The sequence below is a fragment of the Mesorhizobium sp. P2_C4 genome (assembly GCF_056404575.1).
Genome location: NZ_JBFUDT010000005.1, coordinates 110,797 through 220,674, shown reverse-complemented (window position 1 = coordinate 220,674; position 109,878 = coordinate 110,797). Strand labels below are relative to the sequence as shown.

Here is a 109,878-nt window from a genome sequence, read left to right as displayed (position 1 = left end):
GACTGGTTTATGGATTTGCCTGGTTCGTCCGTCATGGCCCGATCCTGCCCTGCGCGCTCCTCTTTCTGCCGCTCGGCGTCGGCTTTGCGCTTCGGGCAATCCTCGTAGTCATGGTCGCGCGAGCCGCAATAGGAGCAGCACTTTGCCGGGGTGTCGGGGCGAAACATCGTGGCCATGCACAAGAATGCACGAAAACTCATCCGGTTGCAGCACCGTCTGCAGGATGGATGCGGCGCTACGCCCTCGCCCGGTCGGCAGCGACCGCATCATCCGACATCGCCACGCGCATTCCGGCTTTGGTCACCGCCGGACCATAGCTCCGGCGGGCAAAGACCTGTCTGACCAGCGGCGCGAAGAATTCCAACGGCATGGTCGGATAGTCCGGATCGAAACTCGACTGGTCCCATCGCTCGCAGAATTCGGCGCAATCGTCGAAATAGGCGCTGTCGCGGAAGGCATCGCGCTTGTGCGGATTGGCGCCGACATGCTCGCCGTAATAGATGAGCTGGAAGTCGCCGTGCTTTTCAACCACCCAGGCGCATTGCTCGCGCACGAACGGCCGGATGATGGCGGCGGCATATTCGTCGTGATTGTAAGGCGCGTAGATGTCGCCGATATCGTGCAGCAGCGCCGACACCACCCAGTCGATGTCGGCGCCGGCATTCCAGGCCCGCGTCGCGGCCTGCAGCGAGTGGCCAAGCCGCGTCACCTTGTAGCCGGACAGGGATTTGTCGAGCTCGACCATGGCCGCCAGCAGCCGGTCGGCCGTGCCGGCGGCGTATTCGATCTCATGGTCGGTCAGGAAAGCATAATCCTCGCGGTCGCCATCCTTCATCTGGGTGAATTTCACGGTTTCCATTGTCGTCACCTTCTGCTCGCCGCCTAGCGGCCGAGCTCTAGATAGAGGTCGTCGCCGGCGACCTCGACCGGAAATGTTTTTGCCTTCAGCCTGTCGTCAACGAGGCATTTTCCCGACCTGATCTCGAACTCCCAGCCGTGCCAGGCACAGCGGACGATTTCGCCTGAGCGCTCATAGACGAACTCCGCCCGGTCGGTCTGTCTGGTGGTTCCGCATACCGGCCCTTCGCAAAGCCGCCCGGCCCGGTGCGGGCAGATGTTGAGCAAGGCGGCATAGCCATCATCGAGCTGGAATATGCCGATGCTGATGCGACCGAAGGCGACGATCCTGGGTTGCCCGATGGCAACCTCCGCGACCTTGCAGGCAAAGGTGCGGCCTCGGACTGGCGCAGCTGCCATGGCCGTCATCACGCGACCCTCGCTGTGGCGACGGGGGCCTCGATGCGCTTGTAGACCTCCAGCGCATTCAGCCCCATCACCTTGTCGCGCCAGGCGGGCGGAATGTGGATGTTGGTCGGCGCGTCGAAATCCCAGTGCGGATAGTCGGAGGCGAAAAGCAGCGTGTTCTGGCCATCCATGTGCTCCAGCGTTTCCCAGAGGTGCCGGACGTTTTGTGGCTGTTCGAGCGGCTGGGTGCTGAAGCGGATGTTGCGGCGGCAATATTCCGACGGCAGCATCTTCAGCCACGGCGTCTCCTTGCGCAACGCCTTGAAGTTGGCATCGAGCCGCCACATCAGCGAAGGCACCCATGACACGCCGCATTCGATGACGACGAAGTAGAGGTCGGGATATTTCTCGAACACGCCGTTGGAAATCATGCTGACGACATGGGTCATCGCCGGCTGGCTGAGCAGCGCGTGCGTTTCCCAGTAGTAGGTCGTCGGGCCGCTGGCGATGGCATTGTGGTTGACGCCGCCCTGGCCGCCGAAATGGATGGCGAAGGGCAGCCCGACTTCGGCGCAGGCCTCGAAGATCGGATGATAGAACGGATCGCCGTAAGGGCGTTGCGAGCCGTGGCTGGCCAGCACCTGGACGATATCCTTGTGGGCGCCGAGACGCCGGATCTCGGCGGCGGCACCGTGCGGGTCGGTCGGCGAAATGATGATCGATCCCTTGAAGCGCCGGTCCTTGGGCAGCCACCAGTCGATCATGTAGTCGTTGTAGGCTTTCACCAGCGCGTTGGCGTAGTGGTAGTTGGCCAGCGTCGAGGCTTCCAGCGGCTCGTCGGCGGTGAGGATTGCCACGTCGATATCGTAGAGATCGAGGTGCTTCTCCTTCATGATCAGGTAGTTGTCTTCCTCGGTCTGCGGGCGGATATCGTGCCGCGAAAAGCCCTCCGGATGCAGCCATGGGCGGTGGCCGTGAGGAAAGCTGCCCGTCGGGCCGGGTTTTTCGCCGCGCACCAGGAAATCGCGCCAGTAGGGTTCGAGATAGGGGAGCAGCACCTCGGCGCTGGACCAGTAATTGTGAACGTCGGTGTCGACGATGAACATGGATGAATGACCTGCCGTGGAGGATGTCTGAAAGGCGCTGCAAACCTGCGCCTCGACAGGGAATCCGGCAACGCAATCCGGGGCAGGATGTTAATCGAAGATTCCGATTAGCCATTGTCGGGCCAGGCCAAAAGGCGCTAGCCATTGCGGAGCTTTTTCGCTGGGTGGCCAAGATGCAGATCGAACTGCTCGACACGTTCCTCGACCTGATCGAGACCCGCAACTTCAACCGCACCGCGGAGCGGCTGGGCATCACCCAGTCGACCGTTTCGAGCCGCATCCGTTCGCTAGAGGCGCTGCTCGACAAACAGCTGTTCATCCGTGGCAAGAGCGGGACGGAGCCGACCGTTGCCGGCCTCCGCTTCGAGGACCATGCGCGCGCCGTCAAGCTCAGATGGGTCGATGCCCGCCGCGAGATCCAGTCGGTCGGCAAGTTCGACCAGCTGATCCGCATCGGCATCCAGTTCGAACTCTATGAGCGCGTGCTGGAGGGCTGGCTGGAATGGGTGCGGACGACGCTGCCCAAACTGGCGATCTATGTCGAGATCGACTATTCCAACCAGATGATCCTGGATCTCACCACCGGGAGCCTCGATCTGGCGGTGCTCTACTCGCCACAACATCTTCCCGACATGCATTACGAGCAGATTGCCGAAGAGAATTTCGTCATGGTGTCGACGCGCGGCGTCGCCTTCGACGCGGTCACGCCGGCGGACTATATCCGCGCCAACTATTCCGCCTTTTTCAACCGCGCCCACAGGCAGATGCTGCCGGAACTGGAACATGTCCCGCTGTCCACAGGAAATGGCGGCGCCGTCGCCTACCTGCTGCGAAGCCGGGGCGGCACGGCTTTCGTCACCGAAACGGTGGCGACGAAATTGCAGCAGGAGGGCGTGGTGCAGCCGGTTGCCGATGCGCCAAAAATCTCACATCCGATCTACTCGGCCGTGCATGTCAGGCATCACCATTCGCATACGCATCTACGACTGCTGAAGGCGCTCAAGTCGATGACCGCTTGAGGCTTCCCGTCTGGGGAAAGTCGTTCCCGCTGGGAACCTGGTGGCAGGCGGATCAGTCGTCACCCCCGCCATCTCCGCCACCATCGCCACCGCCGCCACCATCGCCGCCGCTATCGCCACCAGCATGATCGCCGTCGTGGTCGCCGCTCTCGTGATCGCCGCTGTTGTGCTCGCCGCTCTCGTGATCGCCCTCATCGTCACCCTGGTCGCCGTGATGCTCGCCGGTGTCGACGCCATCGCCATTGTGTTCGTCGCTGTCGTCATCACTTTCCGTGGCGACATGTTCGTTCTCGCCAGCGGTGGTCGCGTCCTGGCTGTCATCATCCGGGATGGTGACCGTCGGTCCGGCCCCATGGTCGGAAACCTGGGTCGCGAACGCATCGGTAGCCATAAAGACACCCAGCAAGCCGATCGAGGTCGTTACCAGCAGAGGGAACTTATTCATCGTCGTCTCCGATTTCGGCACGCCAGCCACTGTGCCTAGCCTCGGCTTTATCCGCCCGGCCGGATTATGACGCCCTTAAACGGGTCGTATCAATTTTAGCAGTTGCTTATTTTTTGTCGGTGACTCCTGTCGAGCGGCGCGGCCGCGCGATGCTCAGGCCCAGTCGACATGAAGGGCGGCGGGCCTGCTGTGTCTGGCGGCACCCGAGATGTTCGAAGGCGTATCCGGGTGGATCTTCTACCAGCCGAACAGCTGGCTGCCGCTGCGGTAAAGCACATAGGCGGCGACGACAAAGATCAGGGCGGCGAAGATTCGGCTAAGGGTGTCCTTCTGTCCGGCCAGCCGCGTGGCGAGCATCATGCCGAGCAAGCCGCCAAGAATGCCGCCGCCAATAAACTCGATCACAACCACCCAGTCGACCATTCCGGACAGCGCATAGTTTGCCGCGGTGGCAAGGCCGAAGGTGCCGACGGCCAGAAGCGAGGACCCGACGGCATTGATGGTCGGCATGCGCGTAGCGAGGATCAGCCCGGGCACGATGAGGAAGCCGCCGCCTATGCCGAAGAAGCCGGAAGCCGCGCCGGAAACCACCGCGACACCGGCCGTCGCCGCGCACATGCGGCGGTCCGCCTTCCGGATGCCAGATGCCTGGGCGCTGCGCGGCCTGAGCATCAAGGCGCCCACCGCCGTCATTAGCAGGCCGAACAGGAAGAGCAGACGCTGGCCATCCATGGCCTTGCCGAGCGTCGAGCCGGCCAGCGCGCCAACCGTGCCGACAAGGGCGAAGACAATGGCGCAGCGCCACCAGACATGGCCCCTGCGCGCATGGCCGAGCAGGTTGGCATAGGCGTTGACGGAGACCGCAAGCGCGCCCGTCCCGATCGCGATGTGGGGACTGGAGACACCGACGACATAGAGCAGCAGCGGCGTCGCCAGGATCGAGCCGCCGCCGCCGATCAGGCCAAGCGTGAAGCCGACGAGGCTGCCGGAGCCGATGGCCTCGAGGATGGGACCGGTCATGACGGCCGGCCTGCGAGCAATCGCTTGTCGAGGCGGGCGATGAGGCGGTCATGGACCGTCATGCCGACGATCATCGCGGTGACGAACAGAAAGGAAGGCGCCAGGCCGAGCGTCAGGCTTGCCAGTGCAGGGCCGGGACAGAAACCGGCCATGCCCCAGCCAATGCCGAACAGGGCCGAGCCCATGACCAGCCGCCGGTCGATCCTGCTCTCCGACGGCCGATGGAAAGCCTTGTCGAAGACCGGCCGCTTCATGCGCCGCGACAGCCACGTGCCAAGCATCGCCACGGCGACGGCCCCAGTGAGCACGAAGGCGAGGCTGGGGTCCCAGTCGCCCGCGACATCGAGGAAGCCCTTCACGCGGGCGGGATCGAGCATGCCGGAAAGCGACAGGCCGAAACCGAAGACCGCGCCCGAGACGAGGGCGGCAAGAAAACGCAATGTCTTGAGACTCATAGTCCGGCGATCCTCATCAGGGTAACGGTCGCGACCCCGGCCGACAGGAAGGTCAGCACCGCAACGAAAGAGCGAAGTGACAGGCGGGCGAGGCCGGCAACGCCGTGGCCGCTGGTGCAGCCCGAGCCCATGCGCGAGCCGACCCCGACCAGCAGGCCGGCGGCGGCAATCATCGGCAGCGAGGCGTTGATCGTCACGGACGGCCAGTGGCCGAAACCGGCCAGGAACAGCAGCGGGCCGATGAGCAGGCCCACGACAAAGGCCGCGTTCGTCGAGGCGCGCGCCAACAGCAGCCGGCCGACAATGCCGCTGACGCCGGCGATGCGGCCATTGAGAAGCAGCAGCAGGCTGGCCGAGAGGCCAATGAGCATGCCGCCGAAAAGCGAAGGCCAGTAAGACATCATGGCGTCGCCGGCTGCGCGCAGAAGATGGTGTAGAGCGCTTCGACGAGGCGTGCGGCCTTGGCCTCCGTCAGGCGATAGAAAATCTGCTTGGCCTCGCGCCGCGTCTCGACGATGCCGGCATCGCGCAGCACGGTAAGCTGCTGCGACAGCGACGGCTGGTGGATGCCGAGTTCCTCCTCGAGCTGGCCGACGGAATATTCGCCTTCGACCAGCGTACAGACGATCATCAGCCGGGCGGGATGGGAAAGGGTCCGCAACAGGCCGGCCACCTCCCCTGCCTTGCCTTCCATGTCGGCGCGGGTGATTGCGGATGATATCGCCATGATCAACCCCACGCCGCGCCGGCGAGCGCATCGAGCGGAAATTTCAGGTAGCGCCGGCCATTGTCTTCCGGCTCCGGCAGGCGCCCGCCGCGCACATTCACCTGCAGGGCATGCAGGATGAGCTTGGGCATCGGCAGCGTGCGGTCGCGCGCCTGGCGAAGCGCGATGAAGGCCGCCTCGTCGACCCCGGCGATGTGCGGGTTCGATCGCTTCTGCCCGGCCACCGTGCATTCCCAGCGCGGCTCGCGGCCGCCCGGCTGGTAATCGTGGCCGGTGAACAGACGCGTTTCATCCGGCAGCGCCAGGATCCGCTGGATCGATCCCCACAGCGCCTTCGCGCTGCCGCCGGGGAAATCCGCCCGCGCCGTGCCGCTGTCCGGCATGAACAGCGTGTCGTGCACAAAGGCCGCGTCACCGATCACATAGGTGACGGACGCCAGCGTATGGCCCGGCGAGAACAGCACATAAGCGTCGATCGAACCGACCTTGAAGCGATCGCCATCGGCGAACAGCCGGTCCCACTGCGAGCCGTCCACCGACAGCGTCGGCCAGTTGTAGATGCCCTTCCAGAGACGCTGGACGTCGACGACGCGGGCACCTATCGCGGTCGGCGCACCCGTCCTGCCCTTCAGGTAGAACGCGGCCGACAGATGATCGGCGTGCGGATGGGTGTCGAGGATCCACTGGACCGTCAGGCCATTGTCCGCGACATAGGCAAGGATGGCATCGGCATTCCCGGTGCCCGTCGCGCCGGACTTTTCGTCGAAGTCGAGCACCGGATCGACGATGGCGCACAGCTTCGTCGTCGGGTCGGACACGACATACTGGATGCTGGAGCTGCGCTGGTCGAACAGGCCCCAGACAGCGGGCCGCGCAACAGGCGAATGCGCAGCGAGCCAGGCCTCGGCGCCGGCGAGATTGAAGCCATGCACGTCGCCGAAGGCGCGCACATCCTGCGCGTCCATCCGCCCGTCCAGCACTTCACCGATGACATGGAGCGTCAGGGCGCGCGTGCCGCTCTTGCAATGGGCGAGCACCGATCCCTCGGCAGCGGCGATCGCCTCCTGGAAAGCCCGCACATCGGCGGTCGTGATGGTCGCGCCGGTAACAGGGATATGGACATAGGCAAGGCCGGCCTCGCCGGCCGCCGCCTGTTCGGCGGCGGAAGCGGGCTGGCCGATCTCCTCGCCGTCAGGCCTGTTGTTGATGATGGCCGCAAAGCCCTGCGCGGCCAACAGCGGAAAAGCCCCGAGCGGAGGCTGCCCCATGACCGAGAGCTTGTCGGTGATCCTGACGGGCTGCATGACCTCGTTTCCTTTTATGGTCTCTCAATATACGATTGCATATAATGTATAATGATTGGAAGTCAACAGCCTTCGCCAAGCCACCCACAGCGCTGCAGGGCTGCGACTGGATAGAGTCGGGAGCGTGCGCCGTGTTCGTGCGAAAAGACGGCTCTAGAGCGTTTCATCGTTTCACGGAAACGAAGAACCGCTCTATCTCTTTGTTTTGACGCAATTCCGGACGGAAAACCGTTTCAGACTTTTCCTGGAATTGCTCTAGGCCTGCCGCCTCTCGCGCAAAGCCACCTGGGCGGTCGCTCGCGCCACGATCGCTTCCAGCGGCTCGGGGCGGTGCAGCAGAAAGCCCTGTCCGGAATCGACGCCCATATCCCTCAGCATGTCGAGCGCCGTCTGCTGTTCGATCTTCTCGGCCACCACGGAGCAGCCGAGGCTTCTGGCAATGCTGGTGATGGCCAGCACGATCTCGCGGTCGAAGCGGCTTTGCACGATGTGCTCGATGAAGGAGCCGTCGATCTTGATCGTGTCGACGGGAAAGCGGCGGAGGTACTCGAACGAGCTCATGCCGGCGCCGAAATCGTCGAGGCTGACGCGGCAGCGCCGCTCGCGCGCCTTGCGCACGAACTGTTCGGCGGCATCGAAATTGGTGACGGCCGCGGTTTCGGTGATCTCGAAACCGATGCCGCAATGCGGCGTCCCGGTCTCGTCGATGACATTGTCGACGAAGTCCCACAGCTGGGGGTCGCTCAGCGTCTGCGCCGACAGGTTGAAGCCGAGCGTCAACGCGCCCGCTTTCAGCGCCGGGCCGTAGGTCGAGAGCGCCGTCCTGATGATCCAGCGGTCGAGCCGCGAGGCGATGCCAAAACGCTCGGCGACCGGGATGAACTCGACCGGCGGGATCAGCTTGCCGTTGCGCCCGACCAGCCGCGCCAAAACCTCGACATGACGGCTCTGTTCCCATGGCCGTCCGAGCAGATGGATTTCCTGGCCAAACAGCTTCAGCCTGCCGTCGTCCATGGCATCGACGGTGTCGGCGGCAACACGCGCCGCGTTGAGGCCGCCGGAGCCCGATGCCGTCTCGGCGGAGAATACCGCGAAGCGATTGCGCCCGGCAGCCTTGGCCGCGTAGCAGGCGTCGTCGGCGCAAGCCAGCGCGTCGGCCACCGTGGTGTTGGGATCGTCGACAAAGGCGATGCCGATGCTGGCCGCGAGCTTGCGCGACGTTGCCGCCAGTCCGAGGTCGGCATCGCGAACCGCGCCAAGAACAGCAGCGGCCAGCCTCTCGGCCTGCGCGGCATCGCAGTTCGGGACAAGCAGTGCGAACTCGTCGCCACCCAGCCGCGCGGCATGCGCCGATGACGGCAGGCGGCGGACAATGCCGCCGGCAACGCTCTTCAGCGCCATATCGCCGGCGGCGTGGCCGGCGAAGTCGTTCAAGGCCTTGAAGTAGTCGAGGTCGACGTAGAACACCGCCAGCGGCAGCCGGCGCACCGTGGCGATATGATCGGCCAGCAGCCTGTCGAAGGCGGTGCGGTTCAAAAGACCGGTCAGCGCATCGTGATGCGCCGCATAGGCAAGCTCCCGCTCGCGCAGCTTGGCCTCTGTGATGTCGCGCACGGTGCCCAGGATCTGGCCGGCCGAGCCGGCGGCGATGAAGCGCACCAGCGATTCCACATGCCGGATTTCGCCGTCGCGCTTGACGATACGGTATTGCGAGGCGATGACGGCATTCGAGCCGACGGGCACCTGGTGGGCGTGCTCGGTGACTTCCTTGTCCTCGGGATGCAGATAGGTGTGCCAGAGATCGGCCGTCACCTCGTCGGTGTCGGCGACCAGGCCGAAGATGTCCCTGGTGCGCGCATCCCAATAGCTCTTGTGGGTGCCGATATCATGGTGCCAGATGCCGGTGCCGCTGGCGGCAAGCGCCAGGCCGAAGCGGATATTGACCTGTTCGAGCTGGGCTTCCGCAGCCTTCTGCCTGGTGATGTCGGTCTGCACACCCATCAGCCTGACCGGCTTGCCGGCGGCATCGTGCTCGACCACACCACCGCGATCCAGCACCCAGACCCAGTGACCGTCCTTGTGCCGCAGCCTGAGCTCGGTCTCGATCGAAGGAGTCAGGCCGGCAATGTGGCGGTCGCCGCTGGCCTGCGCCCGCTCGCGATCGTCGGGATGCGTCAGTTTCAGCCAGAGATCGCTGCTGTTGGCCAGTTCGCCATCGTCATAGCCCAGCATGCGCGACCAGGTGGGCGAGTAGAAGCAGTCGCCGCTCGCCAGATCCCAGTCCCAGACGCCAAGATGGGCGCGCTCAAGCGCCAGCGCCCAGAACTCTCCGTTGCGTGTTTTCTGTTTGGCCATGCCCTGGCTTTGCCCGCCCTTTTGCGGCCAATGTGCACAAAACCAGAGAAGAAACCGTTACCGGCGACCGGCGCCCACATACCGGGCAACGGTTGTAGTTGGGCGTCATCATGCCGTGCGGCCTCATCATGCCACCCATCATGCCATCGGTGCCCTGATCGCAGTCAGGTTTTTCCGACCTGTCGGGGCCTCGGTCTCGAAAATCCTTATCGAGCGGCGGCGCGCGGTGTCGTAGAGCAGGCCGCGCAGTTCCTCACGTCCGCGCGCGATGCGCGACATCAGCGTGCCAGCCGGCACGCCGAGCATCTCGGCGGCCTCGGCGTAGGAAAAACCTTCGATGGCAACCGTCGTCAGCGCGGCGCGCCTGTCAGGGCTGACCGCCTGCAGGGCGTCGATGATCTCGCGCGCGGCGACGGCCTCCAACTGATCGGCAGGAGCAGCCTGCACGTCGCCGGCCTCCAGCGGCAGCATCGAGGCCTCGCCGCGCCGGTTCAGCTTGCGCACCTGATCAATGAACAGATGATGCATGATCGTGAACAACCATTTTCTGGGGCTTTCGCCCGTCTGCCAGTTGTCGAGCCGTTTAAGCGCCCGTTCCAGACAGTCCTGGACGAGATCGTCGGCGGAATCGCGGTCGCGCAGAAGCGAGCGCGCATAGCGCCGCAAACGCGGGATTTCGTCGAGGATGGCTCTCTGCTTCTCGTCCATGACCTTATTGTCTTTGTTTCGGCATGCCGTTGCCGCAAAACCGCTACGCCCTCGGGTCGAGCCCAAGGGCATGACTGCTCCCGGCCGTGCGATGATGGCTCCAAGGGACTATAGGCGCATCCCCCGCCCGGCCGATGCGCCGCCGCAGGAAACCGGGGCAAGCATGATTCGCATTGCTTCCCCGCGATCCGACGGCGGTGGATTTGTCTCAGCCGGGACGGCGATACTGGGGGCTGGGCGGAACACGGTTTTAGGGAATGCGGGGGGCAGCATCCCGGCGCCGCCCAAACACCGCGAAGCCATTGCGCCCGGCAGCCTTGGCTGCGTAGCAGCCGTCGTCAGCGCCGGCCTGCGCACCGGCCGCCGTGGTGTTGACGTCGTCGACGCCTCAGACGCCGGGCAAGCGCTGGCGCGCGATCGCCACATGAAAGCGGGCACCGTGCAGCAGGCCTTCGTCGTTGAAGTCGTAGGACGGATTGTGCAGCGGGGCGGAGTTGCCGTTGCCGAGGAAGGCGAAGCATCCCGGCACGTGGTCGAGGAAGCGGGCAAAATCCTCAGAGCCGGTCATCGGTTCCGCCGCGACGCCGACGGCGTCGGCGGCCAGCACGCTCCTGGCGGCGGTAAACGCCTCATCGACCATTGCCGCATCGTTGACCAGCGGAACGAATTCGCGTGTGTAGGTCACCTCGGCCGCGACATTGTAGGCCTGCGCCGTGCCTTGCGCGATGCTGCGCATCTGCTTCTCGATCTCGGCGCTGACTTGCGGGCGAAAACTCCTGGCATCGCCCAGGATGCGCGCCAGGCCGGGCAGCGCGTTGCGGGTGCCATCGGTGATCAGTTCGGTGACGGAGACGACACCGATATCGGCCGGGCTCAGCCGACGCGAGACGATGGTCTGCAGCGCGGTGACCAGCGCGCAAGCAGCGACCAGCGTCTCGCTGCCGGAATGTGGGCGCGCGGCATGGCCGCCGACGCCTTTCAGCACGATCTCGAAATTGTCCTCGGCCGACATCATCGGTCCAACGCGGGTCTCGAAGTGGCCGACCGCCAGACCCGGCATGTTGTGCAGCCCGAAAATCTCCTCGAAGGGAAAGCGCTGCAGCAGGGCGTCATCCAGCATGGCGAGCGCGCCCCTGCCCCACTCCTCGGCCGGCTGGAAGATGAAGCGCACGGTGCCGTCGAAGCCGCCCTCGCTGGCCAGCAGCTTTGCCGCACCGAGCAGCATCGCGGTGTGGCCGTCATGGCCGCAGGCATGCATGGTGCCTGGCGTCTGCGAGCGATAGGTCTGCGTGCCCTGTTCGGCGATGCGCAAGGCATCCATGTCGGCGCGCAAGGCAATCGCCCGGTTGCCGCCGCCGCGCGTCAGCGTGCCGACGACACCGGTGCCGCCAATGCCCTCGGCGACCTCCAGCCCGAATTCGCGCAGTTTTTGGGCGACGAAGGCAGACGTGCGCTTCTCCTCGAAGCCGAATTCCGGATGGGCATGCAGATCATGCCGCCACGCCGTCATTTCGCGATGAAGCTCTTTCTGATTGGTCATCGGTCTCGCCCTTTCAGCAGAATATCTGTCAGTCGGCAGCAAGCCTGGCGGTCACGCCGAGCAGAACAGTCGCGCCGGCGATCAGTTCGTCATCGGCGGTGAACTCCGCCGGATTGTGACTGATGCCGCCCCGGCTCGGTACGAAGATCATCGCAGACGGCGCGATCCGCGCAATCATCTGCGCATCATGCCCGGCGCCCGACGTCATGCGCCGGCAAGACATGCCGTTCGCCCCGGCCGTGGCCTCGATGAGGTCGACGATGCGGCTATCGAAGGTCACCGGTTCGAAGCGCGCCAGCCTTTCAACCGCGATTGTCACGCCAGCGCTTGCGGCGAAATCTTCGAGATAGGCAGCGAGTGCCGCTTCCTCGACCTGCAGCCGATCTTCATCGGGATCGCGCAGGTCGACAGTGAAGCTCGCCCGCGACGGGATGACGTTGATGGCGTTCGGCTCGAAAGCGATGGTGCCGACCGTCGCCACCGTGGCCGGCGAAGCCGTGGCGCGATCCTGGAGGAAGCTGATGACGCGGGCGGCGGCGGCGCCGGCATCCCTGCGCATCGACATCGGCGTGGTCCCGGCATGGTTGGCGACGCCCTCGATGGTGACGCGCTGCCAGGAAATGCCTTGCAGGGTCTCGACCGCGCCAACGGCTACGCCCTCGCGCTCCAGCACCGGGCCCTGCTCGATATGCAACTCGACATAGGCATGCGGCTTGAAAAAGCCGGGCTCATGCACGCCGGCATAGCCGATGCGTTGGAGTTCCTGGCCGAGCACCGAACCATCGGTGCCGACGACGGCAAGCGCTTCCTCGACGCCGAGGCCGCCGGAAAAGACCAGCGAGCCCATCATGTCGGGCATATAGCGCACGCCTTCCTCATTGGTGAAGGCGGCGACGACGATCGGACGCGTGGGCGCAAAACCGGCCTCCTTCAGGCTCACGATCGCCTCCAGCCCGGCGACCACGCCATAGCAGCCATCATAGACGCCGGCATCGATCACCGTGTCGATATGCGAGCCGAGAAGGACGGGAGCCTTGCCCTCATTGTCACTGGTTTTCCAGATGCCGAAGATGTTGCCGATGCGGTCGATGGCGACCTCCAGCCCACTCTCGCTCAGCCAGCCGACGAGACGGTCGCGGCCGATCCTGTCCATGTCGGAAGCCGCGAGCCGAACCAGCCTGCCCTGCGCATCGCGGCCAAGCGAGCCGAGTTCGCGAATGCGGTCGAGCAAGCGGCCGGGATTGATGGTCGGATTGCTCATGCCATCTGTCCTGCCCGTGCCTTGACAACCTCTTCAGGCGCCATGCCCACCAGTTCGCCGTAGCGGCCGGGATCGGTGGCACCTTCGGTGTTGATGACCAGCACGCGCGCGTTGGCATCGAGGCCAAGGGCTGATCGCGTATTGGAAGCCGCCACCGCACGGATCAGTCCCGCCAGCCCGGCCCCGCCGCTTTCGCCGGAGACGATTGCGGGATCGCCGCCTGACGGCCGCGCCAGCCGGTTCATCACCGCGACCGCATCGTCCTCGTCGACCGTCATGAAGGCATCGGCGACCCGTTCAAGCACGCGCCAGGCGAGTGGTGAGGCCTCGTAGCATTCCAGCATCGCCATCACCGTCGGTGCATCATGGGCGATCTTCACCGGATGCCCGGCCTTGGCCGTGGCGAAGATGCAGGCCGCGCGCGCGGGCTCGACCACCACGACTGTCGGTCTCTGCTCACCAAACAGCATGCTGAAATGACCGGCGACCGCCGCGGCGAAGCCGCCGACGCCCGCCTGCAAGAAGACATGCGTCGGTGGCTGGCTGATATGGCGCAACGCCTCGCGCACCATCACCGTATAGCCTTGCATGACCAGCCCCGGAATGCGCTCATAGCCCGGCCACGAGGTGTCGGAGACGACGGTCCAGCCGCGCTCCGCAGCGACCCTTGCGGCTTCCACCACCGACTGGTCGTAGCTGCCATCGACCCTGACCATCTCGGCGCCAAAGCGGGCAATTGCCGCGACGCGCTCGTCACTGACGCCTGAGTGGACGAAGATGACGGATCGGGCGCCGACCAGTTGCGCGCCTTGCGCCACCGAGCGGCCGTGATTGCCGTCGGTGGCGCAGGCGAAAGTCATGCCGGCGGCGACTGCCGCCACCTCGGGCGCATGCAAGTCGCCAATGTCGACGCTGCGGCCGAGCCGCTTTTGCGCCTCCTCCAGCACCAGCCGGATGACGGCGTAGGAGCCGCCCAGCGCCTTGAAGCTGCCGAGCCCGAGCCGAAAGCCTTCGTCCTTGACGTGGAGCGAACCCAGCCCAAGTTCGGCCGCCATCGCCGGCAAGGCATGCAGCGGCGTTTCCGCATGATTGCGCCGCTCAGCCAAGAAGCGTTCGGCCTCTTCGGCCCCGACCACGCCCAGCGTCGTGGCATCGGCGGGGTCGAGCGGCGCGCGATGTTCGGGCGAGCGGTTGAGCAAAAACATTGGCAGCCGTTTCCTGTGATGACGTATGTCTATTGCAACAAGGGCGAGAGTTGCGCTCTGTTTGGGCCATCCGAATGCAAGTTTGTTTCGTCTGGAGCGCAAATGCCACAAACCCTCGACAGTTTCGACCGCGCCATCCTCGCCATCCTGCAGAAGGACAACACGACGCCGCAGCGTGTGATCGGCGAGGCCGTCAACCTCTCGGCGCCGGCCGTGCAGAGGCGCATCCGGCGTATGGAGGAAAGCGGCGTCATCCGCGCCAATGTCGCCCTGGTCGACCCGGCCAAGGTCGGCCATCCGATCACGCTGTTCGTCGAGGTGGAGGTGGTCAGCGAGCGCGCCGCGCTGATCGACGCCGCCAAGCGTGACTTCGCCTCGGTGCCCGAGGTGCAGCAGTGCTACTACGTGACCGGAGAAGCCGACTTCATCCTCGTCGTCACCGTCGCGACCATGGCCGACTACGAGGCGCTGACGAGGCGGCTGTTCTTCGAAAACAACAACGTCAAGCGCTTCCGCACTTTTGTCGCCATGGACCGGGTGAAGGTGGGGCTGGAGGTGCCGGTGGGTTGAAGAGCCGCTGAACCGATCGAGCCGGCCTCACTTCTTGCCCTGCGGGTAGATCGTCTCGCCGCGCTTCAGCATCTCGACGAAGGTCTCGATCTTTTTCCTGCGCCCAGCCTCGGTCTTCATGTTGTGGGTGCGGAAGGCGAGCGCGAAACGGTTCTGCGCGCTGAGCTTTCCCAGCATCTCTTTGGCTGCCGGCTCGGCGTCGATGGCCGCCTGCAAATCGTCGGGGATTTTCATGTCCTTGCCGCTTGCGTAGGCGCGCGCCCAGCGGCCGTCGGCCTTGGCGGCCTCGACTTGTTTCAGTCCATGGCCCGTCATGCGGCCCTCCTCGACCAAGCGGGCGACATTGTCGATGTTGATCTTGCTCCAGATGCTCTTTTTGCCGCGCGGCGTGTAGCGCTGCAGAAAGCTCCTGTCGTCAAAACCCTTGCGCACGGCGTCGATTCAGCCCCAGCACAGCACGGCGTCGATGGCTTCCTTGGGCGTGATCGACGGCAGGCCGGAGCCGACCTTGTGCACCTTGATCCATACTTCGGTCTCGGTGTCATGGTGTCTGGCGAGCCAGGTGTAGAAGCTGGCTGCGTCGGGGAATTCGTGCACCTTGTCGGGATCGACCTTGACCGGCGCCATCACAGCAGCGTCCGCGTCTCGATTGTCGTCATCGTTCTCGTGCCTCCGGTGCCGCCATGGTCGTCTGGATGAAGCAACCGCGGGACCTCGTCAACAGCCGCTGTGGCTTGCCATGCTGCCGCGCGAGGCCGCCTTCCTTCCCGCCCTCGCCAACACCCATGGCGGTTCTTTCCGCCATGATGTAGCTTCCGCAAAATCGTCTATCCCTATGTTTTTGTTCCGGACATCTCACCCCCACCTCGAGAAATGCCATGCGATCGATGCTCCTCGGCCTTGCCTTGCTGCTGGCAAGTTTACTGTTCTCTGGCGCTGTACTCGGCGAGCCGATCGAAACCCAGAAAATCATCGCCGCGGCCACCGGCGACTGGAACGACGACGGCGCCATCGACCTGGCGATGATCGTCGAGACCGAGCCCGGCACTGCCATGGACATGCATTTTTTCCTCAGGGACAAGGAGCACAATTTCCTCAAGCCCGCCGGCATCGTGCAGGAGCAGATGTATGGCGAGTGGAACGGCTACGACCGGCCGGGCTATGAGGCGTCCTCCATCGAGCCGGAACTGACCGCGCTGCCGAACGGCTCGATCAAGCTCTCCATACCGGGCATCCCGAGGAATGGCGCGCGGACCGACCAGACGCTGACGATTGCCTGGCGCAACGATGCCTTCGTGGTCGCCGGCTATGCCTATGACTATCACGACTACATGAAGGACAATGTCGCCAGCGACTGCGACTACAATCTGCTGACCGGCAAGGGCAAAAGCAGCAAGATGCAGCCGGATGGCACCAGGGTGCACAGGATCGTATCGGTCGCAGGCAAGGTCGTCCCGTTTGCCGTGTGGGACAGCGGCGCCAGCGCTACCGATTGCGGGGAGTGAGCAGAACGGTTCGCGAAGCGAACTCATCGTGCCGGTGGCACGATGAAAGGCCAGCGAACGCTGGGACGCTGCGCGGCAGCAGGGACCCGGCAGGCGGACACCGAGCCCTTCGCCGGCTCAGGGAAAATCAGGCCTTCGGCGCGACCGGCGTCAGGCCGTGGCGGCGCATGATGTCGGCCATCTTGGCCCGATTCGGCGGACCGCCGGCGGCAGCAGCGAGCACTGCAAAAGCCTCGCGGAAGTATTCAGGACCGATCGCTGCCGGCGTCACCACGCAGAGCGCCTTCACATCCTGGTTGCCGTTGTTGTCGAAGCGATGGGCGGCACCGCGGGGAATGCACAGCGCCTGCCCCGGGCCGACATCGATCGCGATGTCGTCGACCGTCCAGGTCAGCACGCCCTCGAGGCCGTAGATCGTCTCCTCGTAATGGTCGTGGCGGTGCGCCGGCGCCGGCAGACGTAGCCCGGTCGGCACCTTGAGCTCGAAGGCCGCGATGCTGCCGTTCGAGTCCTCGCCGGTCAGCAGGAAGCGGACCGCAAAGCCTTTGATGCCTATGGTTTCGTCGGCGGGATTGATGCGCGGCTCGATGGCTGAATTTGGCATTGTGAAATCCCTTATGGTAAATTACATTTACTGGATGCGAGTAAACTCAATTTACCGGATCGTCAATGGCCACCGCAAACGAAGTTCTCCAAACCAAGACCCAGGACCTGCTGATCGGCGCCCTGCTGCGTGTGCCGGCGCAGGCGATCCAGCGACGGCTGATCAAGGAACTCAACGCCGCCGGTTTCGACGAATTGCGCTTGCCGCATATGGCGGTGTTGCAGTTTCCCGGGCCGGACGGCGCGCGCCCCGGCACCATCGCCGAGCGCGCCGGCATGAGCAAACAGGCCATCAACCAGCTGCTCAGCAGCCTCGAAGGCTACGGCTATATCATCCGCTCCGATATTTCCGGCGAAGGCGGCGCGCGCGTGGTGCGGTCCACCGAACGCGGCCACGCCGCCTTCTGGAAAATGGTCGACATCCTGCGCGACATCGAGGAGGAGTGGCGCGCCGAACTTGGTCCGGAGCGCTTCGCCCAGCTCAAGGCGCTGTTGTTCGTCGTCTGGGAAAGTCCGCTGGTGAAGTGAGAGCCCTTGGCCTTCTACCCCACCTCACTGCAAATGCGGCTTCTTGAGAAAGCTGTTGCGGTCGGCCGACTTGACGCGCAGCCAGGTGTCGCGGCCGTCGCGCACCACGCGCAGCGGGATTTCCGCGCCCGCCGGGTTCTGCCACAGCTTGCGATAGAAATCGGCGAGGCCGTCGACCTCACCGTCGCGCACGTCCGAGATGATATCGCCCTGGCGCAGGCCGGCCTTGGCGGCCGGGCCGCCGGCGGCGACGCTCATCACCACCACCGCGCCGTTGTTTTCGGCGGAGAAGGCGCCGAGCCAGGGGCGCGGCGGCTTGGCCACCTGACCGCGGGTCAGGAGGTCGTCGAGGATCGGCGGCAAAAGGTTGATCGGCACCACCATGTTGATATCGGCGACCTCGCCATTGCGGCTCATCTGCAGCATCAGCGAGCCGATGCCGAGCAGCGAGCCGTCCTCGCCGATAAGCGCCGCCCCGCCCCATGACGGATGGGCGGGCGCGATGAAGATCGCCTCCTCGAGCAGATATTCCCAATAGCCGGCGAATTCCTGCTTGGTGACGATGTGCGCCTTGACCGAGCGGCCGGTGCCGTCGGCAAGCACCACGGGATCGCCGACCTTGGCCTTGCCGGCGTCGCCGAGCGCCAGCGCCGGCAGGCCGAGCGGGGCAAGCGCCTGCACCAGCCCAAAACCGGTTTCCTGGTCATAGGCCAGCGCGTGCGCCGGCACGACGCGGCCGTCCTGGGCGGTCAGCCAGACCTCCTCCGCCTCGGTGATGAGATAGCCGATGGTCAGCACCAGCCCGTCGGGGCGGATGACGACGCCGCTGCCTTCACGCCGAGTGCCCAGTCCCGACGCCGTGAAGGCATCTTCGGGGATCGAGGCGCGCACGGCCACGACGGAGCGCAAATTGGGATCGATGGTCATGCTTTTTGTCCTGGGTATGCGATGCAAATGCTTTGGCGATGTCTTCTATAGGTATGACACACGGGACGAGGCGCAAGGGCTCGGGACAGGGATACTCACTTCAGGGTTTGCGGCGCCGACATTGGCCGGCATCGACAATAGTTCAACAAAAGTTGGACTTCCCCCTTTCCAGCCCGTGCACCGGTACCTAAATGTAACTGTGCCCCCGCCGATCAATCCCGCGCCGCGCATCGTGCGAGGCGCCAACACCCTCCCCCGCCAAAACACGAGGCCTCCCGACATGACCGAATACACGCCGCCGAAAGTATGGACCTGGAACAAGGCAAATGGCGGTGCTTTCGCCAGCATCAACCGGCCGATCGCCGGCCCGACGCACGACAAGGAGCTGCCTGTCGGCAAGCATCCGCTGCAGCTCTATTCGCTGGCGACGCCCAACGGCGTCAAGGTGACGGTCATGCTGGAGGAGCTTCTGGCGCGCGGCCACAGCGGCGCTGAATACGACGCCTGGCTGATCCGCATCAACGACGGCGACCAGTTCGGCTCAGGCTTCGTCGAGGTGAATCCCAACTCAAAAATCCCGGCGCTGCTCGACCGTAGCGCCAAAGAGCCGGTGCGCGTGTTCGAATCCGGCTCGATCCTTCTCTACCTCGCCGAAAAGTTCGGCGAATTCCTGCCGACCGAGCAGCCGGCGCGCGCCGAGGCGCTGTCATGGCTATTCTGGCAGATGGGCTCGGCGCCGTATCTCGGCGGCGGCTTCGGTCATTTCTACGCTTATGCGCCGACCAAGATCGAATACGCCATCGACCGCTTCGCCATGGAGACCAAGCGGCAGATGGACGTGCTCGACCGCAGGCTGGCTGTGTCAGAGTATCTCGGCGGTGCCGACTACACGATCGCCGACATGGCGGTGTGGCCCTGGTATGGCGGGCTGGCGCTCGGCCGCATGTACAATGATGCCGGCGCCTTCCTGTCGGTCGAGGAGTACAAGCACGTGCAGCGCTGGGCCAAGGCCATCGACGCCAGGCCGGCGGTGAAGCGCGGCCGCATGGTCAACCGCGCTTTCGGCGAGCCGGCGCTGCAATTGCACGAGCGCCACGATGCCAGCGATTTCGACACGAACACGCAGGACAAACTGGCGGCGGAGTAAGGCTGGACGAATGACGCTCCGATCTCCCCCCTCGTGGGGGAGATGTCCGGCAGGACAGAGGGGGGCGCGAAGGATCGCGATCTTTCAGTTCAACCGATACCAACCGGAATCTGCCTGAGCTACCGCTATAGTTGTCAGGCCGGCGGGACAGCGCCCCCCTCTGCCCTGCCGGGCATCTCCCCCACGAGGGGGGAGATTGCTAACATCCACAACCGGTCGATGTCGGCCAGGTAAGTCTCGTCGATCTCGTCGAGATGGTTCCAGTACATGCCGTCCTCGTAGAAATAGCCGAGGTCCTGCTCGATCCTTTCGGCCTTCTCGGCTCTGTCGTGCACAATGCCGGCAAGGATCTCCGCTTTCATTTCGGCGACCCTGGCCCGAGACAGGTTTTTCAACTCGTCGAAGGTCAGCCGCGGGAAGATCAGCCGGCTGCGCGGCAATTCGGACAGGTTGATGCACAGGCAGTCCCGCCGCAGCGCCTGGACAAGCAGGCGGGCGGACTTGGCCTCGAGGTTGCGCAGCGTCACGTCATCGCGCAGCGGATCGGGACGGCCGATGCCGTAGAAATGCGTCTTGTCGGGCTGGTCGTAGATCATGTCGCAGCCGAGGAACGCCAGCACATCGGGCCGCTGGCTGTGGATGGTCCAATAGGCCGAGGTCAGCGACATGGTGGCGCCGGCATAGACGAAGCCGCCGAAGGCGTTCTGCGCCGGCACATATTGCGAGGCGCTGAAGATCTGCGCCTGCCGCAGCCTTGCGCCCGGGGGCAGCCGGTCTGACGGAAAATCGCCGGAATGGACGAGAAAATCCCAGTCGGGGCGCACGCGCCAGGCATTGTTGATGGCAACGATCTTGCTGAAGGCGGCCTTCGGCCAGGCCTCGCAACGCACCACATCGGGCGCACTGCCGATGAGCAGGATCACGCGTGGTGATGTCGAAGCGGCGCTGGGCATGGCATTTCTCATTCGATCGACATGACGGGTATCGATGCCCTGGGATCATCGAACGGCATTCAGCTGCGCCCGGCCCGGCCGAGCAGGCATTGTAACAACTCCGCGAACAATTGAAGTGGAACTTTATTGCGCGTTGGCCCTCCCGGGCGCAATCTGATCCCCGCAGACTGAGATCAGGGGGAATATCAGTCCGTTTGGGGGAAATGGGGGATGACGCTCAAAATCATTGGGGCCGGGTTCGGCCGCACAGGTACGTGGTCGACCTTTGCCGCGCTGAACCGGCTCGGCCTGCCCTGCTACCATATGCAGGAAGTGATCCTGAACAAGGCCAACAAGGGCCATCTCGACTTCTGGCGCAAGGTGGCCAACAGCGCGCCGGGCACGCAGCACGACTGGAACAGGGTGTTTGCCAACTATACGGCGACGGTCGACAATCCCGGCTGCTGCGTGTGGCGCGAATTGCTGGCCGCAAATCCCGAAGCCAAGGTGCTGCTAACGCTGCATCCGCGCGGCGCCGAAGCCTGGTACGACAGCACGATCGACACGATCTACTTCACCGAGAATGTCTGGCAGTTCAAAATCCTGGAGTGGCTGACGCCGTTCGGTCGAAAATTCGGCGACATGTCGCGCAAGCTGGTTTGGGGCCGCACGCTGAGCGGCGTGATGGACGACCGCGACAAGGCAATCGCGCGCTACAACGCCTACACCGAGGAGGTGAAGGCCGCGGTGCCGCCAGAGAGACTCCTGGTGTTCAAGGTGACCGATGGCTGGGGCCCGCTCTGCGACTTTCTCGGCGTGGCGCAACCGAATGAGCCCTTCCCCAACCTGAACGACCGCGCCAGCCTCAAGAAGGTCATCGGCGACGTCATCAAGGGCGCCTACATCGTGCTGGGGCTGTCGATCGCGGGTGTCGCGGCGGTGATCGCGGCGCTGTGGTGGTGGCTGGGGTAAGGCGGACGGGAGCTGCTGCGGGACGAGGTCAAAGCTGGTGAGAGCGCTACCTTACGCTTTCAACAGCGCCGCCAGCCTCGGTATCCCTTCGCTCACCGCGCGCTTGTCGGCGAGCGTGAAGGAGAGCCGCAGCGTGTTGCGGCCGGCCCCGTCGGCATAGAAGGCACTGCCGGGCACGAAGGCGACGCGTGCTTCCTTGACCGCCCGCGCCAGCAGCGCCGTGGCGTCGGCACCTTCGGGCAGCGTCACCCAGACGAACATGCCGCCATCGGGCCGCGTCCAGGTCACGCCTTGCGGCATGTTGGCAGCCAGCGCCGCAAGCAGGCCGTCGCGGCGCTCCCGGTAAGCGTCGATCAGCTTTTCGACCTGGGTATCGAACACGGACTCGGCGACGCGGTGCATCACCACCTGGTTGATCGACGGGCTGTGCAGGTCCGACGCCTGCTTCATCAGCACCAGCTTCTCGATGACGCGGCGCGGCGCGCAGACCCAGCCGACGCGCATGCCCGGCGACAGGATCTTTGAGAACGAGCCGCAATAAAGCGTGCGGGCATTGTCGATGCCGCCGGAGCGGGCGCAGTCGAGCGCCAGGATCGGCGCCACGCCCTCGCCATCGTAGCGCAGCGCGCGATAGGCGGCGTCCTCGATGACGGCGATGTCGAGCTCTTCGGCGAGATCGAGCACCGCCTCGCGCTGCTTGAGGCCCAAGGTCTCGCCGGTGGGGTTGGCGAAATCCGGCACCAGATAGGCGAACTTGACCTTGCCGCCGTTAGCCGCGGCCGCGGCGCGATAGGCGTCGGGCGTCATGTTGCCGCCATCCGGCGTCAACCGGTCGTAGCGCGGCTCATAGGCGTTGAAGGCCTGCAGCGCGCCGAGATAGGTCGGCCAGGTGACAAGCGCCGTATCGCCCGGCGACAGAAACAGCTTGCCGAGATAGTCCAACGCCTGCTGCGAACCCGAAGTGATGAGGATGTTGTTCTCGTCGCAGGCGACACCGAGCTTGCCCATCTGCCCGGCCAGCCAGCGCCGCAACGGCAGATAGCCTTCGCTGACCTGGTACTGCAGCGCCGACGCGGCATCGGCGCTGCCCAGCACCGAAGCATAGGCATCGGCGATCGCCTGCGACGGAAACAGCGCCGGGTCGGGAATGCCACCGGCAAACGAGATGATGTCGGGCTGGTCGAGCAGCTTCAGCAGCTCGCGGATTTCCGACGCCTTCATGCGCGAAGAGCGCGACGCCAACAGGTTCATCAATGTCAAAACGCACCTCCCCCGACTACAGGTCGATTATAGGTCAATCTAGCTGACCTATATCAGAGCCGCTTGCCCAATTGAATAGCCAGAAGGCCGGCATGCCTAGCCCAATCAAGCCGGATACTAAATATCCTGCCGGCGGGCGGAGCCACGCACCTCGCCATCGGTAGTGTTGGGCCGCGTCGAGGTGAGGCCGGCTTCAATGGAACTGAGAAGGGCGAGCGCGGCGTCGAGCCTGCTGCTGTCGCCGCCGGCGGCGGCGGAAATGTCTGCGCCCCATTCCTTGCGCACCAGCGCGTAGTTTTCGGCCCCACGCCGCGTACGGTGGACGCTGACGCCGCGGCGGTCCGCCGGATCGACATGCCGCTCGATCAGCCCCTTGCTTTCCAGGTCACGCAGCACCGGAGAGACGTTGGCGCGCTGCAGCCCCGTCGCGGCGGCGATCTGGCTCGGCGTCGCCGAGGCGTGCGCAACCAGATGGCGCATCACCATGCCCTCCGATTGCGTGAGGGATAGTGCCCGCTCGTCGCGATAGCCGCGGAACTGGATCTCGCGGGCAATGATCAGGATCAGGTCGGCCAGATCCGCCCAACGGACCGGTGGAGCCTTGCCTGTGGACGATTCGCTGTCGGTCTTCATCAGCAGAGTTTACAGCGCCCAGCCATATATGTATATGTGCATAATGATTATGTTTGCATAACTATATACACATAAACACCTGGAGGTTCGCATGACCCATTCAACGGACGCCGCCGGCCGGCATTCTCCCCGCTCCATTGCCCGCGCCGGAGGGCTGCACGCTGTCGGCGTGTACGTGCTGCTGGCCGGCGCCTTCTTGCCGATTGCCGACTTCTTCATCGTCAACGTTGCGCTGCCGACGATCTCCGCCTCGCTCAAGGCGACACCGGCCGCGCTTGAGCTCGTGGTTTCCGTCTACGGCGTGGCCTACGCCGCCATGCTTGTGCTGGGCGGCAGGCTTGGCGATCGTTTCGGCCGCCACAGCCTGTTTCTGGCCGGGCTTTCCGGCTTCATTCTGGCATCGCTGGCGTGCGGCCTGGCCCCTACGATCGAGGCGCTGATCGCCGCTCGCCTGGTACAGGGCGCAACGGCGGCGATGCTGGTGCCACAGGTGCTGGCAACCTTCCAGGCGACGCTCGCCGGCGAACGCAAGACCAAGGCCATCGCGCTTTACGGCGCCACCTCGGGCATCGCGGCGGTCGTCGGCCAACTCGCCGGCGGACTGCTGGTCAGCGCCAATCTGTTCGGCACCTCCTGGCGGCCGATCTTCCTGATCAACATTCCGCTCGGCATCATCGTGTTCTTCGCCTCGCGGCTGGTCGTGCCGGCCAGCCGCTCGCCGCACCCCACCGGCATCGACCTGCCTGGCACCGTGCTTTTCGCGGCCACGCTGACCGCCCTTCTGGTGCCGCTGACCGAAGGCCATTCGCTCGGCTGGCCGGCCTGGACCAGGATCATGCTGACTGCGGCCGCGGTGCTGGCCGTGCTGACCGTCATCGTCGAACGGGCTACTGAGGCGCGCGGCGAGGTGCCGTTGCTGCCGCCATCGCTGCTAAAACTGCCCTCGATGTCGCGAGGGCTGGCCATGATCACGCTGTTCAGCGTCGGCTTCGGCGCCTTCATGTTCGTCTTTGCGCTCACCGTGCAGAACGGCCTCGGCGCCAACGCGCTGGAAAGCGGTCTCGCGATCCTGCCGATGGCGGTCATGTTCTTCATCGGCTCCATGGTCAGCCCGCGCATGATCAACCGCTTCGGCCGCGGCGCACTGGCGGCAGGCGGCATCGTGCAGGCGCTTGGACTGGCGCTGTTGATCGGCATCATCGTGTCGGGCTGGCCAAAAGTGAGCCTGGTCGAACTGGCGTTGCCGCTGGTGTTGATCGGCGCCGGGCAATCCATGCTGTTTTCCGGCCTGTTCCGCGCGGTGCTCGCCGATGTTCCCGCCCACCTTGCCGGCGTCGGCAGCGGCGTGCTGATCACGCTGCAGCAATCCGGCCTGGCTCTCGGGCGTCGCCACGCTCGGCACGCTTTATCTGGCACTGGAGCCCACGGGCATTGCGCAAGCCTTCGGCGCCGTCATCGCCTGCCAGTTGGCGATCATCATGCTGCTGGTGCTGTGCACCGGGTTGCTGCCGCGTTTCACCAAACACCAACCCATCGCCCACCCCGTGGAAATGTGAGCCTGAGCACTACGCCGTCGCCGCGTCGCAAAATTGCTTGATTTTGAAAGCTTCTTCCAGCGCAGCTGGTGGGCTTCCAGCGAATGTGGTCGCTACGGCCGGCACACAGCGATCGGTGGACTGTCACCGTCGCGCTGTTACCATCGGGCGCGATCCGGGGTAGAAAAAGCGCTCCTCACTCGGCGGGATGAGAATGCGGATCAAGATCATCGGAACCGGGCGGGCCGTGCCGGCTGCGTGCGTGACGTCGCGCAGCCTCGATGCGCGGCTGGGGCTTGGCGATGGCCAGCTCGAAGCCGCCACCGGTGTCATCGAACGCTATGTCTGCGAGGCTGAATCGCAGGTCGACCTAGCCTGCGCCGCGGCGCAACTCGCTTTGGCGGATGCCGGGCTCGAGGCTGGCGATATCGATCTCGTTATTGGCGGTTGCGGCGTGCCCTACCAGCCGCTGCCAGCGACCGCGCCGCTGGTCATGCAGTGCCTCGGCATGGCCGACGGTTCGGCCGCCGCCTTCGACGTCAACAGCACCTGCCTTGGCTTCCTGACCGCCTTTGAGACCGCCGCCCGCATGATCGAGGCCGGGCAATGCGAGCGGGCGCTGGTTTTCTCCTCGGAGATCGCCTCGCGCGCTCTGCCCTGGAACGACCAGCCTGAAATCGCCGCTCTGTTCGGCGATGGCGCAGCGGCCGCAGTGCTGTGCAAGGCGGCGCCCGGCGAGGGCGCGGTGCTGGCCAATCTGATGCGCACCTACCCCTCGGCCTATGAAGCCTGCAGCATCGGTTCCGGCGGCACCCGCTTCGATTTTCACCGCCAGCCGCAGGAATTCGCCAGCCATGCCCTGTTCCACATGGACGGCAAGGAATTGTTTCGCGTGACGTCGCGCCATTTCAACGGTTTTGTCGCCGAGCTTTTGCAGCGGGCCGGCTGGACGCATGACGATGTCGACATCGTCGTGCCGCACCAGGCCAGCCCATTTGCGCTCGCCCATATGGCCCGCCAGACCGGCTTTGCCAGGGAAAAGCTCGTCGATATAGCGGCGCGCTACGGCAACCAGATCGCCGCCTCTATTCCCTTCGCGCTCGATATTGCGCGCCGCGAGGGGCGCATCGCGGCGGGCGCGAAAGTGCTGTTCCTGGGAACCTCGGCCGGCGTGTCGTTCGGCGGCATGGCGCTGGAAGCGTGAGCATGGGGCGTGTGCTCGTCACCGGCGCCAGCGGTTTTCTCGGTTCGCATCTCATGGCGCGGCTGGCGGCATCGGGCACACCGGCCCTTGGCCTTGGCCGCGATGCGCGGCGATGTGCGGCTCTGGAAGCGGCTGACCATGCGGTCGTCCGCCACGACCTGTCGCAGCCGTTCGATGCGGCCGCACAAGCGCAGCTCGGTGACATCGAAGCGATCGTCCATTGCGCAGCCCTTTCCGCACCCTTCGGCAGGCTGGCGGATTTCGAAACGGCCAATGTCACGGCAACCCGCAACCTCGTCGATTTCGCGCGGCGGCAAAGCGTGCGCCGCTTCGTCCACATCTCCAGCCCCTCGGTCTGTTTCGCCTTTCGCGACCAGCTCGATGTGCGCGAAGACAGCGCCCTGCCCGCTCCGGTCAACCACTATGCCCGCACCAAGCGGCAAGGCGAGGAGATCGTGCTCTCGGCCCTCGAAATCAGGCCGGTGGTCCTGCGGCCGCGCGGCATCTATGGCGCCGGCGACCGCGCGCTGCTGCCGCGCTTGCTTGGCGCCGCGCGCCGGCGTCCGTTGCCGCTGTTTCGCGGTGGCCGACCGCGCATCGATCTCACCCATGTCGATGATGTCGTCGATGCCATCCTGGCAGCGCTTGCGGCCGGCAGCGCCGCCGAGGGGCAGATCTTCAATGTCTCCGGCGGCGAGGTGCTGCCGGTGCGCCGCATCGCCGACGAGGCCTGCGCCCGCGCCGGGTTTTCCGCGCGATGGCGCAAAATGCCGCTGTGGCCGGCAATGCTGGCGGCCGGCGCAATGGAGGCTGTGGCGCTGCGGCTGCCGGGCCAACCCGAACCGGCGGTGACGCGCTACGGTCTTGGCCTGTTCGCCTATGCCCAGAGCCTCGACATTTCAAAGGCAAGGCGCATGTTGGGCTGGGCGCCGAAAGTGTCCTTCGCGGACGGGCTCGACCGCACCTTCGCAGCAGACGCACCCTCCTGGGGAGCAACAGCTTGAAGATCGTCTTCGCCAACAGTGCCTGGGTCAGTGCCGCCGAACGGCTGATCCTGCGCGGCGGCAGCTGGAAGACCGTGAGCTTGCGCGTGCGCTATGGGCTGATCCTGCATCCGCAGGCCGGCCCGGTGCTGATCGACACCGGCTACACGCCGCACGTGACCACGGGCCCCTACCGAAGCGCCGCGCTGCGCCTGTACGGCGCGGTGCTCAGGCCGGCGCTCAACGCAGCCGAACAGCCGCTGCCGGTGCTGGCACGCTTCGGCCTGACACCGCGCGATGTAAGCGCGGTCATCGTCACGCATTTCCATGCCGATCATATGTCCGGCCTGTCGCTGTTCCCGAATGCCCGCTTCATCGCCAGCGATGCGGCGTGGTCACGGGCCAAGGCGAGAACGACCCGGCAGAACCTGCGCCATGGCGTTTTCAGCGAGCTGTTTCCGGCAGACTTCGAGAGCAGGCTCGACGGGCTGTCCTCGAGGCAGCAGATTGCGCCGAACGATGGCGTGCCCGGCGGCGCCGACCTGTTCGGCGACGGCAGTGTTGTCGCTGTCGATTTGCCCGGCCACGCCAACGGCCAGTTCGGCCTGCTGTTCCCCAAGATGGAGCGCCCGCTGCTCTACGCCGTCGATGCGCAATGGCTGCTCACCGCGCTGACCGAAAACCGCACGCCGGGTTTGCCGGCGACCTTGCTGGCCGAGGATGCCGCAGCCCTCGAGCCGACCAGCGAAACCTTGCGGCGGTTTCTGGCAACCGGCGGCGAGGTCATGTTCTGCCACGATCCGCAGCCGACGCCCTACGATCTCGACAGCGAGGGCGGATGAGCGGGCTCGGCGAAGCGCTCAAATCGTTTGCCGTCACCCGCTGGGTGTCGCGCAAGAGCCGCAGGGATTTCGAGCGCTGGCAGGCGCGCGCCTTGAGCCGCTGGCTCGACCGCGACCTGCCGCTGGCGCCCTTCTACGGCAAGGCGCCACGTCACCTCGGCGACCTGCCGGTGACCGACAAGGCGCTGCTGATGGCGAATTTCGAGCGCTTCAACATCGGCGGCGTGTCGGCTCGCGATGGCTGGGCCGCCGCTTCCGCAGACGGCCGCCTCGGCGACCTGACGGTCGGCGCCAGCACCGGAACATCAGGCAATCGTGGCCTGTTCGTCATCTCCGAGGCCGAGAAATACCGCTGGCTGGGTTCAATCCTGGCCAAGGCCGTGCCCGATCTGCTCTGGCGCCGGCAGCGGGTCGCCGTGATCCTGCCGCAGAACACCGGGCTCTATGAAGGCGCCCGCAAATCCCGGCGCATCGATCTGCGTTTCTTCGACCTGACGCTCGGCCCGGAACACTGGCGCGCCGAGCTGGAAGATTTCGCGCCGACGGTGATCATCGCGCCGCCCAAAATGCTGCGCCATTTCGCGGCCACCTCCTTCCGGCTCAAGCCGCTGCGCGTCTTCTCGGCCGCCGAGACGCTGGACCCGATCGAACGGCCGGTCATCGAAACATTCTTCGGCCGGCCGCTCGACCAGATCTACATGGCGACGGAAGGGCTGTTCGCCGTCACCTGCCGCCAGGGTGGGCTGCATCTGGCGGAGGATTCGGTGTTCTTCGAATTCGAGCCGGTCGGCGACGGGCTGGTGACGCCGCTGGTCACCGCTTTTCGCCGCCAGACGCAGATCATGGCGCGCTACCGGATGAACGATCTGCTGCGCCTGTCCAAGGCGCCATGCCGCTGCGGCTCGCCGCTGCGCACGGTGGACGAGATCGTCGGCCGCATGGACGATGTCTTCCGGCTCGCCTCGGCGACTGGACAGATCCTGGTCACCCCCGACATTCTTCGCAATGCGGTGCTGAAGGCGGATCGCCGTATTGATGACTTCCGGCTGATCCAGACCGCGCCCGACGCCGTCGAACTGCGGCTTGCGCCCGACCTCGCCGACGACGCGGCTTCTGCCGCGCTTGGTGCGGTGCGGGCACTGCTCGCCATGCGCCAGACAACGGTATCGATCGATCTCGTGCGCGCGCCGCTGCCGCTGGAGACCAGCCGCAAATTGCGCCGTGTGGAATGCCGGCTGGGGGCAGCATGAGCCCGACGGCCGTCGCGACCGAGCAACCGCAGGCGGATCGGGTTGAAAACAACCCCGCCCAGGTCGAGGCGTTCGTGCAGCTCTTCAACGAGATTCCCGTCCGCGAGCTCATCCGCAATCTGACGGTGGTCGTCGAGCCGTTCGAGGTCGCCGGGCGATCCTTCCCGCTGACGCTCAACGACGCCAGCGAGGCGCCGAACTGCTACATCTGCCGCCCGTCCAGCGCCTATATCGACTACGCCATCGAAGAGACGCGCAATTTCGTCTCGGCGCCCTTTCTGCAGCGGGCGGTGCGGGCGCTGATCGGTCTGTGCGCGCCACTGGTCGAAGCGAGCGGTCTCGACCATCAGGTGCAGGTCAACAACTGGCTCTATTCGACCAATCCGGTGCCGCTGCTCGACCGCAAGGCGATCGCGGCAATGCGCTCAAGCCTGACGGCGCGGTTTGCGGACCGCGCCATCGTCATCCGCTCGCTGAACGAGATCGCCGATCCCGCGACCATCGCAGCCCTGAAGGCCGAGGGTTTTCGCATGCTGCCGGCGCGGCAGATCTACATTTTTTCCGACCGCAGTTCGGCACCCGCCATGACCAACGACATGAAGCGCGACCGCAAGCGGCTGCGCACGACGCCCTTCGAGCGGGTCGGCGATGCCGATTTCACCGAGGCCGATTACGCGCGCGCAGAAGCGCTCTACACCATGCTCTATCTCGCCAAATACACGCCGCTCAATCCGCACTACACGGCGCGCTACATTGCAGAGATGCACCGCCGCGGCATTCTCAGGCTTGCCGGCCTGCGCCGGCCGGGCGGTGAGCTCGTCGCCGTCACCGGCCTGTTTGAGAACGGCGCGACATTGACGCAACCGATCGTCGGCTACGATACCGGCCTGCCCGTTGGCGAAGGGCTCTACCGCATGATGATGGCGATGGCGCAGGACCATGCCACGGCGCACGGCCTGTTCTTCAACATGAGCGCCGGGGCCGCCGCGTTCAAACGCCGGCGTGGCGCGGTGCCGGCGATCGAGTACAACGCCGTCTATGCCGGCCATCTGCCGCTTGCCCGCCGCATGGCGGTGCTGATCATGGAAACCGTGCTGGCACGGGTCGGCATTCCCCTGCTTCGGAGATTTGAATTGTGAGCGAACCCCGGCAGCCAAAGCAAAGGGATCATTGGCAGGCGGTGGCGCTGTCGGCCGATATCAGGCGCAAGCCGAAGCGCATCCTGTTCGACGGTGCGCCGCTGGTGCTGTTCCGCTCGGCGCAAGGCATTGCCGCACTGTTCGACCGTTGCGCCCACCGGCTGGTCGAGTTGTCGACCGGCAAGGTCGTTGGCGGTGAGATTGAATGCCCCTATCATGGCTGGCGCTACGATGGCGAAGGACGCTGCACCGCCATTCCCGGCCATGTCGGTGACATCCCGCACTACCGGGTCCGCCGCTATGGCGCCATCGAGCGCGACGGCGTCGTCTTCGTCTCCTCGGGCACGCCCGAGGGCGAGCCCTATCTCCACTGCATGCAAGGCAAGGACGTCGTCGTGAAGCGTGTGCGCAGTTCGGCGCAATCGACGGTGCTCGACGCCGCCGAGAACATTCTGGACGCCACCCACACACACTTCACCCACAAGGGCGTGCTGCGCGGCCTGACCGCCAAGCGCCATCTCGTGCGCGTCGAGGTGACCGGCGGCGAAGGCTGGGTCGAGAGCTGCTATACCGGCGAGGACCGTCAGCAAGGACTGGTCAGCCGGCTCTTGGAAGGCGAGCGTGCCAGGACCATCGGCCGCTACCGCCATCCTGGCATCGTCGAGCTGGAATATTGGGGCAAGCGCGGTCTGGCGCTGGCGACGACCTTCCATTTGCGCCAGGCGGATCAGCACACCGTCGAGGGCATCGGCTGGCTTATCGGCCCGCGCCAGGGCCTGCTCGGCGAACTCAAGGCGCTCGCCTTCAGGCCGCTCTTCGCCTTCGCGCTGCAGCAGGATCGCCGCGTGCTGAAATCGGCAAGCGACAATGCCCGCATCCCGCCGCAAGTGCTGCCAGCGAGCGGACCGCTGGATTTCCTGCGCCGCGACATCGCAGCCATCATCGACGGCAAGATGCCGCCGGCTGCCGCGGAGCCGCGGGTGCATCATATCGAGCTTTGACAAGGACCAAGGGCGATCATCGCCCACGCGCCGCGATCGGATCGGTCGCGCAGTAGAGCGTGTGCCGTCCGCCATCGAGCGGCTCCACGATGTCGGTTTCAATCACCTGGACCGAAGCGAAATGCCTCTTCAGCGTTTCGATATCGGCCTCGCGTGCCGGGTGGCTGGCGATCGGTTCGAAGACGATGGCCGCGCAGAATCCCGCGAGATGGCCGAGCAGCCCGGAAAGACTGCCATCGCTCATGATGCGCATGATGAAGGCGATGTCGACGCCCGGCTCGGGCAGGAACTGCTTGAGCAGGTTGAGCGGCTGGGTCTCGATATCGTGCACATAGAAATCGAGGTTCACAGCGCTTCGGGCCGAGCGCAGCTTCTGGCAGACATTGATATTGCGCGCATTGTTGTCGACGCCCACGCCCCAGCGGATGGTCTGGGCGAGCGGAAGGAGAAAGCCGCCGAGATTGCAGCCGATCTCCAGCACCGACTTCCCTTGGAAATCGATCGGGATTGCCCGCAGCCGCGCCGCCGGTTCGCGAAAACCCGGCAGTTCAACGGGGCCGATGGCTGTGGACTGGTACGGCACCGGAATGTCATGGCCGGCACCCCTGTCGCTCACCTGCGGTGAATACTGGATCAGGCGAACGGCGCTGCGTGTTTGCCAATCGGACTGCCTGGCAGCGGAAAGAGCGCCGGCGATGTGGCGCAGTCTCTCGTTGGCGGCCGTCGTCGCCGCCTCGTCGATCAGGGCATCGAGCTCGTCGAACAGCCCTTGCTCGGCATAGGCTTGGGCAAGCAGGCCCTGTGCCGGCTCCGAGCCGGATGCGACGAGCGGCAGCAGGCGCTTGACCGCCTCGGCATGTTCGCCGCGATCGAACGCTCTTTTCGCCGCCTTGAGCGCGACCTTGCCGGCAAGCCTTGTCCACGATTTCTTAAGCTGGTTTGACACCGAGAAGTCCCCCGGCCCGCTGTTTGCCAGAAATTCCCGGCTGTTGCGAGCGTCGGTTACGGTTGGAGCGGTCCGTTCCACTCGATATCGCGGGTCGACGCGGCCTGCAGACTGATGCGCTGACGCCGCGCCGTGGCGGCGATCTCGGCCAGCGCCCGCCATTGCGCTTTCTTCGGCGCGGGGTCGCCGGGCCAGTCGAGCAGTTCGTCGGCCGCGCGCATCGCCCAGCGAAACTTTCCAATTCCGCCGGATCGCAGCGCCGGCGGCAATCCGTATATCCACATGGCCAGCCGCACTGTCTGTGGCGCTGTGACATCCGGCTTCACCTCGCTGCCACTCTCGAGCACGGCATCCGCGAAGCGCTGCGGATCGCGAAAGAAATGCAGGCCGCTCACAGCGCGTGGATTGCACTCCAGCGGCAACACTTGGCCGTCCTGTTCGCGCATCAGGTCGAAGGAGATCTGGCCGGTCCAGGAGGTGCCGGCGACGAAGCCTTCGACAAAGCGCCGCGCAGACACATCCTCCACCCGCGCGAAATAGATGCCGGCGCCTTTGCCGGCGCGATAGAGCGAACGATAGAGCGCCAGCGCCTTGAGCTCGCCGTTGCGGGCCACCGCATAGGCGCTGATCTCCTCGCCGGCAATGAAACGCTGCGCCACCCACGGCATCTCGGGCGAAGGGCTGATCGCGTCGAGTTCTTCCGGTGACGGCCGCAGCACGACATGACTGGCAAAACGCGACCAGACCGGCTTGAACACCAGCTCGCCCGACTGGCCGCGCACGGCTTGCAGATCATGCCTGCTCTGCAGCAGGGTCGTTTGAGGCACGGCGAGATGAAGGCTCTCAGCCAGCCGGATGAAAGCATGCTTGTGATGAACTCGGGCGAGCAACTCCATGTCGGGCGCAAACAGGCGGGCCGGCATGGCGCGATCGCGCCAGAGCTGACCGAGATAAAAAATCTCCTCGCAGGTCGGTATGACAAGCTCCACGCCCTCGGCGCGGACAAGTGCTTCCACCGCCTCGGCATAGGCATCAGGAGCAAAACGCGGTGGTGGCAGGCGACGATAGAGCGCGCATGCCGTGCTCGCCGCCGAGATAGGGCGAGCCGGACTGTCGGCCAGGATCACCCGGTGCCCGGCACTGTTGAGCAGCCGCGCCAAATGCAGCGCCACCGGCGCCCGGGCTCCAGTGATCAGCACGGTGCTATTTTGCATAAGGCACCGACATCACAGCGGGAGAGCGAGGATCAAACGCCGGTCAAGGATTTTGTCGTCACCAGCGTCACGCCGGCCTTGGCGAATTCGGCATTGTGGCGGGCGATGATCTGCGCGGCCGTTTCGCTTGGACTGTCCAGCGTGCTGTGGGCGTCGGACACCACGGTGACTCCAAGCCCGTGGGCAAAGGCGCCCTTGACCGTGGCCGCGACGCAAAAGTCGCTCTGCGCGCCGACGAGAACGACTTCGTCAACGCCCTGCCCCGCCACCCATTCGCCAAGTGAGGCATTGCTGAAGGCGTTGCCGACGCTCTTGGAAAAGGTCGGCTCGTCTTGCGCCTGGCCGAGTTCCGGCCACACCGGCCAGCCCGGCTCGCCGGGCGCCAGCGGGTCGCCTGCCGGGCCATCATGCCTGACAAAGGCGACCTTGTGTCCCGTGCGCCGCGCCCATTCCATTACCGCCCGCACGCGGGCGGCGATGCCGGCGGCATCATGGATCGGCGGCTCGGCGACGCCGTCGAACATGCCGGTCTGGAGGTCGATAACGATGAGCGGGGCGGTGGCCGCAGGCCTGGAGTCTGACATGGTTTCTTACATAGCACGGCCGACAGAGTGATCAAGGATCGCGGGTGCGGATGCTCGCAACGGGTGGATGGCTGTCGTCGATTGCCTGGTTGAAAATTGGTCACTACCTTGCACGCGATTGCCATTCGCAAAGACGGCCATGTCAAACATCGTCTATCCATGTCGGCTGAGGTTGAGAGGCGTTAGCGCAAGGAACCTAGGCCCAAGATCGAAAAAGGGTCATTCCGTTCCGGAAAGCCTGATCCGCGAAGGCTATACCGAAAAGGAAATCCGCTCCGGCATGAAAGTTTTGGATGGCGAGAAAATACTGGAACATTGGAGGCCGATAAACCCCAAGAGCTTTGCTCTCGCACTAACCTTGACAATCGGATGGGACCAGGATGTTGGAAGCGATTACTTCGAGGTTCACGTCATCGCCAACCAGATCAGAGACGAGATAAATCTCGACGGTCGAGCGGTCATTTTCGTAGAAGATTTCGACTGGCCCGGTCTCAAGCAGAGCCTCCTCAACATCCTCGATAAATGCGAGGGAAAAACGTGGAAAGAAAGCGTCCGCGCACTACGAAAGCACTTCGAATGGGAATATGACGGAATGGCGGAGTACGAATCCTGGCTCAAATAGTCTACCCAATCCCACCGGTCACCACATAGGCGCCAGCGACACGCCCGTGCGGCAGGCGCACTATGACTGTGACGATCGAGCCATAAGAGCCGCGCCAGACGCTGTGCACTGCCTCATGGATATTGCCCAGCACGATGGCTCGCCCGACAAAGTGCCCGCCAGTCCACTGCATGGCGACGGGCTCGCCGTTGACATGGACTTTCACGCCGGCAGCGTCCGGACCAGCGGCTTCGATTGCCTTGCCAGGCAGATCGAGCGTGATGACGATCTCGTCCCCACCATCTGAATGGCGCATCTCGGCGGCAAGTGTAACGGCGAGCGGCAGGGCCTCGCCGGCTAGACGATTGGCCCCTATGCCGTTGCCATCCGGCCACGCCGCAAACACATCGTCCGTCAGCTCCGGCGTGCGCGGCGGCGCGGTGCGACGCTTAGCTGAGCGTTCGAAATCGCCGGCGAACTGCAGCAGCCTGGTGTCATCATAGGCCTTGCCGGCGAAGGTGAGACCAACCGGCATGCCGATATCTGCCATCGTGCCCATCGGCACGGTGACTGTGGGGATGCCGAGATGGCGCCAGACCTGGTTGCCGTTGGCGACCCAGGTGCCGTTGCGCCAGGCAAGGGCTGCGGAGGCCTCGTCGACATCGGCATCGGCCGGACCGACATCGGCCACGGCGGGCAGCACCACGGCATCCAGCCCTTGCGCATCCAGCCAGTCCTCGAAGTCGATCCGCCGCGTCGCCTCCAGCCCTTTCAGCCCGTCTTCCATTGTGGGGATATCTACGAAGGGCGTGACGCCAAGTTTCGCCCGTTCGACATATTCAGCCAGATCGAAACCGCCGACATAGCGGTCCGGCAATGTTCCCGGCGGTTGCGGGAAAATCTTGCGGCCGTCGACCGATGCCAGATCGGGAATTTTCGGATCGGCATTGGCGCGCAGGAAATCGTCCCATCCCCAGATGCAAAGGTCCCAGATCTCGCGCTCGGCAAACTCCTGGGGAACAAGCCCGCGATCGACCATGGTTTTCGTTCCGGGCCGGTCGCGCTCGTAGTCGGAGACGACGGGAAACTCGACCTCGACCACAGTAGCGCCAAGCCGCTCGAGGTCCCTTGCCGCCTGCTGCCAGAGGGCCAGCACCGAGGCGCGGGTTTCGATGGGCGTAGTCGCCTCGGCATCCCTGCCGATATACATGCGTGGCACGCCGAGCCGCACGCCTTTGAGCGCACCCGCCAGCTTCAGATCAGTGTAGCGCGGCGGCCGCACGGCCGAACTTGGAGGCAGAGCGACCCATGGCTGCGCCCGCCAGAAATCGCCTCTTGACTTGGCATCGTCGGCGACGATGACGTCGAGCAGCTCCAGCATATCCGGCACGCTGCGCGTGTGCGGCACCACCACATCCATCGTCGGCACCAATGGCCAGTTGCCGCGCACGGAAATGACGCCGCGCGACGGCGTGTAGGCGACCAGCGCATTGTTGGAGGCCGGCGCCCGGCCCGACGACCATGTCTCCTCGCCCAAGCCGAAGGCGGCGAAGCTCGCCGCCGTTGCTGTGCCGGAACCATTGGAGGAACCCGACGCAAAGGCAGCGGTCAAGAAGTCTGCATTGTACGGGCTTTCGGCGCGGCCATAGACGCCACGCTGCATGCCGCCATTGGCCATCGGCGGCATGTTGGTGAGCCCGATCAGCACCGCGCCGCCGGCGCGCAGCCGCGCGATGGTGAAGGCGTCTTCATTGGCGATGAGATGTTCGAAGGCGGGCGAGCCGGCGGCAACCGTCAGGCCTGCCACCTTGTAGCTGTCCTTGGCAGTGTAGGGGATGCCGTCCAGCGGCCCGAGCGTGGCGCCCTTCCGGCGGCGCCGATCGGACGCCGCAGCCTCCTCGAACATTTTGGGGTTGAGCACGGGAACGGCGTTGAGGGTGATGCCATGGCGGTCATATCGGGCGATGCGCCTGAGATAGGCGCCGACCAGCTCGACGCTGGTGGCGGTACCAGCTTCCAGGGCCTGGCGCAGGTCGGAGATCGAGGCTTCGACGAGATGGAGGTTGGTCATGAGGCGGCTCGGTTGGCGTTCCGTCACCTCTGCCCTGACGGGCATCTCTCCCGCAAGAGGAAGCTGCGCCGATTTCGCCAGCGTTGCTTGGGCACTCAGCTCACAGCGTCTTGCTGTCGAACTGGCCTTTTTGCTTCATCATTTCGAGAAAGGTCCTGGCCTCGACGCTTCCGTGTCCTGCCGCCGTGGAAAACCACTTGACTGCTTCCGGATAGTTCGGCTCGCCGCTGATCCCGGTGTAATAGAGCTTTCCAAGGTTGAGTTCGGCATCGACATTTCCCGCCTTGGCTGCCTCCAGAAACCAGAACTCGGCGGATTTGTTATCCTTGGCTGTCCCCCTGCCCTGGGCATAGGCACCTGCCAGATACAGTTCGGCCGAAACGTCCCCCTGCTTTGCGGCCTTGAGCCACCACGAAACGGCATTCGCGTCGCTCTGGGTCAGCCCAGCGCCTGTCCAATATGCAACGCCCAGGCTCATCTGCGCATAAGCGTCTCCCTGGCTCGCGGCCTTCAGCCACCAGGACGCTGCTTCCGCGTAGTTCCTGGCAACGCCTTTGCCCATTGCATAGGCGTAGGCCAGCGCCGACTGCGCCGGGACACTGCCCTGTTCCGCCGCCTTGGCCAACCAGGCAAACGACTGGGCGTCGTCCTTGCCGATGCCTTTTCCCAATTCATACGCGTTTGCCACGGCGTATTGCGCTTCCGGCACTGCCGCGGTTGCGGCCTTCATCCACCATTCGAAAGCCAAACGGTCATCCTGACCGACGCCATAGCCAAGCGAATAGAGGCTACCCAGCAGGGCCTCGGCATTCGGATCACCCTTGTCGACCGCTTTTCGCACCCACATCACTGCGAGCTGATCGTCCTTCTTGACCCCTTGGCCAAGATAGTAGGCACGACCTACGACGAAAGCCGCCTCCGCGTTTCCCTGGTCAGCCGCCTTGCGCCACCAGTAGAGAGCTTGCTCGTAGCTTTGTGTAACGCCTTGGCCCTGCTCATACAGTCGGCCGACGGCGTACTCACCATTCACATTGCCGTTGTCGGCTGACTGCCTGGCGAACTTCAACGCCAGTTGGTCGTTTCTTTCGACCCCTTTGCCCTGGGAATAGGCTTGGCTGAGCCAAGCTGCTGCATCAGCATTTCCTTGCTCGGCCGCTTTGCCCCACCAGTAGGCCGCCAGCTTGTCATTTTGGGCAATACCCTGGCCACGCCAGTACATCGCTCCTAGACCGGACTGTGCGTCAGCATTTCCTGTCTCGGCCAGCAGGGAGATCTGATGGAATTGCTCGCGATCATCCTTGGCCAGGAAAGCTGCCTGAAACTTCCTTATGGCTGACCACTGCCCATAGTAGTTTCGGACAGGCCCAAACAGCACGAAAGCGGCCAGTAAGACCAGGACGATGGGGAGGACTCTTCGGCGACGCGGCGCGGGCAGACTGAAAACAGTCGTATCCGCTTCAGGTGGCCAGTCATTGTTGCTCAAGTTTTGCGATCCATTTGCAGCCACCAGTAGTCCTTAGCGCAAGCCGCGCTGCTCTGGAATATCCGCTGCGTTGAATGTCGCACTACTCTGGCGCTCCCGCAAACATCACCACGCCATCGCCGCCGTTTGCCGGCCAGTCGCGGATGGTGCGGTCGTAGCCGCCGGTGAGCAGCGTGCCGTCGGGGGCGAAGGCGACCGAATAAAGCGGCCCGGTGCCGGGATCGAACTCGGCGATCTCGGCGCCGGTGTCCATGTTCCAGAGCCGCGCCGTGCCGTCGAGCGAGACCGAAGCCAGGCGCTTGCCGTCGGGGGATAGCGCGATTTCGTAGACGGTACCGGAATGGCCCTCGAAGCGGCGCAGTTCCCTAAAAGTGTCGAGATCCCAGAGCTTGATCGTGTAGTCGCCGCTGCCGGTCACCACATGGTGGCCGTCGGCGGTAAAGACGGCGCCATAGGTGCCTTGCTCATGGCCGTGCCAGCTGCGCAATTGCTTGCCTGAAACGATGTCCCAGAGCTTCAACTCGCCGTCGATGCTGCCCGAGATGGCGTGCGTGCCGTCAGGCGAGACGGCGACGGCGCTGACCGACCAGTCGTGGCCCGGCAGCACATGCAGCACACTGCCCTTGTCGATATCCCAGACGATCACGGTGCCGGTGTCGTGGCCGCTGACGGCAAGCTTGCCGTCCGGGCTGATCGCCAGGTTCCTGACGCCGCCATTCTCGCCTGAGGAGAAGACATGCAGCACCGTGCCGTCGGCGAGTTTTCGCAGCACGATCTCGCCGTCGTCGCCGGCGGTCAGCGCGCTGGCGCCATCGGGCATGAACAGCGCCGTGCGCGCCATGTCCTTGTGGACGCCGAGGTTGCGGATCAGCCGCTTGCCGTCGATGTCCCAGAGCTTGATCATGTGATCGGTGCTGGCGCTCATGATCGAGTGCCCATCGGGCGCCACCGCCAGCCAGACGACGGCATCGCGGTGGCCGTCGGGTTGTGTCGGCAGTGCCGGCGCGGATGGCGGCAATGGCGCTACGGTTGCTGGCGGCGCCGGCTCGGGCGGCGAGACCGGCGGGGCAAGCGCGACCTCCGGTGGCGGCGTGGGTGCTGCGGGCGCCACAGGTGGCTGGGCAGGCAATGGCGCCGGCTGAGACGGTTCCGGCGGTTTGGCGGCCAGTTCGGGCGGTGGGGCAGCCAACTCGGGTGGCGGGACGGTTAGCGGCGGTGCCAGGGCGGCGACGGGCGGCGAGATTGGCGGAGCCGGTGGGGTCGCCGGTTCCGGCGCCGGCGGGGCGCTGGCGACATCCTTGGGTTCATTGGCCTTGGGCTCGCTCGGTGCAGCCACTTCGCCCGAGCCGGCGTCACGCGCCCAAGGGAAGTGGTCGGCCAGAAGCGCCAGCACGGCAATTACCGGCAACATCAGGAAGGCGCGCCGCAAGCCGGGGCGACCCTTGGAGTCGATCTCGGCGTCGCGGCCAAAAAGCGGCGCTCCAGTAGGCTTGTTTGGGCGACCAGGCAGCAGCCCGGCCCAGAACAACAAGGCGCCAAGCAGGCAAAGCCCGCCGACCGCCAGGAACACCACCGGCCACAGCGTGGCCGGACCATGCAGCATGTGGACGATCCCGCTCCAGCTGAAATCTCTATCGCCCAACAGCAAATACGCGCGAACCAGGCAGGCCAGGGCGGCCGCCAGCAGGGGAAGCGCAAACAGCCTTTCGGCCAACCTGTCCATCGGGCTCTCCCCCCTCGGCGCCGCGCACTTCGCTCATCATGCGGCCCGCCGCACCCGAGATTAGCATCGCAACAAATAGCGCAAAATGCCGTGAGCGAAAGTGGCTGACATCACGCGGCCGCCGCGCAAAGCGCCCTTTCGCTCTATCTACCTCAACTCCACCCACACCGGCGCGTGGTCGCTGGCGCCGTCTTGCCCGCGAACATCGCGATCGATGCCGGCGGCAGTGAGGCGGCGGGCCAGCTTTTTCGACAGCAGGATGTGATCGAGCCGCAGCCCGGCATCGCGCGGCCAGCGGTTGCGGCGATAATCCCAGAATGTGTAGAGCGTCTCCTTCGGATGCTTCTTGCGCAGCGCATCAAGCCAGCCTTGCTCGAGCAGGCGAGCGAAGGATGCCCGGCTCTCCGGCTGCACCAGCGCGTTGTCGTCGTAGGAGCGGGTGGCGTAGATGTCGCGCGGCTCGGGCACGATGTTGTAGTCGCCGACCAGCGCTACCGGCAGACCGGTGTCGAACAGCTGCCCGGCATGCGCCTCCAGCCTTTCGTGCCAGGCGAGCTTGTACTGGAATTTCGGGCCGGGCTGCGGGTTGCCGTTCGGCGCATAGAGACAGGCGACGACAATGCCGTTGACCGCTGCCTCGATGTACCGGCTTTGCCTGTCGGCCTCGTCGCCGGGCAGCGCGTCCGCCGTCAGCACCGGCTCCGAACTCCGCGCGAGAATAGCGACGCCGTTCCAGGTCGGCTCGCCCTTCCACACCGCGCCATAGCCGGCGGCCGCAAGGGCCGAGCGCGGAAACTGCGTGTCACGCGCCTTGAGTTCCTGCAGGCAGACAATGTCGGGCTTGGCCACCGCCAGCCACGCCAGCAGGTTTTCGAGCCGGCTGTTGATGTTGTTGATGTTGAAGCTGGCGATCTTCATTTGAGAATACCGGGCGAGCCTTTCGCTTCGTCATCCTCGGGCTTGACCCGAGGATCCATGCCGCGACGCCTGCGATGGAACGCGGCGGGGCAGAATTCTGCTCGGTTGCTGCGCTAAGTCATGGCATGGATCCTAGGGTCTGCGCGCGTCGCTTCGCTCCTTGCTCCGCCCTAGGATGACGAAGCCGATGGCCGCGCCAGCTTGGCTTTTATCGTCTCCGCAACCGTCTTTAGATGATCCGCCGTCGAAAAGCCCGAGACGCTCTTGCGCGGTTTCAAATCGTGGTCGCCGTCCTCCAGCCAGACAACTTCGATCTTGTCGGAGAGTCCGTAGGTCGCAACCTCGTCCTTGGTGCCGAATTCGTCGCGCGTGCCCTGGAAGATCAGGGTCGGCGTCTTGAGATCAGCGAGATGTTTTGTCCTGAGTTGTGTCGGCTTTGCCGGCGGATGGAAGGGATAGCCGAGACAGATGAGGCCCGAAATCTCGCCCTTGGCAAACATCTCGTCGGCGACCATCGAGGCGACACGCCCGCCCATCGACTTGCCGCCGATGATGAGCGGACCGGTGACGCCCCTCGCTCTGAGATCAGCGATGGCCTTGATGTATTCCGGGTTCACCGTGTCGGCGCGCGGCGGCGGCTTGCGGTGGCCGTAGCGGCGGGCGGCCATGTAGTGGAATTCGAAACGCGCGATCTGGAAGCCGGCAACCGCCAGCGCCTTGGCGGTGGCGGTCATCGAGGGCGAGTCCATCGACGCACCAGCGCCATGGGCGAGCAGGATGGTGACAGGGGCGGTGTCGTCGCCGTCGAAGAGGAAGGTGGTCATGGGGTGGCCTTTCGCGCGACGGCGACGCTGGCGATCTCCCCCCTCGTGGGGGAGATGCCCGGCAGGGCAGAGGGGGGCGTGAAGGAGCACAGGCCTTCGGTCAAATCTCCGCGAAACAATTCGCTCTGAAACGGGCCGATCGGTCGGCGGGACAGCGCCCCCCTCTGTCCTGCCGGACATCTCCCCCACAAGGGGGGAGATTGGCCGTCATTCCGGCCTTCGCCAACCATCGTCACCCCGCCGTCCGCGCCGCCTGCAAATCGACGAACTGTATCCCCTTGGCCGCCATGCGCGCCCATTCGGAGTCGGCATCGAGTTCGAGGTAGCGTACCCAGCAGCGGCGGGCCTCGGGCAGGTTGCCGGCGTCGAATTCGAGCCTGGCGAGGTTGAACACCGGGTCGGCATAGGTCTTGTCGAGCGCGATGGCCTTTTGCAAATGCCGGCGGGCGGAAGCCACCTTGCCCTCGTCGCTCATCAGCCCGGCGAGGTTGAACCAAGCCTCGACGAAGGCCGGATCGAGCTTTATCGCGCGGGCATAGTCGTGCGCGGCCTCCGCTACGTGGCCGCCGGCGCGCAAGCAGTTGGCGCGGTTGAAAGCGGCGATGGCGTCGCTCGGGTCGATGGCGAGGCAGCGCTGGTAGAGAGCTGCAGCATTGTCGTGCCGGCCCTGCTCTTCCGCCGCTTCCGCCTCGGCAAACAGGTCTTCCAGCGTGTCGTCATCCGCCGTTCCCAGATCGAACAGCAATTGGCCGTCGAGTTCGCTCTGGCCACCTTCGAGATAGATCGCGTCGGCGCGCCCGAAAGCCGAGCCGACATTGAGCGACTTGGCGGTGAGCGAGGCGACCGGGCCGGAGCGGTGCACGGAGCGCGCGATCGCGCCCCAGGCAGCACCCCCAGCAACCAGTCCGGCATATTTGCGGGCGAGGATCAGATCGCGAAACGAGTACGGTTCACTGTCATGTTCGAAGGCATCGAACAACGACAACAAATCGAGATCATCAGCGGCGAGCCGCGACTGGTCGATGAGCGATTGCCGCGATAGCGCCGAGGCTTCCGGCGCCCTCATCAGCCCGAGCAGGCGCAGGAACCCGTTCTCGCTGAGAAGCGTGCGCCGGGCTGCGCGCTCGGCGGCAACGCGGCGCGCTATCTCGGCGTCGCTGGCCTTGCTGAGGTAGCTGCGGCCGAACACGACATGGGAGGTGCGCCGGGTGACGCCGCGCCGCAACTGGCCGTGCTGGCGCTCGACCTCACGCGCGGCGAGCCGCAGCGGAAACGCCGCCAGCGCGCCGATGGTGCCGAAGACGGCACCGGGTGTGACTATAGCAGTGGGCGCCGTCACCCTTTGCTCTTGCCGACGGCCTTGAGCAGGTTGGCCTTGAGCGGATTTTCCTTAGGCGCGGCCTTGGCCTTGGCGGCAGGCTTCGCCTCGTCATCGGCCTTGCTCTTCGACTTGGCCGGCGGCTTCGCCGACTGCGACAGGCTCGCCTTCAGCGCATCCATGAGGTTGATGACATTGCCGCGTTCGGGTGCGGCCGCAATGATCGGCTTGTGGCCCTTCAGCTTCTCGCGGATCATCGCCATCAGCGCGATCTCGTAGCGGTCCTCGTAGTTCTTCGGATCGAAGGTGGTTTCCTTCTGCTTGATCAGCGCTTCGGCCAATTGCAGCATTTCGGCGTCGGGCTTGCCGGCCGGGATGTTGCCGAAATATTCAGCCGTGCCGCGCACTTCGTTCGGGTTCCTCAAGGTGCAGACGAACATGCCGTTTTCGCGCGCGCCGATGGTCACCACGCGCTCGCGGCTGGACAGGACGAGGCGGGCGATCGCCAGCTTGCCGGATTTGCGCATGGCCTCGCGCAGCACGGCGAAGGTCTCTTCGGCCATGGCGCCGTCCGGCGCCAGATAGTAGGGCGCGTCCTGGTAAATGACGTCAACCTCGCCCTCGTCGACAAAGGCCTCGATGTTCATCGTGTGGTTGGATTCGATGCGCACCGCGTCGAGGTCGGCATCATCGATGATGATGTACTGCTTGTCCTCGTACTCGTAGCCCTTGACCAGGTCCGAGCGCTCGACCAGCCCGAGTTCGGGATCGACCGGCTTCATATTGATGCGGTTGTGGGTTTTCTTGTGCAACTGGTTGAAGCTGATGCGCTCGCTGGTCGTCGTTGCCGGATAGAGCCGGACCGGACAGCTGACGAGGCTGAGCTTGAGGTAACCTTTCCAACTTGCCCTGGGCGCCATGAAACTCTCTCCTACGCAAACTGCTGCAGCTGTCTTTCGTCCGAAGGACGTGCGGCGCTGCGGAAATCCTACATGCCTGCCGACAATACCGGCAAATCCCTAGCGAAATCTTCCATGGAGGCGCAGGGGTCGCCGGAAGGCCTCGCGGCGGAGGATAATTCAAATTGTCTGAAGCGTCGATGGAGTTGCGTTCCTCGCCTCCGCAAAGCGGGGGAGAGGTGGCTCGGCGAAGCCGAGACGGAGAGGGGGAATGGCGCAAGCCTATCCGCGCGCAGGTTCAAGCGAATCCCCTCCATCCGGTAGCGCAGCCCCCTCTCCGTCCGCTTCGCGGCCACCTCTCCCCCACTTTGTTGGGGGCGAGGAAACCTAGTTCTGCAGGGTAGGCAAATCCCGCGCGAAATCCTCGATATCCGCCCAGGGATCGCCTGACGTTGCGAGCAATCCCGGCAGCGAGGAATAATTCAAATCCTGCGGCGCATCGATGCTCTCCAGGTCGCTCCAGCTCACTGGGGTCGAGGCCGGCAGATTGGTGCGGGCGCGCAGCGAGTAGGGAGCCGCTGATGTGTGGCCGCGCGCATTGCGGTGATAGTCGATGAAGATGCGCCGCTTGCGGTTGTCCTTGCCCATGGTGGTGGTGAAGGTGTCGGGCGCGCTTGCCGCCAGGCGCGTCGAGATGGCGCTGGTCGCCTGATGCAATTTCTTCCAGTTCTGCTTTTGCGTCACCGGCACGGTGATGTGGATGCCCGCGCCGCCCGAGGTCTTGGCGAACGGCACCAGGCCAAGCGCTTCCAGCTCGCTGCGGATATGCACCGCGGCCTCGACCACTTCGCGCCAGGCAATGCCCTCGCCCGGGTCGAGGTCGAAGACGATCTGATCGGGCTTGTCGAGGCTCAAGCGATGCGTGCCCCAGGTGTGGAACTCAACGACGCCGAACTGCGCCAGCGCCAGATAGCCCTTGGCGCCTTCAACCGACAGATAGGATTTGGTTTCGTTTTCGGAGTTGGTGGCTTCGAAAGTCACCACCGAAGGCGGCATGCCGGTGAAGGCATGGCGCTGGAAGAAACAATCCTTTGGCAGGCCGGTCGGGCAGCGCACCAGCGACACCGGACGTCCGAGAATGTGCGGCAGCATGAAGTCGCCGACCAGCGCGTAGTAGACGGCGATGTCGAGCTTGGTTGGTCCGGTCTTGCCGAACAGCCGCCGCTCCGGATTGGTCACCCAGATGGTGGCGAGGTCGGCCTCGGCGATCAGCCGCTTGCGTTTTGGCGCGACCGGCGTCGACAGGCCGACATCGCGCAAGCCGCGAAACACGCCATGACGCAGCGCGTTGTCGGTGGTGCGGTTGGCATAGTGGATGCGCGCCGACAGCAGCGGCCGCACCCAGTTCATCTCGCGCATGATCTCGCGCGGCACGCCCTCCGGCGCCGTCGCGCCTTCGCGCAGAGGCTGCAGCCGGGCGAGCAACTCAGCCGCCGTATCGCGGTCGAAGCCAGTGCCGACCTTGCCACGATAGTGCAACTCGCCATCCTCGAATTCGGCCATGCCGAGCGCCGCCAGCCCCTCGGCCGCGTTGGAGACGGTATAGCCGGCGATGACGAAATCGCCCTTCTGAAGTGCCTTGACCTTGGTCCAGCTCTTGGTGCGGCCGCTCTGGTAGATCGCGGTCGCTCGCTTGGAGACGACGCCTTCCAGCCCCAACTCGGAGGCCTGGTCGTAGAGCCCCTGCCCTGAGCCTTCGACATGATCGGAGAACTGGATGGCGGAATTGGCGCCGAGGCCGGAGAGCAATTGCGCGAGCAGCGCCTTGCGCCGGATCAGCGGCGCCTTTCTCAGATCCCAGCCGTCGAGATGAAGCAGGTCGAAGGCGTAGAAATGCAGCTTGTTGCCGGCGCCTGCGGCCAATGCGTCCTGCAGCAGCGCGAAGCGGCTGATGCCCTTGGCGTCGAGCACCATGATCTCGCCGTCTATGATGGCATCGCTGCACGGCAATTTGGCGAAGGCATGCGGTAGATCGCCATAGCGCTTGGTCCAGTCGATGCCGCCACGGGTGATCAATTTGACCTCCCCGTCGGCGACATGAGCCATGGTGCGGTAGCCGTCGAATTTTATTTCGTGCAGCCAGAGCTCGCCTGTCTTCTCCGCCCGACTCTCGCCACCTGGCGGCTTCGGCACCTGAGTGGCAAGCTGCGGCTCGATGCGGGCAAGCGCCGCCGCCTTGACCGCGCCGGGCAACGCGCCGGGCTTCAGCGCCACCGGCTTGGCGGGTTTGCCGGGCGGTTTCGCCGGCGCCACCAACTCCTCGATGCGCCTGCCGGATTTGACGCTTTCCGGCCGCGCGGCAAGAATGTCGAGCGCGGTGTCGGCGGCAAGGTCGCGCTCCTTGAACAGCAGCCAGTTCTTTTTGTCCGCGTCCTCGCCGGGCTTGGGTTTCAGCCGCGTCAACATCCAACCGCCATTCAGCTTCGCGCCGGCAAGGCGGAACTTGAAGGCGCCGGTGCGCAGGCTTTTTTCGATATCGTCCATCGGCGCCCAGGTGCCGGTGTCCCAGACGATCATCGGCCCGCCGCCATATTCGCCTTCGGGAATGACACCCTCGAAGTCGATATATTCGAGCGGATGATCCTCGGTCTCGACCGCCAGCCTTTTGTCGGCCGGGTTGAGCGAGGGACCGCGCGGCACCGCCCAGCTTTTCAGGACGTCGCCGACCTGCAGGCGCAAATCATAATGATCGGCGGTGGCGTGGTGCTTGTGGACGACGAAGCGATTGCCGTCGCCATCCGCCAGCCCACCCGCCGGCTCCGGTGTCCTGGTGAATTCGCGCTTGGCGCGATAGGCCCTGAGTTTCGGTGGAGTGGTCATGTCCGCATGCTAGGCGGGATGCGGCGGCTGCTCAATCGTCGGTGGCCGGCGTCAATTCGAGCTCGGCGGGCGACAAGCCGCCCTGCAACTGGCTGAGCCGGAATTCGTCGACCCAGTAGGCCTCGCCATCGACGAGCACCCGGGCCGAGTAGGCGCCGCCGGAAAAGCTCTGCGCGGTGATGTAGACCTTGTGGCGGTCGAGCGCCTTGCGCACCGCGGCACGCTTGGAATTCTGGCTGGTGGCGGAACTGGCCATGACTTGCTCGTACACACGCAGCCGCGGGACAAGCGGCGTATAAGGATGGCCGAGAGCGGGTGTTCTGTCAATTTTCGGGGCAATCGCGCTACCCAGAATCGCCCCGTCGGGCACATCTGCGCGCAAGCAATGAAGGTTTGCGGGTGGTTCACGCCGAAGCTGTTTTCAGCTTTTTCGGTTCGGCCCGAACCACCCGCCCGCCTTGCGTCCTTCCCAAGACAGGCGACGAGATAGGCGCCTTGGCACGAACCGGCCTTGATCAGAATCAAATGGCCGCAAAGGGATTGGCGGCTGTAGAAACTGAGTGTGCGTCCTATATAGGTTCCAATTCGCTCCCCGGAGACCATCACCAATGACCTTGAGCACACGCAAACTTGGCAGCCAGGGGCTGCAGGTATCAGCGATCGGCCTCGGCTGCATGGGCATGAGCCAGTCCTACGGCCCGGCCGACGAAGCGGAATCGATCGCCACGCTGCACCGCGCCGTCGAACTCGGCTGCACCTTCCTCGACACGGCCGAGGTCTACGGCCCCTTCATCAACGAGGAATTGCTTGGCAGGGCGCTGAAAGGCCGGCGCGACCAGGTGACGATCGCCACCAAATTTGGCTTCCTGATTAAGGACGGCAAGCAGGTCGGCACCGGGCGCGACAGCCGGCCCGAGCATATAAGGGAGGTGGTGGACGCCTCGCTCAAGCGGCTTGCCACCGACCATATCGACCTTCTCTACCAGCACCGCGTCGACCCTGATGTGCCTATGGAGGACGTCGCCGGTACGGTTGGGCAGCTGGTGACCGAGGGCAAGGTGCGCTTTTTCGGCCTGTCAGAGGCAGGTGCAACCAACATAGGCCGGGCGCATGCCGTGCATCCGGTGTCGGCGGTGCAGAGCGAATATTCGCTGTGGGAGCGCAATCTGGAGCCCGAGATCATTCCGCTGCTCAAGCAACTCGGCATCGGCCTGGTGCCGTTCGCGCCGCTCGGTCGCGGCTTTCTCGCCGGTGACGTCAAGCGCGCCGAGGACTATCCCGAGGGCGATTTCCGGCGCGGCGACCCGCGCTACCAGGGCGCCAATTACGACGCCAATATCGCGGCGGCCACCAAGGTGCGCGACATCGCGACGGCGAAGGGTGTCAAGCCGGGGCAGATCGCGCTGGCCTGGCTGCTGAACAAGGGATCGGACTTCGGCATCGACATCGTGCCGATCCCCGGCACCAAGCGCAGAACCTATCTTGAGGAAAACATCGCTGCGGCCACGATCGAACTCGATGCCATCGAAATGCTGGCGCTCGACGTCGCACTGGCGCCAGGCAAGGTCGCCGGGCCGCGCTACAACGAACGCGTCATGGTGACGATCGATCGGTGAGGGCCTGGCTGCCCTCGCCCTGTCTTCGCCGGCCTTCGTCTTGCCGGCAAGCGGCGCGTGAGAATTTCGAGGCAATCCGAAACAGGAGCAGGCGATGACGCAGATCAGGGCGATGACCGAACAGGATGTGGCGCCGGCCTCGCGGCTCCTGGGCGGATCCTGGCGCCGGACCTACTCGCCGATCCTGGGCGCCGAGACCACGGCGCGGCTGTCGGATGACAAGCACGCGCCAGAGCGGCTGGCGGCGGAGTTGCGCGACAACAACAAGATGTCCTTCGTGGCGGAACGGCCCGACGGCTCGATCGCCGGCTACGCGATGGCGGCGATGGACGAGCAGGGCGACGTCATGCTCGACCGGCTTCACATCGACCCCGGCGAATTCGGCACGGGCCTGGCCGCCGACATGCTGCACGCTGTGCTTGCCGCCCATGCAGGCATTGCGAGCATCGCGCTGGAAGTGATCGAGGGCAACGACCGGGCAATCGCCTTCTACCACAAACATGGGTTTCAGGTGGTCGAGAAGCGGGCGGCCGCGCATGGCGTGGGGGGCCACGCGTCGCTGATCATGCGCAGGCTGCTGTCGAGGGCGTAGAGGAAGGGAATAAGGCAAATAGGGCAGTAGGAGAAAATGATGGCGCGGAGCGAGCGCATACCTACTGCCCTACTGCCCTACTGCCCTACTGCCCTACTGCCCTACTGCCCTACTGCCCTACTGCCGGAATGCGGGTCGATGCTGTAGGGATGAACGGGGTAGCCTGGACCGATGGCCTCCTGCACCCGATCCGTCCAGGCCATGAATGCCGGATAGTCCGCGAGAGAGAAGCCGCAATCCTGCGCCCGGTGGCTGTAGGCATAGACGGCGATATCGGCGATGGTGAAATCGTTGCCGACAAGAAACGGCGCTGCGGCAAGGCTGCGCTCCAATGCGGCAAGCGTGCGCACGCCGGCATCGCGCTTGCCGGCGACCATCGCCTGGTTGCGCTCCAGCCGCCCGGTAAGCGTCCAGTAGCGTAACGAGCCGATGACCGGCTCGACATAATACTGCTCGAAGAACAGCCATTGCATGACTTTGCCGTGCCGAAAACGGTCCGCCGGCAGCAAGGGCGTGCCCTGCGCGAGACTGATGAGGATGGCATTCGATTCAGCGATGGCACGCCCATCCTCGAGTTCGAGCACGGGGACGGCGCCGGCCGGATTGAGCTTCAGGAAAGCGTCGGTGTGGCTCTCGCCCTCGAAGATCGAGACCATGCGGCTTTCGTAGGGAATCTTGAGCAGCCCGAGCAGTACCCTGGCCTTCCAGCCGTTTTGCGACGGCAGATAGTCATGAAGCGTGAGCATGGCGGTCCCTTTCGTGCGACAGCCGGATTTGCATGTCAGAAGCGGGCCGCGCCACCCGATTCCCGCGCCAGCTCTATCCGAGCTTCGCCAGCTTGGCGGCGTGGCGAATGGCCAGCGCCGCGTCGGGGTTTGTCACAGGATAGCACGCGATGAAGCGTTCGACCGAAAAGCCCGGAAACTCTGTTCTCAAGCGAGCCACGGCGCCCGCCGCCTCGGCGGCTTGGCCCACTGACGCGTGCGCCAGCGCCAGGAACATAAGTGTGTTTGGCGAGTCCGGCGAACCCCTGCGCAGCGCGGCGATGGCTTGCCTGTGCCTGCCAGTGACGAACAGGATGCGGCCCAGCATGCCGAAATACCAGGGTGGCGCCAGCGGATTGAGGCGCATCGCGCGCTCGATGAGCGCAATTGCCTCCGTGGGGTCACCGACGACAAGAGTCCGGCTGCCGGCCAGCAGCACCAGCGTGTCGGCATGGTTGGAACCGTATTCGAAGGCGCGCCGATAGGCGCGCTCCGCCCCTTCGGGGTCGCCGAGGCAGGCTCTGAGATCGCAAAGGCAGGTGCAGGCGTGGCTGTCCGTCGGGTCGAGTTGCATGGCGTTTTCGATTGCCGTCCGCCAATTCTCGATCGAGCCCTGCACGTCGTCGCTGAACCCGTTGCAGGCCTCGATCGAATAGGCATAGGCAAGCTCGGTCCAGGCCCTGGCCAAGGTGGGATCGAGCTCCAGCGCCCGTGAAAGCAGGCGGATCGCCGCCACGTTGCCGCCGCGACTGAACGTGTTGTGCTGTTCGACGCCGAGCAGATAGCAGTCATAGGCCCGCAGACTGGCCGGCGGCTTGCGGCGAACCGCGTTGCGGCCGACCGTTGCGAGCGTACCGAAACTGCCGGCGAGCACATTGATGACGCTTTCAGTCAAGCTGTCCTGCAGCGTGAAAATGTCCTCGACCGGGCGGTCGTAGCGCTCGCTCCACAGGCTGACGCCGCTTTGTGCGTCGGCAAGCTGGATTGTCAACCGAACACGCAGGTCGTCCGCGCGCAACTGACCCGACACAACATAGGTGGCGCCAAGCGCCTTGCCGTCCTCAGCGAAGTCGGCGGGCTTGCTGCCTAGCACCTTCATGGTGTGGAAGGCGATGACGGGCAGGCCCGCGTAGCGCGCCAGGTCGATGGTGATGTCCGACGACAGGCCGTCGGCAAAGCGGCGCCAGCGCTCGTCGGAGTTCAGACATTCGATGGGGAATATGGCGAGCACCGGCGAAGTGTCAGGCAAAGGTAACAGCCCGTCCGTCCCGGCGCTGGAGGCGCCATGGATATGCGATGCCAGCGCTACCTTGTTGCGGACGCCAAGCTTGTCATAGATCGCGGCGAGATGGGTGCGGACGGTTGAGGGGGCGATGAATAGCGACTCGCCAATCTCGCGATAGGTCAGACCTGAGGCAAATTTTTCCGCCACCGCCCGCTCGCGGTCGGACAAGGGCTGCGCAGATGTCGCGACGCGGTTCATGGCAAATTCCTGCCACCGGATAGGCGCGGTTTCAACTGTTGCCGATGTAGAATACTACAAATGCGGGACCCCAAACACCGCATCTGCCCGATGGCACGGCAGCCGGCAGAGGCCCAGGCTCCAGCCATGCCCTCCGTACAGGGCATTGACGCCAAGGAGCAAACGATGAAAACCCTGCTGAACAACGTATCCGATTTTTACGACGCAGTGCAGCTGGATCTCCATAAACCGAGGGCCAGCGCAATCAGGCGCTCGGAGCGACAGCCCGGCCTGATCGGCCTAATTGTTGCGTGGGGCGAGCGCACCCGGTTTCGCGGTCAACTGGCTACGATGGCAAGGGACACGCCCGAACTGATCGACGACATCGGGCTGACCATGGCTGAGGTGAACGCGGAAATCGCCAAGCCGTTCTGGCGCCGCTGAAGGCATGAGCTGACCTATAGCCCCTCGCCCGCCCGCTTCAGGCCGAGCTGCGCAGCATCAGCTCGGCATTGAGCAGAATGCGCCCGCTGCCGGGTTTGGCGGCCTGGGATTTTTCATCCAGCCGCTCAAGCAGCAGTTCGATGGCGAGACGCCCGATCTCGTTGTAGTTCTGCGCCACTGTCGTGATCGGCGGGCAGGCATAGCGCGACAAGGGGTGGTCGTCATGGCCGGCAACCCTGAGATCGCAGTCCGCCCCGTGGCCCACTTTCAGGCCCAGCTGATAGGCGGCGGCGATGACGCCGAAGGCGACACGGTCGTTGGCGCAGAGCACCGTCTTGGTCGGAAAGCCTTGCGCCTTCAGGATACGAAGCGCTTCGTCAAAGCCGAACTTTTCGAAATCCCACGATCGTGCGTCGGCGACGGGCACGATTTCAGGCGTCATCTTCAACTGGTGCATGGCTTCGACATAGGCATCCTGCCGCGCCGAGGCGTTGTTGTTGACCAGCGGCATGGCGAAGTAGCAGGGCGGCTCGCCGGACCTGCAGAGATAGTCGACGATCAGCCTGAAACTCTGCCTGTTGTCGGTGCCGACGAATGAGGACGTCTCGTCAAGCGGCGAGTCGACATAGATCAGCGGGATGCTCGATCCGAGTTCGGCCAGGATCCGGTGGTGCGACTGCACGCCGAGCGGCGCGATGATGGCGCCGGCAATGTTCATCGACTTGAATGTCTGGATCGCCTGGTCTTCCATTTCGGCGCGTCCGTCGGACGACAGCACAAACGCCAGGAAGCCGGCTTCGTTGGCGATCAGCTCGATGCGGCGCGTCAGCGCCATGTAGAACGGATCGGTCGAATTCGGAATGATGACGCCCAAAATGTTGCTGCGGCGACGGTTGAGATTGACGGCGAACATGCTCGGCCGGAAGTCGGATTTCTTCAGCGCCGCCTCGATGGTGCCGCGCGTGTTTTTCCTGACCGAGCTGGGATCGTTGAAATATTTGGAAACCGTCGTGCGAGACAGACCGACAAAGGCCGAGAAGTCCTCCATCGTCCTGATCGTCTTTGCCATTTGCCGGCCCCCTGTTCGACCTTCCCCGTCCCTGTCTACGTGAGTCACCATCTTGCGCAAAGCAGCAAGGTTTCACCCGTGGTAGTGCCAGTTTGCCGGTTCATGACGTGCCGCGCATCCTCGCTCAAATGTCCGCGGAAAATTGTACTTTCATCGTCGCCGGGTCGCCGCCGGCTTTGGCGAAAAACGGCAGCAATTCGGAAAGCGGCAGCTGGTGGCTGACCAGCCGCGCCATCGTGCCATCGTCGTGCCTGAGGATGTCGAGCGCCTGCGGGATGTTGCGGTTCAGCGAATGCGACCCCGCCAGTCTGATCTGCCGGCGGAAGATCTCGAACGGGGCGACCGAGATCCTGGCATTGGGCGCGCAGACGCCGAAGACAAGTGCTGTGCCGCCATCGGCGGTGAAGCCGATCATGCCCTCGACCACCTTGGCGACACCGGTGGCGTCGGCGACGAAATCGAAGCCGCGCGCCCGTGCCGACAGCGCCTGCGATCCGGACACCAACGGCTCCAACCCGAGCGCCTCTGCGAAGGCAAGCCGGGGCTCGCTGATGTCGGCGACCGCAACCTTTGCCACCCCCCTCGCCTTCAGCGACAGCGCCAGCAGCAGGCCGATCGGCCCGGCGCCGAAGACCAGCGCGGTGCCGGGCATGCGCTGCTCGATGCCGGCGGCGCCGAGACCGTTGAGGACACAGGCGAGCGGCTCGGCAAGTGCTGCGGTGGCGAAATCGAGATCGCCGATCCCATGCAAATGGTCGACGGCAACCAGGCTGAACTCGGCGAAGCCGCCATCCGCGGTCACGCCATAGGCTTTCAGGCTGGCGCACAGATTGGTGAGGCCTTTCCTACAGGCGGGGCAATGCCCGCACGGGATGTTGGGATCGACGGCGACCCGGTCGCCGGGTTTGACGCTGGTCACATCGTCGGCGATCGCCTCCACCGTGCCGGCATATTCATGACCGGGAACCAGCGGAAACGCGCCCTCTCCGTAGCGGCCATGCAGCACCTCGATGTCGGTGTGGCAAAGCCCGGCGGCACGGACCCGCACCAGAGCGTGCCCCGGCTTGATTCCTGGCAGGTCCAGCTCCGCCATGCCGGCAACGCCCGCAGCGGTAAATCGGATGGCCTTCATTTCGGTTTCCCCTTGAGGACGTGGCTCAGGAGCGGTCAGCTCATCCAGTTGCCGCCGTCGACATTGTAGGTCTGCGCCAGGATGTAGTTGCTGTCGGACGAGGCCAGGAAAACGGCAAGGCCGGCAATATCCTCCGGCTGCGCGAAACGACCGATCGGCACGGACTTGGCCACCGCCGCCTTCTTCTCGCCCGGCTTCAGGCCCTCCCAGCGGGCGAAGTGGGCATCGACGACATCCCAATGCTCGCCGTCGACGACGCCGGGCGCGATAGCGTTGACATTGATGCCGTGCTTGACCAGCGCCAACGCCGCCGACTGCGTCGCCGAGATGATCGCGGCCTTGGAGGCGCAGTAGAGCGTCACCAGCGCCTCGCCGCGGCGACCGGCCTGGCTCGCCATGTTGATGATCTTGCCGCCGCGGCCGCGCTTGATCATCACATTGGCCACCGCCTTCATCATGAACAGCGGCCCCCTAAGATTGATGGCGAAGACCCTGTCATAACTGGCTTCGGTGATCTCGGTGATCGGCGCCATGTCGAAGATGGCCGCATTGTTGACGAGGATGTCGATGCCGCCGAAATCGCGGTCGACCGCGGCGACGACGCCTTCGATCGCATCGAGGTCGGTGACGTCGAGCTTGACGGCGCTGGCCGAAGCGCCGATTGCGGCGGCCGCCCGCGTCGCGCGATCGATGTCGATATCGGCAATCACCACTCTGGCGCCTTCGCGCGCATAGGCTTGCGCAAAACCGAGGCCAATGCCGCGCGCACCGCCGGTTATGAGGGCAATCTTGTTCTTCAGTCTCATTTCAATTCTTTCCAATATTTCTCGAAAAGATGTAGCGCCGAATGGCGGCTGGCGCGACTTGCAAGCGCCTTTGCGGAAAGCACGGACCCGCTGTGGACGGGTCCGTGCTTCCTCCGGGCCTGCTGCAACGGGAGGTTTTTTCAGGCCCGGATCGCCAGGGGCGGCACGCACCGCCCCTGGCTTGAACGCGCCTATTTGATGTAGCCCGCCTCCGTCATCGTCTTCTCCACCGCGGCCTGGGCGCCGTTCAGCACATCGTCGACGGACTGCTGGCCGGTGACCGCGGCGGCAATCGCCTGGCCGACCTCGGTTCCGATGCCCTGGAATTCGGGGATGGCGACGAACTGGATACCGGTATAGGGAACCGGATCCTTGGTCTGCTTGGTCGGATCGGCGGATTCGATCGCCGAAAGCACCGTCGCGGCGAAGGGTGCCGCCTTCTGGTAGTCGGCGCTGGCATAGGTGGACTTGCGCGTTCCCGGAGGCGCCGCGACCCAGCCTTCGGTCTCGCCGACGCGCTGGACATAGGCTTTCGAGGTCGCCCACTTGACGAAGGATTTTGCTGCATCCGCCTTCTTGGTCGAGGTCGGGATGGCCAGGCTCCAGGCCCAGCCCCAGGCCGACCCGTTTGGCGTGACCGCCACCGGCGCCTTGGCGAAGGCAACCTTGTCGGCGACCTGGCTTTGCTTGGGATCATAGACGCGACCCGCCGCGGACGTGGCATCGATCCACATGGCGCAATGGCCGGAGGCGAACAAGGTCTGGTTCTCGTTGAAGCCGTTAGAGCTGATTCCCGGAGGTCCATCCTTCTTCATCGTGTCGACATACCAGCCGATCGCCTTCTTCCAGGCGTCCGAATTGAGCTGTGGCTTCCAGTCCATGTCGAACCAGCGGCCGCCGAACGTGTTCACCAGCGTGCCGACAAAGGCCATGTTCTCGCCCCAGCCAGGCTTGCCGCGCAGGCAGAGACCATACTGCTCCTTCGACTTGTCGGTGAGCTTGTCGGCGAATTCCGTGATCTGGTCATAGGTCGGCTGCTCCGGCATCTTCAGGCCGGCGGCGTCGAACAGATCCTTGCGGTAGAGCGTGAAGGAGCTCTCGGCGTAGAACGGCACGGCGTAGAGCTTGCCGTCGACGGTGAGGCCACTGCGCACCGGCGCGATCAGATCGTCATAGTCATAGTCGTCGCCGAGATCGTTGAGCGATGTCAGCCAGCCGGCCTTGCCCCAGATCGGCGTCTCATAGCCGCCGATGGTCAGGACGTCGAACTGGCCGCCCTTGGTGGCGATGTCGGTGGTGACCCGCTCGCGCAGCACGTTCTCCTCGAGCACCACCCAGTTGACCTTGTTTCCGGTCGCCTTCTCCCACTCGGGCGACAGCTTCTGCATGATGATCATGTCGCCATTGTTGACCGTCGCAACCGTGATCTCCTCGGACAAGGCGGCACCCGCTGTCAGTGCCGACGCGGCGACCGACAGGCCAAGAATTCCCATACGCTTACCAATTGGCATTTCGTCTCCTCCTTTACGAATGCGCATGTGTAAGTGAACATGCGTGTATATTTTATTGCGCTTGGAGACCCAGGAGTCAAGCTGCGCAAGGCCTGATATTTGGCACCTCGCCTAGGCTCGTTGCATGATGGCTCACCGTTCGGCGCATCAGGAAAGCCGCGCGCGATGCAAAGAAAGTGAACGTACGTGCAGTTTGTGTTGACTTCGCTCGCGGTGCGATTTACCTCGGCTACATCAGGGCGCTATCGTCGCACGCCGCCACGATCGGCGTTCGCTACCGCTGGGGGAGAGAAGGAATTGCAAGCATGAGCCTGTCCCGCCGAAGGGAGATCGCCGCCGAGACCGCGGGTCCGACGATTGCCGCCGGCGAAATCCTGGTCGAGATCATGGCGACGGACCGAGGCCAGGGCTTCCTCGAACCGCTGACGCTTGTCGGCCCCTACCCGAGCGGCGCGCCGGCGATCTTCATCGACCAGGTGGCAAGGCTCGGCGGCGGCGCCGGGCTCATCGGCTGCGTCGGCCGCGACGATTTCGGAACGATCAATCTGGACAGGCTAAGACGCGACGGCGTCGATGTCTCAGCGGTTGATGTCAGCGACCGCTACCCCACAGGCAGCGCTTTCGTGCGCTACCGGCCCGATGGTGGCAGAGACTTCGTCTACAACATCGCCGAATCCGCCGCCGGGCAAATCCGCCTCACCAGCGAGGCGCGCCAGTTGGCGGACAGGGCCGGCCATCTGCATGTCATGGGATCCACTCTGTCCGTGGCCGGGCTGAAGGAGATCGTTGCCTATGCCTTGAAAGCGGTGCGCGCCCGCGGCGGCTCGACCTCCTTCGACCCGAACATGCGCAAGGAACTCATCGACGGCGCCGACGGGGCGCAATTCGCCGCTCTGGTCGACGATGCGGACCTGCTGCTGCCCTCCGGCGACGAATTGCTTGCCGCGGCAGGCGTCGATGACGAATGCCAGGCGGTGAAGGCGCTGATATCAAGGGGCGTCGGCGAGATTGTGCTGAAGCGCGGCGCTGCCGGCTCTTCCTATTTCGGCAGCGACGGCAGCAGGATCGACTGCCCCGGCTTCGTGGTCGAGGAAGTTGACCCGACCGGCGCCGGCGATTGTTTTGGCGCGACCTATCTGACCTGCCGGCGCAAGGGCATGGAGCCTGGCAAGGCGCTGCTCTATGCCAATGCCGCCGGCGCCCGCAACGTCACGCGGCGCGGCCCGATGGAGGGCACCGCCGGCTTCGACGTGCTTGACGATTTCATCACCGGGACCGCGAGAGCGACATGAGAGCCAATCCGCTTGCAGGCCTCGCCATCGCGCGACGAAACGGATCGCCTTACGGCATCACCTCGATCTGTTCGGCCCACCCGCTGGTGATCCAGGCGGCCATACGGCGTGCCGTCAACGACAAGGAAACCGTCCTGCTGATCGAGGCGACCTGCAACCAGGTCAACCAGTTCGGCGGCTATACCGGGATGACGCCGGACCTGTTCATCGCCTTCGTGCTGGAGATCGCCAGCCGGGAAGGTCTCGACCCCTCGCGCATCATCTTCGGCGGCGACCATCTCGGGCCGAACCCGTGGCGTGCCGAGCCGGCGTCGCAAGCTATGAGCAAGGCCGAAGCCATGGTCACGGCCTACGTCTGGGCCGGTTTCAGCAAGATCCATCTCGACGCCTCGATGGGCTGCGCCGGCGAGCCGGCGGCGCTCGACGACGAGACCATCGCCACGCGGGCGGCGCGGCTGGCCAAGGCGGCGGAAAAGGCGGCGCGTGCGACCGGCGGCGCCTTGCCGGTCTACATCATAGGCACCGAGGTCCCTGCCCCCGGCGGCGTCGACCATACGATCAGCGACCTGAAGCCCACCGAAGCGGCGGCGGCGCGGCGCACGATCGCGGTGCATCGCGAGATTTTTGCCAGGGAAGGCCTGAGCGAAGCGTTCGGCCGCGTCATTGCCGTGGTGGTGCAGCCGGGCGTCGAATTCGGCAGCCAGAATGTTGTTCCCTACGCGCCCGCGGCGTCGAAGGCGCTGACCGGATTGCTCGACGAGGAACCGTCGCTCGTCTACGAGGCGCATTCCACCGACTACCAGAGCCGGGCGGCGCTGACCGCGCTGGTCGATAACGGCTTTCCCATTCTTAAGGTCGGTCCCGGCCTGACATTTGCCTTGCGCGAGGCGCTTTACGGGCTCGACCTGATCGCCTCCGAAATGGTCGCGGACTACGGCGAGCGGTCGCTGGCCCGCACTATGGAACGCGTGATGCTGGCAGCACCCGGCCATTGGCACAGCCACTATCACGGCGACAAAGCGAACCTCTTTCTGCAGCGGCACTACAGTTACAGCGACCGCATCCGCTATTACTGGAGCAACCCCACCGCCGGCGTCGCCGTCGGCCGCCTGCGCGAGGTGCTCAACGGCGTCAACATCCCCGAAACGCTGATGCGGCAGTACCTGCCGATGCTGCCGGCCGGGCTTGGACCAGCGGGCAACCCCGAGGCCATTCTGCTCGCGGCGGTCGATCAGGTGCTGGCCGACTATGACGCGGCTTGCCGTGAGGCCTGAGCACGGCGCAGGCAGGTAGAAATTCACCGGTTGTTGCGGCCGATCACATCGGCTACGCGACAGCTTGTTGCCATCCAACATCGGCGTGTCCGGCGCAGCGACCACCTGTTTTCGATTTCAGCATAAAATCAGCATCCGTTCAGGACGCGACGGCTTTGTCGCGGCGATGCTCTTCGGGACCCAACCCTACGAGCGCGCCCAATTGCCGCCACCAACCCTGGAGATCGATCATGCATGTGAAGGCTGAAGGACCCTTTCTCCCGTCAATTCTGGCGCGGGAAGAAGTGCACCGGATCCTGTCGACGGGCAGTGTCGAATTCTGCGGCGGCGAGACCGCGCAGATGCTGGCTTATCTCGACCGGCTGACACCCACCGAGGCAACCACCAGCAGAGGCGGCCAACGGCAAGGTCTTTGGCTGCGCCTTTCCAGTATCTTTCGGGCTTGACCTCGCCTACTTCTGCGGCTCCGATGATCGCCGCGCAATGACGCGCGCGGCGATGGTGCAACGGCTTGGCACAACAGATCGGCAGCTCGGTTCTCGATCTCGACCGCGGAACGCTCCGGCGTGACGGCGAGATCGTGCCGGTCAGGCCGAAGACCTTCGACCTGCTGGCCTTCCTGGTGCGCAATCCCGGCCGTGTGCTGACCAAGGACGAACTGTTGCAGGCGGTCTGGCCCAGCACCTTCGTGACGGAGGATTCGCTCACCCAATGCATCCGCGACGTGCGCAAGTGCATAGGCGACGAGGCGCAGTCCGTGATTCGCACCGTGCCCCGGCGCGGTTACATGCTCCAGGCTGCCGACGACAGCCTCGCCGCTTCGCCGTCGCCGGCCACCGCTGCGGTTCGGGTCGGACGGATGCCCGAGCCGATGGTGGCCATCCTGCCATTTCGCATCAACGTTGCCGATGCGGCGGCAAAGCCGCTCTTCGATGGCGCGGTGGAGGAGATCACCAATGCGCTTTCCTATTTCAAGACCATAGTGGTGCTGGCGCGTCATTCGGCCTTCGCGCTTGCCGAATACTCGGCCGGGGATATCTGGGCGACCGCAGAGCGTCTGGGCGCCGACTATGTCGCGGAAGGCAGCGTCGAAAGCGCCGACGATGGCTACAGCACGCACGTCGTCCTGTCCGAGACAGCGTCCGGCCGGCGCGTCTGGGCGCAGACATTCCCGTTCAGGACAAGCGAGATTTTCGCTTTTCAAAGGATGGTGGCGCAACGGATTGCAACCGCGCTGGTCTCCAATATCGAAAGCGCTGTCATGCGGCGCAGCCAGCCTGCACCCGCCGCCAATGTCGAGGCCTATCTCCACCTGTTGCGTGGCATGGCCCTACTGCGCAGCTATGGCGAGGGAGTCAACGAGCAAGCCCGCGAACATCTCATGAAGGCGATCGAACGCGACCCGGATTCGGGGCTCGCGCACGCCTATCTCGCTTTGGCCGACTTGATCATTGGCGGCTACGCCACTGCGCCGCGCGCCGTGCTCGATCAGGCACGGGACCAGGCCCTGCACGCCACGGCGCTAAGTCCCGACGAGGCCCGCTGCCACCGGATACTGGCGCTCATCCTGATGTACAGGGATCGAGACGACTACGACGCGGCGGCGCGGCATTTCGCGCGCGCGCTGGATCTCAATCCCTACGATGCCGACACGCTGGCCCAAACCGGCTTTTTCCAGGCCATTCGCGGCAATGGCGAGACCGGCTTAGCGCTACTCGACCAGGCCATCCAGCTCAATCCGATGCACCCGGCATGGTACTATTTCGACAGGGGCGAAGCCTTGCTCGTCGTCGGCCGCTACGGGGAAGCAGCCGCCGCCTTTTCATGCCTGCCACGCAAGGATGCGTGGCATTGGGGGCGGCTTGCGGCATGCCATGCTCTTGCAGGCGAAATCGATAAAGCCAAGGCTTGCGCCAGGGAGGGATGCCAACTCGAGCCTGGTTTGACGGTGCAGGGAATCCTAGCTGACCTTCGCCTCGAACGTATCGAGGACCGGGAACGGGTCCGGTCCGGCCTTGAACGTGCCGGCTGGGATGAAGCATCGATGCCGGAAACATGAAAACAGTCCTGTTCTCTCTCCTGTTCGCGACCTCACTCCTGGCGTCGCCGGCGCGCGCCGACTGGAAGCCGATCGAAAAGGTCGAGACCTACACCATCACAGGCCAGACCGGCCCCGAACTCTATGCCACGATCGGCGAGCGCGGGCCTTTGCTTGGCAAGGGCCGCGTCATCGCGCACACCAATTTCAAGCTGACCTGGACCAGGGACTACAGGCCGCAAGGCAATGCCTGTGTGCTCAGGTCGGCGCGACCGAAGCTGGTCATCACCTACACGTTGCCCAAGCCGGCCGGGCCGCTCGCCCCTGCCATGCAGAAGAGCTGGGAGACTTTCGCCGCCGGGCTCGCCGCGCATGAAAAGGTGCATGGCGCAGCCATCGTCGAAATGGTGCGCAAGATCGAAGCAATCAGCGTCGGTCTGACCGTCGCCGGTGACCCCGGCTGCAGCAAGATCAGGACCGAACTGACCAGGCAGCTCGCCGAAATCTCGCTGGCGCAGCGGCAGGCGAGCCGCGATTTCGACCGGGTCGAATTCGGCCCCGGTGGGAATCTGCAGAAGCTGGTGCTGGCTTTCGTGAATGGGGGATAGTGCGTGAGGCTTGCGGGACAGCGCGCCCCTCTGTCCTGCCGGACATCTCCCCCACAAGGGGGGAGATCGGCGGCCCGTCAAATCGCGCGAATGATCCCACCATCGACGCGGATGTTCTGGCCGGTGATGTAGCCGGCGCCTTCGGAGGCAAGGAAGGCGATGGTTGCGGCAATCTCCTCCATTGTGCCGTAGCGCTGCATCGGCACGCTGTCGCGGCGCTCCTCGGTGGCCGGCAGGCTGTCGATCCAGCCGGGCAGCACATTGTTCATGCGCACATTGTCGGCGGCGTAGGTGTTGGCGAAGATCTTGGTGTAGGCGGCAAGGCCGGCGCGGAACACGGCCGAGGTCGGGAACATCGGGCTCGGTTCGACCACCCAGGCCGTCGAGATGTTGATGATGGCGCCGGCCTTCTGCTTGACCATCTGCGGTGCCACGATGCGCACTGGCCGGATGACGTTGAGCAGGTAGACGTCCATGCCGGTGTGCCACTGCTCGTCGGTGATTTCGAGGATCGGCGCGCGCGGTCCGTGGCCGCCACTGTTGACCAGCACGTCGATGCGGCCAAAGCGCTCGAGCGTCAGGTCGACAAGCCGCTGCAGATCGTCATTCGACTGGTTGGAGCCGGTGACGCCGAGGCCGCCAAGCTCCTTGGCCAGCGCCTCGCCCTTGCCGGATGAGGACAGGATAGCGACCTTGAAGCCATCCGCGGCCAGACGCTTCGCCGCCGCCGCGCCCATGCCGCTGCCGCCGGCCACCACAACAGCCACTTTTTCTACACTCATATTTTCTCTCCGTGCGGGTTTTGCGGCGTATGTCTTGCGCATTCAAAGGATGGTATAGCTGGTTTTCTCCACCGGTTCGAACCAGAAAGCCTGAATTCAAGCAGTAGAAAAACTCCTGGATGCCCGAAGCCTTCCACAGCCTGCCGCCGTTGAATGCGCTGCGCGCCTTCGAAGCCGCCGCGCGTCATCTCAACTTCCGCATTGCCGCGCAGGAACTGAACGTGACGCAAGGTGCCGTGGCGCAGCATATTCGCGGGCTGGAGGCCGATCTCGGGGCAAAGCTGTTCGAGCGGCTGCCGCGCGGCCTGGCGCTGACCGATGAGGGCCGCGCCTATGTGCCGAACATCCGTCGCGCCTTCGACCTGATCTCGGAAGCCACCTTGCTGCTGCGGCCCGAGCCGGCGCGGCTGACGATCAGCGTCACGCCGAGCTTTGCCACCAAATGGCTGATTCCGAAACTGCCGGAGTTCGTGGCGCACAACCCGCTGGTCGATTTGCGCATCCTGGCCAGCGAAAGCCTGTCGAGCTTCCAGAGCGACGGCGTCGACATTGCGGTGCGGCAAGGCCGTCCGCCCTTCGGCCCCGGCCTGATGGTGGACCTGTTGTTTCCACAACAGATCGTCGCCGTCTGCAGTCCGGCGCTGCTGCCGAGCGGTGCGAAAGAGATCGCGCCGGCCGATATCCAGCATCATGTGCTGCTGCACGATGCGCACAATCTGTGGCCGGAATTCATGGAACAGGCACTCGGCCAGAAGATGACGACCGAGGCAAAGCGCATGCGCTTCAACCAGACCGGACTGGCGATCGACGCGGCCATTGCCGGCCAGGGCATCGCGCTGGCCAGCCGCTTTCTCGTCGCCGCCGACATCGCGGCCGGCCGGCTGACGCAGCCGCTCAGTGCGGAAATGCGCGGCACGCAGGATTTTTATGTCGTGGTGCCGCGCAAGCAGCGCCACCCCGAGCCGACGCAAGCCGTGCGGCAGTGGTTGCTGGATGAGGGGCGGGGGTCGGACTGAAGGCTTTGGCTCGCGCCGTCGATCGACAAACATCAAGGTAGCGGAAGCGTCCAGAATAGCCGATCTCCCCCCTTGCGGGGGAGATGTCCGGCAGGACAGAGGGGGGTGTGAAGGAACGCCAACGTTGGACTTCGTCCGTTCCCAACCGGATGCGGCGCCGCCGATTGGTTGACAGGCTGAGGGACAGCCCCCCTCTGCCCTGCCGGGCATCTCCCCCACAAGGGGGGAGATCGGCCGTCACTCAATATGCTCGGCGCGCAGCGCCTGCTTCATCTGCTCCAACGCCGCGTCGCCACCTGCCGCCAGTTCGTCGGCGATCCTCGCCAGCTCGCCGTCGGCGTTGCGGTGTTTGCTGCCCCAGGCGCCGAGCGTCGCCAGCACCGGCAGAAGGTCGATACCGGCCGCGGTCAGGCGGTAGATTGCCTTTAGTTTGTGGGTGGGATCGCCGCTCCTGGTGATGATGCCCTCCTCCTGCAACGTCTGCAGCCGCTCGGCCAGCGTGCGCGACGAGATGCCTTCGTCGGACAGCAGGAACTCCCTGAAGTGCTTCTTGCCCGCGAAAATCAGGTCGCGAACGATCAGCAGCGTCCAGCGGTCGCCGAGCAGTTCGAGCGACAGGTTGATCGGGCAGCCGGATTTTTCCATGGTCGACATTTTATAGTTCCATTTTTAAATCACTTTACTATTGACATCATTTTGGCGATGCGTCAATAGTTCCAAATGTAAACCATTGGTGCCGACCAGGTCGGCTTTCGGGAAGAGGGCGAAATGTCATGGAACATCGGGACCACACCGCGAAAGCCAACGCCTCGGCCAGGACGATCGTCGTCGTCGGCGCCACCAGTGAGGTCGGCGCCGAGGCCGCCGCAATGCTGGCGAAGCAAGGCCATGGCGTCAGGCGCGTTGCACGCAGCCTCGGCGTTCCGCTTGACGATGCCAGCGCGCTTGGAACCGCTTTCTCGGGCGCCGACAGCGCCTATGTCATGATCCCCTTCGATGTCCAGACGCCGGATCTGCACCGGTTCGAAGACGAGGTCGGCGCCAGGCTGGCGGCTGCCATCGCTGGCTCCAGCGTGCGCCGGGTGGTGCTGCTCAGCGGCCTCAACGCCCACCTCAAGATGGGAACCTCGCTTGGCGCAGCGATGATGGAGGAGCGTCTCGATGCGCTCGGCCTCGACGAGCTGGTGCATCTGCGCGCGTCGTTCTTCATGGAGAATTTCGTCAAAGGCATGGGCTTCATCGAACAGTCCGCGTCCGGTGTCTTCGCCACCCCGTTCCGCGGCGACCTGCCGATGCCGCTGATCGCGGCAAAGGATATCGGGCAGCGTGTCGCCGCCTTGCTCGGCGCCGAGGATTTTCCGTCCGATCGCGTCATCGAATTGCAGGGCGGCGGCCACTACACGCTGGCTGAGGCCACAGCGATCCTCGGCAAGGCGATCGGCAGGCAAGTGTCCTACCAGAGCGTGCCCCTTGCCGACGCCAAAGCCGGCATGGTCGGCAACGGCATGTCGGCCAGTTTCGCCGATGCGCTGATCGAGACGGCGACCAGCTTCAACAAGGGCGAGCGTTGGGCGTTGGAGCAGCCTTCTGCGCGCAACACCACGCCGACGACTTTTGAACGCTGGGCGCAGGAATTTGCCCAGGCGCGCGACCTGGCCGCCTAGACATCGGATCGAACAAGGAGAGCGCCGATGAGAAAGCTGATCCTTCAGATGCAGATGTCGGTCGACGGTTTTGTCGGCGCCGCCGGCGGTGAACACTGGCAGCTCTGGGAATGGGGCGGCAATTGCCCGTGGGACGACGCGTTGAAGCAGGATTTCAACGCCGTGTTCGCCGGCTTCGACACTATCCTGCTCAGCCGCAAGATGGCCGAGGAAGGCTACCTCACCCATTGGGGCAATGCGGCCAAAAACTATCCGCGCGACGGTTTTTATGCCTTTGCGCAGCGCATCGTCGACGCTGACAAAGTGGTGCTGAGCGACAAGCTAAAGGCATCGCGGTGGGAGCGCACCACGGTCGCCAGCGGCGACCTGCCGCGCGAGGTCAACGCGCTGAAGGCCGCCAAGGGCGGCGACGTCGCCGTGTTCGGCGGCGCCGGCTTTGCCTCGGCGCTGATTGCGGCCGGGCTGGTCGATGAATTGCAGCTGTTCATCAACCCGGCCGCACTTGGCGACGGCGAGAGGATCTTCGACCAAAGCGGGTTCAGGCAGCTGCGGCTGCTCGGATCGAAGGCCTATGCCTGCGGCATGGTGGTCAACCGCTACGCTCCTGCCGGCTAGATTCTGGACGGAACGCTTTCCTGAAATTGCTCAGACCACAGCCACGATGACGTGTGCCTGAATTTTGGCGGCAACCGCGCCGCTGCCATGTCTGGCTGCAAGCGCGGCCTCGGCATGGTCGGTTGCGGCGTCCAGTTTTCCTCTGGCCTCGATTTCGTTGCGAAGGGGCGTTCCCTGGCAATAGGCAACGGCCGGAATGCGCGGCGACGAGGCACGGCTTTGTTCGGCTCTCGTCTCGATCACCACATGGGAGAACCCTGCGTCTTCCAGATCGCCGCGGATCAGTGCCTTATCGTGGTAGCCGTGCGGCGTGCGGGCCAGAAAGCGCGGCGGATCGTTCGGAAAAATCTTTGCCAGAGCATTCGTCACATCATCGGCAAAGACATTCTCCTCGATGCGATCCCATACGTTGAACAGCAAATGGCCTCCGGGCTTCAAGACGCGCCTTGCCTCGCGGTAGGCGGATGTGCGGTTGGGAAAGAACATCGCGCCGAACTGACAACAAACGAGATCGAAGGCGGCATTTTCAAACGGCAACGCCATCGCATCGGCCTGACGCCATGTGATGCGACTGTCGGGCGCTTGTTGCGCAGCGGCGTAGTCGAGCATCGGCTGGTTGAGGTCGGTTACGACATAGCTTGCGCCTGAGGCCAGCTTTGGCGCCAGTGCGCGGGTGACAACCCCGGTGCCCGCGGCGATCTCCAAAACGGCGACGGGCGACAGGGATGCTGCTCGTCGTGCAAGATCCGCGGCGAACGGCTCGAAAATCAACGGCACCATATAGCGGTCGTAGTTTTCCGGAATCGAGCCGGCAAATACCTTGTCCGTTTCCGTCATTGCTATCCCCCTGCCGTCCGATGGCCGGCGAGACTAGCATACAAATTTTGTCTTGGGTCGCTTTCGACCGAAAGGTGCCACACTCGCGAAAACAAGGCCCTAGAATGTGATCTTCACCGAAGCTGCACTGCGCGCCGCCGGCCCATGAAACACAGCCTCAATGTTGTTGCCGTCGGGATCGAGCAGGAAGGCGGCGTAGTAGCCAGGGTGATAGGGCCGCGCGCCCGGCCCGCCATTGTCGATGCCGCCGGCGTCGAGACCGGCCTGGTAACAAGCGTCGACCATGGCGCGGTCCCGGGCCTGGAAGGCCAAATGATGGCGCCCGGTCAGCTGCCCCCTCGCCGCCCGGCTGTCGATGCTGGAGATGAACAGTTCGTCGGCCCAGAAATAGTCCTCGGCCTCACCGCCGATCGGAATACCGAGCACCTTGAAAACGGCTTCGTAAAACCGCCGGCTGGCCGGGATATCTTTGACCACCAGCTGGATGTGGTCGACAAGACGGCCGCGATGAAGCTCCATGAGCGATATCTCCCGATTCACAAGACCGGAAACCTATAGTCGAAACGCGCCTCGTCAATTCGGTAGAGCATTTTTGTGCATCGCCACGCCGACTGGATAATAAATGCAACCGGATTGTCGGATTTGGTTTCTCGCCAACGTCCTTCGGACGCAAGCGGCGCGACGGAGCTCGAAAAAGTCGCGCCGTGTGGACATGATGTTGGGAGAAAAGCATGAACCTTTCCTATCGTTGGGTCATCGTGGCGGCCGGCGCCCTGATGAGCTGTGTCGCCATCGGGGCGATGTTTTCGCTGGCGATCTTTCTCGAGCCGATGTCGCTCGACACCAACTGGTCGCGCGCCGGCATATCGAGCGCGATGACGCTGAATTTCCTGGTCATGGGCGTCGGCGGCTTCGCCTGGGGCGCCATCTACGACCGCCTCGGCGCCCGCCCGGTCGTGCTGGTGGGTGCAGCACTCCTCGGGCTGGCACTGGTGCTTGCCAGCCAGGCCGGCTCGCTGCTGAGCTTCCAGCTCACCTATGGCGTGCTCGTCGGTCTCGCAGCCAGCGCCTTCTTCGCACCGATGATCGCGCTGACCACCGCCTGGTTCGACACCAACCGCAGCCTGGCGGTGTCGCTGGTTTCGGCCGGCATGGGTGTGGCGCCTATGACCATCTCGCCCTTCGCGCGCTGGCTGATCACGGCTTATGACTGGCGCACTGCCATGTTCGACATCGGCATCATGGCCTGGGTTCTGCTTTTGCCGGCGGTGCTTCTGGTGCGGCAGCCGCCCAAGCTTGTCGCCAATGATGCTGCCTCAGGCCCTGTCGCCGACGGACACAGCATGTCGGTCGGTCAGGCGTTGCGCTCGCAGCAATTCATCGTGCTCGGCCTCACCTTCTTCGCCTGCTGTGCGGCGCATTCCGGCCCGATCTTCCACATGGTGAGCTACGCCATGCTGTGCGGCGTCGCACCGATGGCGGCGGTCACGATCTACAGCGTTGAGGGCCTGGCCGGCCTCGGCGGCAGGATATTGTTCGGCGTGCTTGGCGACAGGCTCGGCGTCAAGCCTGTGCTGATCACCGGGCTGGTGATCCAGGCGGTCGTGATTGCCGCCTATCTGGCCGTCAGCCAGCTTAGTCAATTCTACATGCTGGCCGTCATCTTCGGCGCCACCTATGGAGGCGTGATGCCGCTCTATGCGGTGCTGGCGCGCGAGTATTTCGGGCCGCGCATCATCGGCACGGTGTTCGGCGCGGCGGGCATGTTGTCCAGCCTCGGCATGGCCTTCGGGCCGCTGGCCGGCGGCATGGTGTTCGACGCCTACGCCAACTATTCCTGGCTGTTCATCGGCTCGGCCATTGTCGGGCTGGGCGCAGTGGCAATCGCCATCGCCTTCCCACCGCTGCCAAGCCGGCAGTTGCAGCCGGCATAGGCCGTGCAAGACAATGGCCGCTCCGGGAGCGGCCATTGTTCCAAGATTTGTGGCCGCTCCCGTTGCCGAGCGCCATCGAAACGGCGCGATCTGTGGTATTCTGGCCGGGCACAATCCGGGAGCCAGCGCATTGACCAAAAGCGTGGAAGCCGAAGACGACAGAGGCTGGTCGAGCCTGCTGGTCGCCGCCGAGAGAGGCGATGCGGAAGCCGTGCAGTCGGAACTGGCGGCCGGCGCCGATATCAACCAGGCGGATGAAGGCGGCTGGTCGGCGCTGCATCTTGCGGCTCTCAATGCCCACACGGCGACGGTCGAAGCGTTGATAGAGCACCCGGAAATCGACGTGAATTCCAGAAACAAATGGAAGAGCACACCGTTGAGCCTTGCCGCGGCCAAGGGCCATTTTGCCCCCATCTCGGCTCTCGTCAGACACCGCGCAATCGACATCAACGCACGCGCCGACTATTACGGCCGCACCGCGCTGATCGAAGCCGCAAAGAACGGGCATCTGGACGTCGTGAAGCTGCTCGTGGAGCATGGCGCCGATGTCAACCTCATGGACAAGACGGGGCGCAACAATGCGCTGATCGAGGCCATCAAGGGACGGCATTTCGCAATCGCGGAATACCTGCTGGAGACCCGGAAGGTGAACTTCCTCAACCGGGATATGCGACTGAACGCCATGATCTGGGCGGGAAGCTGCCACAACCCTCGATTCATCGAAAAGCTGGAAGCCGCCATCAGCAATTTCTTCGACGGCAAGTGACCGAAGCGGAGCGGCTCCGCATATGACACCCGTAACGGGGCAGGCTTCGGGCCGGATCGCCGTTAGCACGTTGATAAGCATTTGGTAATAAAAGCCGGGAATGAACAGCAGGCTCGATCCGGCGTGTATGATGCCGTCGTTCTCAACGAGTCGGTGACATGCGCATTAGAAGCCAGATCATTCTCAGCATGATGAGCGCCGCGGCCCTCATCGGGCTGGTTGGCGGCGTCGCCATTGTTACGCAGAAGGCTGCGACCAACTCGCTGGGTTTGACCGAAGCGACCAACGTCGCGCGGGAACTGGCCGACACCATCATCTTCAAATCATCCGACGGCTCACCTTCACTGTTCGAGCGGCCTGACGCGCTGCGCGAATTCCTGGAGTTGCAGCACCATCGCTCGCTGCGGGATTTCGTCGTCGTCGACCGCAACAAGACCGTTGTCGCCCATGCCGCCGACGAAGACCATCGTATCGGCTCCCGGTTCGATCATGATCCCAACAACGAAGTCGGCCAAACCCTGGCGGACGGTGTGGCGCGCAAGTTTTCCGATCCCCATGAGGAAAACGACATACTGGCCGTCCCGATACAGCCTGCCGAGGGTACGATCGCCGGCGCCGTGCTGCTGGAATACGATCCCCTGCTGCGCGCCGCCGAACGGCGCACCAACGACATGCTCTGGCTGGTTGGCCTCAGCGCGGCGGCCGCAATGCTGGTTGCTGCGGCGTTCGCATGGCTGCTGCTCAGCCGTTTCGGCGCCGGCCTTTCAGACATGATGCGCGGCATGCAATCGCTGGCAAAGGGCGATGCCATGACGCGCATAGATCACACCCGCAAGGATGAGTTCGGACAGTTGGCGCTTGGCTTCAACACGATGGCCGACCAGCTTGCCTCCGCAAAGGCTCACATCGAGGATATCGTCGAGACGGCGGCCGAAGGCATTGCCGTGCTGGACGCCGACGACCGCATCGCCAGCGTCAATCCGGCGGCGGCGGCGATGATCGGACGGCGCGCCGACAAGATCGTCGGGCAGGACTGGGCGTCGGTGATGACAATGCGCGATCCGAGAGGCGGTGAGTTCGCCAGCGGAGCGTCGCCTGTCGAGCAGGCCTTGACCACCGGCCGCCAGCACCAGAGCGAAGTGCGCCTGGCCAAGTCGGATGGCTCGCATGTGCCGGTGATCGCGAGCTGCAGTCCGCTCAGCCGCTCCGACGGCGGTCTCGTGCTGACGCTGAGCGACATCAGCGAGCTGCGCCGCGCCGAAGGGGTGGTCAACGAGCGTGCCGACCAGCTGGCCGTGCTCAACCGTGAGCTGCACGAGAAGTCGGAGACCACGACCCGCCTGGTGAAGCTTGGCGAGCTGCTGCAGGCCTGCGTGACTTTCCCCGAAGCGTTTTCAGTGGTCGGTACCGCCATGGCCGAGTTCCTTGGTGGCTTGAGCGGAACCGTCCACTTGACCAGCGCCTCGCGCAATCTGGTCGAGGAAATGGCGCATTGGGGCGATATTCGCTCGAGCGTCGGGCAATTTGCCCCGGAAGACTGCTGGGCCTTGAGACGCGGCCAGGAGCATGTTGCCGGCCCGGGCATGCTGACGCCGCGCTGCGCCCATATCACCGAGAACGGCAAGAAGGGCTATGTCTGCATGCCGCTGGCGGCGCAAGGCGAGACGCTGGGTATCCTGCATCTGTGCGAGCCGAATGCAGCGGAGAGACCGCAATGGCTGGCTGAAAGGCAGCAGATCCTGCGCGGCGTCGTCGACACGCTGGCATTGGCGCTGGCCAATCTGCGCCTGCGCGAGACGTTGCGGCAGCAATCGATCCGCGACCCCAACACCGGCCTGTTCAATCGGCGCTATCTCGAGGAGACGAGCAGCCGCGAACTGCGCCGGATGGAGCGTTCGGCCCAACCGCTGACGATCATCATGCTCGACGTCGATCATTTCAAGCAGTTCAACGACACGTTCGGCCACGAAGCCGGCGACCTCGTCTTGAAGCAGGTCGCCGCTGCATTGATCGAACACGCGCGCGACAGCGATGTCGTGTCGCGCTACGGCGGCGAGGAATTCGCCATCGTCATGCCGGGATGTTCGCTCGAAGAGGGTGCGGAGCGGGCCGAAGCGCTGCGCCAGGCGATCAGGCAGCTTCACCTGACGCATCGCGGCCGCACGCTGGGCACCGTGACGGTCTCGTTCGGGGTTGCCGCCTACCCCGAACATGGCGCGGGCTGGGCTGAAATCACCAATGCCGCCGATCATGCGCTCTACGAAGCCAAGGGCGAAGGACGCGACCGCGTCGTCGTCGCCAAAAGCGGTGCGCCCAGCGAGCGGCCCTCGATCCAGCTGGTATCTGCCGCCGCGAAAGCGACTGTGGACAGCAAGGGCTAACTTGCTGCCCTCGCTGTCCGAACTGCAATCAGCGCTGATATACTGTCTCTCGCCGTCACGCGTGGCCATCAGGGCCATTGGAGCCGTGCCAGGCTCGCGAATGACGCCCGGCTGATTGGGTGAACTGGTGAAATACGCATGACGCAACTCACAAGCACCCTTACCTGTCCCCATTGCGGACATCGGGCTGCCGAAACGATGCCTACCGATGCCTGCCAGTTCTTCTATGACTGCAAGGGCTGCGGCACGTTGCTTCGGCCGAAGGCGGGGGACTGCTGCGTCTTCTGCTCCTACGGCGATGTGCCGTGTCCGCCGGTCCAGGAGGCGCGTGGACGGCTGGCGTCCTGCGGTAATGGGGATTGTCATCGTTGACGAGATCGCGCCATGGCGTGCCGAGCGGGCCTGATGTCGCAGTGTTGGGCGATCACGGGCTTGGGACTTGCAAAAGAAGCACTTTGCGGCCAGCCTAAGGGCATCATGGCCGGGCTTTCGCCAAAACATCTCTTCGTCATGCTGCTCGCGGCCTTCCTGACCGCCGGGTTCAGCCTGTCCGCCGCTCAGGCCAGCGTGATGACGGCAAAGATGGCGATAGCCGCCGATGACGGCATGGCCATGCCTTCCGATACCGGCATGAACAAGATGGCAGCCGATGCCACCATGACCGGCGATTGCAAGGCATGCCTCAAGGATGCTGGCGGCAGCGACAATCCGATGCACTGTTCGCCGACCTGCATCGCGCCAGTGCTCGCTGTGCTGCCGCAAGCTGTCGTGATGACGGCGGTTTCGCCAGTGCAGCAGCCATCGGCCCTGGCCGCCCCGTTCCTGCGCGGGCGAAGTTCCCTGCCCGACCCTTACCCTCCCAGACCCAGCGCCTGAGCTGACGCCCAAGTCCCTGCCCGAGGCAGGGACTTTCGCGTCCGATCGTCTTTGCACGCGTTCAGCGTGCCACGACCAATTCGCAGATCTCAATGACGAGAACCGATGCAGCTCTGCTCCATCGGTCTCGCGGGTCCAAAAGGTTCAAAGTGAACACCGATTTCAGTTTTGCTCTCTCGCGCCGCGGATTTCTCGTCGCGGCGGCGGGTGCTGCCGTGTCCGCTTCGCCGCGTCCCGCACGCGCGTCCGCCGTCGACGAACGCCAGATCAAGGTCGCACCGGATCAAGCGCGATTCAGAGGCGCGAACGGACCGTCTACCGCTATCTGGGCCTATGACGGTACCATTCCCGGCCCGACGCTGCGACTACGACAGGGTCAGCCAGTCCGCATTACCGTCCAGAACGGACTGTCGGAAGACACGACCGTCCACTGGCATGGCATCCGCCTGCCGAACGCTATGGACGGCGTACCAGGCCTGACCCAGCCACCCATCAAGCCGCGCGAGACCTTCGTCTACGAATTCACACCGCCTGATGCCGGGACCTTCTGGTATCACCCCCACACTGACAGCCTGGTGCAGCTCGGCCGCGGGCTAGCTGGACCGCTCATTGTCGAGGAGGCGGAGCCTATCGCCGTCGACCGCGACCTTCTGTGGCTGTTGCAGGACTGGCGACTCGCCAGCGATGGCCAGATCGCCGGCGGTTTCGGCGGCACGATGGATGCGTCAATGTCCGGCCGCGTCGGCAACGTCGTCACCATCAATGGCGCGGCGCCGGCCGACCTCGGCGTCAGGGCTGGCGAGCGCGTCAGGCTACGGCTCGCCAATGCCGCGCTTGCCCGCATGATGGCGCTGCGCTTCGAAGGCCACCGTCCGGTCATCGTCGCCATCGACGGCCAGCCTTGCGATCCGCACGAGCCGGAGGACGGCCGTCTCGTGCTGGCGCCGGCTATGCGCATCGACATCGAGCTCGATATGCAGGGCGATCCGGGCAGCCGGCATGCCGTGATCGATGACTTCTATGAGGGCCTTGCCTATACGCTGACCACTCTTGCCTATGACAAGGCGCCGCCGCTCAGGGCGCATCCGCTCGACGCGCCGCTGGCTTTGCCGCGCAATCCGCTGCCCGAACCCGACCTGGCGAACGCCGTGCGCCAGGAGATCGTGTTGCAAGGCGGCATGATGGGCGGCGGCAAGCTCGCCGGCGTCGGCGGCATGATAGGCATGGGGATGCCCGGCATGAACGGCGGTGCTGCCTGGGCGATCAACGGCATGTCGATGACAGGCGACGGCCGTGCCGGCATGGTGCCGCAGTTCACGCTCGAACGGGGCGCCTCTTGCCACCTCACCATTCGCAATGAAACAGCTTGGTGGCACCCAATGCATGTCCACGGCTTCAGCATGCTGGTGCTGTCGCGCAACGGCGCGCCGGTGCCGCACCGGCAGTGGCAGGACACGGTGCTGATGGCCCCCAAGGATGTGATCGAATGCGCCTTCGTCGCCGACAATCCCGGCAACTGGATGCTGCACTGCCATGTCGCCGACCACCAGATGGCCGGCTTGATGACCGTGTTCCGAGTGACCTGAACCTTCATTCAACCAAGGAGAAATGCAATGAAACTGACCTACCGCTTCGCCGCCCTTTCGCTGCTGATCGCGACGCCGCTGCCTGCGTTTGCCGCGACCATCAATGCGGTGATGTACAAAAACCCGCAATGCAGCTGCTGTGAATCCTATGCCAACTATCTGGAGCACAACGGCTTCAAGGTCGAGATCAAGCCGGTCAACAACCTCTCGCAGATCAGCAGCGACGCCGGCGTGCCAGCGGACCTCGAAGGCTGCCACACGCTGATGGTGGACGGCTATGTCGTCGACGGCCTGGTGCCGGTCGACATCGTCAAGAAGCTGTTGACCGAGCGCCCCGCCATTACCGGCATCACCCTGGCCGGCATGCCCACGGGAGCGCCCGGCATGGGCGGCGAGAAAGACGGAACCTGGACAATCTACGCCTTCACCAAGGACGGCAAGGCGCCGACCGTCTATGCGACGGAGTGAGGCACTGTGATCAAGTGCAAATGGGCCATCGTCATGGCCGGCTTGCTGCTGACGTTTCCGCTGCCCTCCGTGGCAGCGGAGGCACCGGAGAACTTCGCCGTTCTCGACACGCCCGCCGCCGTGCCGGAGGTCAGCTTTGCGGACGCCGCCGGTCAGCCGAAAACGCTCGCCGATTATTCCGGCAAGGTGGTGCTGCTCAACATCTGGGCGACATGGTGCGCACCCTGCCGCAAGGAGATGCCGACGCTCGACAGGCTGCAGGAAAAGCTCGGCGGGCCGGACTTCGAGGTCGTCGCGCTGTCCATGGACCGGAAGGGTCCGGACATCGTGAAGAATTTCTACGCCGAGATCGGCGTCACGCACCTTGCCCTCAACATCGACAGCTCCGCCAAGGCCATGTTCGCGCTCGGGGCCGTCGGCCTTCCGATGACGTTGCTGATCGACCGCGACGGCAAGGAAATCGGCCGGCTGATCGGCCCCGCCGAATGGGATGCGCCCGACATGGTCGCCTTCATTCGCGGCCGCATCGTCGCAACCCGGGAAGGAAAATGATCATGCTTGTCCGAACTGTGGGCGAGCCTGCGGCTCGTTACCTTCCGTCGAACAGGAGCCATTGGGCGCGTCTGCTGCAAAGCTTCGTCGCAGTAATGGTATTGGCCGTCGGCTTCGCCCATGGCGCGCGGGCCCATTCGCTCGACGAAGTCGACGCCATGCTGCAGGACGACGAGAAATACTTCCAGCAGATCGACAAGCCGACGCCAGACTTCACGCTGCGCGCCGCCGACGGGCGCGTCGTGCGGCCTGCCGATCTTATCGGCAAGGTTGTCGTCCTCCACTTCATTTACACGTCGTGCCCGGACGTGTGCCCACTGCATGCCGAGAAGATCGCCGAGATCCAGAAGATGGTGAACGGCACGCCGATGAAGGACCAGGTCACCTTCGTCAGCGTCACCACCGACCCGAAGAAGGACGCGGTCGACGTCCTCGAAGGATACGGGTCGGCGCACGGGCTCGATCCGGTCAACTGGCTGTTCCTGACCACGACTCCCGACCAGCCGGAAGATACGACCCGCAAGCTGGCGGAAGCCTTCGGCCACAAGTTCACCCTCACCGATGACGGCTATCAGATGCACGGCATCGTCACGCATGTGATCGACAAGGAGGGCCGCTGGCGGGCGAATTTCCACGGCATGAAATTCGAGCCCATCAACCTCGTCACCTTCGTCAACGCGCTCACCAACAATGTCGAGCGCCCGCACCATGGGCGGGAACAGGGCGATGGCTGGCTGGCCAGATTGTGGAACCTGCTGTGAGGCGGGACCTGCGGCATGACTCACGCAACAAGGAGAGGAAAGCACATGTTCACCAACACCAGACAGGCTGGCCGTCACGGCTTCCTCCGACTGCTCCTCACCCTCGCGCTGGCGGCATGGTTCCTGCTCAATCCGCACACCAGGGGACCGGCGCTCGCAGCCGGCGAGATGTCCCAGGACCAGCTCGACCAGCGAATACACGACTACATACTGGCGCATCCCGAGGTGCTCATGGAGGCGCTGCAAAGGCTGGAACAGCGGCAGCGCGAGGCGGAGGCAGCGCAAGCCAAAGCAGCGCTGAAGGCACGGGCGGACGACCTCTTCCGCGACGGGCAAAGCCCGGTGGGCGGCAATGCCGAGGGCAATGTCACGCTTGTTGAATTCTTCGACTATAATTGCCCCTATTGTCGGCAGATGGCGCCGGTCATGGAGCAGGCGGTGGCCGACGATCCTGAGCTCAGGATCGTCTACAAGGAATTCCCCATACTCGGCCCGGATTCGGTGTTCGCGGCCAAGGCGGCACTCGCGGCCGACCGACAGCGCAAATACCCGGCATTCCACAAGGCGCTGTACGGGGCGAGGACCAGAGTGACCGAGGCGGTCGTTCTCAAGATCGCAGCCGAGACCGGGCTCGACGTGGAGCGCATGAAGGTTGACATGCAGCTGCCCGAAATCCAGGCGGCGATAGCGCGCAACATGGAGCTGGCGCAGGCGCTAGGGATCACGGGAACGCCGGGCTTCGTCGCCGGCGCCCAGATCTATCCCGGCGCGACCGACCTGGCGACGCTGAAGAAACTCATCGAGCAAGCGAGGATCGACAAATGACCCGCACCCCAAACCGGCGGACGGTCGTTCTTGGTGGTGTTTTCGGCGCTGCCACGCTGACCGGCCTTTTCAACCATCCGGATTTCGCAATCGCCGCCGACGACGCGGAATTGGCCAAGCGTTTCAAGGATCTCAGCCAGAACGGCAACAGCACCTGCTCGGCCAAGTTCACGGAGTCCATCGCAACCATGCCAGCGATGTCGCGGATCACAGGCTCATGCTGCAGCCCGATGGAAACGAAGCGCTATGGCGAGCAGGTGAATGGCCTGACCAAGTATCGCGCCATCCAGATGATCCCGAGCGATCCGTACGACATTCCGGCAGGCATCGCGCAGAAGATGATCCCCTACTACGACACGAAGCTCACCAGCGACGAGCAAATTGCCTATGACTACGCGATGGCCAATTCCGAAGAGAAAGGCCCTTGCTGCTGCCCTTGCTGGCGGTGGAGGGTGTATGGCGGCCTGGCGAAATACCTGATCCACGAACACGGTTTCACCGGCAAGCAGATCGTCGATGTGTGGGACCTTTCTGACGGCTGCGGTGGAGGCATGTAACTGCCGAAGCCGACCAACCCAAGCATACGGAATTGAAGGGCCGCGCTCTGAAGACCGAAGCAGACCGTTGTCGCGGCGCCGGCTTGCGCTTCCGGAATCCTCTGCAGCCTATTTGCGGTTGTGCTAATATATGCCAGCCACGCACGTTTGTGCGTGGCCAAAATATTGGGAGGATGCGATGAAAACCATGAATCGCAGGTCTGCAATTGCTCTCGGTGTGACGGCCGCCGCGGTATCGCCTTTGTTCACCCTGGCGGCTTCCGCAAAGACCAAGAAGTACGGTCCGAAGGAAGGCAAGGAGATTGCGCCCGGCGTCAGAGTGGTTGAGGTCGGCACCGGCAACTCCGACATTCCCGCCTACAAGAGCATTTCGATTGTCGACGTGGTCTTTCAGCCTGGAGCACACGCGCCTCAGACCATGATGGACAACGACATGGTATGCACGATTACGTCCGGCGCATTCACCATCAAGAAAGCGGACAAGGAATTCAAGCTCAAGGTGGGTGACGTGTACACCTGCTCTAAGGGCAAGACAGACGAGGCGACGAACACCAGCAAGGAGGTCGGTGTGCATCGCATCGCCGTCCTGGTACCTGCCTAGGAAACTGATTGGCACAGGCCTCGTCCGGAACGGCTACGCCGAGACGGGCGCGGAATATTTGGCCTTCAGCCATGTGGTCGACGGTCCGCTCCGGTAGCGGCTGTCGGCGCGCTTCGAGATGATGCCCTCAAGCCCCATCTTGTCGATGGCGCGGAGGATCGCCAGCGCATCGCCATCGAAATGCTCGCTGTACCGGATCTTGCCGGCGCCAGGCTTAACCAGTTGCCACAGCGCTTGCTTGCGCTGCAGCAGGGGCAAGGGGGCAACATTGCGACCATCGAGATGGAGGATGTCGAACGCCACGAACACCAGCCGGCTCGGCTCATTCCAGATCGCGGCTTCCAGCGCAGGGCAATCGGGAGCGCCCTGCTCACCGGCTACAATGACCTCGCCGTCGAGAATGGCAGCCCTGCATGGCAGCTCGACTGCCAGCGCGATGGGCCAGTATTTTGTCGTCCAGTCATGGCCGTTCTTGCTGAAAAGACGCACGCCGCCTTGATCGATGATGAGCTGCGTCCGGTAGCCGTCGAACTTGACCTCGTGAACCCATCCCTCATCTTCGGGCGGTTGCTCGACCAGAGTCGGGATCTGCGGCGGAATGAACTCCAGCCGGCCGCCCCTGACCTTGCTACGCTTACTCAATGGACACCTTTGAACGCGTAGCGGGAGGCGTTTGCCGGCACAGGCAGCGACACCCCAGCTATCTGGACGCCTGCCGCCTGTGCCGAGCCCCCGCCAGACCCATAGCGAACATCTACGAACGACGCCGGAATGTCGTTAGCTTCGCATCCAGATACTTGTCCTGGCGTACATATCTCGCTCTCGGTGCGGCGCTCTTGCACCGACTGGCCGATGCTGCCCAGGATTGCCGCTGGCTCACGCAGTCCCTTGGCCAATTTCGGGCGACACGGTTAAGGTCTGTTGGGTCTTCAGGCCTGAAGACCAACGGACCTTAGTCCATCAAAAGCACCAGGGCGGGATGCAGCTTCTTCAGGTTCGGCAGTGATTTCGATTGCCAGGGTATGTCGGGCGTTCCACGCACGACGAGTCGAACATCGGGATGCTTGCGCACCTCGATGGTGAATTTCGCCAGCAGGTTGATGCCGGAAGAGTTGAGAAAGTGAAGGTCCTTTAAATTGAGCGTAATGGAAGCGGGATTTGAGGCAAGAACACTGGTCGCCAAAGCCGTGACGGGCGCACCGGCCTCGGAACTGGCAAGCCGCATTGCGCCGTCGAAGAAAATATCGCTTCCTTCGTTCCACACGCGGTAGTCGTCTGTCTTGATTTCCATGGCCTGGCTTCGTTTCTTCTAGTTGTGCGTTTGCGAGATCGGAATGGAGGCATAGGTTTCCAGGCAAATCCGATCGCTTTCGTCGGCGGGGCTGAATATCCAGGCTAGGCGTGCGCCATAGTCGCTCATCAACGTCAGCAATCCGAGCCCGGAGCGTGACACGTCGGGGCTCGCGGCATTCGCTTCAATTCGCTGTATCAGCAGGTCTCTGGGGTCGCCAACCGTGATGTCCGCCAGGAGGTTTTTGAACTCGGAGGCGTTTTCACCATCGACGTCGTTCGACACCTTGAGCTTGAAGCACTCCGAATCCATCGACGCCTCGATCACGATCTCACCCGGTGCGCGAAACTTGACGGCGTTCTCGATAAGCTCGTTGACCAGATATCCGATGCTGTGCCGCACTTCGATGTAGTCATTGCGGGACGACCGGAAGCGCAACGCGAAAAGATCGGCGATGAAGTCCGAGGTCGTGGCACAATGACGCCAACTCAAGTCGAGAGGTCCGTCGAACAGCCGCACGCGACTGACGCTCTCCTTCATCCCGATTGCAATGTCAGGGGTTCCGAACAGCGTTGTCATTGCTATGTGTGCCTTATGATCACGAGGGTGATGTCGTCATGGATCTTCTGGACTCCGATATGGGCCATCAGATCCTCGATGATCCCGGTCTTGATGTCCTCGGCGCTCCCGCCGTAACGTTTTTTTGCGCTCTGGCAGAGGCGCTCGAACCCGAATAGCCTTTTGTCCTGATCCTCCGCCTCGGTCACACCGTCGGTGTGCAGCACGATCACGTCGCCACTCTCGAACAGGATGTCACGCGTGTCGATGAACTTCGAGATGTCATTCTCGAGACCAACCGGCATACCCAGATCAAGCGTATCGATGCGTTCGACCTCTCCGTCCGCACGCACGACGAGAACATCCTCATGCTGGCCGGATAGCGTTACCCGCTCATCCTCGAAGTCAAGAAAGGCCAGCGAGAGATGCTTGCCGGTGTTCGTCCGCTCGATGTTCTTGTAGATCGCCCTGTTCAGCCGGTCCAGAAACTGGTGCGGATCCGCTTCGTCGGTTTCCTGCAGCGCCCGTGCAACGGATTGGACCATCAGCATCAGCACGCCGCTCTCGAGACCATGACCGGTCACGTCGCCGATACCGATCTTGATCCGTGATCCGTTCTGCAGGACGTCGTAATAGTCACCGCCGACCTCGTCGGCAGGCCGCATGTAGGCTGCGATCTCCAGCCCTGGAATCGCTTCGAGTTCGAATGGTTTCGGCAGGACCATCAACTGGATCTGCCTGGCAACCGCGAGCTCGGCGCCGAGGCGGACGTTCTCGTCCTGCAGCTTTTCGTTGAGAGCGGAAATCTCCTGATTGGCGTCGCCGAGCTCCCTGGTTCGTTCGTCGACGAGTTGCTCGAGGTTTTCCGTGTGAAAGCTGATCTCCTCGGCCATGCGGTTGAAAGCGATTCCAGCGGCTCCGACCTCGTCGCGCGTCGGAATGCTGACGCGGACTGAATAATCCTTGGTCTGGAGCCGCTGGGCGGCACTGGCAAGCGCCCTGAGGCCCGCGGTGATCCGCTTCGAAATTCCGAGCACGGCCGCGAAAACAATCAGAAGCGAAACGATGATCGCACCGATCTGAAAGAGCAGGATACGATTGGTTGCGCGCGAAATACTCTGCTGCGCGGCAAACAGGGACGCATAGATCTCCCGTTCGGGAACGACAATCCCGACCGACATCGTTTCGGACTTGATCGGTCCCGAACTCCACAGATTGGTCGGCTTCAGTCGCTTGAGGACAACAATGTAGGGTACGCGTTCGCCCTTGTCGTTGAGCATGATATGCTGAATGACACCGTCATTGTTCTGGCCGAGAGGCAGCGACGCGATAGCCGGCTGCGTACTTCCCCGCAGGGACCGCTCCAGGCCGGTGACGCCCTGCGTGCCCGCGTCGCTTGATGACGTCAGGCCGATGATCGCCTGGCCCGACGGATTGATCGCCACTACATTGCCAGTCGACATGGTGAGGAAGCCGAACCCGGTTTCAGCGATCTTCACCCTTTCGACGACTTCCGCGAGTTGATCGAGAGTGATGTCTGCCCCGGCCGTACCGGCAATACCGGTGCGATCGCGCGTCCACAGCGGGTGGAAAAAGCTGACGATCAGCTTTCCCGTGATCGCATCGGTGTAAGGCGCTGTCTGGGTGATATCGTCAGGGACCGGACGCGAAGCTGGATCCCCAGCCCATTGCTGCCATGAACCATAGATACCCGGAAAGAAGAACTCCCAGAACTCCGCCTTGTTGTGGCCCGGATAGAGCTTGTCGAAGGTCTGCGCCTGGTTCGTATACGGCACCGTCCTGAAGATCGGCCGTTCTTTTGGGCCAATATAGTACATTTGCAGTTTTGACGATCCACTGGCCATAAGAGTTGGCGCGACGAGATCTATCACGGTACTGTCTTCTATTTCCTTCTGAACGCCCGGCAGCGGAGTGTGGTCGGCGCCCAGCAGGTAGCCCCAGACACTGACCACGGAAGGCGCGCCCGGCAGGTTCTGCGCCCAATCGCCCTGCGCGTCGTAGACGACCTTCACGGAGCCGGGCGCTTCATGCGAAAGCGTCACTCCGACCTCTTGCTGCCTCGTCGGTTCGTTGATCTGGGCCTGCAGTACGCCAGCCAGCGCCTTGACGTCGCCGTGAACCCGATCGAGCAGCAGATCGACGCTCAACGCCGTCGATTCGGCATAGGAACGAATGTATTCCTGGTTTGCGGTCGTCAGGCCCTCACCGACTTCCGATGTTGCGTCGCGCGACAGCTTCTGAACGTTCCAAAGCGCCAGGCCACCGCTCAGCAGGAGGTCGAACAGGACGGCGCCGCCAACGACCAACACGAATTTCGCTCGAAAGGAGCGCAGGCCGAAGCGCGGCGTAGGCTCATTGTCGGCTTTCATTGCGGCCGTCGCCCCGATGCGACCCAGATCGGCCAACCCGCATAACCCTTGGGGTGGAGCGCAGCGAAAATGTGGTCCTCGAAGCCCTGCCGGAACCGTGCGACGAACTCCGGTCCATCGCCGCGCCTGGTCGCCATCTCGCCCGCATAGACATCCGCCCATGCCGCAATGACATCAGCGAAATCCTGCGGATCGCCGTCCAGGTTGGTGACCATGAAGGTCTCCACACGGATGTCTTCGAATCCTGCTTCCATCAGATATCGCCGGCTCTTAGGCCCAAGCTCGACGTCCATCTCGAAATGCCCGAACAGCTTCGCCACCTCGTTGTAGGTCCAACGGATGCTTTCGGCGCGCGGCTCGCCGAGGCAATGCGAATTCTTCTCGTTGGTGATGTAGACCCGCCCGCTCGGCTTGCATATGCGGTAGAGCTCCTTGAGGATGAGTTCAGGCCGATTGAATATCTGAAGGGAATGCCGGCAGGTCACCAGGTCGAACTGCGCTTCGTCGAGCAGCATCTCCGACGCATCGCCATAGGTATATTCAATGCCCCGGATATCGAACTCCCGCATCACCTGTCGAGCATAGTTCAGGCTCGACATGGAGTGGTCGAGGGCGACGATCCGCGATGGCTGGAACTCCTTCTGCACGAGCACGGCGAAATCGCCGATCCCGCAACAGATGTCGGCCATGACGACCCCGGGCCTCATGCCGTGTCGCGGCAAGATTGCGCGCTCGTGGCGCCAGGTCATCTTCGTCTGTGAGCGCAGGATCGGAACGAACCCGCCCTCCTCGAGGAAGCCCTGCCCCGGATAGAATTCACTGTCATACTCCTCGACCGTGATGTTCGGCTCGATTCCGCTCAAGCGACCGAATTTTCGCGAGGTCCATCCCACGACGCTTGACGTGATGACGACGAATTTGAGATCGGGCCGGGCGCGGCAGGCGTCGATGATGATCCTCGAAAAGGCGTGAAACGCGGCGTTGTTCATCTGCGTCAGCCGTCTGACATTGACGTAGAGAACGCCGCGCACACGGCCGATCGCATCGCGGAGCAATGCTATGCTGGGCCCAAGCTCGTCGATCGCCTGAGGCCGGACCACCCCGGATATGGAAAACTCCTGGTTGTTGGCGTCATATTGCGCCTTGAAGCGCGGGAGGAGGTCGTAAGGGCTCAATGTTGCAGGCCCTCAAGCGGAAGATCCACGACAAGCTTGATTGCATCGCCTTCGGCTTCCTCGACCCTGAGTGTCGCGTTGTAGTCGACAGCCAGTTCCAGGAGCACGACCTCCCGGCTGGGCGCGAGATCCCCAGACACCGAACTGAGGTATCGCTCCCTGGCCTCTGTTCCTGCGACGCGTGACACGGCTTCTTCATAGAATTCGCGCTCCTCTGGCACGCATGGGAACGTCAGCTCGATCCTGTCCGTCGCGCCGTGGCGGGACACCCTGCATGCCAGTTCACCACCGGCATGGCGCGTACGAAAGGCGACTTCCAGCAATTCATTGAGGGCAGAGGAAAAGAGATTTGAATGCCGGACCGAGTCTGATCTGTTTTGACTGATCATCCGGGCCATGTATGACGAGACATAATCGCAGTGTCTCCAGGCGGAGACGAAAGCTTTGATTTCCATGTCGATCTGGATCATGGGCGCAAAAGTCGGCTCGCCAGCCAGCTCATGATGAACAGGTCCCATAGGCATCCTCCCTTGTTCCATCAGCATTGAGCCCTGGTAGGGCGATGGTCTCCGCGACGAAAAATTTCACCGCGCGCCGTGATGAGTCACTCTTGCACCGACTCGAAGAATTGCGCGGTATCTGCCTCGATCGTTTCTACAAATCTCCACTTCACCGTTAACAAAGGGTGCAAGGTGCAAAGCAATTCCAGGAAACATGCGCAGCGGTTTTCCGTCCGGAATTGCGTAAAAACAAATACTTAGAGCCGGTCGGCGGCACTATCAAAAGCTGAACCGCTCTAAACCGCCCGATTTGATTCCTCCATCGCTCGCACCACCCTCAGCGGGGACCGTGTGATGAAATTTCTGGTTGCCTCGGCTCCGAGCGGACGTCCCAGGAAATTGCCTTGCAGGCAATCACAATTCTCCTTGATCAGCCACCGCGCCTGTGCCGACGTCTCGACCCCCTCGGCGGTGACGCTTATTCCCAGGCCGTGGGCCAGATTTATGATCGATCGCACGATGGTCTGGCTTTTGAGGTCGGTCTCCAGGTCCGCAATGAAGTACTGATCTATCTTCAACGTATCGAAGGGAAAGTTCTTAAGGTAGCTCAACGATGAGTAGTATGTTCCAAAATCGTCGAGCGATATGCGTATTCCCAAGACGTTCAGAGTGTTTAATGTGTCGATATTGTCGATCGTCTTCTCGAGAAGAACTGTCTCGGTGATCTCGAGTTCAAGTCGGTCGGCACGGATTCCAACTGTATCGATGACCTGAGCGATGGTATCCGTCAGCAAACCGCTAAGGAACTGAGCCGGCGACAGGTTCACTGCGACCGTCAGCGAGGAGGGCCACGTCAATGCCTGGCGACAGGCTTCCTCGAGCACCCATCGTCCAATCTCGTCCATCAGACCGTCCGCCTCGGCGATCGGTATGAACACGCCGGGTGGAATGATTCCGATCTCGGGGTGCCGCCACCGCAGTAGCGCTTCGAAACCGATCACCGACGCGGGAGACCGAATGAGGGGCTGATACTCCAGATAAAGCTCGCCCCGCTCCAGCGCGGTTCGAAGGTTGCGCCTCAGATTCTCGCGTTGCTCGAGCAAGAGCAGCATCGAACGGTTGAACGTTCGAGCGCAACCGCGTCCATCCGTCTTGGCTGCGTAAAGAGCAATGTCCGCGGCTTTCATCAACTGCTCGCCATCGGTCCCGTGCTCCGGCCCGAAAGCAATTCCGATACTCGAGCCGACGAAGACGGGAATGCCGTTGATGACGAACGGCTCCTTGAACGCGTCGACCAGCGATCCCGCGAGGCGCTCGGCTTCCGCAGGCTGATCCTTTCCCAATTGGATGACGGCGAACTCATCGCCGGCATACCGGTATGCGGATTCGCCGTCCTGTAGCGCGTCGCGGATTCGACCCGCTGCGAGCTGAAGAAGCGTGTCGCCTGCTCCATGACCGAGCGTGTCGTTGACCGCTTTGAAATCGTCGAGGTCGATTTGCAGCAGGGCGGCTTTCGGCTTTGCTCCGCCGACGGCCGCCAGCGCCTGCTGTAGCCGCTCGCCGAATCGCCGCCGATTCTGCAGTCCGGTCAGCACGTCGTGCGTCGCCTGATGGAGCAGAACTACATGGTCCTGCTCCTCCGCCGCGCTCCGCTCGCCGTGCCCCCTTTGCTCGATGATTCCCACACCATTCGCAGTAGCGAAGACGAAAACGGAACGGGGCGCTTCGCCCGATGATCGCGGCAAGTCGATGCTTGCCGGAGTGCCGCCGTGGAACACACGAAGAAATTCGTCGCGATACCGCGCATCGAGGAAGCTCGGGTAGATCTCCCAAACGGCGGCACCCGGCGCTACCGCGCCTCCGTACACGCCTTTGAGCTTGGTTGCGTAGTGCGTCAGACAGAAGTCGCGGTCATAGAACGACAGAAGTTCGGTCGTGTTCGCCAAAAGGTCAGCGAGAAGCGCTTCGCCGGCACGTGGAACATCGCTTGAGGAAGGCCCCTCACTCTCCGTGCCGACGCCTGATGCCTCTGGGTGCAAGAGCCACCTCCATAGGCGGTGAAAATTCGCGTCCCCCAGTCCAGAAATAGCATAACTGCCAAGCTTGGCAAACTTTCAACTTGCTTCTTAACAAGTTCCGCATGCTGCGTAGTTGCAATGTATGCTCCGCCGTGATTGGCGGCAAATTGTCGATAATGATGAACAGTCACAGTTCGTTAATAAATCGGCAATTGGTGGGAATTAGCCATATGATTGATGACGCGTAGACGCGACCCGAAATATTGTGGTCGATGAGGCAGCGTGCCCCCCGCCCCGGTAAACCTTTTTTGAGCCCGCTTCCGTCGAAAGATCGCCGATCCCGTACTCAACTTCCGAGCGCTTTGAGCCAATCTTCAAAGGAAGAGGCCTTCTCGTGTCCAGCATGCGAAACAGAGTTGGCGGGCCGCGGCAACACCACCGTGCTGCGGCCTTCGCGGGGGCTGTAACCGAATTCCTTGCTGAATGCCCGGCTGAAATTAGCCGCTGAACTGAACCCGAAGGCTTCGGCAATTTCAACAATGCGCCGGCTGTCCGCCGGGTCGCTCAGCGCAACATGGGCTGCCAGAAGACGGCGACTCTGTATGTAGTGGAGAACGCCGCCACTTGGTTCGAACAACTGATAGAGACGAGAGCGCGATACGCCGAGCGCCCGGCACATTGAATCCGGTGTCAGATGAGCCGTATCCAGATTGTGGTGGACGTATCGACGCGCCCGCTCCATGAGCGCGACATTGGCCAGTTGCTCGGCAGCGGCAGCATGTTCCGCCGCGGGCCCGAGGCAGGCGATGATCATGCTGCGCGTTGCGTGTACGATGCGAGGAAGATCGTCAGCCGTGAGGCTGCGCAGTCCTGCCTCGATACTGTTGATGTAGCCGACCAGGAGGTTGGCAAAGTTGCCGGACAGGATTGAATTGTTCTTCGCGTCGAGGGTTGCCGCCGCATCGGCAAACAAATCACGCGGCATATAGAGAAGGAGACTTTCAGAGTCCGTTGCCCTCCCGCGAAACGGGTAGCCGAGCGATCTGATCTCCAATTTGCCCGGCTGGCTTTCTGCAACGCGGCGATCGACCTCCGTCCATGACCGGCCAGTATGGGGCAAGACGATGCACCAGTGATCGATCGAACTGGACCGGAGTTTTGCAGCAGAGCGCATGTAACTGTGTGCCGCTGCGCGCTGCTGAACGACCAGCATGCCACCGAGGTTCCAGGCCGTGTGGTCGGCGGGAAAGCCACCGTCCGGCGATTTGTCATCCGGCAACTTGACCTCGACAAGCGGAGCCATATGCGCTTGCCAGGCGGCGAATTGATCCTCTGGTGCCAGTTCGAGCGTTGAAAAGGACAAAGGCTTGAGCGCCGGCGCGAGTGACGAAGCTGACTCGTTGTGAGGTTGAGCTTCGCGCGGCCAACGACGTCGATCACGCTCCGGCGGCTGCTTCGCAGGTGCCTCGTCTGGCTTTTTCATCGCGTGGTGCCATATCCGATTCGGGTATGCCCCATGCCCCTCTCAATCATGTGGTGTATCTCGGGCATCTGGCAAGACTTTAAGGTCGATATCGACAGACCAGCCGGATCAAACCGTTCGATAACCACAGCGGCAACCCTGCCGACTGCAGCAGAACTCGAGTCGACAGAGCCGGCGATCACGCGGAGTTGCAGCAAGAAATGCATTCCGAGATAAGTTTCTGGATGCGACGCTAACGACACTCTTCAGCCCGGTGCATATAGAATCAAGCATTGTGGAAGCGTAGTTGGGGAGACCCTAGAGATGAACGCAAAGCTCAACAGTGAAGCTCGTCGCAAAATAATTCTTGACGGATATGTTAACAACGAACCGTTGAAGGATATTGCAGCCAAGATCGGGTGCTCACTGGCAAGTTTGAAAGTCACCGCCAGTAAAATCGGCTGCACCCGAACCCCGAAGGAGGCGGCCGATTTCAGGCGCGGCTTTCATATCCCGGAAAACAAGCGGCAGGATTACTACCAGTTGATGACAATTGGGCAGTATAAAGCTCGCGAGTGCGCGGAAATTTTGGGATTGCTGACCGTTCAATCGTCAGGAAGCGAGTAAGCTCACCGCAATACACTGTCGACGATATATCGCTGGAGCATTCTATCGCGTCAGCGGCTCGTCGGTAAAAGCCCGCCGCAAAGCACGGGCAGCGGGCCCTGAAAGGTTCGCACAAATGCCACGTGGGCACTTCAATCGCACCTGCCTCAGCCCCCACGATCTGGCCATTTGCGAACGCGTGTTCGATCAGGTCTGCGCGGATGAACATCTCAACCCTTTGGACCCGGACACCGAAATTCTGGCGGTGATGGTTGTGGCCATTTTTCGAAATGCTCACACCAGCGAGCGCGAACTGCTGGACGCGGTCAGGTCTCGTCGGCAACAGGTCGCGGGAGGCGGGCATTAGCGCACCGCATTCGATCGCGCAGGCCGGCGGGTCTGGCTGAGCGCATAAACCCCTCCAAGGAAAGAGGCTGGAACGTTTCGGCCGATCGCGCGTTGTGTCCATCGGGGTGAAGGCCGGCTTGTTTCGGCCGGCCATAGCGTTAGGGAGGCGCGTGGCGGGGAATGTCCCAGGTCCAGACCGTGAAGCCGGCCGAAGCGGCAGCAGCGCCGCGGGCGTCGGATGTGTTCGCGATGAAGCTAACGTCATCGGAACTGGCGACGACGATGTCGCATTTCCATCGCGCCGAAATCGCCCGCATGGCCGGCTGGCGCGACAGGCTGGACCGGACCAGCAATTGGGCGATCACCGTGGTTGCCGCCATGCTGTCGGTGTCGCTGTCGACGCCCAGCGCCCATCACGGCGTGCTGCTGTTCGCCATGCTGCTCATCACGCTGCTGTTGTGGATCGAGGCGCGGCGCTACCGCTTCTTCGACGTTTACCGTGCCCGGGTGCGCCAGTTCGAGCGCTATTATTTCGCGCAGATCTTCTCGCCGCAGCCGGACTACGCCTCCAACTGGCTGGCCATTGTCGGCGAAGGCTTACGCTCGCCACGTTTCCTGATCTCGCAGCGCGCGGCGTTGGTGCGGCGGCTGCGCCGCAACTACATCTTCATGTACACGATCCTAATGCTGGCCTGGGTGCTGAAGATCACGACGCCCAGCCTGCAACGCGACGGATCGCCGATCGGCTTCGGCGCCTCGTTCCTCGACGCGATGCGGGTGGCATCGCTCGGCCCTGTGCCCGGCATTGTTGTCGCGTGCATCGTGGGATTGGCTTATGCCAGCATGCTCGCCGCGGCCGTCCTTGTCAGCAGCGAGGAAGGCGAGCTTTCGCATGGCACGGTGCATGTTTGAGATGCCTCGCCCTCCCGCCTCTGCCGCGACCGTTTGCGATCAACAGGTTACGACGCGTTTCTAACCAAGGCTTGCCGCGAACCGAGCGGCGAAATGGTTCCGTTGAAAGGCTTCCAGGACGAAATCGACAAACACGCGCGTCTTGGCGGGCAGCAGCGTGCGGGTGCTGTAGTAGAGCGAGATCGAACCGAGGTCGGCATACCAGTTTGGGACCAGGCGCACGAGCGCCTTGCTCTCCAGGTAGGGCAGCGCTTCCGGCATGACGATCAGCGCCACGCCGAGATTGAGCAAGGCTGCCTGGGACATTGCCACGGGATCGTTGACGATAATCGTTTCGTTCAATGCGGCTGGAAGCTCCCTGCCGGCGGCATCTCGCATGACGCGGTGCCGGAGGCGGCCGGTTCGCGAAGAGCGCAGCACGATGCCGTCAAATTCGGAAAGACCCGCCGGATCGACCGGCGAAATGCGCCCCTTCATATAGTCCGGCGATGCGACCGCGATGATGTGCAGGGGCGCAAGGTCGCGCGCTATCACGCCGGGCGCCAGTTCGAAGCCGCCGCCGATCGCCGCGTCCAGCCCCTCGGCGATCAGGTCGACCTGCCGATTGTCGAACTGCCAATCTGGCCGTATGCGCGGATAGCGCCCGAGAAACTCCGGCAGCAGCGGCAGGATGTAGTTCAGGCCGAGGGTCAGGCTCATGCTGACCTTGAGCACGCCGGCCGGGCCGCCCTTGTCCGTCGCCATTGCGGCGATCGCATCCTGAAGCCCTTCCAGATTGTTGCCGATCTGCTGGAGAAACAGCTCGCCGGCCTCGGTCAGCGTCAGCTTGCGGGTGCTGCGGTGAAACAGCCGGGCGCCAAGGTTGCGCTCCAGCGTGGCGACGTTGCGGCTGACGGCGGCCGGCGTCAACGCCAGCGCGCGGGCCGCCACCGAAAAGCTGCCAGTCCTGGCGCTGCGAACGAAGGACTCAAGGTTGGCGAGCGTCTCCATGATCCAATTTTAAAGCAATGCTTGTAAATAATTCAAGCCATTCCTCACTAATACCCAAGCAATAAGCGGGCCATATCCAGGGCGAGCAATGAACCGCAACCGGGATGTCACCCTGTGAACCAGTCCATGGACTATGACGGCGTCATGCAGGCGAACCTCGCCCGCGTGTTCAGCGAGCGCGACGCCTCCCGCCGCATCAATGCCATCGCGGAAATCTACGCCGACGACGCCGTGCTGTATGAACCGCATGCCGTGGCCACCGGCCATGCCGCCATCAACCAGGCGGTGGATGCGCTGCTGGCGAGCCTGCCGCCAGGCTTCGTCTTCACGGCGACTGGCCCTGCCGTCGGCCACCACGATATCGGGCGGCTGCGCTGGCAGTCCGGGCCGGCGACTGGTCCGGTGGCCGTGACCGGCACCGATGTCGCCCACTTCAGGGGCGGCCTTATCCGCTCCCTGTATGTCCTTATCGATCCCCCTGGCGCCTGAGGCGTCCATTTCCTGAAGGAGTTCCCATGCCCAAGACCGGTCGCCTTGCTGCGCCCCGAAGACAGCATCCTCGTGCTGATCGACCATCAGCCCTACCAGTTCACCAACCTGAACAGCCATGAGCCGACGATGATCGTCAACAACGTCGTCGGCCTTGCCAAGACGGCCAAGGTCTTCAATGTGCCGACGATCCTGACCACCGTGATCGAGGAGCGCGGCGGCTACATCATCAAGGGGCTGCAGGACGTATTTCCAGAGCAGAAGCCGATCGACCGCACCTTCATCAACACATGGCAGGACGAGCGCGTCGTGGAAGCGGTCAGGAGGACTGGCCGCAAGCAACTCGTCCTGGCCGCGCTGTGGACAGAGATTTGCCTCGCTATGCCGACGATCCAGGCGCTGGCCGACGGCTACGACGTGTTCATCGTCACCGACGCCTCGGGTGGCGTTTCGGCGGAAGCCCATGACATGGCCGTGCGCCGCATGGCCGCCGCCGGGGCGGTGCCGATCACCTGGCTCGCCGTCGTCGCCGAATGGCAGCGCGACTGGGCCCGCGAGGAGACAGCCGCAAACCTGGCTGGCGTCCTTGCCGAGCATGGCGGGGCGAGCGGTGTCGCCTTCGCCTGGGAAATGCAGTTGCTCGCCACTCGCGCCAAAGCCGGCGGCTGATCGAGGCAGCCGCAACCCGCCCGCCCCTCACCCGCGGTAGCGCAGCGCCTCGACCAGCACGGCGAAGGCCGGCGAGTGCTGCCGGCGGCTCGGGTAGTAGAGGTGGCAGCCTGAAAAGGGCGGGCACCAGTCGGCGAGCACACGGACCAGCCGGCCGTCGGCAATGTGCGCCAGCACCTGGTCTTCCGGCAGATAGGCCAGGCCGAACCCGGCCAGCACCGCATTCAGCCTGAGCGCGGAGGTGTTGAACACGAACTGCCCTTCGACCCGCACCTTGAGCTCGCGGCCGTTCTTGTCAAACTCCCAGGCATAGAGCCCGCCATAGGTCGGCAGCCTGAGATTGATGCAATCATGCGCCGTCAGGTCCTGCGGCGTCTTTGGCGGCTTGCGTTTTGCGAAATAGGCGGGCGCGCCGACCACCGCCATGCGCATGTCAGGCCCGATGCGCACGGCGATCATGTCCTTCGCCACCTGCTCGCCCAGACGAACGCCGGCGTCGTAGCGCTCGGCGACGATATCGGTGAGGCCATAGTCGACGATGATCTCGACCTTGATGTCGGGATAGTCCGGCAACACCTTCGCCAAAGCCGGCCACAGCACCGTGTCGGCCGCATGCTCGCCCGCCGTGATGCGGACCGTGCCGGCGGGCTTGTCGCGCAGCTCGCTCAGCGCGGCGAGCTCCGTCTCGACCTCCTCGAAGCGCGGACCAATGGTCTGCAGCAGACGCTCGCCGGCTTCCGTCGGCGAGACGCTGCGTGTGGTGCGGGTCAACAGCCTGAGCCCCAGCCGCTCTTCGAGCCCTCGAACCGTATGGCTGAGCGCCGACTGCGAAACGCCGAGTTGCGCCGCCGCCCGGGTGAAACTCCGCTCCTTGGCGACCGCCAGGAAAGCGATGAGATCGTTGACGTTCTCGCGCGGCATTCATGAATCCTTCTCATAGGTTCATGCCGATTATACCATCTAATCCGCTGCCACCGTAGCCGCTAGATTCCATTCAACATCAATCATCGGGACAGGCCGGGGCGGACGCCGCGGCCGATCGAAGGACTCCAAAACATGGACATCAAGCGAAGCGGCTCGCAGCCTTCGGCCAAAGGCCCCGCCGACTGGTTCACGGGATCGGTGCGCATCGACGCACCGTTCAAGGGCAGTGAGCCGGCCCGGGTAGGCGGCGCCACAGTGACCTTCGAGCCCGGCGCGCGCACCGCCTGGCACAGGCATCCGCTCGGACAGACGCTGGTCGTGCTGTCGGGCGCCGGCCTGGTGCAAGTCGACGGCGGGCCAATTGAGCCGATCCGCCCCGGCGACATCGTCTGGTTCGCGCCCGGCGAGAAGCACTGGCATGGCGCAGCACCAACCACGGCGATGAGCCACATCGCCATTGCCGAAGCGCTGGACGGCAAGGTCGTCGACTGGCTGGAGAAGGTCAGCGACGAACAATACGAGGTCAAGCCATCATGACCGGCGCATCTCCCAAGATCCCGTTCTCCGACATCGCCCCTGCCCTCGGCAGATACACTGACGAAGTACTGTTCGCCGACGTCTGGAAGCGCCCCGGCCTGTCGCCGCGTGACCGCAGCCTCATCACCGTCGCCAGCCTGATTTCAGGTTACCGGATCAATGAAATGCCGGGGCACATGAAGCGGGCGCTCGACAACGGCGTGACCCGCGACGAACTCATCGAAACCATCACCCATCTCGCCTTCTATGCCGGATGGCCTACGGCAGCCACAGCGATCGGACTCGCCCGGAAGGTTTTCGAACAGGCCGACACCGAGAAACAAGGACAATGACAATGCAAAAGCGCACACTTGGAAACAGTGGCCTCGAAGTCTCGGCCCTTGGCCTTGGCTGCATGGGGATGAGCCAGTCCTACGGGGCGCCGATGGAAACGCCCGATGCAGTCCGTCTGATCCGCTCGGCGTTCGAGCGCGGCATCACCTTCTTCGATACAGCGGAGGTCTATGGGCCGTTCACGAATGAGGCGGTCGTCGGCGAGGCGCTGCAGCCGATCCGCGACCAGGTGGTGATCGCCACCAAGTTCGGCATCGACATTGCAGGTACAGCCGGACATGACGGCATGGACAGCCGGCCGGAGCATATCCGCGACGTCGTCGAGGCCTCGCTCAAGCGGCTGAGGACCGATCACATCGACCTGCTCTACCAGCACCGCGTCGATCCGGTCGTACCCATCGAAGAGGTGGCAGGCGCGGTGAAGAACTTGATTCAACAGGGCAAGGTCAAGCATTTCGGCCTTTCGGAAGCTGGCGTGCGCACCATCCGGCGCGCGCATGCGGTGCAGCCGGTCGCCGCCCTGCAAAGCGAATATTCGCTGTGGTGGCGCGAACCCGAGGAGGCGATCCTGCCGGTCCTCGAAGAACTGGACATCGGCTTCGTGCCCTTCAGCCCGCTGGGCAAAGGCTTCCTCACCGGCGCCATCGACGCCAACACGACGTTCGACAGCAGCGACTTCCGTAACACCGTCCCGCGCTTTGCCGAGGAGGCCCGCAAGGCAAACCAGGCGCTGGTCGATGCGATCGGCGCGATCGCAGCCGAGAAGACGGCGACATCGGCACAGGTCGCGCTCGCCTGGTTGCTGGCGCAAAAACCGTGGATCGTTCCGATCCCCGGCACCACGAAGCTCCATCGCCTCGAGGAAAATATCGGATCGTCCACTGTCGCGCTGACGGCAAACGATCTTGCCAACATCGAAAACGCGGTCTCGGCGATTGCCGTGCAGGGAGAGCGCTATTCCCCGCAACAGGCGGCACGGATCGATCGCTGAGCGGCCACCCGATCAGGCCAGACCGCTAGCCTCAACCGACGGCGTCCGGCCCGACAAGCAAAACTGGAAGGAAGTTATCATGACCGAGAACATCGAGAACAAGGTGGTCGTCATCACCGGCGCCAGCAGCGGGCTCGGTGAAGCCGCCGCGCGGCTGCTGGCCAAAGAAGGCGCGAAACTGGTGCTGGGCGCGCGACGGCTCAACCGCTTGCAGGCGCTGGCAAGTGAGCTTTCGCTCGGCACCGACGCCATCCTGCAGACCGACGTCACCGATGTCGGTCAGGTCCGTCGTCTCGTCGACCATGCGGTGAAGACGCATGGCCGCATCGACGTCATCATAAACAATGCCGGGCTGATGCCGCACTCGCCGCTGGAGCGCGGCAAGGTCGAGGACTGGGACCGGATGATCGACGTCAACATCAAGGGCGTGCTCTATGGCATCGCCGCTGCCCTGCCGCACATGAAGACGCAGAAGGGCGGCCACATCATCAACGTCTCGTCGGTCGCCGGCCATAAGGTCGGGCCGGGAGGCGCGGTCTATGCCGCCACCAAGCATGCGGCGCGCGTCATCTCGGAAGGGCTGCGCCAGGAGGTCAAGCCCTACAACATCCGCACCACCATCATATCGCCAGGTGCGGTGGCGACCGAATTGCCGGACAGCGTCACCGAGGCCGATGTCGCCCAAGGCGTGCGCGCGCTCTACGACCGGGTGGCCATCCCGGCGGATTCTTTCGCCAGGACGGTGGCGTTCGCCATGGGTCAACCCGACGAGGTCGACATCAACGAGATCCTGTTTCGGCCGACGGCGCAGGAATATTAGAGCCGCCGACCTTGTCTCAGCGCTGGTTCAGCGCAAATTCCGCCTGAAATTCCCTGGTGTTGTTGCGATTGGGATAGGGCTGGTCCGGCACCGGAACGCGCAGATGCGCGCACAGGGTATCCCAGCCGTCGCCGAGATTGTGCACCAGCAGCCGCTGCGGCGGCACAGTCGCCACGACAGCGGCGACATTGGCTTCATAGACGGCAATCGCGGTCGCACGATCATGCGCCATGCCGCCAAAAACCTGTTTTGAGATCAGGCAAATGCCCAAGGACTCCTGGTCCTGGGTCTGGCTGATGGCCGCCGCGATGGTCTTCTCGAAACTCTGCCACCAGCTTTCCGGCGAGCGCCAGGTCAGGATCACCCGGGCATCGGGATAGGCCTCGATCAGCTCGCGCCAGTAGTGCGCCGATGGCCAGTCCATGCAGGACGCATAGCCCGCAAACAGCGCGCTCCAATCAGGCGCGGCACCGTTCGCCAGCGCGCGCCACAGCCGCTTCTGCTCCTCATTGGCAATGACTTCGGACATGTGATGACAGGGACCGAAACCGAGCATGGTCAGCGCTTCGCGCATCGAATCCGTCCCGGTGCGGCCAAAGCCCGTTCCGATCACCTTGATCGACAATGTTTTCCCCCTTGGCTCGAACCGGCCGAGGTCGGTCCTGCGGTCATGATCCGCAGGCGATTTCCCCACTGCACGACAGCGACCATGTCCGCCCCCCAGGGAAGCACTGGGTGGCGTTGGGCAGCAATTCTTCGCACTTCATCGGCCATACCTGGATGCAGCCGGGCCAGATTAGCCGCGAACGACAGAGCTGTCCCGTGCAAAGATCGGTTGACCGGCCTCGACCACGAAGCGACTATTCGGCTCGACAGCCAGACTGCAGGAGGACATGCGAATGGACGAGCCCGAACGGTGGCGGCACATGGCGAGTGCGCCGAGGGATGGTAGCAGGATCCTGGTCACGATCCGGCCGTCCGAACAGGGGCCGGCCGAAGTCGACCTCGCCTATTGGTCGCGAGCCGATCAGTTCGGCAGTGAAGGCTGGCGCGCTTCCGACTCGTCTCCGGGACACGTAATTGGATACGCTGAACCGGAACTGAAGTGCTGGATGCCGCTGCCGACAGCCAATCTGAGCCGGGCTTCCATGCCGGCGCCCTGGGAAGGCGAGGACAGCCAGCAACTGGACGGCTCGGGGATTTAGGCTCGCCGGAGCGGACGCCGCCTACAGCGCGCCACCTCGAACCCGTCCAGCTGCCGAGCTGCTCCTACCAGTTGGACGCAAATGCCGGAAAAAAGCGCGGCCGACACGCGCTATTCGTTTGCATAAAGCGACCGTGGCGGCCCAGAGATCAAAGCTGGTTGATGCCCGCCAGCCCCGCTGCGTCTCAAGATAGCGCGCAAGCGCAATATCATGGCGCAGCTGCCCGTCGCGCGGCTGCGGGTTCTGCCAGGGATCGTCATGCCAGATGGGCCATTCGGTCGGGCGTTGCATAGCGTTCTCCTCGGACAAGGGCTGCCTCACCAGGGCAATCTCCTCCAGCACCGTGAGAAACGCGTTGGAACCAGCGTGATGGAATCGTGAAAAGCGCCATCCAGACAGAATCACGGTTGAAATAGAGACCGCGACGCGAAAGGATCGCCACCACATTGTGGCTGTGGCGGATCCGATGACGGCGCCTCATCTTTATCTGCTGGGTGGTTTCGACTTTGCCGGCGTCGGGGCGGCAGTCCCCGCCTTCAGCCGCAAGGCGCGGGCGATGGTGGCTTACCTCGCGCTGCAATCCGGACATTCGCAGTCGCGAGAGAAGCTGGCGACACTGCTTTGGGGCATCAACAGCGAGACCCAAGCCCGGATGAGCCTGCGCCAGGCGGTGTCGGCCGTCAGGAAGGCCATGCAGGCATCCGGCGGGCGCTTTCTCACCGACGGCGACAACGTCGCCCTGCATCTTGATGACCTTGATTTCGATGTCGCACGGTTCGAGGCGCTGGCCGCCAGCTCGGCGCCCGACGATCTCGAACAGGCGCTTGTCGTCTATCGCGGCGACCTGCTCGACGGTTTCGGCCTGAAGCAGGAGCCTTTCGAGGACTGGCTGCGGATCGAGCGCGAGCGCCTGAGGTCGATGGCCGTCGCGGCGCTGGACAAGCTGGTCGCGCACTACAGCGCGACGAACGATCCTGCCTTGTGCGTGCGCGCGGCAGCGCGCCTGTTGGCCATGGAGCCGCTGAGGGAGGACATCCACCGTGCCCTGATGCGCGCCTATGCGGCGCAGGGCCGGATCAATCTGGCGCTCAAGCAATATGAGAGCTGCCGCGACGCGCTGCAGCGGGAGCTCAGGCTGCAGCCCGAGCCGGAAACCCGGCATCTCCATGAAGAACTGCGCAAGCGCCGCATGACGCCGCAAGCCGCCTCGCCATCGCTGCCTACCCAAGACGGCGAGCGCCGCGCATTCGGGGGTGATCCGATGCGCCCCCCGACCCACTACGTCAAATCGGCCGGGATCAATATCGCCTATCAAGTGACCGGCGATGGGCCGATCGACCTGATCCACGTGCCTGGCTGGGTTTCCAATCTCGACCTTGCCTGGGCATCGCCGCGGCTGGCGCATGTTCACCACTGCCTCGGCACCTTCTCGCGCCTGATCCGCATGGACAAGCGCGGCACGGGGCTGTCCGACCGCAATGTCGGTCTACCGACGCTGGAAGAGCGGATGGAGGACGTGCGGGCAGTGCTGGATGCGGTCGGCTCGAAGCGCACGGTCCTGTTCGGCAGCTCCGAGGGCGGCCTCATGTGCATGCTGTTCGCAGCGACCTATCCCGAGCGCACGGCGGCACTCGTGCTCAACGGGGCCTATGCCAGCGGCAGATGGTCGAAAGACTATCCCTGGGCGAAGACGAGCGAGCAGGTGGAAGAAGACCTCGGCTCTGTCGAAAGAGAGTGGGGAGAGGCGGCGGATATGAGCAACGCAGCGCCCAGCCTGATGGGCGACACTGTCGAGAGGGAATGGTTCGCCGCCTACCTCAGGAATTCAGCCTCGCCGGCGGACGCGATTGCGCTCTGGCGCTGGGCGACCGAAATCGATGTTCGCGACATTCTGCCCGCCATTCATGTTCCGACTTTGATAATGCAGACGACGGGCGACGGCTGGATAAAGCGGGAAGAAGGACGCTACCTGGCGACGTATATCGAAGGCGCCAGATACATCGAGTTTGCCGGCCGGGATCACGTGATCTGGGGCGAGAATTCCGATCGGATCGTCGACGCGATCCAGGCTTTCGTCACCGGCGCGTTGCCGGCGGCGACGGTCGAGCGGCTCCTGGTGTCGGTGCTGTCGCTGGAGATGGACGGTCCGCCCGTCGATCTGATGGAGCGGCACGCCGAAGAAATCCGTGGCGAACTGCTCGCTGCCGAAGGCCGCCAGATCAGGCGCTCGGCAAGCGGATTCCTCGCCGTGTTCCAACGGCCGACGCGCGCGATCCAGTGCGCAATCGCGATCCGTCATCGCCTGGGGCAATCCGGTCTCGACGTCCGCGCGGCAGTCCATACCGGCGAATGCGAGCAGCGCGGCGATGACTTTTCCGGCCTCGCGATCGAGCTGTCATCACGGCTGCTCGATCATGCGCGGCCGGGCGAAATCATCGCGTCGCGAACGGTGCGCGACCTCGTGGTCGGCTCCGGCCTGGCATTCGAGGAGCATGGCGAGATGGAAGCAAGCGGGCTGCCCGGCAGCCTGCAGCTCTTTTCCTTGAGGGAGCCGCCGGTCTGACGCTGTGGCGGACGGCGACCTGCGCGGCGCATGTGCAGACTAGCCGGTCGCCATCACCACCTTGCTGACCAGCCAGCAATGCTTGCCGAGGCGGCGTGCGGGCTCGAAACCCTGGCGCTCGAACATGGCAAGTGTTGCATTGTACAGAAAGGCGCCGGGGACCGACCGCCCCTGCGCATCCTCGGGGTAGCTTTCCACCGTCCCGCCGCCGAGACGGCCGATTTCGCGCAGGGCACCTTCAAGAGCAGCAGCAGCCACCCCCTTGCCGCGGTAGGACTTGTCGACGAAGAAACAGGTGATCCGCCAATCCGGAAGGCTCACCAGCCCGTCGCGATAGGCGCGCTGGTGCTTGATGCGCGGCAGCTCGTCCGTCGGCCCGAACTGGCACCAGCCGACGCAGGCCGCGCCGTCGAAGACCAACGCAGCATGGGTGCGGCCTTCCCGCACCCTGGCCTCCTTGTCCTGGCGGTTTTGCGCGGCACTGATGCCTTTGGCGTGGAAGGCCATGCACCAGCATCCACCCCAGACGCCATTGTGTCTTTCGACCAGCGCGGCGAAGTCGGACCATGTGGTTTCATCGAGAGGTTTTACGCGGAAGCCGGTCATCCTCGTCCCATCGGCTCGGCACGATAGCCGATCTTGCCGGTCTTTTGCGGTCTGGCGCGAGGCAACGGTCGGGCCGCTAATTTCTGAAGGCGATCGTCGCAGCGGCGCCGCCCATACACACGGCAGCGCCGCGATTGAACAGCCGGGTGGCGCGCGGCGACTGCAGGGTCCGGCGGGTTCTCGCCCCGGCGATGGCAAACGGGAACTGAACGGCGGCCAGGATGATTGCGGTGATTGCCAGGAGAATGGGGACATCCATCGGCGACAGCGCGTGGATGTCGACGACTGTCGGCAGGATGGAAATATAGAACAGGACGGATTTGGGGTTGCCGAGCGTGATCAGAACGCCCGAAACAAACGCGTTCTTGCCGCTCCGTGTCGCGCCCGCGTTGGCGCCGTCGAATGTTTCGCCGGAGCGCCAGAATTGCACCGCCAGCCAACAGAGATAGGCCACGCCCGCCCATTTGATCGCGATCAGCAGAAAGCTGAAGGTCTCCGCGATGAACGCCAGGCCGGCAAGCACCGTGGCGAGATACAGCACGTCGCCCAGGACCATGCCGACGGTCATCCAGGCCGCTTGCCGATATCCGCTTTTCAAGGCCTGCGCGACAATGGCGACGATCTGCGGACCGGGAATGATCGCGGCGATTGCCAGCGCGCCCGAATAAGCAACAAAGCCCGACAACGTCATGGTCCGCACCTGTCAGTCACGGAGGCTCAAACGCCGCCTGGCGAGTGGAAGCGCCGACAATCCGATCGCTGGCCAGCCCCTGTCAATCCCATGAGCAGAGCGATGCCGCCGCTTTGATCCAGCTGAAACGCTCCGGTCGGTCAAAAATCATTCAACCAAACGGTTGACTATCTAAAAGCGCGTGTCTATATTCAACTATATGGTTGAATTAGAGACGCCCCAGATGGATCAGGTCTTTCACGCTCTCGGCGACGCCACGCGCCGGCACATGCTTCGCGACCTCGCCGGCGGCGAGCGCACGGTGAGCCAGCTGGCGGAACCCTTCGCCATGTCGCTGGCCGCCGCCTCCAAGCACATCAAGGCGCTGGAGACTGCCGGGCTGATCCGGCGCGAGGTGCGCGGCCGCACCCATGTCTGTCGGCTCGAAGCCGGGCCGCTGGCCAGCGCCTACGAATGGCTGAGCTTCTACGAGCGCTTCTGGAGCAGCCGTCTCGATGTTCTCGAACAGCTTTTGCGCGACGAGATCGCGCGCAAATCCCCTTCCCAACTAACAACGCCGACACCTCCAAAGGGAGACGACAAATGAACCAGATGAAAACATTCGACGGCTACGGCGAACTGATCGAGCCCGCCACCTTGAAGATCGAACGGCTCTTGCCCGGCACCATCGAGCGCGTCTGGGAATATCTGACGCAGAGCGATTTGCGCCGCCAATGGCTGGCGGCGGGCGAGATGGAGATGAAGGCCGGCGCGCCTTTCGAGCTTACCTGGCGGAATGACGAGCTGACCGACCCGCCCGGCGAGCGCCCGGCCGGTTTTGGCGAGGAACACCGCATGCAAAGCCGCATCGTCGAACTCGATCCGCCGCGCAAACTGACCATCACCTGGAGCGGCAGCGGCAACGTCTCGTTCGAACTGGCGCGCAAGGGCGATGAGGTGTTGCTGACCATCATCCACCGCCGCCTGCCCGACCGCTCGAGCCTGCTGATGCACGTTGCCGGCTGGCACATGCATCTCGACATTCTGGCCGCCCGCGTGACGGCGAGCCCGCCGGAACCGTTCTGGGACGGCTGGCGCCGCCTGATGACGGATTACGACCGGCGCCTGCCGGCCTGACACGACGCATGAATTTGAAACCCAACCTGCCCACGGGCAAAACGAAACAGGAGATCGTCATGACCAGCTTCAACACCGCCTTCACCGTCAACCAGAGCCCGGATGCAGCCTTCGCCGCCATCACCAATGTTCGCGGCTGGTGGTCGGAAGAAATCAAAGGCCCGACCGACAAGGCTGGCGAGGCGTTCGACTATCGCTACCGGGATCTGCATCGCTGCAAGATCAAGGTGACGGAGCTCATCCCCGGCAAGAAGGTCGCCTGGCGCGTGCTGGAGAATTACTTTAGCTTCACCGAGGACAAGACCGAGTGGACGGGCACCGACATCATCTTCGATATCGCCGAAAAAGACGGCAAGACCGAAGTCCGCTTCACGCACCGGGGTCTGGTTCCCGAGTATGAGTGCTACGACGCCTGCTCGGACGGCTGGAGCACCTACGTCAACGGCAGCCTGAAGAGCCTGATTGCATCGGGCAAGGGCCACCCCAATCTCGGGGAGCCGATGACCGACAGCGAACGGGCTCTCGTCGCCTAAATTATCCCGCCGCCCGGTTCAACCGGGCGAGCCATCCCCTTCTCACATCCTGAACCGATCGAACGTGCTTGCTTCGCGCAAGCCCGATGGAGAACGTCATGCGCAAATTGATCACTGGAATGAAGATTTCCGTCGATGGCAAGATGGAAGGACCCGAGGGTTACGCCGACTGGGTCGACGCCTGGTCGGAGGAGTATGGGCTGATGCCTGAGATCGACGCCTGCCTGCTCGGCGGCGTCATGTATGCCGGCTATGAGCGGTACTGGAGCGCGATCCAGCAGAACGAGCCCGACCAGCCGCTGCCGATGACCGGCAAGCTGGTCAACCCGGCCGAGCTGATTTGGGCCGGCTTCGCCGCCAAAACCCCGCACTATGTGCTGTCGAACACCATGGCTTCAGCAACCTGGCCAACGACGCGCTTCGTGCGCAATCTCGACGACATCGCGGCGCTGAAGGAACGGCCAGGCAAGGACATCTACCTGATGGGCGGCGCCAGAATTACCGCGAGCCTGATCGATGCCGGGCTGGTCGATGAAATGCGGCTGATCGTCTATCCGCTGCTCGCCGGCGACGGCAAGGCGCTGTTTGGCGTCGCGCACAATCGTCGCGGGCTCGAGCTGCGCAAGGTCGAGAAGCTGTCGGATGGGCGCGTGGGCCTGGTGTACGGGATTGGCTGAGGATCCAAAACCGAAGGTCGGCGTCAGCGAATGGTGGCGGCGCTGACCTTCGGCCCGAAAGGGCCACCGCCTCGCCTTAGAACGGCAGCCGGATCCAGCCGATGTCCTTCTGGATTTCCGGCGGCAGCTCGTCCAATGCACGCATGGTTTCCTTGCGCTTGCTGGCGCGTTTGAGCGCAGCGCGAATGCGGCCAAGGCTTCTAAACATCGATATCCTCCATATCGCAGCGGCGACAGGGCTGTGCTGCCCTGTCGCGTTGCGCCGGTTTTGTGATGCATCTGTATCCGATCGATTGCGCGAGAACAGTGAAAGACTTCACGAAGCGGCGCCGGCTTGAAACATTTGCATGCAAACTAATCTGGTGCGCGGAATTGGCGTATGGCGGCGCATGCGGCGTCGCAACTCGGTACACGAGGGCGACCATGCCGCTGCGGAAACAACTTGTCGAAACGTATCGCTACCCATACCATGCCCGGCCCACGGTGAAATCTGATCAGGAGGTCAGTGGAATCGGTCGGGTTTTTGAGCCAGTGCAAGGTAGGGAGGATAATCATGGCTTCCGCAGTACAGGCCGACAATGGCGTCAACGTCGAGGCGCTGCTCGCCGCAAAAGAAGCGCTTACCAACGCCCCGGAGGCCGCGCAGTTCAAATGGCGCGCGGCTTGCGAATGGAAGGATGGCACCCATAGCCACTCGACGGTCGAGAGCTTCTACGGTCTCGGCCAGGACCAGCATCGCAAGACCACCTTTGCATTCGACGCCGATCATCCGGAGGTCTTCGCTTCCCTGGATCAGGGCGCCACGCCTGTCGAGTACGTGCTGGTCGGTCTGGCGAGTTGCCTGACCGCAGGCATCGCCGCCGTTGCCCAGAACCGGAACATCCAGTTGAAGTCGGTGAAGGCGACCATCGAAGGCGACATGGATATCGCGGGCATTCTCGGCATCGACAGCGACGTCCGCAACGGCTTCAGCGGCATCACGGTGAGGTACAACATCGACGCCGACGCCAAGCAAGAAGACATCGAGGCCCTCGTCGCTCAGTCGCAGAAGCGGTCGGCGGTCTATGACATTGTCACCAATCCGACGAACGTCACGGTCGTGGTGAATTGAAAGGCACTTCGAGCCGTAGACTTTCCCGATGAGAGGGTGCGATTAGTTCCGTCACCACAGTGATTGTCGGCGCGGGGCACGCGGGGCTCGCGATGAGCCGCTGCCTCGCGGAGCGCTCTATCGACCATGTGCTGCTGGAGCGCGGCGAGATCGCCCATAGCTGGCGCACCGAGCGATGGGATTCGCTACGGCTGCTCACCCCGAACTGGCAGAGCCGGCTGCCGGGCTTCCGCTATGACGGCGACGACCCCGACGGCTATCGGACGATGCCTGAGGTGATCGACTTCCTCGGGAACTATGCCAAGGCGATCTCGGCTCCGGTCAGAACACACACGACCGTTACCTCGGTTCGCAGCGACGGGGCGGGATATCACGTGCGCACGGACCGCGGCGAGTGGCGGTGCAGGACCGTGGTGCTGGCGTCGGGCGCGTGCAACATCGCGCGCCTGCCCGATTTCGCCGTCCGCGTGCCGCCGTCGGTCGCCATGCTGACGGCGCAGTCCTACCGCAATCCGGGTCAGGTCGCCGACGGTGGCGTGATGGTGGTGGGCGCGTCGGCGAGCGGCACCCAGATCGCCCAGGAGCTGCAGCGTTCGGGGCGTCAAGTGACCCTGTCGGTGGGCGAGCACATCCGTGCGCCCCGCGTCTATCGCGGCCAGGACCTGGAATGGTGGATGGACGCCGCCGGCGTGCTCGACGAGCGCTACGACGAGGTAGACGACATCAGGCGGGCGCGACGGGTTCCTTCGCTGCAGCTTGCCGGCACGCCCGACCGCACCACCCTCGACCTCAATGCGCTGGTCGACCTCGGGGTCAGGCTCGTTGGCCGTCTCGCTGGCATCACCGAAGACGGCAAGGTCCAGTTCGCGGGGTCGTTGCGCAACATGTGTGCGCTTTCCGATCTCAAGATGGCCCGGCTACTCAACCTCATCGACGAATGGGCGCGCGCCAATGGCCTGGACGGGGCGGTCGGGCCGCCGGATCGCCTGCCGCCGACCCGTGTCGAGGAGAACCCGCCACTCGGCTTCGACCTCGCCGGAGGCGCGATCAGGACGATCATCTGGGCCACCGGCTACCGGCCGGACTATTCCTGGCTGGAGCTGCCGGTCCTCGACCGCAAGGGCCACGTCCGTCACGACGGCGGGGTTGCCGACCATCCGGGCCTGTACGTGATGGGGATGCAGTTCCTGCGCCGCCGCAAGTCCGCGCTGATCGACGGCGCCGGCGATGACGCGCGCGATCTCAGCGACCATCTGGCGTCGTACCTCGGGTGAGGTTCAATGTGCTGGCCGACGCAGGCCTGTAGCAGTTGCACAAGACATTCAGGGCAGCGGGATCGGCTTGTCACTGAGTGTGCGCAAGTAGGCAATTACGTCTGTTCGTTCGGTCTCGTCCGGAACACCAGGCGTCTCCATGTAGACGCCGGGCGTGGTGAGCATGGGCCCAAAGAGATATCTGTTCAGGTCCTCGTACGTCCACACGCCTTCCCAGCCGAGCAAAGCGTCGGAGTAACGCATTTTTGGCATAGAGGCCTTGTCGCGGCCGACAACGTTCCACAGGTTCGGCCCCGTCTTGGTCTCCCCCTGCGGCACGGCATTGTGGCAACCGGCACACAGGCGGGTGAAGTGGGTTCGGCCTTTCTCGACATCGGCAGTAGCCAACTTCATCGAGATCGGAGCTGGTGTGGGCAAGACGACGCCGTGCGACATTAGATAGTCGGCAACGTCGCGTTGCCCCTTGAATTTTGCCAGATGGATCGGTGTCTTGCCGTCCTTTGTCTGCGCATTCACGTCGGCGCCGGCCTCGACCAGTGCCTTCACGCAATCGAGGCAACCGAGATTGACCGCGATGTGGATAGCGTTTTCGCGGCTGCGCTTCGAATTTGGATTTGCGCCCGCGTCGAGCAACAGTTTGATCAGGTCGATCCTGCGTTTTGCCAAAGCCGGCATGAGGGCAGGACCCAAAAGCGGTGTCGGGGCGGCGTTGACGTCGGCACCGCGTTCAATGAGCATTTTTGCCGCTGCAAAATGCCCACCCTTGACCGCAAGATAGAGTGGTGTCGCTTTCCCATCGCTCTCATCAACGCCGGCGCCAGCGTCGAGCGCTGCAGTGATCCCCGCGACATCGCCCTTCGTGGCGGCGTCGTGGATGGCGGCGGCTTGCGATACAATCGGAATGTGTACAAGCGCTAACAGAACGAAAAGCAAGAACGCGCGCATTAGCATCTCCCAAGGCAAGCCTGAGGATCCGGCACGATTTCAAAACGGCAAAGTCTACCTCAAAATCCCCGACCGAGACAGTGGCTTCGGGTTTGTGAGTCCACGGCCTGGCAGAACCAACGCCAACACCAAAGGGACCAGGCTGGTCATCTGCGAATTCCGCGACCCTGCAATCATATTCCCAAATGCAGCTTCGGCTTCCAGAAGGGGCGGAACAACTCGATCTTGGGACAGCGGTTCATCACCACTTTCAAGCCCGCCTCCTCCGCCAGCCGGGCGGCGGCGTCATCGCGCACCCCGATCTGGCCCCACAGAACCTTGGCATTGATGGCGATGGCTTCCTGTGCGACCTCCAGCAGATCTTCGGAGCGGCGAAACACCTCGACCATGTCTACAGGCCGGTCGATGGCCGCCAGCGACGGGTACACTTTAAGTCCTCGAATTTCCTCCAGACCGGAACTGGGGTTGACCGGGATCATGTCATAGCCGGTTTCGTGCAGCACCCTCAGAACACCATAGGAAAACTTGGTCTTGTCGGGGCTGGCCCCCACCATCGCGATAGTTTTGACCGATTTCAGAATCTCTTGCAGATAAGCCTCCGGATAGGGCTCATCATGATTGATGTGGGTCATGTCTTGTCGTCCAGCGGGGTCGCGATATCGGCTTTCAATTCATGCGCGGCCAGGGGGTCGAGGAAAGGGTTGCGATAGAGCTTGTCGTGGCTTTCGACGCCGACCTCCAGCGTGCAGTCGCTCAGCGGGCGGGCGACGCAGAGGATTATGTAACCATTGTTGATCTGGCGGTTGTTCAGCGCCCGCTGCGCCCTTTGATCGACCTTGCCGCTGATTATCTTGGCCGCGCAGGTGATGCAGCCGCCATACTTGCACCCATAGGGCAGGTCCACGCCCTGCTCGCGCAAGCTTTGCAGGAGGGGCTTGCGGTGATCGACGTCAAAGACCGCACCGCCTTGATTGGCGAGGGTGATGGTGAAGCTGGTCATACCCAGATGTCACTTGTGCAATCACCGCCGGGATAACGGGTTTCGTGGCAGCGGCTTGGACCATCTGGTTCCTTGCCAAAATCAACGACAAACCGCGGATCGATTTCCATGCCGCCGTTCGCCGTATCGCAATTGACCATCAGCATGCACCCGCCATTGGTGCGTATTTCCGGATAGAACTGATTGTCCCAGGTCGAGAACAGTGAGGTCGTCACATAGAGGCGCCTGCCGTCGAGGCTGAGCTGTATCATCTGGGGGCCGCCGGTCACTTTCACGCCATTGACCTCGGGCGCGCGTCCGAGAAGTCCGCCCATCCACACTTGTCCGGTAAGCCTGGCGTTGTGAGGGTCCGAGATGTCGTACTGACGGATGTCGCCATGCAACCAGTTGCAAAGGTAGAGGTATCTATCGTCCATGCTGAGCAGAATGACCGAGATCACGCCCGGTATTGGTATCGGCCATTCGGGATGCGGCTCATTGCCGACATCGACAATTTTCTCCCATTGCCAATCACCCGCCGCATCCTTCCACCAATGGATGATGTTTGCAGAAAGGGCCGCGCCAACAAAGCCGTGACTGCTGTCGGGATTGTGATGGAACCGCACTTCCAGCGGGATCAGGCCATCTTCACCGAGATAGAATGTCTGTTTTGGCTCCTTCTTTTCAAAATCCCAGAAATGAATCTCCCGGCCATATTTCAGATGGCCAACCTCTTCCAGGTCAAAACCAGGCATGAAGGTGTTGGGCGCGGCCCACTCCGAGCTGACCATTACGTTGTGTCGCGGCTGGTACCAGAAATCATATCCAAACTTGATACTGCCCATGGAGTTTTCCCAGCGGCCGACAATCTCGAACTCCTTGCTGAGTTGCAGATAGCCGCCGGGGGCGTTGCCTTGAGCATCGCCAAGCATGGAAACGATGATGTCCGAGCCGAGGCAATGCACTGTGTGCGGTGCCGACAGATTGGTCCTGGCTTTGATGTCAGCGCCGTCTATGACCTTGAACAGGGTCGGGTTGCGGGGATCGGTACCACAGTCAACAATATGCAGATTGGACGAGCGCACACCCGGCACAATCAGATATTTCCGCTCCATGCTCGCATCGCCATGGCACGACGAACAGGCATTCCAACCCGAGTGATGAAGCTCATCGCCAATGCCTGGCATTTGCAAACGAGAAATCACCTGGCTGTAGGTCGAACTCTGCGGGTCGACATCAATTGTGCACAAATAGTCCGGTTTCTGAATGCCCGTGCCGGTGTAGATGGCAATCGTATAGAGCAGCTTTTCGCGAGGTGCCTGCATCGCCTCGGCAGGAGAAGCATAGCCCGGTCCACAGCAATGATTGGTCATGGGTACGTCCCCAATTTGAACAGATCACGGCCAACCCCAACGGGTCAGGCTGGAATGTTAGTGCATGCTTGGCATTGGCGCTACGGCCGGGGTGGTCGGCGAAGCGCGCACCGTGACGGACAACCCGGCGACAGGGCGCCTACGGGACCGTCCAACGCGAGCATATTATCCGGGCGAAACATTGGTAGGGCGATCGGAGATCGGTGCCCGGACAAGGCCCAAGGGAAAGCGCCTGGCTTTGCAATACGCCGCCCTAGATATTCTCCCGCGTATAAACCTCAAACGGCAGGATCGTCGTGACGTTGCCCCCCTCGCCCGGCGCTGCGACGGCGCGAACCATGCCCGCCAGCGCTTCCTGCGCGATGCGGGCGAGCGGGTGCGAAATGACGAAGGTCAGCGTGCCGTCGAGCAGCGCCGGGCGGGTCGAGTCCATCAGTTCGTAGCCGACGACCACGAGGCTGCCGGCGCGGCCGGTGGAGCGCAGTGCGGCAATGGCGCCGGTGATGCCGCCGCCGGCGACATAGAGGCCGCAGAGATCAGGATTTTCGGTCAGCAGCTTTTCGGTCATCTCCTGCGCGATGGCGCTGGATTCGAAGGTCAGCAGCGGCTCGAGCAGCGTGAATTCAGGCGCGTGCTCGCGGAAATAGGAGCGGAAGCCGCTCTCGTTGATTTCCTGGCAGCGGTAGCGGTGATTGCCGACGAGGATGCCGAGCTTGCCGGGCGCCTTGCAGACATGCTCGAACACCCAGGCCGCGGTGCGCCCGACCTTCCAGTTGTCCAGCCCGATGTAGCGAACGTGGCCGGTCGCCGAGATCTGCGAGATCAGCGCAAACACCGGCACGTTGCGGGCATTGAGTGTATCGACCGCTTGCGTCACCAACGGATGGACCGCGGCAACAACGCCGACGGCATCGCATTCGGCGCCGAGCGCCAGCAGCCGCGCGGCGACGTTCTGCGGCGACAAATCATCGAGGAACTCGGTGCGCAGCTCTATCTCGCAGTCGGGTATGGTCGGCGCCACCGCGCGTATCGCCTCGGCAATGTTGCGATAGAAGGCGCGGCCAGGCTGGTGCAGCAGGAAGCCGAATTTGTAGCGCGGCCGGGCGGCGGCTATGCGGCTGCGCAGCGCGCCCATGCCGTAGAAGCCGATCTGCTCGGCCGCCAGCCTGACGCGCTCGCGCGTGCCCTGGCGGACAGCGCCGGCGCCGCTCAGCACCCGGTTGACGGTGGCCACCGAAACGTTTGCCTCGGCGGCGACATCCTTGATCGTCGGCCGCTTGTTCTGATCCATTTCGTCTCATCCGCTTGTAGCAATTGATACGAAGATATCATTCATCGTGCTGGATTGATATGAATGACACAATCCAGTTGGAACAAACATTCTATTCTTGATTCATTTTGGATCAAGATGTTTATCTCTGGAAAAGCAAGCAAGGCGGACGCACCGCCAGCCCAGGGATAGCAGCAACACAGCGCAGACGGGTTTTCCGCCCACCGCCTCAGGCGGTGTGAGGCAGCGTGCGCTTGCGGCCATCCAGGGCATGGACGGGTGCGGCATTGCGGGTGGAGGATTTGCATGGACGATCTGAAATACGGTGTGCGCGACAAGCGCGGCGACTGGAAACCGAACGGGCGCATCGAGGCGGTGCCGCTTTGGAACTGGCCGCCAAAACTGCCAAAGATCCTGGCATGGCTGCCCGGCTATATCTGGCCGTGGAATGCCTTCCACATGGCCACCGCCCTCATCTACTGGTTCTACATCGTGCCCGGCGTCGAGACGATGAAGACCATCAGCTGGGGCTGGGCGTTGTGGCTCTACGCCGTCAACGCCGCGGCGATCCTGGTCTTCTACGGCATTTTCGAGCTGCGCTATTACATCAAGCGCGCCCAGGCGACGCGGTTCAAGTACAATCACAAATTCCCCGGCGATGCGCCGTCGGACGTGTTCTGGTTCCAGAGCCAGAACCTCGACAATTTCCTGCGCTCGTTCTTCATCACCATCCCGCTGTGGACCGTGGTCGAAGTCATTTTTCTCTGGTGCTTTGCCAATGGCTACGTGCCGTGGGTCGGCTGGGCAGATC

115 protein-coding genes and 1 pseudogene (1 of these 116 only partly in view) are annotated in these 109,878 nt (G+C 63.6%); 55 read left to right on the top strand and 61 right to left on the bottom strand.

Annotation, left to right across the window (positions count from 1 at the left end; translation table 11 throughout):
- Positions 1-235 precede the first annotated feature (235 nt).
- Genes AC1DX6_RS21240 through AC1DX6_RS21230 form a run of 3 tightly spaced genes read right to left on the bottom strand, consistent with a single transcriptional unit; the run spans position 236 to position 2,351 of the window.
- The gene (locus AC1DX6_RS21240) at positions 236-859 is read right to left on the bottom strand and encodes an HD domain-containing protein (protein WP_477316912.1); all 624 of its coding nucleotides are present in this window, start codon (positions 857-859) and stop codon (positions 236-238) included.
- A 23-nt stretch (positions 860-882) separates the two neighbouring features.
- Positions 883-1,266, bottom strand: coding sequence for a Rieske (2Fe-2S) protein (locus tag AC1DX6_RS21235; RefSeq protein WP_477316910.1), 384 nt, complete (start codon positions 1,264-1,266; stop codon positions 883-885).
- The gene (locus AC1DX6_RS21230; protein ID WP_477316908.1) at positions 1,266-2,351 is read right to left on the bottom strand and encodes an amidohydrolase family protein; all 1,086 of its coding nucleotides are present in this window, start codon (positions 2,349-2,351) and stop codon (positions 1,266-1,268) included. Before AC1DX6_RS21230 ends, AC1DX6_RS21235 begins: the two co-directional genes overlap by 1 nt.
- 173 nt (positions 2,352-2,524) lie before the next feature.
- On the opposite strand from AC1DX6_RS21230, the gene AC1DX6_RS21225 reads away from it, so the two are divergent.
- Positions 2,525-3,370, top strand: coding sequence for a LysR family transcriptional regulator (locus tag AC1DX6_RS21225; RefSeq protein WP_477316906.1), 846 nt, complete (start codon positions 2,525-2,527; stop codon positions 3,368-3,370).
- 52 nt (positions 3,371-3,422) lie between these two features.
- On the opposite strand, the gene AC1DX6_RS21220 is transcribed toward AC1DX6_RS21225, so the two are convergent.
- The 11 genes from AC1DX6_RS21220 to AC1DX6_RS21170 form a co-directional block, all read right to left on the bottom strand.
- The gene (locus AC1DX6_RS21220) at positions 3,423-3,815 is read right to left on the bottom strand and encodes a hypothetical protein (RefSeq protein ID WP_477316904.1); all 393 of its coding nucleotides are present in this window, start codon (positions 3,813-3,815) and stop codon (positions 3,423-3,425) included.
- A gap of 237 nt (positions 3,816-4,052) precedes the next feature.
- Positions 4,053-4,835 carry a sulfite exporter TauE/SafE family protein gene (locus AC1DX6_RS21215; RefSeq protein WP_477316902.1) on the bottom strand — a complete coding sequence of 261 codons (783 nt, stop codon included), beginning with the start codon at positions 4,833-4,835 and terminating at the stop codon, positions 4,053-4,055.
- Entirely contained in the window at positions 4,832-5,290 is a 459-nt protein-coding gene (locus AC1DX6_RS21210; RefSeq protein WP_477316900.1) for a DUF6691 family protein, read from the bottom strand. The genes AC1DX6_RS21215 and AC1DX6_RS21210 overlap by 4 nt, the downstream gene beginning before the upstream one ends.
- Positions 5,287-5,694 (bottom strand): YeeE/YedE family protein, encoded by a 408-nt coding sequence (locus AC1DX6_RS21205; RefSeq protein WP_477316898.1) that lies wholly within the window; start codon positions 5,692-5,694, stop codon positions 5,287-5,289. The genes AC1DX6_RS21210 and AC1DX6_RS21205 overlap by 4 nt, the downstream gene beginning before the upstream one ends.
- Complete coding sequence (gene bigR, locus AC1DX6_RS21200; protein WP_477316896.1) at positions 5,691-6,017, bottom strand: sulfite-sensing transcriptional repressor BigR; 327 nt, start codon at positions 6,015-6,017, stop codon at positions 5,691-5,693. The genes AC1DX6_RS21205 and bigR overlap by 4 nt, the downstream gene beginning before the upstream one ends.
- A gap of 2 nt (positions 6,018-6,019) precedes the next feature.
- Positions 6,020-7,321 (bottom strand): bifunctional sulfur transferase/dioxygenase Blh, encoded by a 1,302-nt coding sequence (gene blh / locus AC1DX6_RS21195; RefSeq protein ID WP_477316894.1) that lies wholly within the window; start codon positions 7,319-7,321, stop codon positions 6,020-6,022.
- A 255-nt stretch (positions 7,322-7,576) separates the two neighbouring features.
- The gene (locus tag AC1DX6_RS21190) at positions 7,577-9,676 is read right to left on the bottom strand and encodes an EAL domain-containing protein (RefSeq protein ID WP_477316892.1); all 2,100 of its coding nucleotides are present in this window, start codon (positions 9,674-9,676) and stop codon (positions 7,577-7,579) included.
- Between the two features lie 138 nt (positions 9,677-9,814).
- Positions 9,815-10,384: a sigma-70 family RNA polymerase sigma factor gene (locus AC1DX6_RS21185; protein WP_477316890.1), complete on the bottom strand. Its 570-nt coding sequence runs from the start codon at positions 10,382-10,384 to the stop codon at positions 9,815-9,817.
- A 388-nt stretch (positions 10,385-10,772) separates the two neighbouring features.
- Positions 10,773-11,924, bottom strand: a complete 1,152-nt coding sequence (locus tag AC1DX6_RS21180) for a M20 aminoacylase family protein (protein WP_477316888.1) — start codon at positions 11,922-11,924, stop codon at positions 10,773-10,775.
- Positions 11,925-11,952: 28 nt separating this feature from the next.
- Positions 11,953-13,185, bottom strand: a complete 1,233-nt coding sequence (locus tag AC1DX6_RS21175; RefSeq protein WP_477316886.1) for a hydantoinase/carbamoylase family amidase — start codon at positions 13,183-13,185, stop codon at positions 11,953-11,955.
- A complete protein-coding gene (locus AC1DX6_RS21170) occupies positions 13,182-14,390 on the bottom strand; it encodes a diaminopropionate ammonia-lyase (protein WP_477316884.1) in 1,209 nt (402 codons plus the stop codon). Before AC1DX6_RS21170 ends, AC1DX6_RS21175 begins: the two co-directional genes overlap by 4 nt.
- A 102-nt stretch (positions 14,391-14,492) precedes the next feature.
- On the opposite strand from AC1DX6_RS21170, the gene AC1DX6_RS21165 reads away from it, so the two are divergent.
- Positions 14,493-14,960: an Lrp/AsnC family transcriptional regulator gene (locus AC1DX6_RS21165; RefSeq protein WP_477316881.1), complete on the top strand. Its 468-nt coding sequence runs from the start codon at positions 14,493-14,495 to the stop codon at positions 14,958-14,960.
- A 27-nt stretch (positions 14,961-14,987) separates the two neighbouring features.
- On the opposite strand, the pseudogene AC1DX6_RS21160 reads toward AC1DX6_RS21165, so the two are convergent.
- Positions 14,988-15,587: pseudogene (locus AC1DX6_RS21160) on the bottom strand (YdeI/OmpD-associated family protein).
- A gap of 251 nt (positions 15,588-15,838) precedes the next feature.
- Here AC1DX6_RS21160 and AC1DX6_RS21155 point away from each other — a divergent pair.
- A complete protein-coding gene (locus tag AC1DX6_RS21155) occupies positions 15,839-16,465 on the top strand; it encodes a hypothetical protein (RefSeq protein WP_477316879.1) in 627 nt (208 codons plus the stop codon).
- A 127-nt stretch (positions 16,466-16,592) separates the two neighbouring features.
- Here AC1DX6_RS21155 and AC1DX6_RS21150 read toward each other — a convergent pair whose 3' ends face one another.
- A complete protein-coding gene (locus tag AC1DX6_RS21150; protein WP_477316877.1) occupies positions 16,593-17,069 on the bottom strand; it encodes a cupin domain-containing protein in 477 nt (158 codons plus the stop codon).
- A gap of 65 nt (positions 17,070-17,134) precedes the next feature.
- Here AC1DX6_RS21150 and AC1DX6_RS21145 point away from each other — a divergent pair, with 65 nt between their 5' ends.
- Positions 17,135-17,596: a MarR family winged helix-turn-helix transcriptional regulator gene (locus AC1DX6_RS21145; RefSeq protein ID WP_477316875.1), complete on the top strand. Its 462-nt coding sequence runs from the start codon at positions 17,135-17,137 to the stop codon at positions 17,594-17,596.
- A gap of 24 nt (positions 17,597-17,620) precedes the next feature.
- On the opposite strand, the gene AC1DX6_RS21140 is transcribed toward AC1DX6_RS21145, so the two are convergent.
- Positions 17,621-18,523, bottom strand: a complete 903-nt coding sequence (locus AC1DX6_RS21140) for a S1C family serine protease (RefSeq protein ID WP_477316873.1) — start codon at positions 18,521-18,523, stop codon at positions 17,621-17,623.
- 280 nt (positions 18,524-18,803) lie between these two features.
- Here AC1DX6_RS21140 and yghU point away from each other — a divergent pair, with 280 nt between their 5' ends.
- Positions 18,804-19,670: a glutathione-dependent disulfide-bond oxidoreductase gene (yghU, locus tag AC1DX6_RS21135; RefSeq protein ID WP_477316871.1), complete on the top strand. Its 867-nt coding sequence runs from the start codon at positions 18,804-18,806 to the stop codon at positions 19,668-19,670.
- A 134-nt stretch (positions 19,671-19,804) separates the two neighbouring features.
- Here the strand turns inward: yghU and AC1DX6_RS21130 are convergent, their stop codons facing one another.
- Entirely contained in the window at positions 19,805-20,623 is an 819-nt protein-coding gene (locus AC1DX6_RS21130; RefSeq protein WP_477316869.1) for a hypothetical protein, read from the bottom strand.
- Positions 20,624-20,833: 210 nt separating this feature from the next.
- Between AC1DX6_RS21130 and AC1DX6_RS21125 the strand changes: the two genes are divergently transcribed.
- On the top strand, positions 20,834-21,574 hold the full coding sequence (locus AC1DX6_RS21125; protein ID WP_477316867.1) for a sulfotransferase family protein: 741 nt from the start codon (positions 20,834-20,836) through the stop codon (positions 21,572-21,574).
- Positions 21,575-21,625: 51 nt separating this feature from the next.
- On the opposite strand, the gene AC1DX6_RS21120 is transcribed toward AC1DX6_RS21125, so the two are convergent.
- A complete protein-coding gene (locus AC1DX6_RS21120) occupies positions 21,626-22,825 on the bottom strand; it encodes an aminotransferase-like domain-containing protein (RefSeq protein ID WP_477317158.1) in 1,200 nt (399 codons plus the stop codon).
- 126 nt (positions 22,826-22,951) lie between these two features.
- Positions 22,952-23,467 (bottom strand): MarR family winged helix-turn-helix transcriptional regulator, encoded by a 516-nt coding sequence (locus AC1DX6_RS21115; RefSeq protein WP_477316865.1) that lies wholly within the window; start codon positions 23,465-23,467, stop codon positions 22,952-22,954.
- Between the two features lie 91 nt (positions 23,468-23,558).
- Here AC1DX6_RS21115 and AC1DX6_RS21110 point away from each other — a divergent pair, with 91 nt between their 5' ends.
- From AC1DX6_RS21110 to AC1DX6_RS21080, 7 genes are all read left to right on the top strand, one after another.
- A complete protein-coding gene (locus AC1DX6_RS21110; RefSeq protein WP_477316863.1) occupies positions 23,559-25,064 on the top strand; it encodes an MFS transporter in 1,506 nt (501 codons plus the stop codon).
- 152 nt (positions 25,065-25,216) lie between these two features.
- A complete protein-coding gene (locus AC1DX6_RS21105; protein WP_477316861.1) occupies positions 25,217-26,206 on the top strand; it encodes a 3-oxoacyl-[acyl-carrier-protein] synthase III C-terminal domain-containing protein in 990 nt (329 codons plus the stop codon).
- Positions 26,207-26,208: 2 nt separating this feature from the next.
- On the top strand, positions 26,209-27,210 hold the full coding sequence (locus AC1DX6_RS21100) for an NAD-dependent epimerase/dehydratase family protein (RefSeq protein ID WP_477316859.1): 1,002 nt from the start codon (positions 26,209-26,211) through the stop codon (positions 27,208-27,210).
- Entirely contained in the window at positions 27,207-28,031 is an 825-nt protein-coding gene (locus AC1DX6_RS21095) for an MBL fold metallo-hydrolase (RefSeq protein WP_477316857.1), read from the top strand. The genes AC1DX6_RS21100 and AC1DX6_RS21095 overlap by 4 nt, the downstream gene beginning before the upstream one ends.
- Complete coding sequence (locus AC1DX6_RS21090; RefSeq protein ID WP_477316855.1) at positions 28,028-29,281, top strand: F390 synthetase-related protein; 1,254 nt, start codon at positions 28,028-28,030, stop codon at positions 29,279-29,281. Before AC1DX6_RS21095 ends, AC1DX6_RS21090 begins: the two co-directional genes overlap by 4 nt.
- Complete coding sequence (locus AC1DX6_RS21085; protein ID WP_477316853.1) at positions 29,278-30,420, top strand: GNAT family N-acetyltransferase; 1,143 nt, start codon at positions 29,278-29,280, stop codon at positions 30,418-30,420. The genes AC1DX6_RS21090 and AC1DX6_RS21085 overlap by 4 nt, the downstream gene beginning before the upstream one ends.
- Positions 30,417-31,421 carry a Rieske 2Fe-2S domain-containing protein gene (locus AC1DX6_RS21080; RefSeq protein WP_477316851.1) on the top strand — a complete coding sequence of 335 codons (1,005 nt, stop codon included), beginning with the start codon at positions 30,417-30,419 and terminating at the stop codon, positions 31,419-31,421. Before AC1DX6_RS21085 ends, AC1DX6_RS21080 begins: the two co-directional genes overlap by 4 nt.
- Positions 31,422-31,437: 16 nt before the next feature.
- Here the strand turns inward: AC1DX6_RS21080 and AC1DX6_RS21075 are convergent, their stop codons facing one another.
- The 3 genes from AC1DX6_RS21075 to AC1DX6_RS21065 are packed head-to-tail and all read right to left on the bottom strand — an operon-like array spanning position 31,438 to position 34,165.
- A complete protein-coding gene (locus tag AC1DX6_RS21075; protein ID WP_477316849.1) occupies positions 31,438-32,367 on the bottom strand; it encodes a hypothetical protein in 930 nt (309 codons plus the stop codon).
- Between the two features lie 56 nt (positions 32,368-32,423).
- Positions 32,424-33,581, bottom strand: a complete 1,158-nt coding sequence (locus AC1DX6_RS21070; protein WP_477316847.1) for an ATP-grasp domain-containing protein — start codon at positions 33,579-33,581, stop codon at positions 32,424-32,426.
- Positions 33,582-33,613: 32 nt separating this feature from the next.
- Positions 33,614-34,165 (bottom strand): cysteine hydrolase family protein, encoded by a 552-nt coding sequence (locus AC1DX6_RS21065; RefSeq protein WP_477316845.1) that lies wholly within the window; start codon positions 34,163-34,165, stop codon positions 33,614-33,616.
- Between the two features lie 139 nt (positions 34,166-34,304).
- Here AC1DX6_RS21065 and AC1DX6_RS21060 point away from each other — a divergent pair, with 139 nt between their 5' ends.
- Positions 34,305-34,787 (top strand): Imm8 family immunity protein, encoded by a 483-nt coding sequence (locus AC1DX6_RS21060; protein WP_477316843.1) that lies wholly within the window; start codon positions 34,305-34,307, stop codon positions 34,785-34,787.
- Between the two features lies 1 nt (position 34,788).
- Here the strand turns inward: AC1DX6_RS21060 and AC1DX6_RS21055 are convergent, their stop codons facing one another.
- The 9 genes from AC1DX6_RS21055 to AC1DX6_RS21015 all read right to left on the bottom strand — a co-directional run bounded on the left by AC1DX6_RS21055 (position 34,789) and on the right by AC1DX6_RS21015 (position 47,138).
- Entirely contained in the window at positions 34,789-36,837 is a 2,049-nt protein-coding gene (locus AC1DX6_RS21055; protein WP_477316842.1) for an amidase, read from the bottom strand.
- 100 nt (positions 36,838-36,937) lie between these two features.
- The gene (locus AC1DX6_RS21050) at positions 36,938-38,320 is read right to left on the bottom strand and encodes a tetratricopeptide repeat protein (protein ID WP_477316840.1); all 1,383 of its coding nucleotides are present in this window, start codon (positions 38,318-38,320) and stop codon (positions 36,938-36,940) included.
- 82 nt (positions 38,321-38,402) lie between these two features.
- A complete protein-coding gene (locus AC1DX6_RS21045; protein ID WP_477316838.1) occupies positions 38,403-40,043 on the bottom strand; it encodes a WD40 repeat domain-containing protein in 1,641 nt (546 codons plus the stop codon).
- 147 nt (positions 40,044-40,190) lie between these two features.
- Positions 40,191-40,961, bottom strand: a complete 771-nt coding sequence (locus AC1DX6_RS21040) for an exodeoxyribonuclease III (protein ID WP_477316837.1) — start codon at positions 40,959-40,961, stop codon at positions 40,191-40,193.
- A gap of 170 nt (positions 40,962-41,131) precedes the next feature.
- Positions 41,132-41,785 carry an alpha/beta hydrolase family protein gene (locus AC1DX6_RS21035; RefSeq protein WP_477316835.1) on the bottom strand — a complete coding sequence of 218 codons (654 nt, stop codon included), beginning with the start codon at positions 41,783-41,785 and terminating at the stop codon, positions 41,132-41,134.
- 232 nt (positions 41,786-42,017) lie between these two features.
- On the bottom strand, positions 42,018-43,106 hold the full coding sequence (locus AC1DX6_RS21030; RefSeq protein ID WP_477317156.1) for a tetratricopeptide repeat protein: 1,089 nt from the start codon (positions 43,104-43,106) through the stop codon (positions 42,018-42,020).
- 14 nt (positions 43,107-43,120) lie between these two features.
- A complete protein-coding gene (gene ku, locus AC1DX6_RS21025) occupies positions 43,121-44,023 on the bottom strand; it encodes a non-homologous end joining protein Ku (protein WP_477316833.1) in 903 nt (300 codons plus the stop codon).
- A gap of 366 nt (positions 44,024-44,389) precedes the next feature.
- A complete protein-coding gene (gene ligD / locus AC1DX6_RS21020) occupies positions 44,390-46,882 on the bottom strand; it encodes a DNA ligase D (protein ID WP_477316831.1) in 2,493 nt (830 codons plus the stop codon).
- A 31-nt stretch (positions 46,883-46,913) separates the two neighbouring features.
- The gene (locus AC1DX6_RS21015) at positions 46,914-47,138 is read right to left on the bottom strand and encodes a hypothetical protein (RefSeq protein ID WP_477242349.1); all 225 of its coding nucleotides are present in this window, start codon (positions 47,136-47,138) and stop codon (positions 46,914-46,916) included.
- 352 nt (positions 47,139-47,490) lie between these two features.
- Here AC1DX6_RS21015 and AC1DX6_RS21010 point away from each other — a divergent pair, with 352 nt between their 5' ends.
- A complete protein-coding gene (locus AC1DX6_RS21010; protein ID WP_477316829.1) occupies positions 47,491-48,498 on the top strand; it encodes an aldo/keto reductase in 1,008 nt (335 codons plus the stop codon).
- Positions 48,499-48,592: 94 nt separating this feature from the next.
- Complete coding sequence (locus tag AC1DX6_RS21005) at positions 48,593-49,090, top strand: GNAT family N-acetyltransferase (protein WP_477316827.1); 498 nt, start codon at positions 48,593-48,595, stop codon at positions 49,088-49,090.
- A 101-nt stretch (positions 49,091-49,191) separates the two neighbouring features.
- On the opposite strand, the gene AC1DX6_RS21000 is transcribed toward AC1DX6_RS21005, so the two are convergent.
- Together AC1DX6_RS21000 and AC1DX6_RS20995 are read right to left on the bottom strand one after the other, a co-directional pair.
- Complete coding sequence (locus tag AC1DX6_RS21000; protein ID WP_477316825.1) at positions 49,192-49,836, bottom strand: glutathione S-transferase family protein; 645 nt, start codon at positions 49,834-49,836, stop codon at positions 49,192-49,194.
- Between the two features lie 73 nt (positions 49,837-49,909).
- A complete protein-coding gene (locus AC1DX6_RS20995) occupies positions 49,910-51,337 on the bottom strand; it encodes a LuxR C-terminal-related transcriptional regulator (RefSeq protein WP_477316823.1) in 1,428 nt (475 codons plus the stop codon).
- A gap of 165 nt (positions 51,338-51,502) precedes the next feature.
- Between AC1DX6_RS20995 and AC1DX6_RS20990 the strand changes: the two genes are divergently transcribed.
- On the top strand, positions 51,503-51,760 hold the full coding sequence (locus AC1DX6_RS20990; protein ID WP_477316821.1) for a DUF1127 domain-containing protein: 258 nt from the start codon (positions 51,503-51,505) through the stop codon (positions 51,758-51,760).
- Positions 51,761-51,797: 37 nt separating this feature from the next.
- Here the strand turns inward: AC1DX6_RS20990 and AC1DX6_RS20985 are convergent, their stop codons facing one another.
- The 4 genes from AC1DX6_RS20985 to AC1DX6_RS20970 all read right to left on the bottom strand — a co-directional run bounded on the left by AC1DX6_RS20985 (position 51,798) and on the right by AC1DX6_RS20970 (position 56,278).
- Positions 51,798-52,808 carry a LacI family DNA-binding transcriptional regulator gene (locus tag AC1DX6_RS20985; protein ID WP_477317154.1) on the bottom strand — a complete coding sequence of 337 codons (1,011 nt, stop codon included), beginning with the start codon at positions 52,806-52,808 and terminating at the stop codon, positions 51,798-51,800.
- A 145-nt stretch (positions 52,809-52,953) separates the two neighbouring features.
- Positions 52,954-53,961, bottom strand: a complete 1,008-nt coding sequence (locus AC1DX6_RS20980; protein WP_477316819.1) for a zinc-dependent alcohol dehydrogenase family protein — start codon at positions 53,959-53,961, stop codon at positions 52,954-52,956.
- A gap of 35 nt (positions 53,962-53,996) precedes the next feature.
- On the bottom strand, positions 53,997-54,767 hold the full coding sequence (locus AC1DX6_RS20975) for an L-iditol 2-dehydrogenase (RefSeq protein WP_477316817.1): 771 nt from the start codon (positions 54,765-54,767) through the stop codon (positions 53,997-53,999).
- Positions 54,768-54,958: 191 nt separating this feature from the next.
- Complete coding sequence (locus AC1DX6_RS20970) at positions 54,959-56,278, bottom strand: ABC transporter substrate-binding protein (protein ID WP_477316815.1); 1,320 nt, start codon at positions 56,276-56,278, stop codon at positions 54,959-54,961.
- Positions 56,279-56,583: 305 nt separating this feature from the next.
- Here AC1DX6_RS20970 and AC1DX6_RS20965 point away from each other — a divergent pair, with 305 nt between their 5' ends.
- The 5 genes from AC1DX6_RS20965 to AC1DX6_RS20945 all read left to right on the top strand — a co-directional run bounded on the left by AC1DX6_RS20965 (position 56,584) and on the right by AC1DX6_RS20945 (position 61,490).
- Positions 56,584-57,570 (top strand): tagatose kinase, encoded by a 987-nt coding sequence (locus tag AC1DX6_RS20965; RefSeq protein ID WP_477316813.1) that lies wholly within the window; start codon positions 56,584-56,586, stop codon positions 57,568-57,570.
- Complete coding sequence (locus AC1DX6_RS20960) at positions 57,567-58,844, top strand: D-tagatose-bisphosphate aldolase, class II, non-catalytic subunit (RefSeq protein ID WP_477316811.1); 1,278 nt, start codon at positions 57,567-57,569, stop codon at positions 58,842-58,844. The genes AC1DX6_RS20965 and AC1DX6_RS20960 overlap by 4 nt, the downstream gene beginning before the upstream one ends.
- 230 nt (positions 58,845-59,074) lie before the next feature.
- Positions 59,075-59,290: a hypothetical protein gene (locus AC1DX6_RS20955; protein WP_477316809.1), complete on the top strand. Its 216-nt coding sequence runs from the start codon at positions 59,075-59,077 to the stop codon at positions 59,288-59,290.
- Between the two features lie 65 nt (positions 59,291-59,355).
- A complete protein-coding gene (locus tag AC1DX6_RS20950) occupies positions 59,356-60,903 on the top strand; it encodes a winged helix-turn-helix domain-containing protein (RefSeq protein WP_477316807.1) in 1,548 nt (515 codons plus the stop codon).
- Complete coding sequence (locus AC1DX6_RS20945; protein ID WP_477316805.1) at positions 60,900-61,490, top strand: DUF922 domain-containing Zn-dependent protease; 591 nt, start codon at positions 60,900-60,902, stop codon at positions 61,488-61,490. Before AC1DX6_RS20950 ends, AC1DX6_RS20945 begins: the two co-directional genes overlap by 4 nt.
- Before the next feature lie 77 nt (positions 61,491-61,567).
- On the opposite strand, the gene AC1DX6_RS20940 is transcribed toward AC1DX6_RS20945, so the two are convergent.
- Positions 61,568-62,272 carry an SDR family oxidoreductase gene (locus AC1DX6_RS20940; protein WP_477316803.1) on the bottom strand — a complete coding sequence of 235 codons (705 nt, stop codon included), beginning with the start codon at positions 62,270-62,272 and terminating at the stop codon, positions 61,568-61,570.
- 119 nt (positions 62,273-62,391) lie between these two features.
- Between AC1DX6_RS20940 and gcvA the strand changes: the two genes are divergently transcribed.
- Entirely contained in the window at positions 62,392-63,288 is an 897-nt protein-coding gene (gene gcvA, locus AC1DX6_RS20935; RefSeq protein WP_477316801.1) for a transcriptional regulator GcvA, read from the top strand.
- A gap of 237 nt (positions 63,289-63,525) precedes the next feature.
- Here the strand turns inward: gcvA and AC1DX6_RS20930 are convergent, their stop codons facing one another.
- Positions 63,526-63,942 carry a winged helix-turn-helix transcriptional regulator gene (locus AC1DX6_RS20930; protein ID WP_477316799.1) on the bottom strand — a complete coding sequence of 139 codons (417 nt, stop codon included), beginning with the start codon at positions 63,940-63,942 and terminating at the stop codon, positions 63,526-63,528.
- Positions 63,943-64,061: 119 nt separating this feature from the next.
- Between AC1DX6_RS20930 and AC1DX6_RS20925 the strand changes: the two genes are divergently transcribed.
- Positions 64,062-64,952: an NmrA family NAD(P)-binding protein gene (locus AC1DX6_RS20925; protein ID WP_477316797.1), complete on the top strand. Its 891-nt coding sequence runs from the start codon at positions 64,062-64,064 to the stop codon at positions 64,950-64,952.
- A 27-nt stretch (positions 64,953-64,979) separates the two neighbouring features.
- Positions 64,980-65,567 (top strand): dihydrofolate reductase family protein, encoded by a 588-nt coding sequence (locus AC1DX6_RS20920; protein WP_477316795.1) that lies wholly within the window; start codon positions 64,980-64,982, stop codon positions 65,565-65,567.
- 30 nt (positions 65,568-65,597) lie between these two features.
- Here AC1DX6_RS20920 and AC1DX6_RS20915 read toward each other — a convergent pair whose 3' ends face one another.
- Positions 65,598-66,404: a class I SAM-dependent methyltransferase gene (locus tag AC1DX6_RS20915; protein ID WP_477316793.1), complete on the bottom strand. Its 807-nt coding sequence runs from the start codon at positions 66,402-66,404 to the stop codon at positions 65,598-65,600.
- Between the two features lie 99 nt (positions 66,405-66,503).
- Complete coding sequence (locus tag AC1DX6_RS20910; protein WP_477317152.1) at positions 66,504-66,932, bottom strand: VOC family protein; 429 nt, start codon at positions 66,930-66,932, stop codon at positions 66,504-66,506.
- Positions 66,933-67,135: 203 nt separating this feature from the next.
- On the opposite strand from AC1DX6_RS20910, the gene AC1DX6_RS20905 reads away from it, so the two are divergent.
- From AC1DX6_RS20905 to AC1DX6_RS20850, 12 genes are all read left to right on the top strand, one after another.
- Positions 67,136-68,338 carry an MFS transporter gene (locus tag AC1DX6_RS20905; protein WP_477316791.1) on the top strand — a complete coding sequence of 401 codons (1,203 nt, stop codon included), beginning with the start codon at positions 67,136-67,138 and terminating at the stop codon, positions 68,336-68,338.
- Positions 68,265-69,104 (top strand): ankyrin repeat domain-containing protein, encoded by an 840-nt coding sequence (locus AC1DX6_RS20900; protein WP_477316789.1) that lies wholly within the window; start codon positions 68,265-68,267, stop codon positions 69,102-69,104. Before AC1DX6_RS20905 ends, AC1DX6_RS20900 begins: the two co-directional genes overlap by 74 nt.
- 158 nt (positions 69,105-69,262) lie before the next feature.
- On the top strand, positions 69,263-71,485 hold the full coding sequence (locus AC1DX6_RS20895) for a sensor domain-containing diguanylate cyclase (protein ID WP_477316787.1): 2,223 nt from the start codon (positions 69,263-69,265) through the stop codon (positions 71,483-71,485).
- Positions 71,486-71,623: 138 nt separating this feature from the next.
- Positions 71,624-71,857 carry a GDCCVxC domain-containing (seleno)protein gene (locus AC1DX6_RS20890; RefSeq protein ID WP_477316785.1) on the top strand — a complete coding sequence of 78 codons (234 nt, stop codon included), beginning with the start codon at positions 71,624-71,626 and terminating at the stop codon, positions 71,855-71,857.
- Positions 71,858-71,917: 60 nt separating this feature from the next.
- Positions 71,918-72,361 carry a hypothetical protein gene (locus AC1DX6_RS20885; RefSeq protein WP_477316783.1) on the top strand — a complete coding sequence of 148 codons (444 nt, stop codon included), beginning with the start codon at positions 71,918-71,920 and terminating at the stop codon, positions 72,359-72,361.
- Positions 72,362-72,510: 149 nt separating this feature from the next.
- On the top strand, positions 72,511-73,947 hold the full coding sequence (locus AC1DX6_RS20880; RefSeq protein WP_477316781.1) for a multicopper oxidase family protein: 1,437 nt from the start codon (positions 72,511-72,513) through the stop codon (positions 73,945-73,947).
- 27 nt (positions 73,948-73,974) lie between these two features.
- Positions 73,975-74,415, top strand: a complete 441-nt coding sequence (locus AC1DX6_RS20875) for a DUF411 domain-containing protein (RefSeq protein WP_477316779.1) — start codon at positions 73,975-73,977, stop codon at positions 74,413-74,415.
- Positions 74,416-74,421: 6 nt separating this feature from the next.
- Positions 74,422-74,967 carry a TlpA disulfide reductase family protein gene (locus AC1DX6_RS20870; RefSeq protein WP_477316777.1) on the top strand — a complete coding sequence of 182 codons (546 nt, stop codon included), beginning with the start codon at positions 74,422-74,424 and terminating at the stop codon, positions 74,965-74,967.
- 95 nt (positions 74,968-75,062) lie between these two features.
- Entirely contained in the window at positions 75,063-75,728 is a 666-nt protein-coding gene (locus tag AC1DX6_RS20865; RefSeq protein WP_477317150.1) for an SCO family protein, read from the top strand.
- A gap of 45 nt (positions 75,729-75,773) precedes the next feature.
- Positions 75,774-76,553, top strand: a complete 780-nt coding sequence (locus AC1DX6_RS20860; RefSeq protein WP_477316775.1) for a DsbA family protein — start codon at positions 75,774-75,776, stop codon at positions 76,551-76,553.
- Entirely contained in the window at positions 76,550-77,110 is a 561-nt protein-coding gene (locus AC1DX6_RS20855; RefSeq protein WP_477316773.1) for a hypothetical protein, read from the top strand. Before AC1DX6_RS20860 ends, AC1DX6_RS20855 begins: the two co-directional genes overlap by 4 nt.
- Positions 77,111-77,288: 178 nt before the next feature.
- Entirely contained in the window at positions 77,289-77,711 is a 423-nt protein-coding gene (locus tag AC1DX6_RS20850) for a hypothetical protein (protein WP_477316771.1), read from the top strand.
- Positions 77,712-77,744: 33 nt separating this feature from the next.
- Here the strand turns inward: AC1DX6_RS20850 and AC1DX6_RS20845 are convergent, their stop codons facing one another.
- The 8 genes from AC1DX6_RS20845 to AC1DX6_RS20810 all read right to left on the bottom strand — a co-directional run bounded on the left by AC1DX6_RS20845 (position 77,745) and on the right by AC1DX6_RS20810 (position 87,126).
- Positions 77,745-78,353, bottom strand: a complete 609-nt coding sequence (locus tag AC1DX6_RS20845; RefSeq protein WP_477316769.1) for an ATP-dependent DNA ligase — start codon at positions 78,351-78,353, stop codon at positions 77,745-77,747.
- 310 nt (positions 78,354-78,663) lie between these two features.
- Positions 78,664-79,002 (bottom strand): slr1659 superfamily regulator, encoded by a 339-nt coding sequence (locus tag AC1DX6_RS20840; RefSeq protein WP_477242300.1) that lies wholly within the window; start codon positions 79,000-79,002, stop codon positions 78,664-78,666.
- Positions 79,003-79,020: 18 nt separating this feature from the next.
- Complete coding sequence (locus tag AC1DX6_RS20835; protein WP_477316767.1) at positions 79,021-79,581, bottom strand: slr1658 superfamily regulator; 561 nt, start codon at positions 79,579-79,581, stop codon at positions 79,021-79,023.
- Between the two features lie 2 nt (positions 79,582-79,583).
- Positions 79,584-81,950 carry a SpoIIE family protein phosphatase gene (locus AC1DX6_RS20830; protein ID WP_477317148.1) on the bottom strand — a complete coding sequence of 789 codons (2,367 nt, stop codon included), beginning with the start codon at positions 81,948-81,950 and terminating at the stop codon, positions 79,584-79,586.
- Positions 81,947-83,125, bottom strand: a complete 1,179-nt coding sequence (locus AC1DX6_RS20825) for a methyltransferase domain-containing protein (protein WP_477316765.1) — start codon at positions 83,123-83,125, stop codon at positions 81,947-81,949. The genes AC1DX6_RS20830 and AC1DX6_RS20825 overlap by 4 nt, the downstream gene beginning before the upstream one ends.
- A complete protein-coding gene (locus AC1DX6_RS20820) occupies positions 83,122-83,643 on the bottom strand; it encodes a ubiquinone biosynthesis methyltransferase UbiE (protein WP_477316763.1) in 522 nt (173 codons plus the stop codon). Before AC1DX6_RS20820 ends, AC1DX6_RS20825 begins: the two co-directional genes overlap by 4 nt.
- Positions 83,644-83,921: 278 nt before the next feature.
- Positions 83,922-85,664, bottom strand: coding sequence for a putative bifunctional diguanylate cyclase/phosphodiesterase (locus AC1DX6_RS20815; RefSeq protein WP_477316761.1), 1,743 nt, complete (start codon positions 85,662-85,664; stop codon positions 83,922-83,924).
- A gap of 325 nt (positions 85,665-85,989) precedes the next feature.
- A complete protein-coding gene (locus AC1DX6_RS20810; protein ID WP_477316759.1) occupies positions 85,990-87,126 on the bottom strand; it encodes a helix-turn-helix domain-containing protein in 1,137 nt (378 codons plus the stop codon).
- Positions 87,127-87,429: 303 nt separating this feature from the next.
- Between AC1DX6_RS20810 and AC1DX6_RS20805 the strand changes: the two genes are divergently transcribed.
- The 3 genes from AC1DX6_RS20805 to AC1DX6_RS20795 all read left to right on the top strand — a co-directional run bounded on the left by AC1DX6_RS20805 (position 87,430) and on the right by AC1DX6_RS20795 (position 88,971).
- Positions 87,430-87,732, top strand: a complete 303-nt coding sequence (locus AC1DX6_RS20805) for a hypothetical protein (protein WP_477316757.1) — start codon at positions 87,430-87,432, stop codon at positions 87,730-87,732.
- A 115-nt stretch (positions 87,733-87,847) separates the two neighbouring features.
- On the top strand, positions 87,848-88,078 hold the full coding sequence (locus AC1DX6_RS20800) for a hypothetical protein (protein ID WP_477316755.1): 231 nt from the start codon (positions 87,848-87,850) through the stop codon (positions 88,076-88,078).
- Between the two features lie 230 nt (positions 88,079-88,308).
- Entirely contained in the window at positions 88,309-88,971 is a 663-nt protein-coding gene (locus AC1DX6_RS20795; protein ID WP_477317146.1) for a DUF2270 domain-containing protein, read from the top strand.
- 60 nt (positions 88,972-89,031) lie between these two features.
- Here AC1DX6_RS20795 and AC1DX6_RS20790 read toward each other — a convergent pair whose 3' ends face one another.
- Positions 89,032-89,961 carry a LysR substrate-binding domain-containing protein gene (locus AC1DX6_RS20790; RefSeq protein WP_477316753.1) on the bottom strand — a complete coding sequence of 310 codons (930 nt, stop codon included), beginning with the start codon at positions 89,959-89,961 and terminating at the stop codon, positions 89,032-89,034.
- Between the two features lie 114 nt (positions 89,962-90,075).
- Between AC1DX6_RS20790 and AC1DX6_RS20785 the strand changes: the two genes are divergently transcribed.
- Positions 90,076-90,450 (top strand): nuclear transport factor 2 family protein, encoded by a 375-nt coding sequence (locus tag AC1DX6_RS20785; RefSeq protein ID WP_477316751.1) that lies wholly within the window; start codon positions 90,076-90,078, stop codon positions 90,448-90,450.
- A 45-nt stretch (positions 90,451-90,495) separates the two neighbouring features.
- A complete protein-coding gene (locus tag AC1DX6_RS20780; RefSeq protein WP_477316749.1) occupies positions 90,496-91,119 on the top strand; it encodes a hydrolase in 624 nt (207 codons plus the stop codon).
- 27 nt (positions 91,120-91,146) lie between these two features.
- Here the strand turns inward: AC1DX6_RS20780 and AC1DX6_RS20775 are convergent, their stop codons facing one another.
- Entirely contained in the window at positions 91,147-92,040 is an 894-nt protein-coding gene (locus AC1DX6_RS20775) for a LysR family transcriptional regulator (protein WP_477316747.1), read from the bottom strand.
- A 135-nt stretch (positions 92,041-92,175) separates the two neighbouring features.
- Here AC1DX6_RS20775 and AC1DX6_RS20770 point away from each other — a divergent pair, with 135 nt between their 5' ends.
- The 4 genes from AC1DX6_RS20770 (at position 92,176) to AC1DX6_RS20755 (ending at position 94,724) form a co-directional block, all read left to right on the top strand.
- On the top strand, positions 92,176-92,580 hold the full coding sequence (locus tag AC1DX6_RS20770) for a (R)-mandelonitrile lyase (protein WP_477316745.1): 405 nt from the start codon (positions 92,176-92,178) through the stop codon (positions 92,578-92,580).
- The gene (locus AC1DX6_RS20765) at positions 92,577-92,912 is read left to right on the top strand and encodes a carboxymuconolactone decarboxylase family protein (RefSeq protein ID WP_477316743.1); all 336 of its coding nucleotides are present in this window, start codon (positions 92,577-92,579) and stop codon (positions 92,910-92,912) included. The genes AC1DX6_RS20770 and AC1DX6_RS20765 overlap by 4 nt, the downstream gene beginning before the upstream one ends.
- Positions 92,913-92,914: 2 nt before the next feature.
- Entirely contained in the window at positions 92,915-93,904 is a 990-nt protein-coding gene (locus AC1DX6_RS20760) for an aldo/keto reductase (RefSeq protein WP_477316741.1), read from the top strand.
- A 79-nt stretch (positions 93,905-93,983) separates the two neighbouring features.
- Positions 93,984-94,724, top strand: a complete 741-nt coding sequence (locus AC1DX6_RS20755) for an SDR family oxidoreductase (protein ID WP_477316739.1) — start codon at positions 93,984-93,986, stop codon at positions 94,722-94,724.
- Positions 94,725-94,740: 16 nt separating this feature from the next.
- Here the strand turns inward: AC1DX6_RS20755 and AC1DX6_RS20750 are convergent, their stop codons facing one another.
- Complete coding sequence (locus tag AC1DX6_RS20750) at positions 94,741-95,349, bottom strand: sulfotransferase family protein (RefSeq protein WP_477316737.1); 609 nt, start codon at positions 95,347-95,349, stop codon at positions 94,741-94,743.
- Between the two features lie 274 nt (positions 95,350-95,623).
- On the opposite strand from AC1DX6_RS20750, the gene AC1DX6_RS20745 reads away from it, so the two are divergent.
- Both AC1DX6_RS20745 and AC1DX6_RS20740 read left to right on the top strand, forming a co-directional pair.
- Complete coding sequence (locus AC1DX6_RS20745; RefSeq protein WP_477316735.1) at positions 95,624-95,929, top strand: hypothetical protein; 306 nt, start codon at positions 95,624-95,626, stop codon at positions 95,927-95,929.
- A 466-nt stretch (positions 95,930-96,395) separates the two neighbouring features.
- A complete protein-coding gene (locus AC1DX6_RS20740; protein ID WP_477316733.1) occupies positions 96,396-98,492 on the top strand; it encodes an alpha/beta fold hydrolase in 2,097 nt (698 codons plus the stop codon).
- Between the two features lie 39 nt (positions 98,493-98,531).
- Here the strand turns inward: AC1DX6_RS20740 and AC1DX6_RS20735 are convergent, their stop codons facing one another.
- A complete protein-coding gene (locus AC1DX6_RS20735; RefSeq protein ID WP_477316731.1) occupies positions 98,532-99,098 on the bottom strand; it encodes a GNAT family N-acetyltransferase in 567 nt (188 codons plus the stop codon).
- Between the two features lie 76 nt (positions 99,099-99,174).
- Complete coding sequence (locus tag AC1DX6_RS20730; RefSeq protein WP_477316729.1) at positions 99,175-99,789, bottom strand: LysE family translocator; 615 nt, start codon at positions 99,787-99,789, stop codon at positions 99,175-99,177.
- A gap of 199 nt (positions 99,790-99,988) precedes the next feature.
- Between AC1DX6_RS20730 and AC1DX6_RS20725 the strand changes: the two genes are divergently transcribed.
- From AC1DX6_RS20725 to AC1DX6_RS20710, 4 genes are all read left to right on the top strand, one after another.
- The gene (locus AC1DX6_RS20725; protein WP_477316727.1) at positions 99,989-100,375 is read left to right on the top strand and encodes an ArsR/SmtB family transcription factor; all 387 of its coding nucleotides are present in this window, start codon (positions 99,989-99,991) and stop codon (positions 100,373-100,375) included.
- Positions 100,372-100,905 (top strand): SRPBCC family protein, encoded by a 534-nt coding sequence (locus AC1DX6_RS20720; RefSeq protein ID WP_477316725.1) that lies wholly within the window; start codon positions 100,372-100,374, stop codon positions 100,903-100,905. Before AC1DX6_RS20725 ends, AC1DX6_RS20720 begins: the two co-directional genes overlap by 4 nt.
- Before the next feature lie 59 nt (positions 100,906-100,964).
- Positions 100,965-101,438: an SRPBCC family protein gene (locus AC1DX6_RS20715; RefSeq protein ID WP_477316723.1), complete on the top strand. Its 474-nt coding sequence runs from the start codon at positions 100,965-100,967 to the stop codon at positions 101,436-101,438.
- Positions 101,439-101,536: 98 nt separating this feature from the next.
- On the top strand, positions 101,537-102,115 hold the full coding sequence (locus AC1DX6_RS20710; protein ID WP_477316721.1) for a dihydrofolate reductase family protein: 579 nt from the start codon (positions 101,537-101,539) through the stop codon (positions 102,113-102,115).
- 76 nt (positions 102,116-102,191) lie between these two features.
- Here the strand turns inward: AC1DX6_RS20710 and AC1DX6_RS20705 are convergent, their stop codons facing one another.
- Positions 102,192-102,323 (bottom strand): hypothetical protein, encoded by a 132-nt coding sequence (locus AC1DX6_RS20705; RefSeq protein ID WP_477316719.1) that lies wholly within the window; start codon positions 102,321-102,323, stop codon positions 102,192-102,194.
- A 345-nt stretch (positions 102,324-102,668) separates the two neighbouring features.
- On the opposite strand from AC1DX6_RS20705, the gene AC1DX6_RS20700 reads away from it, so the two are divergent.
- Both AC1DX6_RS20700 and AC1DX6_RS20695 read left to right on the top strand, forming a co-directional pair.
- On the top strand, positions 102,669-103,226 hold the full coding sequence (locus AC1DX6_RS20700) for an OsmC family protein (protein WP_477316717.1): 558 nt from the start codon (positions 102,669-102,671) through the stop codon (positions 103,224-103,226).
- Positions 103,227-103,285: 59 nt separating this feature from the next.
- Entirely contained in the window at positions 103,286-104,500 is a 1,215-nt protein-coding gene (locus AC1DX6_RS20695) for an NAD(P)-binding domain-containing protein (protein WP_477316715.1), read from the top strand.
- Positions 104,501-104,548: 48 nt separating this feature from the next.
- On the opposite strand, the gene AC1DX6_RS20690 is transcribed toward AC1DX6_RS20695, so the two are convergent.
- From AC1DX6_RS20690 to AC1DX6_RS20670, 5 genes are all read right to left on the bottom strand, one after another.
- Complete coding sequence (locus AC1DX6_RS20690; protein WP_477316713.1) at positions 104,549-105,445, bottom strand: ankyrin repeat domain-containing protein; 897 nt, start codon at positions 105,443-105,445, stop codon at positions 104,549-104,551.
- Positions 105,446-105,618: 173 nt separating this feature from the next.
- Entirely contained in the window at positions 105,619-106,068 is a 450-nt protein-coding gene (locus AC1DX6_RS20685; protein WP_477317144.1) for a CoA-binding protein, read from the bottom strand.
- A gap of 5 nt (positions 106,069-106,073) precedes the next feature.
- On the bottom strand, positions 106,074-106,445 hold the full coding sequence (locus tag AC1DX6_RS20680; protein WP_477316711.1) for a 2Fe-2S iron-sulfur cluster-binding protein: 372 nt from the start codon (positions 106,443-106,445) through the stop codon (positions 106,074-106,076).
- On the bottom strand, positions 106,442-107,797 hold the full coding sequence (locus tag AC1DX6_RS20675; protein WP_477316709.1) for a selenium-binding family protein: 1,356 nt from the start codon (positions 107,795-107,797) through the stop codon (positions 106,442-106,444). Before AC1DX6_RS20675 ends, AC1DX6_RS20680 begins: the two co-directional genes overlap by 4 nt.
- 253 nt (positions 107,798-108,050) lie before the next feature.
- Positions 108,051-109,088 (bottom strand): LacI family DNA-binding transcriptional regulator, encoded by a 1,038-nt coding sequence (locus AC1DX6_RS20670; RefSeq protein WP_477316707.1) that lies wholly within the window; start codon positions 109,086-109,088, stop codon positions 108,051-108,053.
- Positions 109,089-109,373: 285 nt separating this feature from the next.
- Here AC1DX6_RS20670 and AC1DX6_RS20665 point away from each other — a divergent pair, with 285 nt between their 5' ends.
- Positions 109,374-109,878: the 5' end (the start) of a sterol desaturase family protein gene (locus AC1DX6_RS20665; protein WP_477316705.1), read on the top strand. The gene runs 515 nt beyond the window's last position; only the first 505 of its 1,020 coding nucleotides appear in the window; it begins with the start codon at positions 109,374-109,376; its stop codon lies beyond the right edge, outside the window.

Excerpts from the sequence above, each read along its gene's own strand:
- AC1DX6_RS21240 (WP_477316912.1), bottom strand. The coding sequence starts at position 859 with ATGGAAACCGTGAAATTCACCCAGATGAAGGATGGCGACCGCGAGGAT.
- AC1DX6_RS21235 (WP_477316910.1), bottom strand. The coding sequence starts at position 1,266 with ATGACGGCCATGGCAGCTGCGCCAGTCCGAGGCCGCACCTTTGCCTGC.
- AC1DX6_RS21230 (WP_477316908.1), bottom strand. The coding sequence starts at position 2,351 with ATGTTCATCGTCGACACCGACGTTCACAATTACTGGTCCAGCGCCGAG.
- AC1DX6_RS21225 (WP_477316906.1), top strand. The coding sequence starts at position 2,525 with ATGCAGATCGAACTGCTCGACACGTTCCTCGACCTGATCGAGACCCGC.
- AC1DX6_RS21220 (WP_477316904.1), bottom strand. The coding sequence starts at position 3,815 with ATGAATAAGTTCCCTCTGCTGGTAACGACCTCGATCGGCTTGCTGGGT.
- AC1DX6_RS21215 (WP_477316902.1), bottom strand. The coding sequence starts at position 4,835 with ATGACCGGTCCCATCCTCGAGGCCATCGGCTCCGGCAGCCTCGTCGGC.
- AC1DX6_RS21210 (WP_477316900.1), bottom strand. The coding sequence starts at position 5,290 with ATGAGTCTCAAGACATTGCGTTTTCTTGCCGCCCTCGTCTCGGGCGCG.
- AC1DX6_RS21205 (WP_477316898.1), bottom strand. The coding sequence starts at position 5,694 with ATGATGTCTTACTGGCCTTCGCTTTTCGGCGGCATGCTCATTGGCCTC.
- bigR (WP_477316896.1), bottom strand. The coding sequence starts at position 6,017 with ATGGCGATATCATCCGCAATCACCCGCGCCGACATGGAAGGCAAGGCA.
- blh (WP_477316894.1), bottom strand. The coding sequence starts at position 7,321 with ATGCAGCCCGTCAGGATCACCGACAAGCTCTCGGTCATGGGGCAGCCT.
- AC1DX6_RS21190 (WP_477316892.1), bottom strand. The coding sequence starts at position 9,676 with ATGGCCAAACAGAAAACACGCAACGGAGAGTTCTGGGCGCTGGCGCTT.
- AC1DX6_RS21185 (WP_477316890.1), bottom strand. The coding sequence starts at position 10,384 with ATGGACGAGAAGCAGAGAGCCATCCTCGACGAAATCCCGCGTTTGCGG.
- AC1DX6_RS21180 (WP_477316888.1), bottom strand. The coding sequence starts at position 11,924 with ATGACCAATCAGAAAGAGCTTCATCGCGAAATGACGGCGTGGCGGCAT.
- AC1DX6_RS21175 (WP_477316886.1), bottom strand. The coding sequence starts at position 13,185 with ATGAGCAATCCGACCATCAATCCCGGCCGCTTGCTCGACCGCATTCGC.
- AC1DX6_RS21170 (WP_477316884.1), bottom strand. The coding sequence starts at position 14,390 with ATGTTTTTGCTCAACCGCTCGCCCGAACATCGCGCGCCGCTCGACCCC.
- AC1DX6_RS21165 (WP_477316881.1), top strand. The coding sequence starts at position 14,493 with ATGCCACAAACCCTCGACAGTTTCGACCGCGCCATCCTCGCCATCCTG.
- AC1DX6_RS21155 (WP_477316879.1), top strand. The coding sequence starts at position 15,839 with ATGCGATCGATGCTCCTCGGCCTTGCCTTGCTGCTGGCAAGTTTACTG.
- AC1DX6_RS21150 (WP_477316877.1), bottom strand. The coding sequence starts at position 17,069 with ATGCCAAATTCAGCCATCGAGCCGCGCATCAATCCCGCCGACGAAACC.
- AC1DX6_RS21145 (WP_477316875.1), top strand. The coding sequence starts at position 17,135 with ATGGCCACCGCAAACGAAGTTCTCCAAACCAAGACCCAGGACCTGCTG.
- AC1DX6_RS21140 (WP_477316873.1), bottom strand. The coding sequence starts at position 18,523 with ATGACCATCGATCCCAATTTGCGCTCCGTCGTGGCCGTGCGCGCCTCG.
- yghU (WP_477316871.1), top strand. The coding sequence starts at position 18,804 with ATGACCGAATACACGCCGCCGAAAGTATGGACCTGGAACAAGGCAAAT.
- AC1DX6_RS21130 (WP_477316869.1), bottom strand. The coding sequence starts at position 20,623 with ATGCCCAGCGCCGCTTCGACATCACCACGCGTGATCCTGCTCATCGGC.
- AC1DX6_RS21125 (WP_477316867.1), top strand. The coding sequence starts at position 20,834 with ATGACGCTCAAAATCATTGGGGCCGGGTTCGGCCGCACAGGTACGTGG.
- AC1DX6_RS21120 (WP_477317158.1), bottom strand. The coding sequence starts at position 22,825 with ATGAACCTGTTGGCGTCGCGCTCTTCGCGCATGAAGGCGTCGGAAATC.
- AC1DX6_RS21115 (WP_477316865.1), bottom strand. The coding sequence starts at position 23,467 with ATGAAGACCGACAGCGAATCGTCCACAGGCAAGGCTCCACCGGTCCGT.
- AC1DX6_RS21110 (WP_477316863.1), top strand. The coding sequence starts at position 23,559 with ATGACCCATTCAACGGACGCCGCCGGCCGGCATTCTCCCCGCTCCATT.
- AC1DX6_RS21105 (WP_477316861.1), top strand. The coding sequence starts at position 25,217 with ATGCGGATCAAGATCATCGGAACCGGGCGGGCCGTGCCGGCTGCGTGC.
- AC1DX6_RS21100 (WP_477316859.1), top strand. The coding sequence starts at position 26,209 with ATGGGGCGTGTGCTCGTCACCGGCGCCAGCGGTTTTCTCGGTTCGCAT.
- AC1DX6_RS21090 (WP_477316855.1), top strand. The coding sequence starts at position 28,028 with ATGAGCGGGCTCGGCGAAGCGCTCAAATCGTTTGCCGTCACCCGCTGG.
- AC1DX6_RS21085 (WP_477316853.1), top strand. The coding sequence starts at position 29,278 with ATGAGCCCGACGGCCGTCGCGACCGAGCAACCGCAGGCGGATCGGGTT.
- AC1DX6_RS21070 (WP_477316847.1), bottom strand. The coding sequence starts at position 33,581 with ATGCAAAATAGCACCGTGCTGATCACTGGAGCCCGGGCGCCGGTGGCG.
- AC1DX6_RS21065 (WP_477316845.1), bottom strand. The coding sequence starts at position 34,165 with ATGTCAGACTCCAGGCCTGCGGCCACCGCCCCGCTCATCGTTATCGAC.
- AC1DX6_RS21060 (WP_477316843.1), top strand. The coding sequence starts at position 34,305 with ATGTCAAACATCGTCTATCCATGTCGGCTGAGGTTGAGAGGCGTTAGC.
- AC1DX6_RS21055 (WP_477316842.1), bottom strand. The coding sequence starts at position 36,837 with ATGACCAACCTCCATCTCGTCGAAGCCTCGATCTCCGACCTGCGCCAG.
- AC1DX6_RS21045 (WP_477316838.1), bottom strand. The coding sequence starts at position 40,043 with ATGGACAGGTTGGCCGAAAGGCTGTTTGCGCTTCCCCTGCTGGCGGCC.
- AC1DX6_RS21040 (WP_477316837.1), bottom strand. The coding sequence starts at position 40,961 with ATGAAGATCGCCAGCTTCAACATCAACAACATCAACAGCCGGCTCGAA.
- AC1DX6_RS21035 (WP_477316835.1), bottom strand. The coding sequence starts at position 41,785 with ATGACCACCTTCCTCTTCGACGGCGACGACACCGCCCCTGTCACCATC.
- ku (WP_477316833.1), bottom strand. The coding sequence starts at position 44,023 with ATGGCGCCCAGGGCAAGTTGGAAAGGTTACCTCAAGCTCAGCCTCGTC.
- ligD (WP_477316831.1), bottom strand. The coding sequence starts at position 46,882 with ATGACCACTCCACCGAAACTCAGGGCCTATCGCGCCAAGCGCGAATTC.
- AC1DX6_RS21015 (WP_477242349.1), bottom strand. The coding sequence starts at position 47,138 with ATGGCCAGTTCCGCCACCAGCCAGAATTCCAAGCGTGCCGCGGTGCGC.
- AC1DX6_RS21010 (WP_477316829.1), top strand. The coding sequence starts at position 47,491 with ATGACCTTGAGCACACGCAAACTTGGCAGCCAGGGGCTGCAGGTATCA.
- AC1DX6_RS21005 (WP_477316827.1), top strand. The coding sequence starts at position 48,593 with ATGACGCAGATCAGGGCGATGACCGAACAGGATGTGGCGCCGGCCTCG.
- AC1DX6_RS21000 (WP_477316825.1), bottom strand. The coding sequence starts at position 49,836 with ATGCTCACGCTTCATGACTATCTGCCGTCGCAAAACGGCTGGAAGGCC.
- AC1DX6_RS20995 (WP_477316823.1), bottom strand. The coding sequence starts at position 51,337 with ATGAACCGCGTCGCGACATCTGCGCAGCCCTTGTCCGACCGCGAGCGG.
- AC1DX6_RS20990 (WP_477316821.1), top strand. The coding sequence starts at position 51,503 with ATGAAAACCCTGCTGAACAACGTATCCGATTTTTACGACGCAGTGCAG.
- AC1DX6_RS20985 (WP_477317154.1), bottom strand. The coding sequence starts at position 52,808 with ATGGAGGACTTCTCGGCCTTTGTCGGTCTGTCTCGCACGACGGTTTCC.
- AC1DX6_RS20980 (WP_477316819.1), bottom strand. The coding sequence starts at position 53,961 with ATGAAGGCCATCCGATTTACCGCTGCGGGCGTTGCCGGCATGGCGGAG.
- AC1DX6_RS20975 (WP_477316817.1), bottom strand. The coding sequence starts at position 54,767 with ATGAGACTGAAGAACAAGATTGCCCTCATAACCGGCGGTGCGCGCGGC.
- AC1DX6_RS20970 (WP_477316815.1), bottom strand. The coding sequence starts at position 56,278 with ATGCCAATTGGTAAGCGTATGGGAATTCTTGGCCTGTCGGTCGCCGCG.
- AC1DX6_RS20965 (WP_477316813.1), top strand. The coding sequence starts at position 56,584 with ATGAGCCTGTCCCGCCGAAGGGAGATCGCCGCCGAGACCGCGGGTCCG.
- AC1DX6_RS20960 (WP_477316811.1), top strand. The coding sequence starts at position 57,567 with ATGAGAGCCAATCCGCTTGCAGGCCTCGCCATCGCGCGACGAAACGGA.
- AC1DX6_RS20955 (WP_477316809.1), top strand. The coding sequence starts at position 59,075 with ATGCATGTGAAGGCTGAAGGACCCTTTCTCCCGTCAATTCTGGCGCGG.
- AC1DX6_RS20945 (WP_477316805.1), top strand. The coding sequence starts at position 60,900 with ATGAAAACAGTCCTGTTCTCTCTCCTGTTCGCGACCTCACTCCTGGCG.
- AC1DX6_RS20940 (WP_477316803.1), bottom strand. The coding sequence starts at position 62,272 with ATGAGTGTAGAAAAAGTGGCTGTTGTGGTGGCCGGCGGCAGCGGCATG.
- gcvA (WP_477316801.1), top strand. The coding sequence starts at position 62,392 with ATGCCCGAAGCCTTCCACAGCCTGCCGCCGTTGAATGCGCTGCGCGCC.
- AC1DX6_RS20930 (WP_477316799.1), bottom strand. The coding sequence starts at position 63,942 with ATGTCGACCATGGAAAAATCCGGCTGCCCGATCAACCTGTCGCTCGAA.
- AC1DX6_RS20925 (WP_477316797.1), top strand. The coding sequence starts at position 64,062 with ATGGAACATCGGGACCACACCGCGAAAGCCAACGCCTCGGCCAGGACG.
- AC1DX6_RS20920 (WP_477316795.1), top strand. The coding sequence starts at position 64,980 with ATGAGAAAGCTGATCCTTCAGATGCAGATGTCGGTCGACGGTTTTGTC.
- AC1DX6_RS20915 (WP_477316793.1), bottom strand. The coding sequence starts at position 66,404 with ATGACGGAAACGGACAAGGTATTTGCCGGCTCGATTCCGGAAAACTAC.
- AC1DX6_RS20905 (WP_477316791.1), top strand. The coding sequence starts at position 67,136 with ATGAACCTTTCCTATCGTTGGGTCATCGTGGCGGCCGGCGCCCTGATG.
- AC1DX6_RS20895 (WP_477316787.1), top strand. The coding sequence starts at position 69,263 with ATGCGCATTAGAAGCCAGATCATTCTCAGCATGATGAGCGCCGCGGCC.
- AC1DX6_RS20890 (WP_477316785.1), top strand. The coding sequence starts at position 71,624 with ATGACGCAACTCACAAGCACCCTTACCTGTCCCCATTGCGGACATCGG.
- AC1DX6_RS20875 (WP_477316779.1), top strand. The coding sequence starts at position 73,975 with ATGAAACTGACCTACCGCTTCGCCGCCCTTTCGCTGCTGATCGCGACG.
- AC1DX6_RS20865 (WP_477317150.1), top strand. The coding sequence starts at position 75,063 with ATGGTATTGGCCGTCGGCTTCGCCCATGGCGCGCGGGCCCATTCGCTC.
- AC1DX6_RS20860 (WP_477316775.1), top strand. The coding sequence starts at position 75,774 with ATGTTCACCAACACCAGACAGGCTGGCCGTCACGGCTTCCTCCGACTG.
- AC1DX6_RS20855 (WP_477316773.1), top strand. The coding sequence starts at position 76,550 with ATGACCCGCACCCCAAACCGGCGGACGGTCGTTCTTGGTGGTGTTTTC.
- AC1DX6_RS20850 (WP_477316771.1), top strand. The coding sequence starts at position 77,289 with ATGAAAACCATGAATCGCAGGTCTGCAATTGCTCTCGGTGTGACGGCC.
- AC1DX6_RS20840 (WP_477242300.1), bottom strand. The coding sequence starts at position 79,002 with ATGGAAATCAAGACAGACGACTACCGCGTGTGGAACGAAGGAAGCGAT.
- AC1DX6_RS20835 (WP_477316767.1), bottom strand. The coding sequence starts at position 79,581 with ATGACAACGCTGTTCGGAACCCCTGACATTGCAATCGGGATGAAGGAG.
- AC1DX6_RS20830 (WP_477317148.1), bottom strand. The coding sequence starts at position 81,950 with ATGAAAGCCGACAATGAGCCTACGCCGCGCTTCGGCCTGCGCTCCTTT.
- AC1DX6_RS20820 (WP_477316763.1), bottom strand. The coding sequence starts at position 83,643 with ATGGGACCTGTTCATCATGAGCTGGCTGGCGAGCCGACTTTTGCGCCC.
- AC1DX6_RS20810 (WP_477316759.1), bottom strand. The coding sequence starts at position 87,126 with ATGAAAAAGCCAGACGAGGCACCTGCGAAGCAGCCGCCGGAGCGTGAT.
- AC1DX6_RS20805 (WP_477316757.1), top strand. The coding sequence starts at position 87,430 with ATGAACGCAAAGCTCAACAGTGAAGCTCGTCGCAAAATAATTCTTGAC.
- AC1DX6_RS20800 (WP_477316755.1), top strand. The coding sequence starts at position 87,848 with ATGCCACGTGGGCACTTCAATCGCACCTGCCTCAGCCCCCACGATCTG.
- AC1DX6_RS20795 (WP_477317146.1), top strand. The coding sequence starts at position 88,309 with ATGAAGCTAACGTCATCGGAACTGGCGACGACGATGTCGCATTTCCAT.
- AC1DX6_RS20790 (WP_477316753.1), bottom strand. The coding sequence starts at position 89,961 with ATGGAGACGCTCGCCAACCTTGAGTCCTTCGTTCGCAGCGCCAGGACT.
- AC1DX6_RS20775 (WP_477316747.1), bottom strand. The coding sequence starts at position 92,040 with ATGCCGCGCGAGAACGTCAACGATCTCATCGCTTTCCTGGCGGTCGCC.
- AC1DX6_RS20770 (WP_477316745.1), top strand. The coding sequence starts at position 92,176 with ATGGACATCAAGCGAAGCGGCTCGCAGCCTTCGGCCAAAGGCCCCGCC.
- AC1DX6_RS20765 (WP_477316743.1), top strand. The coding sequence starts at position 92,577 with ATGACCGGCGCATCTCCCAAGATCCCGTTCTCCGACATCGCCCCTGCC.
- AC1DX6_RS20760 (WP_477316741.1), top strand. The coding sequence starts at position 92,915 with ATGCAAAAGCGCACACTTGGAAACAGTGGCCTCGAAGTCTCGGCCCTT.
- AC1DX6_RS20755 (WP_477316739.1), top strand. The coding sequence starts at position 93,984 with ATGACCGAGAACATCGAGAACAAGGTGGTCGTCATCACCGGCGCCAGC.
- AC1DX6_RS20745 (WP_477316735.1), top strand. The coding sequence starts at position 95,624 with ATGGACGAGCCCGAACGGTGGCGGCACATGGCGAGTGCGCCGAGGGAT.
- AC1DX6_RS20740 (WP_477316733.1), top strand. The coding sequence starts at position 96,396 with ATGACGGCGCCTCATCTTTATCTGCTGGGTGGTTTCGACTTTGCCGGC.
- AC1DX6_RS20735 (WP_477316731.1), bottom strand. The coding sequence starts at position 99,098 with ATGACCGGCTTCCGCGTAAAACCTCTCGATGAAACCACATGGTCCGAC.
- AC1DX6_RS20730 (WP_477316729.1), bottom strand. The coding sequence starts at position 99,789 with ATGACGTTGTCGGGCTTTGTTGCTTATTCGGGCGCGCTGGCAATCGCC.
- AC1DX6_RS20725 (WP_477316727.1), top strand. The coding sequence starts at position 99,989 with ATGGTTGAATTAGAGACGCCCCAGATGGATCAGGTCTTTCACGCTCTC.
- AC1DX6_RS20720 (WP_477316725.1), top strand. The coding sequence starts at position 100,372 with ATGAACCAGATGAAAACATTCGACGGCTACGGCGAACTGATCGAGCCC.
- AC1DX6_RS20715 (WP_477316723.1), top strand. The coding sequence starts at position 100,965 with ATGACCAGCTTCAACACCGCCTTCACCGTCAACCAGAGCCCGGATGCA.
- AC1DX6_RS20710 (WP_477316721.1), top strand. The coding sequence starts at position 101,537 with ATGCGCAAATTGATCACTGGAATGAAGATTTCCGTCGATGGCAAGATG.
- AC1DX6_RS20705 (WP_477316719.1), bottom strand. The coding sequence starts at position 102,323 with ATGTTTAGAAGCCTTGGCCGCATTCGCGCTGCGCTCAAACGCGCCAGC.
- AC1DX6_RS20700 (WP_477316717.1), top strand. The coding sequence starts at position 102,669 with ATGGCTTCCGCAGTACAGGCCGACAATGGCGTCAACGTCGAGGCGCTG.
- AC1DX6_RS20690 (WP_477316713.1), bottom strand. The coding sequence starts at position 105,445 with ATGCGCGCGTTCTTGCTTTTCGTTCTGTTAGCGCTTGTACACATTCCG.
- AC1DX6_RS20680 (WP_477316711.1), bottom strand. The coding sequence starts at position 106,445 with ATGACCAGCTTCACCATCACCCTCGCCAATCAAGGCGGTGCGGTCTTT.
- AC1DX6_RS20675 (WP_477316709.1), bottom strand. The coding sequence starts at position 107,797 with ATGACCAATCATTGCTGTGGACCGGGCTATGCTTCTCCTGCCGAGGCG.
- AC1DX6_RS20670 (WP_477316707.1), bottom strand. The coding sequence starts at position 109,088 with ATGGATCAGAACAAGCGGCCGACGATCAAGGATGTCGCCGCCGAGGCA.